Consider the following 115,343-nt stretch of genomic DNA (forward strand, 5'->3'; position numbering starts at 1 on the left):
ATCCCATGACCAGTAATCGTACTTCAGACCTACCCCGTGGCCTCTGTTTCCCAGCCAGTCCATAACTGTGAGCTCGAGTCTATCGAGTTTGTTGTGAGCGATATGATCCTTGACAATTACTCCATAGCGTGAAACTCTTGTCATTTCTAGCATCAACTGAACCGGAGCTTCAGTGTGATGTAGAACGTCGGATGCCATACAGTAGTCCCAAGATTCGTCATCACAAGGAATTGTCTTACCATCAAACTGCAAAGTCAGAATCTGTCGTTCTGGCCACATGAATACGTCTAGGCCGGTTATCCTGAGATCGGGTCTGAGTTCCAGCACCTTTGAAGCTAGCCATCCATTTCCCGATCCCACATCCAGTACGGTCGAACCTTTCGGAAGTAGCTTGGCAAAGATCTCTGCCAATCGCATTGTCCTCCGCGACATTACGTAACGACTATGAAGTTTTGCTAGCTGAACTTCCCATCCAACTGTTCTGTTCTTCCCCTTGGCCTTCAAGCGATTCTCCTCGCCATATTCTAAGCTATCGAAACCGAAATGACTCACACGGATTCTGGTTTCTTCGAGAAGCACCTGGGGTTGCGCTCGTGCCTCGGTTCACCACAAGCTATCAACTGTCGCTCCTACGGGGCCGGATGCCGCCACAAACCTTGGAAATCTCCAACAAACAATTGTTTATGATATCGCACTTCCATCTATTGTCTTCTAGTTTTTTTCGCAAGAATGGGGTGCAGGTTTGGTACTACCGATGCTTTTCTGTAGTGCAGACCGTATATCCGGCAGAAGAGCCGGATGCCAGCGCACGCTTTCGGCCCGAAGGGCCAACGCAGTTTTCAGCCCCGGGCAACGCCCGGGGATTGAGCTGAGTCACCACTGCGCTGCCCTTTCACGGCGGGAATGTGGCGTCCCCGGGTTGCCCGGGGCTGGGAGCTGCACTGGCCCTTCGGGCCGACAGACCAGTCGATACGATTTCACCAACAGAGGCCCCAGACGGCGTACATAGGCCGTTCGGGGCGGGCTTTCAGCCCTCACGTAATATCGATTCCCTTGCCCCGGGCCATGCTGCGCAGGCCCTTTCGTGAATTCTGCGTCCTTGTATGGCGCCGGGGTTTCGGCGCCAGGCGGCGCGCGCCCGCGGGCGGCCCGGTCGGGCCGGGTTTTCGGGGGAATAAGTAATTATTTAAAGCAATAGTATTTTGTCCCAAAAGATGGTATACTTTTCGGACGGGCGAGAGGAACCTATCCACCGGGAACCTTGCATGTGCGTTACATGGCGCCCGAACAAACACTGAAGCAAAAGGAAAATAGAATGCCAATCGGTACCGTAAAATTCTTCAACGAAACCAAAGGTTTTGGTTTTATTCAGCCCGAAGGCGGCGGCGACGACCTGTTCATCCACATTTCGAACATCGACCGCTCCGAAGGCACGCTGACGGAAGGCCAGAAGGTTTCGTATGAAGTCGGCCAGGGCCGCAAGGGCCAGGAAGCCCGGGAAGTTCGCTCCGCGTAACGGCACTTGCCGCCGCAGCATAGTTTAATCCGTGTATCTTGTGGAACGCCGAGGGGCGGGGCCCGTCCCCGCCGCCAGTTCAGGCGTTCGCATACCCGTGGCAATACCCATCGTCCCTGCATCGCACGGCGGCGCGGGGTGTTTCCTGCGAACGGGCCCGGCCAGGTGGAGGCGGGCGCCCCGAGCACGAGCACTTCCGCGCAGGCTGTTTAAGCCGAAGGCATGGCGCTGTATTGAGCAGTTGAAGGCGCGGGTCACCCCAGCCGGGGCGGCCGGCGAGAAACACCGATTACCCGGAGCCGGGAGGATTTCTATCCTCCCGGCTTCTTCGTTTCCGGGTAACATTTTAGCCGCCTGAAGCGGCAACGCGCGGAAACAGCGCGAACAGACCGTTACTATACGAGGAAGCGCGGCAAAATGAGCCGGCTTTCCCCAGGAAACCGGCGGCATCGCTCACAATCCTGACATTCCGAGGTCTGGTCAGCCCGAAAATAATCGTCGTCGCCCGATACGGCAACGTGAGAGCGCAAACCGGGAGCGCGGGCGGGCCCGCCCGCATCGCGCCGAAGGCGCAATGCATCGCGGACACCCCGCGGCAAATGTAGGATAGCCGTCCCGGCTGTCCACCGCGCCGCAAGGCGCGCCAGGATCGCGGTCATTCATGTCCGCGGCATCGGGAGCTCGGGAAATAAAGCGACGTAAGTGGTTTGGAATAGAATCCCCGCGACCCCGGGAGCGGAAAGCATTGGGGACCCGCTCCTCTTCACGTACACATCGATCACGAGATGTCTTGCGCTCGTCCTGCACGCAGCCGCCTGCACACCCCAACGACCGAAATCATTTTCTATTTTCTATCCGTGTCATCAGTGCAATCCGTGGGCACAATTCTTGATCACCGCCCGCGGCCGCTCCCGATGCATTCGTGTGCATTGGTGTTCATTCGTGGTTAAGAACGCGCTCTCTGCGTTCTCTGCGGTTAAAGCTATTCTCTGTTTCTCTTCGTGCCCTTTGTGCCCTTCGTGGTGATCATTTCTTTGGTTGCGCCCAGAGGCTGCGCTGTGTTCATTCGTGGTTGAAAAACTTCTTTGCTTCAAACGCCTAAACGGTTACGTTTCCGGCGGGCGCAATCAGGACAGGACGAACCAGAGAAATGCGGCGGCGGCGATGAGGGCGGCCGCGCCGATGCCGATGACCTTGCGGCGGGCCTCGCGCCGGCGCGCCTTAAACCGGGCTTCCACTTCGGGGGGAACGGCGTTCAGCACCGCGTTGTCGACGATGGCCTCGTTCTGTATGAGGCTGGCGACCTGCTCCTCCACGTGGGGTTCGGCTGGATCGTCCCACGCGGCTTCGGCGGCCGCGCTGTAAGCGCCGAAGCGGATGGGTTTCCCGCCCTCCTGGAGGTCGTTCAGCGCGGTGGATTCGGCCCGCGGCCCGATCGGAAGCGCGCCGACCGGCTGCCCGCAGACGGGGCACGGCTGCCCGGACCCGAGCGATTCCTCAACAGTGACCGACTTTCCACAGGCGGCGCATTGCATGGCAATCATAGCTTCAACCCTCGCTGCGTGGTAGCTGTCCGCCCCGGATTGCACAATCTCCCTTACCGATTAGTGTACCGGCTCCGGCAAAAAACGGCAACCGTTTTTCGCGGGCGCGCGCTAGCCCGCGTGGGTCAGCAGCCACTCCTGGTAGCGGTGCAGCTCCCAGAGGCGGAAGCGGGCCTCCCAGGTCATGCTGGCGTCGCCGGGAAGGTCCGAGGCCCGGAAGGGAATCGCCGACCAGGTCCGCGTGGTGTTGTCGCCGGACGCCGTAATGATCGCCTCGCCGTCGGGGCTGAAGGACGCGTTGAGAATGCCGCCGCCGGGATCTTCCAGCGATACCAGCAGGGAGCCGTCCAGCGCGTTCCATACCATCGCCGTCTTGTCGGCGGAGGCGGTGACGATGCGGGAGCCGTCGGGGCTGAAGGCCGCGCTCAGGATCTCCTGGGTATGGCCCTCGAGCGTGGCCAGGAGTTCGCCCGATCCCGCGTCCCAGACCTTGGCGGTTTCATCGCGCGACACCGTCGCGGCGCGGGAGCCGTCGGGGCTGAACAGCGCGTTCATCACGCTGTCGCTATGCCCTTCAAGCGTGTGCAGGAGCGCGCCATCGGCCACGTTCCAGAGCTTGGCGGTCCCGTCGAGAGAGGCCGTGATCGCGCGCGACCCGTCGGGGCTGAACGCCGTGCTGACCACGGCGTCGATGTGGCCGGTCAGCGTGTTCAGCAGCGCGCCATTCTCGGCGTTCCAGAGCCTCGCGGTCTTGTCGTGGGAGGAAGTGGCGATAAGCGAGCCGTCCGGGCTGAAGGTGGCCCGTTCGATCGCGCCGGTGTGGCCCTCAAGCGAAGCGAGAAGCGCGCCGCCCTCCGCGCTCCAGATCCGCGCGGTGTTGTCTCCCGAGGCGGTCACGATGCGCGTGTTGTCCGGGCTGAAATCCGCGCTGTTGACGTCGCCCGCGTGCCCTTCCAGCGTCAGCTGGAGCGCGCCGCCCTCCACATCCCAAACCTTTACCGTCTGGTCGCGCGACGTCGTGACAAACTGGCGGCGGTCCGGGGAGAAGGCGGCCCTCGTCACGCCTTCCACGCGCCCCGCGACATTGTCCTCCTCCGGGGCCTTCGCCGCCAGCCGGGGCACGCTCCAGATCCGCGCTGTCTTGTCCTCGGACGCGGTGACCACGCTCGCGCTGTCCGGGCTGAAGCCGGCGCTCCAGACTTCCCCGGAGTGGCCCATCAACACGGCCACCTGCTTCCCGTCGATGGCGTCCCAGACCTTCGCGCTACGGTCGCGGGACGCGGTGACGATGAAGCGCCCATCCGGGCTGAACTGCGCGGTTTCTATCGAGAGGTCGTGGCCGTCGATCGTGGTGATAAGGTGGTAGTCGGACATGTCCCATATGCGCACCGACTTGTCCCAGGCCAGGGTCGCCAGGCGCTTGCCGTCCGCGCTGAAGGAGACGTTCCAGATCTCGTCGGAATGCCCGATGAGCGTCGCCAGCTCGCGCCCGTTCGCCGCGTTCCACACCTTCGCCGTGTTGTCCTTCGACGCCGTCACGATCCGCTCGCCGTCCGGGCTGAAGGCGGCGTACATCACCCCGTACGCGTGCCCCCTCAGGGTCAGCTGCAGCGCGCCGGACCCCGTGTCCCAGACCCGCGCCGTCCGGTCCCACGAGGCCGTCACAACCCGCCCGCCATCGGGGCTGAAGTTGGCGTTCTCCACGGTCTCGCTGTGCCCGTCGAAAGTGCGCACAAGTTTTCCGCTGCGGGCCTCCCAGAGCCGCGCCTGGTCATCGGCCGCGATGAGCACCAGGGCGCCGTCGGGGCTGAACGCCGCCCCGGCGACATCGGCCTCGCCCTCCAGCGTGGAGAGGAGCACGCCGCGGGCCGTGTCCCACACCTTGACGCTGAGATCCCAGGAAACCGTGAGCAGGCGTTTCCCGTCCCGGCTGAAGGCCACGCTCCAGATCTTTTCGGCATGGCCCTTCAGGGTGAATTGCAGGGTGCCGTTGGCCACGCTCCAGAGGCGCGCGTCATTGCCGGCGATGGTGACGATCCGGGCGCCGTCGGGGCTGAACGCCGCGCCAAGCACCCGATCCTCGTGGCCTTCAAGCACGCGGAGCGACTGGTAGCACTGGTTGAGGAAATAGCCCCATTCCCAGTTGCGGTATTCCTCGCTGGCCGCCCAGAGTATCCGCCGCGCCAGCGGATACTGACGCTGGTTGATCTTGCTGCTCGCAAGCTGGATGCTCGAATAGTACGACTGGACCTCGGCGATCTTGCGCTGGCGCTCGGACTCATTGCGCTCCTCCTCCACCGCCGCACGCTGGCGCTGGGCCTCGGCTTCCGCCTCCCGGGCGTGGTCGCGCTCGGCATTCGCGATCCGCTGCTGCTCGATGGCCACGTTGCGGGCGTGCGTTATCTGCATCACGTAAACGCCCGACACGAGCGCCCCCAGTACAATGAACGCCACGCCAACGTAGATGGCGGACCGGTACCGCTGCAAAAACCGCGACATCAGGTCCGTTGTCGAGTAGACATAGGCGTTCACCAGCGCGCCCGACTGGAAGCGCGTCACCTCGTCCGCAAGCTCCTTGGCGGATGCGTAGCGCTCGGACGGGCTCTTCCGCATGGCGCGCTCGCAGATGGCGGCCAGCTCCATGGGGGTGTCCGGCTCAACCTGGCGGATCGGAACCGGATCCTCGTAGATCACATGCGTGATCAGGTCCTTCACGGTCTTCGCCTTGAAGGGCAGCCGGCCCGTGAGGATTTCATACAACACGACGCCGAGGCTGTAGATGTCCGAGCGCTCGTCGATCTTGTCGGTGTGGCCCAGGGCCTGCTCCGGGGGCATGTACGCGGGCGTGCCCAGCAGCTGCCCGTAATTGGTCTTCGCCGACTTGATCTCGCTGCCCAGGTTCATCGACATGATGGACTGCTCGATGACGCTCGCGTGGGCGTCGTGCCCCTTGCGCGCCTTCGCAAGCCCCCAGTCCAGAACCACCGTCTCGCCGAACTCGCCGACCATTACGTTCGCCGGCTTGATGTCCCGGTGCACCACGTGGCGGCTGTGCGCGTACGCGATCGCGTTGCAGAGGTCGATAAAATGAGGCAGCAGCGCCAGCCGCTCGCGGATCGACTTGGAATCCCGGATCGCACGGGAAAGGCTCCGCCCGCGCACGAGCTTCATCGTGTAGTAGAGCGTGCCGTCCTTCCGGTGGCCCAATTCGTACACCGGCACGATCGACGGGTGCTCCAGCTGGCCCGTAATCCGGGCCTCCTGGAGAAACCGCGCTATCACCGCCGTCGAAAAGCGGATCGGGCTGGCCTCGCTCGGCGCCGTGCCCTCGGGCGCGTCCGTCGAGCCCATGTGCGGCAACAACTCCTTAAGCGCGATGTCACGGCCCAGGTATTCGTCGTGAACCATCAGGATCCGGCCCATGCCCCCGCGCGCGTGCTCCGACTGGTGCGTGTAACGCCCGGAATTCTCGATGACCCCGGGCACTTCCTCGGGCTTCTCGTCCTTAAGGGGAATCGTGACTTCCGGGGCCGCCGAAAGCTGCACCGTCCCCGAATCCGTGAGGCGCACCGTGCCACGGAAGGTGTTCTGGATGCCCTCTTCGCCCCCGAAAGACTCCAGCGCCGCGAAACTGTCGCCGTTGTGCGCGGCCACGGCCTCGTTCACCAGCCGCTCCAGGAGCTCCTGGTCCTTCCGTTGCAGCGCGTTGGACTCCACGAGACGCGTCGGGATATCGCGGCTGGGATCCGTTGCCCAGGCCCCGGCGACATCCATCAACTGGGCCGGCGAGACCTTGTTCAACTGCACCGCGAATACTCCGAAAAGGAGATTGTGGTCTCGTTTCATCAAGGAAAACCTGTGCTTGCGCAATGTGAACCGGATGCGCGGGGGCGGCGGCGGACGCCTGTCTCCCCGGGCGCGCCGGCCAGACTTCGAACTATACGTGCGGGCATCCCGCGGCAACGCGCTGCCAGGGAATGCTTCGGCTGCCCGGATTGCCCCATTTTACTCCACGCGGCGGGTTCATGCGAAACCGGGCGGGGCCATCGGCGCCCGGCTGCGGCGCACCCGCCGCCCCGCGTCTCCCGCGCGGCGTTAGGCTGGTCGCGGCGCGCCCGCCACAAGGTACCTATCCAGCCAGGCGAGAATAAGTTCCCGCATTTCGGGCAGTTCCTCGTGGCGGCAGTCGTAAAGCCGGATCTCACAATCCTCGCTTTTGCCATATTGCGCATACAGCGGCGCCAGGTGATCCCGCACCCGCTCCACCCCAGCCGGCGGCGTCAGGCCGTCCTCCCGCCCGTTCAGGCTCAGGCGCGGGCGCGGCACAATCAGCTCGTTAATCTGGTGGGTCTGAAAATGCTTGAGGAGCGACGGCACGTAGTAGTAAATCCCGTGGCGCCCGAGCCCGTTCGTCTCAATGAGCGCCTCGAAGTCCGTCAGGCAGCACAGGTCCATGCAGCAGCGGATCCGCTCGTCCAGCGCCGCCATCCACCAGGATTTGGTCGAGCCCATGGAGATGCCGAAAGACCCGATCCGCGACGTGTCCACTTCGGGCCGGGTGCAGAGGTAGTTGAGCGCCTGCCACTCGTCGAACAGCATCATGCCGAAAAGCACCTGGCCATACCAGAGCATCTTCTTGAAGGTGTCGCTCTCGCCATTCCCGCCGTTGTCCGGATAGGGCGCGCGCTCGCCGAAGCACCAGCTGTCGATCGCCAGCGCGACGATGCCCTTCTCAGCGTAGACGGGCGCATAGGCCGGCATCGCGCGCGTTCCCTTCAGCAACTCATCCTTCCCCACGAAGTAGTCGCCGCCGTGCCAGTGGTGGTAGAGGATTGCCGGGGCCTTCTCCGCGCGCTTGTCCGGCAGGAGAAGATACGCCGGAACGGTCTCGACGCCGTTCAGTTCCAGGTCGAGATGTTCGAGTGTGAAGCCGTCGTGCTGCTCCACCTTCTTCAGCGTCGCCACCGGCGGCTGCTTTTCCGGCAGGTCGCCCAGCAGCGACCACAGCAGCTTCCGGCACTCCGCCTGATACGCCCGGAATTCTTCAGGAGTCTTCGGTTGCGCGGCCATGGCGCCCTCGCTCGCCAGCACCGACAGCGCACCCGCCGCCGCGCCGGCCTTCATGAAATCTCTGCGGTTGAACATGGGAGTCTCCAGCAAACCCGAAGGCCCCATCCTACGCCAACAGGAAGCGAGAGATCACACCGGGCGGCGTGCAGGCGCTCAGTGAAGCGCCTCGACGAGAACGCGGTGCTTCCGCGGGGGCGGGGGCATGTCCAGTTTCTGCAAACTTTCCAGGTGGAGGTCGAGCGCCTCGCAGGCGTGATTAAACGCTTCGGGCAAGGTTCGCCCGCTCGTAACGATGTCGGGAATGTCGCTGAACGCGACGACATACGCCGGGTCTTGCGGCGCGTAGGTTACCGTGAACACGTAACCGCGGTACTCATGGGTCGTTGTCATCTCGCAATAGCTCCAATAGTCTTCGGATGTCGGACGGGTGGCAGGTTCGGCGGCCGCCATGAGGCTTCACCAACGTCAGAAGCCGACCATCCGCCCGGTGGAAGGTACAATGACTGCCCCGCTGATTGAACAGGACAAACCCTTCGTACTTGAGCAAGGCCTCCACCTGGCTGAACCGGATGGCGCCGGGATTATTCCGCATTTGGTCGAATAGTTTTTGTCGCCGCGTCATCCTGGCTTCCCATCACGGTGCTGTCGCCCACGCCAACGGCCAGCGTCATTGTAGCATTTCCAGTTCTGGGTGCGCGGCTGAAAATGGACAACGCTGTGCCTCGGACAAGTGATCAAACTTGCACGTGCTGGCCTTCAGCCGGGGCCGACACGGTCAAACTTTTTTCTGCTTCCCATGTTTATTGGCCCAACGGAACGTGCCGCGCGATCCCGCGTCCCATGGGTCGAAGACCCCTGGGAAGCGGGTTCGTGCGCTCGTTGGACATGCGGGTGGCTTGCGCACGAACCTGACTTTGCGGGGCTTCGCCCCGGCGAAAGTCGGGATCGCGCGGCAAATTGCTCACGCCTTTTCGGTAATATCAGAACTACGCTGAAAAAACACCTCGGCATCACCACAACTGCTTCATGCAAACTAGATTACAGCATCTCTCCCAGGGAAGCGGCAAAGGCTGGGAGCGCAGGCGTCCCCGCCTGCCAGGCGGCGAAGCCGCCGTCCATTTTCATCCTTAACGGGTGACGCGAAGCGTCATGAAAGGCTGTACCTGTTGTCTAAGCCAGCGTGACTTTGAAGATGGTGAATTCGCCACAATTAAATCCCAAGTCGTTCAGCAATTCCCATATGCCCAGGAACTCGATGAAGTCTCGATTGCACAACCATCCACACGCAGCATACCCCACCACGCCGCCCAAATCACGCCCCGCCGGGCGCCTTCCGCCACACCCCCACCACGGTCTTACCGAGGCGGTGGCCGAACAGGGGATCGATCCGCACCGACGCGGGAACCAGGATGCGGTCCCAGATCCGTACCTGGCGCGCCGTGGGCATGGATTGGCGCAGAAGGAAGCGGTTGGCGGCGGAAGCCAGGCAGCCGGCCGCGTCGAGGTAGAAGATCCGCTCCGCCACCAGGTCGGGCGGCGCGGCGGCGCGGAGCGTACGGCGGCTGTAGCGCCGGTAATGGCCGATGGCCGTATCAAAGGGGCTGTACAGGAACGGATGCGCGGGCGCGACGACGATCAGGCGTCCGCCATCGGCCAGGTGGGACGCGGCCCGGGCGAGTTCCTCCTCATCGCGCGCGATATGCTCCAGCACGTCCACGTAGAGCACGGTGTCGAAGCGCCGGCCCGGGTCGACATCGGCGATTGTGCCCCGGATGGTCTCGGCGGGCGCCGGTAGCGGGCGCTCGGCCAGCGTGGCTTCGAGCGCGGCCAGCAGATCGGGGTCGGGCTCCAGGCAACACCAGCACGCGCACTGCTCGGACGCCAGCGCGCGCGATGTCTCCCCGATGCCCGCGCCGACCTCCAGCACGCGCCCACCGATCCACGGGCCGAGCGTGCACTGGAGATAGCGTTTCCAGTTCAACGCACGCCCAAATAGCGCAAGCTCGGCCCCGGGGTACGTGTGCGGGGATGCTTCACCCGCGCACATGCACGCACCCCTCAACGAAGTGGACGTAATCCCGGCGGGGCAGAAATCCCGTGCCGCTCCGGTTCTGCAGCACGAGGAAAGACGCGAACCCCGCGAGGTAGAGCATCTGCAGCAGCGCCACGGCGGCAAGCCCGGCGGCGGCCGCGGCCCAGAGAGGCGCCCACGCCTGATCGAGCGCGTGGCCCGCCACAAGCGCGGCCGCCGCGGCCAGGCTCAGGCCCAGCAGCGCCGCGGTGGAAACCAGCAGGCGCACGGCGACAATATCCCCATAGACCGAGATGGCGCACAGCCCGTGCATCACCAGGGCGACAAAGTTCATCCGCGAATGCCCCGCCAGCCGCCGCGCGCGATCGAGGGGGATGGAACGGTTCGGGATGCGCGCGTGGTAGACCGACGCCGCGTAGTGGTTCCACGTTTCCATGACCGCGCCAAGCCGCTCGACGTGGGCGCGCGGCACGATGCTGAAATTGCCGACCTCGATAGTCCGCCCGACGAGGATCCGGTGCATCGCCTTGTAGATCGCGTAGAACCCGCGGAAGAGCGGGCCCTCCACCCGGCGGCGGCGGCGCGCGAAGATCACGTCCGCGTGCGGATCGTCCCGAAACGCGCGAACAAGCGCCACGGCCCCGGCGGGCGGATCCTCGCCGTCGGCGTCCATCACCACAACCGCCTCGCACGGCAGGTGCTCGGCAATGTACGCCAGCCCGATCGCGATCGCGCGCTGGTGGCCCAGGTTGCGCCGGAGCCGAAGCACATCCACCGGCAACGGGCCAACCAGGCCCGCCAGGAAGTCCGGCGGCATGGGCTCGGTCGAGGCATCGTCCACGATGAGAACCCGCGCGGAGATTCCCGCAGCCGACAGCGCCGCCGACAGATCCGGGATCAGCAGCGCAAGCGACGCCCACTCGTTAAACGCGGGCATGCACACCACAATGGGCGCGTTTTTGGTTTCGTGCTCGGCCATACGGCGATCGGTCCCTCCGGGAAGTGGCCCGCGCACCGTATACCGCCGCCGCCCCCGCGATCAACCGCGCGGCACTCAGCCCGCAAGGGCTCGCGCCACCTCGGCCACACGCGCGCCCAGGTTCCGGGCCCCGTCAAGGCCGGGCTTGTCCTGCGCGATGCTGTCGTCGACATTCCAGAACGCCACGCCGACGCGGCCCGACGGCTTGCCGTCGCCCACCAGGATCATGTCCTGGCACATCAGCGCCGCCTGGATCGACTGGATCGTCAGCTCCTGACCGCCGTTCCGCGCGCCGCCCACCGCCACCACCCCCGCCACCTTGTTGCGCAGGGTGAAGCCGTCCTTACGGAAGGCCATGCAGCGATCGAGAAACGCCTTGCACAGCGCGCTCATGTTGCTGAAATACACCGGCGACCCCACGAGGATTGCGCCTACGGCCGGATCGGCCAGCTTCTTCGCGATCGCCGGAAAGTCGTCCGCCTCCCCATCGCGCAGCGGCAGGCCGGCGGCGAGCTGCGCCGGAATGCTGAGCCCGCCCAGCTCGATCAGTTCGACCTCGACGCCCGCCTGCTCTTTCGCGGCATCCAGGCAGGCCTGGAGCGCGGCGGCGGTCGTCTTGCCCTTCCGCGGGCTGCAATTCACGGCGATGATCTTCATCACCGGCGCGGATTCCTGCGCCCCGGCGCCCAGCGCCCCAACCACGGCCACGGCGCCCGCCGCGCCCATCATTTCCCTGCGTCCCATTTCGTGTGACATGGCGAACATCTCCCTGGCGCGGCGCGCGGCTACAAGGCCGCGAACTGCGCCTCGGCGTTGGATTTGAGCACCCCCTCAATGCAAGAAAAAAGGCTCGTCGCGCACGGAACCTTCAGCGTGTAAAACACCTGGAGGCCCCGCTTCTCGTCCGCCACCAGCCCCGCGGACTTCAGCACGCTCAGGTGCTTCGACACCGTCGACATGTCCGCGCCGATCATGTCCGTCAGCTCGCAGACGCACTTTTCGCCCGCGGCAAGCTCGTCAATGATAAGCAGGCGCGACGGATGGGCCATGGCCTTGAGTATCCGCGCCCGCGCTTCGTATCGGGCTCTGGTCTTGGCATCCATGGCGCTCTCCTTGGCTTATTGGTAGTTTAGCCAAGTAATGGGGGTTTGTCAAGCGTCGATTCTGGTGAGTTCGGTGTGGCGTGCGGCGCTATTTGTATTCGCGAAAGCTGGCCAGCAGCCCTTCAAAGGATTTCGGCTGGTATTTCTCGAAATTGAGCTGATCCACGTAGACAAAGTCATACGTGGTATCGGGCTGAGAGGCATTAATATCCTCGCACCACTGGCGAAGCCGCGCCATCTTCTGGGGCAACTCCAGCTCCTCACGCCCCTTCGTCTCCACGACCACCACGCGGCCATCGGACAGCTTCACCAGAAAGTCAGGTATATAATTCGAGATGTCGCCGCTCGCCTTCACGTAATCCAGCCGAAAGTTCACGGCCAGATAGTTTTTTGCATACGATACGACTTCATCACAGGATTCGAGGAAATTGGCAAATTCCAGCTCAAAGACACTGTCGCCGATGATCCGGTTGAACACGCTCTTGCGCGGCAACATGTAGCCCTGGTCCTTCGCGACGAAAGGCCGGGTGTTCCGCAACTTGATGCTGTCCCGGATCTCCGCGTTTCCCTTATCGCGCACCGTGAGCGCATTAATGGCCTTCTTGAACGTCTCAATGGTCGTCATTACGGCGTCCGTCTCGGAAAGGTTCCGCATCGTATTCGGCGATTCCAGATCGACCGCTTCGCCAAACAAGGCGTCCCGCACGAAGGCTTTGACCCTGGGATAGATCGCGTCGTAGCCGCTGAAGAGCTTCAACTCCTTCATGATGGTCTGTGCGAAATACGCAATGACACTCCGATAATCGCCCGCGGCCGCGCCATCCAGCACGGTCGTGTGGGTGATCTGGCCGTCGGTAATATCCCGAAACACGATCTCGCGCTGTTCCTCGGCGGTGAACTCGCGATACGGCACGGGGGCGCATTGCAGCATATCCGGGGAGAGCTCGGACAGGTTCTTGTACTCGCGGTAAACGCGCGGACCCAGGACGGGGATTTCAATGTCGAGAGCGTCCAGGTCCTTCTGCGCGTTTTCCCGGTCCACCTCCACGACCAGCGGGGTTTTCGCCGCCGTGCCCGCGCCCATGGCGGATCGCTCCAGTTCCACGCCCTCGGCCTGAATCGACTCGACGAATTCCATGAAGGCGTCCGTGCCCACCACGCTGACGTACTCCGGCACATCCGGCGCGTACATCTTGCGCAGGCCCCGGCCCAGGGTCTGCTCGGGCAGGATATTGCTCTTGGCGGAATACGCGCGCAGGCCCACGATGGTGGTCACGTTGCGCACGTCCCAGCCTTCCTTGAGCATCAGCACGGATACGATAGCCTTGTAGGGGCTGTCCGCGCTGTCGATCTCGTTGGCTTCCTTGCGCAGCTTGTCCAGCTCTTCCTTATTTTTGCCCGAGGCCGCCTCGGAAATCTCCCCATTGTTCTTCGTGTGGATGACCATCACGCCATCCTTCAAATCGGGGTAGCGGCCCTCCAGGTAATCCTTCACCTCGTCACAATTGCGCGTATCGTCCGTCATCACGAACAAAATGGCCTTCCGGCCGACTTTCTTGTGCTCTTCGTAGGCCTTGCGCCATTCCACCACGCCCAACTCGATGTAATCGGCGTATTTTTCGGTATATTTCGCGCTCGTGTGCTCCTGGAGCTTTGCGCGGCTTGCCGCGTCGGGCAGTACGGGGTGTTTCACCACGTTCTGGCGGATCGCCTCCACCAGCGGGTAGTCGGCCACCGTCTGAACGAAAATCGCGCCGTTGTTGTGTTTGGGCGTCGCCGTCACGTCGAGCTGGAGGCTCAGCTTGTCGCCCTTCTGCAGCAGGCGGTTGTGGATGTCCTCGATGGACTTGAACCACGCCAGCTTCGCGTCGTGGATGTGGTGGGCCTCGTCGTTGATGACCATGAGCTCGTCGATATCGCGTACGATCATGCCCAGGTCCACCGCCGAGTCGGTGGTCTGGCCCTTGGGCCGCGGGCCGAGGAAATAGTCCATCGTGTCTTCGTCGTCCGGCGAAGGCGGGATGTCCTCGCCCGTGTAGACCCGGTGGATATTGGTCAGGAAGATGTTGCCCGTCGGGCGCGTCACGCGCACGTTGTCTTGCACGTGAAGCGTCAACTGGAAGTCGTCGCGCCAGTTCCGCCCGTCGAAGCCGTTGTCCGGCACCACCGGATCGGAAAAGAAGATGCGCAGCCCCTGAAAATCGCGGTAGACTCGATCCAGCACAATAATATTGGGCGCGATCACCAGGAAATTCCGGGAAAGCTCGGATTCCGGCTCATAGAGCTTGTGATAGAAGCTCCAGGCCAGCGCCAGGCTCATTACCTTCGTTTTGCCCGTGCCCGTGGCCATTTTGATGACATAGCGCCGCCAGGTTTCGTCGAACATGCCCGCCGAAACCAGCCCGCTGCCGTCATAGCGCATGAGGTCGAACTTGTCCTTCGCCCCCGCCACATCGTAGAGGTAGACGATGGTTTCCAGGGCCTCCCGCTGGGCGAAGTAATACGCAAACTCGATATCCGGGGCCTTGTACTGCGGGATCAGGTGTGGCTCCACGAACCACCAGTTCAACAGGCTCCGGCTCGTTTCGGTCGCCGCCGCGTAGCCACTGTCGCGGAAGGCCTTCACCTCCCGGCGGAGCTGCGCCACCAGCGGCGGCATGAGCTTGTCCATGCTCGTTTCGCGCAGGGCCTCGTCGGCCGGAAACCAGCGGACCTCGGGGTCCAGGATGGCGTGGGGGGAGTCGGGGAAGTTGGGGTGGAGGGCCATGGCTTACGGGAGCAACTTTCCTGTTAGGGCCGGACTGGTTGTTTCTATAGAGCCGAAGCCGAGTTCGTAGACGCCCAGAACGCGCTTAAACCTTCGCGCGTCAAATTTCATCCTCGTACTCCCCTAACGCTTCTCGTATAGCTTTTTCGAATCGCTCCGGATCCCGATGGTATACTTTCGCCGTATCCATCACCCGTTTGAGGAGGTCGCGATCATCCAAAGCCAAGTGCTCAAACCTGATCGATTCCTGAATTTTCTCTTCACTAAATTGTCCAAATAGCTGCCCAAAGGCGGCGTCTAGAAACGCCGATGAGAGCGGAGAAACATTGCGAAACGAGACAGAAACAGGCGCATTACGATTTAGTGCCGCACGAATTCTCGAAAAGACTTTGTCGCCATCCCCGGACGCTACGCAAATCGAACTGGCCACCACGTCATACACAGATATTGCCTCTACACGCCTCACCCAATCGCTCCTAAGCCGATGCTACCAGGCTTTCCGTTGCCCTGGAGAACCGATGGCAAAATGACGGTGTTACTCTTCGGCGTTCGCAAACCGAACCGCTACATAAGATTCCGATGCCGAAATGGCATCTTCGTGTTCAGACTGCGTAACCAGAAGTGTCGCCAGAACGGACTCACCCCAGTGGAACGTTTTCAAATCCTTCTTCGCCTGGTTCGAAAGAGTTCCCCTTATCAACTCATCGCCGGTTCTGAGCTCGAACCGCTCCTGTTCAATGTTTCCACCTACTAGTTCTCCATACCTGTCAATTGTCTCTTGGCGTACTTGTACTTGCGCCAGCCATTCAGCTCTGTGTCTCGCTTGATGTGGACTCAAGCGCATCGTCTCATTGCGGTCTTTGTGGCGCATTGAAAGACCAACGTTCTGTTTCGCCAAGAGATCGATGATCGCCGTATAGTGACTTTTTACGCGAGAATGTGACAGAAGATCGAGTGATTCGACCGATGGTTCATCGTCGCCCAGCAGTAGACAAACCGCCTGCAACGCTTCCTCGGGGTTGCTCTCCAGTACCTGATCGTCAGCCTTCACGTCGGAAACCTTTACCCGAAACCCGAAGGAGCCTTCGACAAAGCTCGGTTGAACATAGAGCCGATTGGCAGTTGAAACCTCTTTCGGAACTCTGGCCCGTTTCGTCGTGGAACCCATTCGAGCCTGACCGACGGCATAAGATAGGGCTTGAAGCTTTTCGAGAAAAACACCCAAAAGCTGCGCGGGTATTTCGTGCCCTCTAAGCGGTTCACCAGCCAAAACAAAATCCGCAGACGCATTGCCATCATATAGCTCCGCCGCTCGTAATTCCTCCCGCAGTTCTGCCTCGTGTGCCACAATGGATTCGAGATTGGCCTGCCCCGCAAATCCGAAATCTCCACCTTCGCACAGCGCTTGTTTGATTTCAAGCAATTCATTCAGCTGTTGCCGAATTTCAACAGCGTGCCTGCGACCATCATAAACTGCCGAATTCATCATGGCGTCGTCCTTTTTGCCGAAACACTGGGAGCGATTGAGGCATCTCCAAGCACAAGCGAAACAAATCCTTTTTCGCGGCCAGGTCCGGGTGTCCCGTTGGGGGCCACGGTTCCCCGGGTGCTCCCAAACCACTTCCGCCAGTATAGCCGTTGTCTCTCGAAAACGCCAAAGAACCTGTTACTTGGGTCGCAACATGGAACTAGAAATGTGTGGCAGCCATATTTCTCCTTCGTGTCTTCACGCCCATGGAGCAATTGTCTCACTACATTCTGTTGGTCGATAAATAACGCGTTGAGCAAGTCGATCTCCACAAATGTCACCACATCGACATCGTCCGGATCTGCCTTGTCGGTAACATAGGAGCCGTCTACCCATTGAGTTGCGGCAGACAAGACGACTTCCGCCTCATCGCGGAGTTTCTTGAATCCGTCAAAGAGCACCCTCCTTTGCGACGAATTGGGGAATGCATCCACGAACTTCTCTTTAAACACGCCCTCGTCACACACATACACACCATCGAGCAGCAATCCATGCGGATCGAAGTCCGGTATCATCCCCGTTTCACTCATGTTCTTACCTCCACAATCGTCATCGTGTCATTCCCGAAGATATCCACCACCTTCACCGCGATCTTCCGCGGCCCCGGCGGGCATTCGTGGGCGACGCTTTTGAGCTCCAGGCTCCGGTCCTTCCGCGTCCGGAAGCTCTGCCATTCGTTCTCGAAGACGTAGTCGCCGGTCCAGACCTCCTCGTATTCCACGATCTCGCCCTGGGGCGGCTCCGCGCCCTCCAGGTGGCCCTGGCCGGGCAGCGGGCGCGCTACGCGGATGAGTTCGCGCTTGCTCTCGAAGTCGAAATCCACCGACCAGTAATCGATCCAGTCGGTCCAGTGATCGGTCAGCACCTCGCGCTTGATGACGCCCTTCGCGTTCTTGGTCAGCTTCACGATCTGGCCCTTTTCCACCACGATCCGGCTGCCCGTCTTCTTCTTGCCCAGGGCCTCCTCCGCCCGGGCGATGGAATCCTGGGAGTAGAACACGGAGAAATCGGTCAGCTCCACCGCCACCGTGGGGGATTTGGTCTTGGTCCCCTTGGTCACGTGGGGCTTCACCTCGATGAAGGACACATCGTGGAAGACCACCTGGTTCTTCTCCACCGCCCGCTTGTCGAAGACCTCCGCCGGGATGTATTTCGGCTGGATATCGATGCCCTTGGCCTTCGCCTCGTCCAGCACGTTGGGGAAAAGCCCCATTTCGAATTCGAAGCCGAGGATGTCCACCTTGGTCACATGCTTCTTGCGGCATTCCAGGATGATTTCCTCCACGAAGAGGCGCGTCACCGGCAGGTTCACCGGCCCCACCGCCACGAGCCGCCCCGCCTTCTTCCCGTGGAAATGCTCGAACTGGGTGATCGGCTCGGCCTGGTACGCGCGCAGGATCAGCGCCAGGAAATCCGCCTCCCGCTCCGCCAGTTGGCGCCGCTGCTCCTCCTCCCGCAGGTTCGGGTTCACCCCGATGTAGTGCTGCCGCTCGTATTTGCCCAGGTTCAATATCTCGAAGGCGCGGTAGTCCTTGCCCTCCGCCTTCAGCGAACGCTGCACCCCGATCATCCGCTTCCGCGTCGTGTGAATCCCGAATTTCCCCAGGTCGCTCGCGATCCACTTCCGCCCCAGCTTCTCCGCCACCGCCGCCGTAGTCCCGGATCCGCAGAAGAAATCCGCCACGAGATCGCCGGGGTTGGAGGAGGCGTTGATGATGCGCTCGAGGAGGGCCTCGGGTTTCTGGGTGGGGTACTTCAAGAGCTCCGCGTTTTTTCCCTTTAGGAGCTTTATGTCCACCCACAGGTTAGTAATCAATTGCCCTTCATAAGAATCGAGATAGACTTTCCTGTAGACTTGCTTATTCTTGTCCTTTGGATAGTAGATTAGCCCCTGACCATCTAGCTCCTCCATCTTTTTTCGGGAATAACGCCACCCATTGGCTGGTGTCTTGTAACCTTTAAAGTCATAGTACAGATTAGGCCTATACGTTGGACTTCCGCATACGTTAAGCATGAACCTACGACCATCTGGATCGGACTTGGTAAACATCTGATCAACATAGTCTGGATCGGGTTCCATATATACCTGATTCCAAATGGGAGCATCGGATTTGGAATATAGGTAGATTGTATCTGTGTTTACCGACATCTTGTTCATATTGCTGAGCGCGGAACCGCCTTTGCGCTTCCAAATAATCTCGTTGACAAGTTTCTCATCACCGAACACCTCGCTCAGTACCTGTCGGATGTGGCTGTTCACCCGCCAATCGCAATGCACATAAATACTCCCATCCTCCGCAAGCAAGTCCCGCATGAGCACGAGCCGCTCGTAGATCATGGCGATGAAGGAGTCTGCACCCTTTCCCCAGGTGTCTCGGTACGCGATTTCCTCGAGGATATTGGGCTTCTTGGTGAAGGTGTCAGAGGTCCCGTCGAAAGACGGGATTTCGATGTCCATGGAGAAGTCGGCGCCCACGTCGAAGGGCGGGTCGATGTAGATGAGCTTGAGGCCGCCCTGGGCTTCGATTTCCTCGCGGAGGGGGCCGTTTTTCAGGCTGGAGAGGATGAGCTTGTTGTCGCCCCAGATGAGCTTGTTGGTCCAGCCCTGGAGCTGGCGCCCGCGCGCGTCGAACATGTCGAGCTGGGGGTCGGTGTCCTCCGGCTTTTCGGCGCGCGGCTCGTCCACCTGCTCGATGACCTGAAAGGGGAGGACGATATTGCAGACCTCGCCCGACTTGCCATTCCAGACCAGCTCCACCTCGCGCTTGTCTTCAAACAGCAGGAAGCGGTATTTGTCCGGCAGGGGCTTGTCCGCCTCGATGAAGCGGAGGATCTCCTGTTTCTCCTGTTCGGTCAGTCTGGGCATGGCTCCCCTCAATGTAGGATAGCCGTCCCGGCTGTCCATGACAGGTCGTAGACGCGCCGGAGGCGGGCGGGACGCCTATCCTACTTTTGGACAGGCGGGACGCCTATCCTACTTTTTGGACAGGCGGGACGCCTATCCTACTTTTGGACAGGCGGGACGCGTATCCTACATTTGCGTTGGTGGCTTAGGGTACCCGAAAGGCCGCCGGCGCCTCAACGCGCACACCGCGTCCGACGGGCCGCCTCACACCCCGGGTTGCTATACTCCCGACCAGCTTATCAACCCAGGAGGCGCCCGCCCGATGTTACACCGCATGTTGCTCTGCCCCGGCCTGCTCTTCGTTGCCTTCGCGCCCGCCATTGCCGAGGACTTGCCGTGGTGGGATCGCTACCCGCGCATTGTCCAGGGGACGCCGGAGGACCTGAAGCCGTACCAGGCGGATGTGGTGTTTGGCGGCGGGTTGAACGCGCCGAGCTGGGGGCTCTGGGGCCAGGTGCTGTTCGGGCGGCCGGAGGCGGCGGGGGAGGTGCGTCGGCGGGGCGGGCGCTTCATTACCTACTTCGAGACCTTCGGCCAGTCGTATTGCGTCGTCGTCGCGGTCCCGGATGCCCAACGGAACACGGAGGCGCCGCGGGCGTCGGCGTCGCACTGGGGCTGGCGCGGTTCGCCGGGCGACCCGATCTACTGGGCGGGCGCCCACACGTGGTTCGACGATCTGCCGGAGGCGCGCCCCTGGACGCGCACGCACCCCGCGTATGGCGGGCCGCCGATGCGCTATCCCGATGGGCGCGAGGCGTCGGGCTACGCGGGCGATCCGGCGAATCCGCTGAACCACCGCGCCTTTGACGCGGGCTGCTCCAAGAATGTGCTGGGCGATCTTTCGTACGAAATCGAGCCGATGCCGGACGCGATCCAGGAAAACGGCCCGCACGAGGGGCTGGTCCAGCTGGGCGGCCAATACACCGGCCTCATCTACCTGCACAAGGACTCGGCGTGCCCGCACTGGCTCGATCTGGACGAAGCGGCGGTGCGCTACGCCGCGGAGCGCGGCGCAAACGGCATGTGGAGCGACAATTTCAGCCCGTGGGACAGCTTCGGCATCCGCCCGGTGGAGCGCGGCTTTGGCGAGTGGTCGGTGGCGCTGTTTCGCGGCTATCTGAAAGAGCATTTCAGCGCGGAGGCGCTGGCGGCCATGGGCGTGGCGGATCCCGATACCTTCGACGTGCGCGAGGCGCTCCGCGCGCAGGTCCGGGAATGGGGCGGCGACGACACGGACCTGCGCGACCGCGTCTGGAACGATGCGCGCTGGCTGGACCACGATCTGTGGCGGGCCTATGTCATCTTCAAGCGCCAGCGGGGGACGCGCGCGCTCGACGCCTACGACGCGCGGATGCACGCCGCCGCGAAGGCCTCGGGCGAGCCGGAATTTCTCATCGCGGGGAACGACATCCCCGGGCTGAGCCTCGGCTGGGTGCGCGGCAACCTCGATCTCGTCAGCACGGAGTCGTCCGCCGGGTATGCGCTCGACGCGGGCAGCCGCGGCCTGATGCTGCCGCCCCTGGGCCGGCATTCCGTGCGCTACCGGCTGGCGTCCGCCCACGCGCGGAGCCGCCTGGTCAATATCTGGCCCTACCTGGACGGCGATTTGGAGCGGTACCGGCGCAACCCGGAACTGACGCGGATCATGGCCTACGAAATGCTCGCGGCGGGAGCGCTGCCCATGGCCTACCCGAGCCTGCCGCGCGTCCTGGGAACGCCAGAGGCCTACGCGGATTTCTTCGCCTTCGTGGGCGAGGCGCGGGAGCACTTCGGGCGCCGCGTCCCCCTGGCCCGCACGGGGATTTACTACTCCAGTTCCTCCCTGCTCGCCTTCATGACGCCGGGGGGCTTCGTCGACTTCAACCGCCGCCCGCACCAGTTCGGCTACTACGGCTGGGCCACCGCGCTGCACGACCTCCACGAGCCCTATGTCCCCGTGCCGGAGTGGCGGGTAACCCCGGAGACGCTTTCGGGCCTCGATCGCCTCATCGTGCCGAATGCTGTGGTGATGGCGGAGGAGGAGATCGCCGTCCTGCGCGATTGGGTGGACGCGGGGGGGACGCTCCTCGTAACCGGGGACAGCGGCGTGCGCGGCGGCGAGTCGGAGAACTTCGCGCGGCACGATCGCGGCCCCATGCACACGCGTATCTCGGGCCCGCGCGTGCGCCACGTTGCGGAAAATGTGGGCATGGCCTACTTCCTCGATCACGAGACGCGCGCTGCGCAATTGCCCGCGATCAGGGAGCACCTCCGGGCGGCGTATGACGCCGAGCACGAGCGGATCGTGGTCGCGGACGGCGTCCCGGCGACGGTCGGGGTCACGCCCTATATCGACCCGGCGCGGGGCGCATTTTTCGTGGACGTGAACAACCTGGCGATCGATCTCGAGGTGGATACGGTGGCGCCCGTCGCGGAAATCGTGTTTGAGGTGATGCTGCCTGAAGCGCTCCGGAGCGGCGCCTTGACCCACCGGGTGCTCACGCCGGAAACGGACCAGTCGGTGGGGGTGACCCCGGTGGACGGCGGCCGCGCGCGCGTGGTGATCCGGGGACTGCGGTACTATGCGGCGATCATGTTTACGCGGCGGTGATGCGCGCAAAGCAGGATGGCCGTCCCGCCTGTCCGGACGGCGCAATTCCCGCAATTTTGTGCTGACGCCCTACAACGTCATTCCCGCGAAAGCGGGAATCCAGCGGCATGCGGAGGTTTATGCGGTCGCATTGCTGAATCCCCGCGTTCGGGGCTGCCGTTTTAACGTGTGCGGTGAGCGCATTTACTACGATTCCGTGCTGACGCCCTACAGCGTCATTCCCGCGAAAGCGGGAATCCAGTGGAATGCGGAGGTTTGTGCGATCGCGTTCCTGGATCTCCGCGTTCGCGGAGGTGACGGATCTACTCACTCCTTACATCGTGTAGGGTGAGTCAAGAAAACCGACAGCCACTTTCGTGGGGATGACGGCGTTCGACCACCGGGAGTCGCCACCGTCGGGTGCGACAGGGGAGCGACTTCATACGGTTTAAGAATTACTTATTCACACGCGCCCTTTGGCGGGGCGGAATGTCTGCCTCCCTATTCCCCCCTGCACCCTGGCGTGACCGTTTCCCTGCATACTGCGCCCCGCTGGAGCGCCGGCATTCCGCCTCGGGCGGATCGCCGACCCTGCCGGCACGGTCGGCTTCGCCGCCCTGGACAGCCGATACGGCTATCCTACTTTTTATCAGGCGCCTGCCTGTGGAGCCGGAAGCAGTCGCGCGCGCACAGCGCGAGGATGAGCCCGCCAGAGCCCACATAGAAGGCCAAAAATCCGTAAACATAGGGCGGAACAGCGGACGTGGTCTTCGTCTCAAAGCCGGGCGCGGCGCGGCGGGTGAGATTGAACAGAATGGCGGCCTCGCCCAGAAGCGGGGCGTCGGTGGCGTCGGAGAGGACACGCGGGCCGAGGAGCATCCCATTGCCCAGGGGCCAGGATGTTACCAGCATTTCCATAGCCAGGGGATAAGCGTGATCGTAGCGCCCGTTGGCCCGCGCCGCCCCCACGCCGAAAGCGCTCCCGGCGGTGCTGAAGCCGGCGACGATGGGACCGGCGTCGATGTCGAAGCTCCAGTTGCGGGGCTCGTCTTCGGGGTATTCCAGGAAGCCCCAGATGCCATGGCGCTCGCGCCAGTAGTGCGCTTCGACGGCGGCGTACCATTCCCTGGCGGCATCGGGCCAGAGGTGGGGCGACGTGATGCCCATGTAGGCGTTGGCGCAACCCCGGGCCGGGCCAACGGGTGCGCCGCTATTGCGCAAAGCGAGATAGGGCGGCAGCCCGCGCTTGTCGGCGCAATCGCCGGTGAAACCACGTAGCCCGCGCTGAATCCGAGCGCTGTAGTCCGTGCCGAGGAGTTCACCGGCGCGTTTAATCGCCAGCCAGGCCATCATGACGTCTCCGGGGTAGCACTCGCCCGGATAGTCGTCCAGCAACCCGGCGGGCGATTCGTCGATGCTGATGGCCAGGCTCTCGGTTTCTTCGCGCAGTTGCGGCAGGTACTTCTCGTCGCCCAGGAGCCTGGTGTAGGCCGTCATGCCGCCAATGCGCAACATGCGGTAGAACACGTTGTCCTGGTGCATGTAGTTTTCCTCGCCCCAGTGTTTGATGACCCAACTCGCGTGCCCCTTGTCGAGCAACAGGTCGGTGGCGGCGATGATGGCCTCCCGGGCGTAGACCGCCGGGGCCTCCTTCGTAACGGGGTCGGCCTCCCAGGCCTCCTGAAGCGATTCCGTGGCCTGGAGATAGAAGAGCGAACCGAATACCGGCCATTCCGTGCCCGATATATTAAACTGGCCGACGCTTGCCCCGCTGTTCTCCGCCAGGCGGCCTCGCGCCCAGTACGCGTAACGTTTGCTGAGGGATTCGTGCATCCCCCAGGCGGCTCTGGGGATGCCATCGCCGGTGAGACCGGGGTCACCGAAGCTTCGGGCGACCATCCAAACGGGCGGCGCAAAGAAGTAAAGTGCGATAGCGGCCAGCGCCAGGCGGCTGGCCCCGACCCACAGCCGGCGGTAGCTTTGTTTGGTTTTCATATGTGCTCTCCATGGCGGTCACTTTATGTTGCAAAGTTCTTTTTAACTTTATATCACAAAGTTCTTGCCGTGACAAGACAATGCGATGTACGATGCCGGTAACGAAGGAATTGGGCGGCCAACGCAGGACAGGCGACCCGCGCGTCTACACCGCCGGAACGGTTGTACTGCGGAGGCGGCGCCGTTGGACATACGGGAACCGCACATGGAACAACGGGAAGACGGCACGCCCGTGGCGCTCCACGACCGCGCCATGGAAAACCTCTCGTTTATTCGCGACGCGATGGAGCGCTCCGAACCCTTCACGGGAATCTCGGGCAAGGGTTTGATCGCCATGGGCCTCCTCGCTCTCGCCGGCGGCCACGCGGCGCGGCTGCACCGCTCGCCCGACTGGTGGATTTACACCTGGCTCGCGGTGGCGGTGCTGGGGTGCGTGGCGGGCCTGGCCACCATGTGCTGGAAGATGCGGAATCTGGATCGGCCGAGCGTAGCCCGCGCCACGCGGCGATTCGCACTGAATGTGGCCCCTGCGGTGCTGGCGGGCGTGTTTCTGACCGAGATCTTTTACGAGCTGGGCCTGAACGCGCTCATGCCCGGCCTGTGGTTGCTGCTCTACGGAACGGGCGTGGTCGCCGGCGGCGCTTTGTCTGTTCGCATCATTCCCGCGATGGGCGGCTACCTGATGATTTTGGGCGCCGTGGCGCTTTTCTGGACCCAATGGGGCGAACAGCCCTTCGCCCGCGCCAACCCGGTTGGCGAAATCGCCATGGTCCTGGGCTTCGGCGGGGGGCATATTGTCACGGGCGCGATTATCTGGCGCCGGTATGGCGGTTAGAAGGAGTTTCCAAGATGGCCGGGAATGTCGGTCGCAAGCCTCGTGACAAGAACAGGGAAGCCGTGGCAACGCGTGAACCGGCAAATCCGGAAACCGGTACGGCAACCAACCTGAACAGGCTGATCCACGAGCGGACACGCCTCGCCATCATCAGCGCACTTGCGGTGAACGACAAGCTCACCTTTATGGAGCTGAAAAGGCTCCTGGACACTTCCGATGGCAACCTGAGCGTCCACGCCCGAAAGCTGGAGGAAGCGAACTACATCGAGTGCGCCAAGGGCTTCGAGGGCCGGGTGCCGCGGACGGAATACCGCATTACCAAGGAAGGCCGGAAGGTGCTGAAAGACTACCTTGCCCACATGGAGCGAATCATCGGCGCGGTCCGCGGCGGCGCCACATGAACCCCGATGAACCGACGAATCGCAGGGGCGCCGTTTTGGACAGCTGGCACGGGCGGCTTCGCCGCCTTGGACAGCCAGGACGGCTATCCTACTTTTGACGCAGACAACCGAGAGTCCGCGGCGGCGGAATGAGCTGTGTCCCGATTCCCCCCTGCGCCCTGGCGTGACCGGTTCCCAGCATACGGCGCCCCGCTGGAGCGCTGGCATCCCTGCCGGCACGGGCGGCTTCGCCGCCCTGGACAGCCGGGACGGCTATCCTACTTTAGTCGCGGGATCCAGTCCCCCCCGGGCATTGGCGGGGCGGGGGCGGGTGTGTCACAATGCGTGACTGGGCTTGAACCGGAACGCATCGGCCCGCGGGCCGCTTCGCTTGAACCTGGAGAACGCATAATGCGCATGACCACGCTTTTTACGCTGTTCCTGATACCCGCGATCGCGGCCGCCGCCGCACAAGGCGCCGAAACGAATTCGGGCTACCTGATCCACGACATGGACCGCGCGCCCGCGCCGGCGGTCACGCCCGGGACGGACGGCGGGCCGCCGTCCGACGCCATCGTGCTCTTCGATGGCGGCGATCTGTCGGAATGGCGCACGGAGGACGGCGCGGCGCCGGGCTGGCTCGTGCAAGATGGCTATTTTCAGTGCGTCGAGGGCGCGGGCAACATCTACACGCGGCGCGACTTCGGCGACTGCCAGCTGCATATCGAATGGGCGTCCCCGGCGGACCCGGCCGGCAAGATCGATCAGGATCGCGGCAACAGCGGCGTATTCTTCATGGACAAGTACGAGGTTCAGGTGCTGGACACCTACGACAACCGGACCTATTCCGACGGCTACGCCGGGTCCGTCTACGGGCAGCACCCGCCTCTGGTCAACGCGACGCGCCCGCCGGGCGAATGGCAGAAGTACGACATTGTGTTCCGCGCGCCGCGCTTCAAACCGGACGGCAGCCTCCGGCGCCCCGCGCGGATGACCGTGTTTCACAATGGCGTACTGGTGCAGGACAATGTGAAACTCACGGGGCCGACCAGCTGGCTCCAGCAGAAGCCCTACGAGGCGCATGCGGACGCGTTGCCGATCCGGCTTCAGGATCACGACAGCCCGGTGCGTTTCCGGAACATCTGGATCCGCCCGCTGGCCGAGCCGGATCACGTGAAGAAGATCCCCATGAAGACGCGCGAGGCGAAAGTCGCGCTGACGCCGGAACAGCTCGACCGCTTTGTCGGCGCCTACGAATCCTACGACGAGGGCGAGGAGAAGAAAGAGACGCCGTTCATCGTCATACGCCGCGACGGCGGCCAGCTCTACGCGACCGTCCGCGACAAGCCGGAGCGCCGGATATATGCGCAGTCCGATTCCGAGTTCGTCCTGGAGGCCGTCGACGGCACGCTGAGCTTCCAGACGGGCCCGGACGGCGCGATCAGCGGCGTGGACTTCCGCGTGGGCCGGATCGCCAAGTTCGAGGCGCGCCTGCCGGGGCCGTGAGGCTCGGAGCGGCGCTCCGCATGAGCCCGAACAGCCCGCCCCCGGCACGCCTCAACAGCCGGAATCATTTTCTATCCGTACGACTACTATCCGTCATATTCTTGCTTGTGTAGCAAGAAGAAGAAGAAACGTAACAGTTTAGCCGTCTGGAGCAATGAAGATTTTTAACCACGAATGAACACGAATTCACACGAATAAGAGAGAGTATTGACCCGGTTCGAAGACTCAAATGAAACGATAACAGGTCCGCCTTTAAGCCTTTGAAGAGAGGTAATACTTTAGCCGTATGAAGTAGCGCCAGCCCATTCTTGTCATGCCGCGATCCTACGACGAGAGCGCGCAAGGCTGGGAGCGCAGGCGTCCCTGCCTGCAATGCACCGGAGGTGCATGGCGTATTTGCGATTTGGGCACACTTGATCGGGGAGACGATTGGACCCGGACTTCCACAGTTTAGATTCGCGCCTTCGGCGCGGTGCGGGCGGGCCGCCCGCGCTCCCATTCGTCCACACTTCCGTTGCTGCGCGGGATTGTGTCGTCGAGGAATCAAGCCAGCTTCATTCCGCTAAAGAATTACGAAGAGAGGAATTCTCCCGCAGATTTGCACAGAATGCCACAGACAAGGGGTAGAAACCGGCAGCCGGTACCGGCACACAGGTGGCGGGTTGATCTAAGTTCTCCGCGGCCAATCAGGTTTCTTGTTGCTTGGATGCCTGGCTGCGGGCCTGGGTAAAGGCCGGCTTCATGAATTGAATCTCGGTTTCTTATTCGTGTCTATTCGTGTGCATTCGTGGTTCAATATCCTTGTTGCGGACCGAGGCTGCCCTGTGTAATCCGCCGTCACAATTCCTGATCGCGGACAACGGTCCCTCGGCGCGCTCCGCGGTGTCACCCACCCCACACAAAAAAAGCCGCCCCGGACGGATTACCCACCCGCCCGGGACGGCGTACACGAAGTCTCCAGGAAGCGCCTTCTCGCCCTCGGCCTACTTCCCATCCTCCAGAATGATCAAAAAGTCATTGTAGCTCTGGCCATTATTGGCCGTAACCGACACAACCTTCCAGCCATCCTTCAGCATGTCTTCCAGATCGTGCTTGCCGGAACCGTTGGATTGAATTATCAATGCGCGTTGCATACTGCCTCCTGAAAAGAACAAACGGGATCATGGCGCCCCCGCCCTGCGGGTTCAGGCCAATCGGGGATCGAAAGCATCAAGATACTTCAGTGTGTCCCCGCAATTCAACTGCCCGGGCGCCGTCGGGGCGCCCAGGAACGTATACGTCACCAGCGAACCCAGCGCCGGAAAGAAAACCCGCGACGGCAGGCCATACGCGCCCATCCCCACCACAATCACCCCCTCCGCCCGGTGCGCCAGCGTAAACGCGGCCAGCCGCCGCAAATCATCCAACGTATTGCACCGCGCCGCAACCTTCACCACATCCGCCCCACGCTCCCGGCCCAGCGCATAAATCGACGCCAGCCGGTCATCGTCCGGCGTCTCCCCGAAGTCATGAAACGACCCGATCACCAGCCGCCCCGCCGACCGCGCCGCCGGAGCCACCGCGCGAATGGCCTCCCCCGCGCAAATCTCCACGTCCACCGCCTCACAATGGGCCAGCACAGCCTCATAACACGCCACACGCGCCGCCTCGCCCCCGCGCCAGCCCCCGCCCTCGTCCGCGTGCCGCAGCGTGACCAGCCGCGGAAACCCCGCGTACCGCGCCGCAAAGGCCGCCAGCGCCAACGGGTCGTGCTCCCCCAGCGCGTCCAGCCGCAGCTCCACCAATACCCGGTGCTCGCCCGCCGCCGCGCGAATCGCCTCCGGCGCAACCGCCTCCTGAATCGCAATCGCGGCGCACGGGGCCGCGCACAAATCGATCTCGCCTATCCGCGGCATCGCGCCATCCTCTCTCTACAAGCCGCCATACTCAGCGGTCCCGCTTCTCCCGCGCCGCCCACTCCCGGGCAAGCCGCGGACGTTCCTTCCAGCGCCGGTGCAGCCACAGCCACTGCGCCGGATACTCCCGCACCATCGCCTCAATCGCATCCTGGCACTTCTGGGTATTCTCACGAAGATCCGCCCTCAAGTCCCCCGTGCGCGACATCGTGATCGGCGGGTAAAAACGCAACACATACCCGCCGTCCGCCCGCCGCACAAGCGCCACCGGCACCACCGGAACCTTCGCCCGCACCGCAATCATCACCGGCCCCACCGTCGCCCAGCACGGAGCCCCGAAAAACGTCACCGGAACCCCATTGTCCCGCGGGCTCTGATCCGCCAGAATGCCCACCAGATACCCCGCCTTCAGCCGGTTCAGAATCTCCCCCCCCGCCCGGTCCTTCGGAATTGTGACGATCCCGCCCGCCGTCCGGATCCCGTCGATTACCCGATCCACCCCCGGATCGTCAAACGGGCGAACCACCTCCGCCACCGGGTAGCCCGACGCCGCCATGCACGGAGCCATCAACTCCCAGTTGCCCAGATGCGCCCCGATACACAGGTAGCCCCGCCCGCGCTCGATAAACTCCGCCCCCTCCACCGTGAGCGCGCGCCCCGCGCCCTGCTCCCGGGCAAGCGATTGCAGGTGGCCAAACTCCGCGGCCACCAGCGCCAGGTTATCCACGCAGCCGCGAAGGATTCGATGCTTCTCCGGCCCGCTCAGGGAATCCCCATACGCCAGCTCCAGGTTCGCCCGCGCCACCCGGTAAACCCGCGGCACGCAACGCGCCAGCGCCCGCCCGCCACAAACCGCAATCGCCCGGTTCAGCTTAAGGGGGGTGCGGGAAGTAACCGCGATAAACGCCCGCGTCGCGCCGGCGACAACGGCCCGGGCGAGCCGGCTCCGGCGCGCCATGCCCTCACGCCTCCAGCGTGAGGGTCTCGCCTATCGTCGGGGCGAATACCTGGCAGCCCGGAGCCGCATGCTCCTTCATCCACGCGATCGCCTCCGGATCCCCGTGCACGAAAACCACATTCCGGGGCCGGATCTTCTCGATCACCCGGCGCAAGGTCTCCCGGGGCGCGTGTCCGCTGAAGGAAAAGCGCCGGATGTTCTCCAGCCGGACCTCCTGGCGGGGGCGCTGCAACCCGAACGCAAGCTGATCCCCCGGCGTCGAATGCAGCAGCTTGTACCCCAGCGTCTCGTGGTCCAGATACCCCACGAAGAATATCCCGTGGTGCGTCGATTTCACCATCTCCTCCGCAATCAGCGCCGATGGCGTGTTCTCCAGCATCATACCCGAAGTCGCCACAATGATCGCCGGCTCCGACACCAGCTTCTCCACCACACCCGGCTTCCACACATTGCCGATGCGCGCAAAATCGTTCAGCGGGCGCAATACCGCGTTCGGAAGAAGATAATCGGTAAAGCGATCGTACAGCTCGTACACCGCCCGGCCCAGACCCGAAGCGTAGATCGGGACCTCCGGAATCTTCCCCTCCTCCTGAAGCCGCGCGACGAAATTCAGCACCTCCTGCGTACGCCCGAGCGCAAAACTCGGAATCAGCACCACGCCGCCCCCCTCCAGCACGTCCGCGATCGCGGCGCCCATGCTGTACACCTCCTCCTGATACGTGTGCACCCCCGCGATGCCGCTCGCCCCGTGCGTCGCCTCAATAATCAGCGAATCCACCGGCTCCAGGTCGTCCAGCGGCGAAAAGCCGTCGATCAGCTCCTGCGGCGTCTCGCAGATGTCGCCCGTGTAATAAATCGTGTGCCCCGGCGCCTTGATTACCGTGCTCGCCGCACCAAGCACATGGCCCGCGCGGCGGAATCGCGCCTCCACCGGCGTGCCCAGCGGAAGACGGAACGGCTCCTCGAAGTCGTGCCCCTCAAAACGCTCCATCGCGTAATCCACGTCTTCGTGCTCGTACAGCGGGTAATCCGCCACCCCCCGCTCCCGCGCCAGCAACCCCATCACCGAAACGCTGTTGTGTAGCATCCGCTCCGTGATCCGCACCGTCGGATGCGTCGCATGCACGCTGACACCCGGATACTCCCGAAGCAGGTACGGAATCGAACCGCAGTGATCCTGGTGGCCGTGCGACAGCAAAAGCGCTTCCGGAGCCCGGCCCAACAGCGAAAACGCCGGCAGCGCCTGCTTCCCGTCCTTCTTCGGATGGGTGCCGCTGTCAAGAAGAATATGCTGGTGGTTCAGGGTCAGTTGAAAGCAGTTCGCTCCCACCTCCCCGCCGCCTCCCAGAACGGTCAGTTGAATTGGGGTGTTCGAAGCCATAGATCTTCGTATTCTACGGTTATCAAGCTAAACATGTCAAAATCCCGGAAAATAATGGCGCCAGCACGCGAGATTCTTCCCCAATCCCCAAAAAGGGGACTGCATCCGGCTGGCAAGCAACCCAGGGGACTGCATCCGGCTGGCAAACAAGCCCACCCCCCGGAGCAACCACCTCCGAACCAGCCGGTGGCTGTACCCCAAAAAAGCGGACTGCATCCACCTGGCAAGCAAGCCAACCTCCGGAGCAACCACCCCCAACCCAGCCGGTGGCTGTACCCCAAAAAAGCGGACTGCATCCGGCTGGCAAGCAACCCCACCTCCGGAGCAACCACCCACAACCCAGCCGGTGGCTGTACCAGGGGACCGCATCCGGCTGGCCAAAGTGCTCAACGTATGGCAAGGATGCGACAACCCAGCCGGTGGCTGTACCCCCAAAAAGCGCACTGCATAAGGCTGCCAAGCAAGCCAGCGCACTGCATCCGGCTGGCAAACAAGCCCACCCCCCGGAGCAACCACCCCCAACCCAGCCGGTGGCTGTACCCCCAAAACCCCAGCCCCAACACCCCGCGGCCTGCCTTCCATTTGACACGGCGCCCGGATCTGCAAGATCATGGCGGATACGGCGCGCCCCCATGCGCGCGCCGCGACGCAGTCCCTGTACCACCTATCGGGAGAAGATCATGAAGCAGTTCCTCCACCTCGGCCTCGGCGCGCTGGCCCTGGCCTCCATGGCCGCGGCCTCGGCGCAAGCCGCCGAGCTTCGCTTTGAGAAACAGCGAATCGGGACCGGCACGTACGAATCCGGCGCGCTCTTTGACGTAAACAACGACGGGATCGTCGATGCGGTTTCCGGCGAATACTGGCGCCCCGGTCCCGACTTCACCGCCTCCCACAAGATCGCCACGATCCTCGAGCAGTCCACCTACTACGACGACTTTTCCAATTACCCCATGGACGTCAACGGAGACGGCTACCTCGACATCGTCACCGGCGGCTGGTTTGGCAAGAAAATGAGCTGGCGCGAGAACCCGAAGGGCGAGCCGGTCGAATGGACCACCCACGATATTGCGGAGGTGGGGAATGTGGAGCGCGGCTGCTTCTGGGATATCGATGGCGACGGCCACGTGGAGGCGGTTCCCAACCTGCCGAACGATGGCGTCGTGATCTTCATTCTGGAGCGCGACGACGAGGGGAAGGGCGCGGGCAAATTCCGCCGCGTCGACGTCTATGCCGAAAAACAGGGCCACGGCCTGGGCTTTGGCGATATCAATGGCGACGGGCGGGGCGACCTCATCATGACCCACGGGTGGCTTGAAGCGCCGGAAAAGCCGTTCGAACAGCCCTGGACCTACCATGGAGGCCTCGATCTCGGCCAGGCCGGCGTCCCGATTCTGGTGTATGACGTCAATGGCGACGGCAGAAACGACCTCATCGTGGGCCAGGGGCACGACTACGGCCTGGCCTGGTACGAGCAGCGTGATAACGGCAACGGCCGCGAATGGATTAAACACGATATCGAGACCGACCGCTCCCAGTTTCACGACTTGCAACTGGCGGACCTGGACAACGATGGCGTCCCCGAACTGATCACCGGCAAGCGCTACCGCGCGCACAACGGCGCGGATCCGGGCGCGGATGATCCCGTCGGGCTGTATTACTACCCGCTGAAGGAGGGAAAGCCGGAGCGCCACGTGATCGACTACGGTCCGCCCGAAACCGCAAGCGGAACCGGCATCTACTTCTGGGTGGCCGATGTGGACGGCAATGGATGGAACGACATCCTCGCCCCCGGCAAGGAAGGCGTCTACCTCTTCAAGAACCTGGGGCCGAAATAGGCCCGCCGCATGAAACGGCAAAACCCCGGATCGCGCGATGCGTTCCGGGGTTTTTTCGTGCCCTGTTTGCGCCAGAGAAAGTCGATTCAGTTGCCGTTCTGGGCCACCCGGAGCGGCGCAGTCTCCAGGTACGGCATCGGATCCACCGCGCGGCCGTGGCGGCGAACTTCAAAGTGCAGGTGCGGCCCCGTGGATCGCCCGCTCGACCCGCTGTCGGCGATATGCGCCCCCTCGGCGACGCGTTCCCCCACTTCCACCCGCGTCTTCGAGGCGTGCGCATAGAGCGTCTCGAGGCCGTCCTCGTGCCGGATGATGACCGTGTTGCCATAGCCGCTTTTCCAGCCGCTGAAGGACACCACACCCGATCGCGCCGCCGTGATCGGCGTCCCGCGCTTCACCGCAAGGTCGATGCCGTCATGAAAGGCCATCCGCCCGGTAAAGGGATCCTTGCGCATGCCGTATTCCGAGCTGAGGCGCGCCGATCCCGCCACCAGCGACGCCCACGGACCCGGGGCCGCTTCAATGGCCCGCCGATCGGGATGCACGATCCCGCGAAGCAGCTGAAGCGCGTTCGACGTGTTGTTCAGCAGCCGTTGCAGCGCCAGCACGGCGTCGCCTCGCCCGCGGCCCGGACCGCCCAGCGGCGCAATGTCGTCCGGCGTGGTTGACCGGTCCGCATTCGCCGGCGAAAGCGAAGCGATCGCGGACGCGCTCACGCGGACCGGTCCCCCGCCCGGAAGCGCGCCGATCAGGGGATCGGTGAGCTGATGCGGCGGAGCGGACGCCGGAACGGACGCTTGCGGGACCACTGCGGACGGCATGCTCGCCGAGGCCACGGGAAACCCGCCGAAGGGCGGCTCCGGCGGAGCCGGCGTTGCCAGCGCGCTCAAATCGATCAATTGGCCCGGATGTATGAGATCCGGATTGGACAGGTTGTTCGCACGGGCCACCGTCACCACACCGGCATAAACTTCGGCATTGGCCGGCCGCTGGCCGCCCGCCTCCAGAAATTGGCGCACGATCCGGGTGAGGTTTTCACCGTTCCGCACCGTGTGCCGCGCGGGCGTCGGGCTGGATACCGTGGGCTCGGGATCGACGTTGGGAAACGGGCGCGCGGCCAGGGGGATCGGGGTGGCCCGCGTCGCGCTGCCGGTGATGTCCGGGCGGCCGGGGCCGAGAATATCGATTCCTTCCAAGCGCATCGTTGCATCCCTGGTGGTTGGCGCTGCATCTGGTTGGAAGGGAAAGCAAGAACGGGGCCAGCACATCCCACAACCCCCAGATCAAGGTTTTTCAACAGGTTGCGGGGGCCCCGGCCCCAAAGCCGCGCCGCGGCGCTGGCAGCATTTTCCGGCGGGGTGGAACTTTTATCCCTCCGCCACAAACGCAGGAGAGCCTCCAGCCGCAGCCCAAAAGGGGATCACCACGAAGGGCGCGAAGTCCACGAAGAGAAGAAGTAGAAGCGCGAGTGGTAATCGCGCACAGACTCCATGACGCAGATGAGTCGGCGCACACTTCCGGCCCGAAGGGCCAACGCAGTGTTCAGCCCTGGGCAACGCGGATCTCGCGGCAACGCCCTGAAAGGGCAACGCAGTTCGACTTCAAAGTGGCTGCATGCGCTCAATTCGCTGCCCTGCCCCATCAGGGCGAAGTAACAGGTGCTCCCGTTTTCCCTCGGCGTTGCCCGGGGCTGGGAGCTTCACTGGCCCTTCGGGCGGGAATACCTCACCCACACAGGCCCATACCGGCTCGTACTGGGGACTCCAGAAATAGATCGCGCGCCGAAAATCCGTCCATTAGCACGCCCGTACGCGCAAACCGCCACAAACACAAAAAGACCCAGGCCGCTGGTTGGCAGCGGCCGGGGCCTCGTTGTGGGACAGGGAAGGAAGAAGCTTGTCCAAGATCTATAGGAAAGAGGAGAGGGTCTCCCCCGGGCATAAGGGGAGGGAGGAGTGGCCCGGGGGAGACCACGCCGAATGCTGCGGCATTGATTTTGGGAGAGAACCGCATTGTGCCGGTTGGTGTGGGGCAATCGGGGAGCCGGCACATTGGGGAGACATTCGACGCATTGGGAACCTCTTTGGGAGCGTCCTGTATATTCAATTGTTCATGCATACCGACGAAGTTCAGTCTGTTTTATTCACTCGTTCCTGACTTTCGCCTTCTAACACGCTATAACGCAATCGCTGTGCCAAGTTTGGTCAATCGCGCTAAGTCCTTTGTTTTCAGCGCCGACCCGGCTTCAACTGCTGCTAACTACTGAATACCGGGGAGCTCGGAAAAGGTTTCACGCCCGATTCATGTCCCAATTGGGGTTTCGATTCCCGCCTTGGGGTATTCGAGTAATGGGCGCGCGGGCAAAGCGATTCAATTGTAAATGGCGCGCGTTGCTCCAGGGAGTTCATGCCGCCAAACCGGGCCGGCGCGCGCTGGCCCATCCTTCAGGAAAACGCCGCCCGGTACCGCAAAGTTGACGCCGTCGCGCCGCCGCCAAAAAAAACGCGCGCGCCCGTGTCGGGACAGGCGCGCGCGGGTAGTTGGCGATACTCAGCCCACCTGGCAGTGCGCGAGGCCCCGCTTCTCCAGGTAACGCTGGTGATACTCTTCGGCCCGGTAAAACGTCCCCGCCGCCGTCACTTCGGTGACAATCGGGCTTCGGAAGGCGCCCAGATTGTTCAGCGACTCCTTCGCGGCCTCGGCGGCGCGCTGCTGCCGGCCATCGAGACAAAAAATCACGCTGCGATACTGCGTCCCGATGTCGGGGCCCTGCCGGTTAAGCGTCGTGGGGTTGTGACACTTCCAGAATACGTCCAGCAGTTTCTCGAAGGAAACCTGCGCCGGATCGAAGCTAACCTCCACCACTTCCGCATGGCCCGTCTTGCCCTTGCACACATCGTCGTACGTTGGGTTCTCCATGTGGCCGCCCATGTAGCCCACGACCACATCCGCCACCCCCGGAACCTGGCGATAGGTGGCCTCCACCCCCCAGAAACAGCCCGCCCCGAAATACGCCTTTTCCATCATTACGTCCTCCGATGTCTGCGCTTGAGGATCCAATTCCAGTCTCAGTATAGAAGAATTCAGCCTGATTGACCAGCCCTGTCCCGAAAAAAACGCGCGCCCTGTTGCCCGGCGCGGGAGAGGCCGTTACGGATATAACGACAGCGGCGCGTCCGAACGGGACACCGACCGCTGCGCCATGGCATACTTACCCCCGAAAACTGGCTTATATTCGAGGTCCCGCCATGAGTAATCCACATCCCGACCCCCCGGTTGTCGTTGCCGCCCTCTACCATTTCGCCCGGCTCGACAACGTTGAAACGCTCCAGGAGCCGCTGCTGCAAGTATGCCGCTGCCAGGGGGTTAAGGGAACGCTTCTCCTCGCCCGCGAGGGGATCAACGGAACGGTTGCCGGGACGCGCACGGGCATCGACGCGGTCCTGGCCTGGTTGCGATCGGATCCGCGCCTTTCCAAATTGGAGCATAAGGAGTCCCTGCACCGGGAGACCCCGTTCCACCGCATGAAAGTCCGACTCAAACCGGAAATCGTCACCCTGGGCCTCCCCAATATCGACCCCGCGACCCAGGCGGGCGATTATGTCGATCCAGAGGACTGGAACGCGCTCCTCAGCGATCCCGAGGTCGTCCTGATAGATACGCGCAATCACTACGAGTGCGCGATCGGCGCCTTTCGGGGGGCGATTGACCCGCACACCGCCTCGTTTCGGGAGTTTCCAGCCTATGTCGACGCCCATCTCGATCCGGCGGTGCACAAGAAGGTCGCCATGTACTGCACCGGCGGGATCCGCTGTGAAAAGGCCACCGCGCTCCTGCGCCAGCGCGGCTTCGAATCGGTCTACCATCTGAAAGGCGGCATTCTGAAGTACCTGGAAACTGTGCCCGCGGAAGAATCCCGCTGGGAAGGGCAGTGCTTCGTCTTCGACGAGCGGGTCAGCGTCGGCCACGATCTGACCCCCGGCGACTACGTATTGTGCCGCGGCTGCCGCATGCCCGTATCGCCCGCGGACCAGCAATCGCCCCGCTACCGGGAAGGCGTGTGTTGCCCCCGGTGCGCCGATGCCCTCACGCCCGATCGCGCCGCACGCCGCGCGGAACGCCACCGGCAGGTCCAGCTAGCCGCCGCCCGCAGCGAACTGCACGTGGGGCGTCCGGCGCGCGAGACCGACGCCGGGCGCAACCCCGATCCGGGAACCCCGAACCCGCAAACGATTCCGGAAACCAGCAGAGACGCTGACGTTCCCGCCTGATCCAGCGTCGGGTCCGAACCGGGACCCAGGCATTCCTGCGCGAGCGCCCAAGGCCCAAAGGCTCGCGGGCACTACATTCCGTGGCTTCTCCCGCGTTCCCCGCCGACCCACATACGCCCTTCGCCGGCCCGCCTCGGGGTGATTGGGAATGCGCGGGGCGCTCGTGTACACTTCCCATACTGGAAGGGGTGGACGCGGACGGTGCGAAGACCGGTTTAACCACGCGATGCGCCGGGGAAACTTGCAGGGATCGAGCGTACGCCATGAAACCGCTGGCTTCGCGAACGGATACGAGAGGAAGCGCCGCGTGAGCAGCACCGTGCTATTCACGGCGGGCGAACTGTGCGTCACGCCGCCACACGTTTTGTCGGCGGCGGCCTTCTGGGGCCACCTTCCGACGCTGCTGGAATCGTCGCGCCACCGGCTGGCCTGCCTCGACTCCGCCGCCGCACGCGCCATAGAAGCTCCCGACAAAGCCCTCCAGGCCGCCTCGGAGTCGTTTCGCCGATCGCGGGGCCTTCGGACCGTCCAGGCGACCGAACAGTGGATGGCCGCCTGGGGCGTCGAGGTGGAGGCGTTTACGGGCTACCTCGAGCGGGAAGCGCTCCGCGCGCAGATTGGCGACGAGGCCCCGGCGGCGGCGGACGAATCGCGCCTGGCCGGCGTGCTGTGGCCCGACGCGGTTTTCGGCGGCCAGGCGGCGTCCTGGCTTCACCCCCTGGCCGCGCGCGCCGCGGTCCGTTGCGAGGGCGGCGCGACCGACGTGCCCGGGTCGCTGTTTGACCCGGCGTCGTCGCCGGGCCTGGCGCCGGATGCGCTCCGCGTGTGGAGCGATCGCCTCGACCTCCCCGCAACCTGGTTCGACGAACTCGTGGCGATGGAGGCCGGGTTTCTCCGGTTCGCGGAGCGCCAGCAGACCCCGGCGCGCCTCGACGCGGCCCTGCGCGCGCGCTGGGAGTCCCTGTTCGTGGCCGACATAGAAACCGCCTCCTTTCCGACGGAAGCCGCCGCGCGCGAGGCCCTGCTGTGCATCACCGAGGATGGCGAGCCCATGAGCGCGGTATGTTCGGTGGCGGGTGGGAGCTACCAGAGCGGGCGCGCTATGCTCGGCGATCTCCCGGTCGGCGTCCGTGCACACGCGCTGTCGGCGCCGCCGGATACGCTCCTCCCGATTTTCTCGCAATCGGGGGTCTATACCGTGTGCCGCGTGCGCGGCAAGACCGAGCCCAGCCTCGATGACCCCCGGATCCGTTCCATCGTCGCCGGCGCGGTCGTGTCCGAGGCCGTACAGCCGCTGATCCAGCGCCACGTGGCCTGGTCCCCGGGGGTGAGCCCGTGAACGACGACCACCGGCAAATCATCGAACGCCTGAGCCTGCTCGAACTGCTTCCGGCCCGCGCGCGTGAACGCGTGATCGCGTGTTGCCGCGAGGAGCACTACCACTTCGGCGAAGTCATCGTGCGCGAGGGCGATCCCGGCGACGCCTACTTCATTCTGGTGGAAGGGCGCGCCCGCGTGTTCAAGCGCGGCGACCATGGCGAGGATATCCCGCTCAACGTATTGCGCGCGGGAGACGCCTTCGGCGAGATGGCGCTCCTGGAGGAGGGCACGCGCACGGCGAGCGTCCGGTGCAGCAGCGACGTGCGCCTGTACCGGCTGAGCCGGGACGACTTCCACCAGATCCTGGCGGAGGATCCCGAGTTGCGGCACTACCAGCAACTCCGGATCCGCTACCTGAAGGTGCACAATTTCCTCCGGGAGACGTCGAGCTTCGGCAAGCTCCCGGCGGCCGCGCTCCAGGCCTTTCTGGAGCGCCTCATGCCCATGTCCTTTGCGCGGGGCGAAGCGATCATCCGCCAGGGCGAAGACACCCACGACTTTTTCATTATCGAGCACGGGCGCGTCCACATCTACCGCCTGGAGAAGGGCGAGCGGCGCAGCCTGGCCTTCTGCCGCGCGGGCGATTACTTCGGCGAGATTTCCGCGATCCAGGGCGTGCCCCGCGCCGCCACGGCGGAAACCGTGAGCGATTGCCGCCTGCTGCGGATGAGCCGCGCCGACCTGCTCGCGCTGATGGACGAATACCCGGAGTTCCGGGACGCCATCGAAGCGCGCATGGCGGCCTACTCCTATCGCGAGGAGGCCCGGGTCCCGCTCGATTTCTCGCAGGAGTTGCTGCCGGCGGATGCGTCGCGCCAGCCGCTGCAGATCGACGCCAGCGCCGCGGAACCCGCCGCGGCGGTCGTACCGTCCCGGGGACGTCGAGGCCGCTGGGGCCGCCGCGTGCCCTTCATCAAACAAGTCGACGAAATGGACTGCGGCGCCGCGTGCCTGGCGATGGTCTGCCGCTACTTTGGGCGCCGGGTCAGCCTGCCGCGCATCCGCCAGCTGGCGCACACCGCCCTGGACGGCACGAGCCTGAAGTCGATCGTGGGCGCCGCGGGCGAACTCGGGCTGGCCGCGCGCGCGGTGAAGGCGGGTCCGGCGGATCTGGACAACCTTTCCCTGCCCGCCATCGCGCACTGGGAGGGCAACCACTGGATCGTGGTGGCGAAAGTCGGGAAGCGCCACGTCCACATTGTGAATCCGGCGTCCGGCCCCGAGCGCGTCAAGCGGGCGGAGTTTCTGGCGAAGTGGAGCGGCTACGCCGCCCTCTTTGACTACACCCCCGCCTTTGAGGATGCCCCGGAAGGCCAGCGCACTTGGGCTTGGGCGATGGCCTTCGTCAAGCCCTTCCGCTGGACCCTCGCCCAGATCCTGCTGCTCGCCGTGGTCACCAGCGGGCTCCAGTTGCTGCTGCCCGTGTTCACGCAGGTCATCGTGGACCGCGTCGTGGTCGACCGCGACCTCGATACGCTGCACATCATGGTCGGCGCCATGATCGTGGCGCTCGTGTTCATGCTCGGGGCGAACCTGCTCCAGCGCTTCATGCTCAGCTTCGCGGCGGTCCACATCGACGCCTCCATCCTCGATCATCTGACCCGCAGCATGCTCGCGCTGCCCATGAGCTACTTCAACAACCGGCGCATCGGCGACATACAGCGCCGCCTGGCCGGGGCGCGGCAGGTGCGCGAGTTCATCGTCCACAGCGGGCTCAAGGGCCTCCTTTCCGCGGTGCAACTTGCGGCGTACCTGGGGCTGATGGCCGCCTACAGCGTCTCCCTGCTCTTGGTTTTCCTCGTCACCGTCCCGTTTTACGTGGGGCTCATGGTTTTCTCGCGGCGCGTGCTCCGCCCCCTGTTCAACCGCATTGAAGAGAGCTTCGGCCGCTACCAGTCCCACCAGATCGACGCGATCCGGGGTATTGAGGCGGTCAAGGCCAGCGCGGGCGAACAACAGTTCCGAGACCGCATGCTGAACGAGTTCCTGGGGCTCGCGCGGACCCAGTTCAAGAGCAACTTCACCATCATGTTCTACGAAAGCGCGATCCAGGCCGTGAGCTACCTCTCCACGGTGCTTTTCCTCTGGGCCGGCGCGCACCTCGTCATGCGCGGCGAGATTACGATCGGCGCCTTCGTCGCCTTCAACGCGCTCGTGGCGATGACCTACACCCCGATCCTCACGGTCCTCGGGCTGTGGGACGAGTTCCAGATGTCCGGCGTGCTCATGAACCGCATCAACGATATCTTCGAGTTCGAACCGGAACAGGGCAAGGACCGCAGCCGCCTCCAGCCTGTCAGTTCGCTGGAAGGGCGCATCGAACTGCGCGGGGTCCAGTTTCACTACGGCGGCGAGGGCAGCCCGCTCATCCTCAACAACATCACGCTCGACATTCCGGCGGGCAAGACCGTGGCGGTGGTGGGGCGCAGCGGCTCGGGGAAGACGACGCTGGTCAAGCTGCTCTCGGGCCTCCTCGAGCCCACGGCGGGGACCGTGCTCTTCGATGGCGTGGACATGAAGACCCTGAACTACCGCGACCTGCGCCAGCACGTCGGGCTCGTCCTGCAGGACAACTATGTGTTCGACGGAACGATCCTCGAAAACATCGCGCTGGGCGATCCCGAGCCGGACGTGCACCGCGCGGCCTGGGCCGCGAACACCGCCAACGCCCACGATTTCATCGCGCGATTCCCGCTGGGCTACGAGACCCGCATCGGTGAAACCGGCATCGCCATTTCCGGCGGCCAGCGGCAGCGGGTCGCCATTGCCCGCGCAATCTACAATAATCCGCCGATCCTGATTTTCGACGAGGCCACCAGCGCGCTCGACAGCGAATCCGAGCGCGCGATCCAGGAAAACCTGGACCGCATCCTGCAGAACCGGACCGCGATCGTCATCGCGCACCGCCTGAGCACCGTGCGCAATGCGGATGTGATCGTGGTGCTGGAAAAGGGCGAGGTGGTGGAAATGGGCACGCACGACGAGCTGCTGGCGCGCAAGGGCCTCTATTTCTACCTGCACGGCCAGCAGATGGGGTTTGGAACATGAGCAACACCCTGCAAACCCCGAAGGCCGGCCGCGTCACCGAACTCTTTCCCTACGAAATGCCGTTTCGCGCGGCGCGCACCATCGCCGCGATGTTACTGGCGCTGTCCGGCGTGATCGCGGCCGCCGCAATCCTCCTCGAATTCCCGGAAACGGTCTCCGCGCCCTTTGTGCTGCTTCCGGAATCAGGGTCCGACCCGATCCAGTCGCCGTTTGACGGCGTCATCGAAGTGGTGCACGCGGCCACGGGCGCGGAAGTGCGCCAGGGCGACATCCTGTTTGTAATCCGGTCGCCGCGCGTGCAGGAGCTGGCGGCGGAGTTGCGCGGCCTGGAGAAGGACCTGGCGGCCACCGCCCAGGAGCGGGTATCGGCGGAGAACACCTACGCGATCAACCGCGAAATACAGGAGGCCGAGATCGCCCAGCGCGCGCAGGAGACCGCCTTCCGCAAGCGCTATCTGGACGCCTACGAGGACGTAAACTCGCGCATCAAGCGCCTCCAGGCCGAGGGTCTGGCGTCCTCCCTGGACGTGCTGAACCACCAGCTCGGTTTCGCCGGCGCCGAGCGCGACGCCGCTCTGGCCGAGGAAGAGTATAAGATGGCGCAGCTCGCGCTGTCCCGGCTCGACGCCGAATACCAGCAGGCGCGCGAGCGCATGGAGAACGAGGAAGCAAAACTCCGCGTGCGCGCCGACGGGATCGCAAGCCAGTTGAAACAGGCCTCCGGCGATCTGGCGCACATCACCGCGCCCTACGACGGCGCGATTGTTTCCGTGGCGCGCAAACGCGCCGGCGACGTGGTGGGCGTGGGCCAGGAGTTGTGCCAGATTGCGCCGGGAAACGCGCCGCCGCGGGCGCACCTCTACCTCGAGGAACGCGGCATGGCCCGCCTGCGCGAGGGCCAGCCCGTGAAGCTGCTCTTCGAGGCCTTTCCCTACCAGCGCTACGGCGTCGTCGACGGCGAACTCGCGTGGCTCAGCCCGGCCGCCATTCTCGCGCAGGGCGAGGAGCGCTTTATTGCCCACGTGGCCCCGGAGCGGCTGGAAATCGGATTGGCCGGAGCCGCGCGCCCCCTCCGCATGGGCATGCGCGGCGAGGCGCGTATCCAGGTGGGCCGCCGCACCCTGATCGAGCACGCCTTCGAGCCGCTGCGCCAGCTCCGCGAGAATATGCGCGTGCAGGAGAGCGGTAGCTGACCGCCGCGCGCGTTGGCGCATGCTTCGCGCGGGGCGTATAGTATCGGGCGTGGCCCAATCGGGACGCCACACCGAAAACCGGGAAGGAGAGCATCGCATGATCAGGGCATGGGCACAGAAAACGCGGTATGGATTCCGCACCTTGGCATTGGCCGTACTCGCCGCGATCGCGGCCGGGGGCTGCGCGCCCCGCGAGAAAGCGGACGATGGCCAGATCCGCATCGGCGCTATCGTGTTTCAGGAGGACCAGTATTTCCGGCTCGTGGAATTCGGCATGCGCGACGCCGCCGCGAAGGCCGGCGCGGCGATCAGCGTCAACAACAGCTTCAACGCGCTCGACAAAGAAATCTCCCTGATCGACACCTACCTGGCGAACCGCGTCGATGCGCTGGTCGTGGCCCCGCTGAGCGCCCAGAGCTCCATATCCGCCCTCAAGCGCGCCGCCGGCCGCGGAATCCCCGTCGTCGTGTTCGACAGCTTCGTCGAGGCGGATTTCCCCGCCAGCACCGTCCGGAGCGACCAGGTCGAGCTCGGACGCGTCACCGGCGAATTCGCCCGCGCCTTCATCGAGGAGCAGCTCGGCGGAAAGGCCAAAATCGCAATCGTGCAGTTCATCGCGCACATGCCCGAGCCCGGCAGCCAGCGCGTCCAGGGTTTCCGCGATGAAGTCACGAAACTGCCCGGCGTCGAAATCGTCACCGCGCAGGACGCCTGGCTCGCCCCCGAAGCCACGGCCCTCGTCGAAAACATCCTGACGGCGAACCCCGACATCGACATCGTCTGGTCCGCCAACGAGGGCGGCACCGTGGGCTCCGTAAACGCCGCCCGGGCCGCCAACATGAAGAATCCCGCGCGCCACGTCTACGTATTCGGCACCGACATGAGCGAACAGATCGGGGCCTTCCTCCTTTCCAGTGACAACGTCCTCCAGGCGGTGACGGGCCAGAAGCCCTTCGATATCGGCGCGCTCGCCGTGAACAACGCGCTCAAGGCAATCAACGGCGACCCGGTCGAAAAGCGCGTCGCGATGCCCGGCATGCTCTTCAGCCGCACCGACCCCGACGGCGTAAACGCCTACCTCGCCATGCTCAAAGAGCTCACGCAATAGCAACTACCGGCGTCACCGCAAAACCACCTGAAAAGGAAAGTGGCACAGCAGCCGTCCCGCCTGTGCCTGGAGTTGCTACCTTTTCACGCAGCTGCGGCGCTTGCCATTGTTGTTCTTGACGTGAATATGCCGAGTGGTTGCAGCAATTGGGGCTGTTCGTCCATTTCTTTGCGCAGCAATGTTATTAGGTCGGGGCACGATGGGCGTGTCGCGTGCTTTCTCCAGCGTGGGGGGAGTGCGTATGCGCCATTTCGCTCGGGCCCAAAGGCCTGGAGGGCGGCCAGTAGCAGCGCGCTGTACGCGGCGACGGCCAGCGGGGGCTGTTTGGGTACGGAGTTTGGGTTCCAGAGCTGGGCCTGGCCGACGCCAGGGGTCTCTTTCTCTTCTCTGTGGTTGACTTCGATCGGCCAGCGGTCGAAGTAGATCTGGGGTAGCACTTTAGCCGTCTGAAGTAGCGAGCATGTCTGCTCCCAGGCACTCCGGCAATTTGAGAGGAAGCACGGCTAAAGGATCGCGGGCATTCTTGCCTGCGGCAACGCCTGCTTCGGCTTTCAACGGGCATGGCTGGCCTGGAATAGAAATCCCCGCGCCCCCAAACCCGGATTTCAATGGGGACCTGCTGTCGGCTGTGGATAATCAACGTGGCTACTATAAGAAGTGATCCGCGATCCTTGCGCGCCGTTGGCGCGGTGGACAGCCGGGACGGCTATCCTACATTTGCCGCGGACAGGCCGAAGGTCCGCCGCGGCGGAAATCTCCACGATCCTTCGATTCACGCTCTCCTGTCGGGGGGCGCTTCATTCCGCTAATGTGTTACGAATCTTCGAGCCGGGTCATTCGTCTCTCTTATTCGTGTCATTCGTACTAATATCCGTCAACTACCTGTTCTTTCTGCAAGTTCTTGCGCTCAAACGCCCCATGAATATTGGGTGTAAACGTATTTGCGAAGCGGAAACTCCGGAGAGAATTTCCCGGCCGTTCCGTGAATTTCGTGGTCGAAATTCTTTTCTTGCCCACGGATTACTCCGATGACACGGATTGAAGCGACACCCGAACCAAACGAGAAGAAGCAGCCCGCCAACCAATCAACCCCGCTACAATTCCGATGCTGAACAATCCGAACAGGCCACCTTGGAAACAGCACGCAGCCGCCGGCACGCCTCAACGACCGGAACGAATTTCTATCCGTGTCATCCGTGTCATCCGTGGTCAAAAATCCTGATCGCGGCCAGTGGCCGCTCGAGGCGCATTCGTGTGCATTGGTGTCCATTCGTGGTCAAAAACGCACCCTCATTCAACCACCTACTTCATCTGCGTACAAGAGCCATCCTCTGCGCTCTCTGCGGTCAAAGCCCTTCTCTGTTTCTCTTCGTGCCCTTCGTGCCCTTCGTGCCCTTCGTGGTGACCATTTCTTTGGTTGCGGCCCAAGGCTGCCCTGCGACCTTCGTGGTGATCCCTTCTTCGGTTGCGGCCAGCGGCTGCCCTGTGTGCATTCGTGGTTGAAATTCTTCTTTGCTTCAGACGGCTAAACTGTTACGATCTGGAGTAGTCGTTGGGCGGCGTGAACCATATCGGTACAAAGCAGGTAAGCCGGCTGGCGCTAGTAGCGCTTGCTGCTTTTTCGCTTGCGACGGGGTAGGAGCGACGACGAAGAAGCGCAGGGGGAGGCGGCGCGCGCCGCCTTGCCAGTAGAGGTTCTCGAGCTCCTTGTGACGGACCTTCCGGCGTTTACCGCTGTAGAATATTCTCGTGGTCATCCGCGGAAATCGGGTTTGCGTCGTAACGGCGTCAGGCCAGCTTCATCCCGCTTACGTCTTATGGCCAACTACTCGGGGGCGGGGGCCGCGACGATGGTCCGCGTTTTTCGGACGATCCCGTAGATCAGCCCGGTTCCCGTGTGGTCCACGGCGATGGCCTGGCCTTCGTTGGCGAAGGGAACGGTCTTGATGAGCTGGAGCGTGGATCCAGCCCGCGGGAGTTCCAGCACGTGGAGCTCGGGGCGATCGTGCCCGGAGATGAGGAGGCGGCCGTCGTCCGTCCAGGCCCCGCCCGAGGCGCTTGCGGGCGCGAGGCGATCCACCACTTCCTTCGGCAGCAGGTAGGAGCGCAGCGGGCGAAACTCCGCATCCATCTTGACGACAACCGTGTGCTCCGGCCCCTTGCCCGGCTCGCCGCCCCTGCCCGCGTAGTGGGCGAAGCCCGCCCACCAGTGGCCATCGAACCAGTCCAGCCAGGTGAGGGAGCCATAGAGGACGCCGAGGCTGTGGGACGCGATGTGTTCGAGAGTTTCCGCGTCCCAGATCTCGACGCTGCTGGCCATGGGGATATCGGGGTAATTCGAGTGCGCGCATATGAGTTGGCCATCGCGCACGATGCCGCTGTTGAGATGCTTCAGCGGGGTGTCCGGTCCGGCGGTCCAGAGGGCGACGCGTTTTCCGGTGACCTTGTCGTACTTTCCGATGGTGGTGTTGTCGATGGCGTAGATGTGGTCCGCGTCCACGGCGACGCCCTGGCGGGCCTCCTGGGCCTGGATTTCGAGGCGCGGCGGCGCTTCGTCGCCCGGGGCGAGCAGGAGCGCAATGAGGCATGAAAGAAGCGCGTTCACGTCGGGTCTCCGGCTACGGCAGCGAGACGGCGTCGAAAACGGTATCCGAGCGATCGATGGCCTGGAGATCGACGCGGTCGGGCGTCACATCCACAAGCCAGAAATGCACGGTGCTCTCTTCCATGGCGTTGTACCAGCGAAGTTCGCGGCCCACGTCGCGGCTCTCGCGGCCCATGGCCCCGTCGCCGACGTAGACGGTGCCGCTTTCGGCCACCTGGCCGTTCTTGATGGGCTTGGAACGCTTTGCGACGTGGTCATGGTGTTCGAAGGCGACGCGGACGCCGTACTGGTCGAATAGCGGCCCCCAGACCTCGCGCGCGCGCGCGGCGACCGCGCCCTCGAACTTGCCGAAGGCCGGGTAGAGCGGCACGTGATACACCGCGAACTTGTGGGGCACGTGCTTGTACTTTTCCAGTTCGGCCTTGAGCCATTCGAGCTGCGGGCCGTCGACCGCGTTCAGGTGGTCGGTGTCGAGCATGAAGAACACCATGTTGTCCCCGACCTGGCGGCTGAAATAGACCTGTTCCCCCTGGCGGCCGAAGAGCGAGAGGTACCAGGGCGAGCGGACCAGCGGGTCGACCGAGGCGAACTTGTTGACCTCGTGGTTGCCGATGGCGGTCAGGATCGGGACGAGGCAGCCGTCGGTGCGCCGCATGTAGTCCGACCAGTTCTTCAGCCACGCGTCCCAGAGGCCTCCGGCGCCGAGCATGCCGTTGGCGTAGGCGAGATCGCCGCCGAGCACGGCGAAGTCGGGGTCCTTGCTTCCGGCGATGCGCTGGATGGTTCGCGCGCGGCCGTCGGCGCCCATGTCGCCGCCGTTGACGAAGCGCAGGGGGGCGGCGCCGCCGGGAAGGGTGCGGAATTTGAGCTCGCGCGAGAAGCCGTTGGTCTCTTCGCCGGCGATGAAGGAATAGGTGGCGCCCGGCGCCAGGCCGGCCAGGGGCGCGACATAAAGGCGCCAGCCATCGGCGAGTTCCATCTGCGTCTGGATATAGGTGGCTTCGACGACACTCCGGTAGGCGCTTCGGTCCTCGTGGCGCGGCTCGGTGTCGTAGTAGACGTAGACCGGCTCCGACACGCGGTCCATGACGAGGTTGATGTCGATGGTGGACTCCGGCGCGCCGGACCAGGTGAGGTAGAGGTGGCGCGGCTCGGCGTTGGTCGCGAGCGCGAGCAGGAGGGCGAGCGTGGCCGTGAGCGTGCGGAGACGGATCATGGGAGGACATCCTGTTGGGTGGCGGAAATCAAATTGGAACGGGTGTCAGCGTAGGGAATCCCGCGCGGGGCTGTCAACCGCGCCGGGGGGGCGAGATCAATGGGAAGGTTTGGGGTGCCGTTTCTGGAGACAGCCTCGCGCTCCCGTTGCCGCGGACAGGAGTCCGCGATCCTGTAACACGCTTTTTCGTGAAGGCGCGGAAAGGAGCACGCCCATTCGCGCCCGAGAAATCCCCAGGAAACACAAACGCGCCCCGCGAACACTCGCGGGGCGCGTCCCAACCAATCGATTATCCGGCTACCGCACGGTGAAAGCCGCCGTCCCGAAGATGGACGACTGCGCGGTCTCCACGCGCTGCACCAGCGAGTATTCTCCCGGCTGGAGGTTGCTCGGCAGGACAAACTCCTGCGTCGTCAGCCACGTGCCGTCCTGCCGCGTGAACTTCCTTGACGACAGATCCGCGATTACCTTCTCACCCCGGAGCAGCCGCCGCGTCTCCGTCACCTCGGTGCCGTCCGACGCGCCGATCAGCGCGTATTGCAGCGAGGCCGTGATATTGCCGCCCGGCGCCGTCACCTGCGGCGACACGAAATTCTCCTCCAGTGACAACACCTCGCCCTGGGTCGGTTCATACTTGTACTGCGCCACGGTTTCCTGACGGCTCTTAGCCCGCTGCACCTTGATGTCGTGCGCAATCAGGCCCACCAGGCCGCCCAGCGCCGCGCCAATCACCGCGCCCTCCAGCGCCCGACCGGACTGGTGCCCAATGATGCCGCCAGCCACGGCGCCCACCGCGGCGCCCGCGCCGGCGCCCTCGCCATAGGTCTGGCATCCCGCCATGCTCAAGAACAGGCAGCAGGCCATGGCGCCCGCGATCCATCGTTTCACAATAATCATTATTCACACCTCATCGTCGTTGCTGCACCCGGCGGCAGACACCGCGCGGCGTCCGCCTGAATTGTCCAAAGTATCCCAGATACACCCGGGATCAGGCAAACGTATAGCCTATAGACGATTTCAGCGCAGCAAAATTCACCCGAAAGCGGGGGAGCGGGTCAGGGGCTGGCCGGGCTGGAAATGGAGTCGGGACCAGCCGCCTCCGACCGGTTCAATATCATTTCATTGATCGCGGCCAGAGGCTGGTCCAAGGAACCCGCACCACGCTCCATTAACTTCCCGATTGGCGGACAACAATTCCCGGCCAATTCCGACAGAGCCGTCGTGGATCAACACCCGCCAACGTGGCTTGGCCTTCCAGGCGGAGACAGCGCGAGCGCCGCCTTCGAACGGCCCAAGGAAGTCGGGAATACAGCCTCGGACTCCCAAAGCGAGACAGTCCTTTCTTCTCTTCATTCGTGTCCATTCGCGTTGATTCGCGGTTCAATCAGAACTTCTGTGTTCGTAACATTTTAGCCGCCTGAAGCAGAAACGCGCGGAAACAGCACGAACGGACCGTTAATGTACGAGGAAGCGCGGCAAAGGATCGCGGACATTCCGCGGCAGGACCAGCGCATGACATCTCGTGATCGATGTGTATGTGAAGTGGCACGGGTCCCCAATTCTTTCCGCTCCTGGGGACGCCGGGATTCTATTCCAAACCACTTACGTCAATTTGTTTCCCGAGCTCCCGTTGCCGCGGACGTGCCGAAGGTCCGCCGAGGCGGAAATGTCCACGATCCTGCTATTCACGCCGGTCTTGACCGAGAATCGCCTCCAAGGCGGTGGGTGCTTCATTCCACTAACGTGTTACCGCGGTTCAAAATTGGTTGCGGCCCGAGGCTGCCCTGTGCTCTTTGTGGCCCCCGATCCCCCTTCCCGCGTGGACGACGCGCGCCCGGCTCCGTACAGCGCGGTTTTCAGGCAGGTGAACCATTCGGGCCATGGACGCGCGAACGCTTATCTGTTACAATAAGGAGGGATTGAGCTTGCCGGATCCAATCCGGTGACCTACACCGGTCCGGCGGGCAAATCCCACCATTCTGGGCGCTCGGGTTGCTGCCGGCTTTGACGTACAGCAGGCGCGGCGCGCCCACGGGGAATGTTGTTTTCCCATGTTCCGGCAACACATCGACGCCATTCTAGACGCGGAAGCCGAAGCGCGGCGGCGGCTTTCCGAGGCCCGCGATGAGGCCAGGGCTCTCCTCGCCCAGGCGCGGGCCGCCCGGGAACCAGCGTTGGAAGCGGCCCGCGAGAACGCGCGCCGCGAAGCCGCCGCATTGGTCAACGCGGGCCGTAACGATGCCCGGGCCGAGCGCAAACGCCTCTTGGACGAAACCCGGCGGCGCGTCAACGAGACCGGTCCGAAAGAGGTTTCCGGCGATGTGGTGCAACGCGCCGCCGAAACGATTGCCGGGCTGGCCCCATGATTGCCCTGGGGCGATACGCCGAGGCCAACGCCGTCGCGCATGCCATTCTTCCGGACCTCCTGACGCGTGAGGAGTACGCGGCGCTCGCGCGCGGCCCCACCGTCCAGGAATCGTGGAACGCCCTGCGGCGGACCGCGTATGGCGCGTGGCTGCAAGACGATACGGCTCCCGACGCCTTGACCATCGAGCGCCGCCTTCGCGAGGTCACCGCCGTCTGGCAACACCGGGCCATCCGGCGGCTGCATGGCCCCGCGCTCGGGGTGGGCGAATTGCTGCTCGCCCGCTGGGAGCTCGATCACCTCCAGTTCATCCTCCGGCTCTGGCATGGCCGGGACGCGCATTTCGAATCCCTGCTCGGCTTCCCCCTGTTCCTCAACAACATTGCCGCCGTGGCGCTGGCTTCGGCGGATTCGCTGGAAGGCATCGCACAGGTGCTGCGGACCACCCCGTATGGCGCCCCATTGCGCGACAGCGCCCCGCGCTACCGGCAAACCGGGGCCATCGTCTACCCGGAGCTGGCCCTCGAGCGCGACTACTACGGGCGCCTTCTCGCCGCCACAAGCGCCCTGGGCGGCGCCGATGCGCGCCGGGGCATCCGCCTCGTCAGCGACGAAATCGACGCGCTGAATCTATCGTGGCTGAACCGGCTCCAGGCATACCACCAGATTCCAGCGGAGCAAGCGGGTGAATTGCTGATTCCCGGACCCTCTCCGCTATCCCGGCAATTTGGAATCCCGGGCGCGGACTACGCCCGGATCACCGGCGCCGCCTCCGACGTGCTGGGGCAATACGGAGAAGCGGGCGCGTTCCGGGGGCCGCCCGCCGAGCGCGCCGCCCTGCTGGAGCGCGCGCTGGCCGAAATGGTCATCGCCCGCGCGCGGGCCGATCTGAGCGGCTACCCATTCACCATCGCCGGCGTATTCGCGTTTCACCGCCTCCTCCGTACGGAACTGGCCAATTTGTGTTGCGTTTTTGCCGGAAGGCGCATCGGGGTACCGGATCACGACCTCATGAGCCGCATTCGCGGGGTGAAATGATGGCGGTGTTCATCGCGGAGAGAATGGACCGGGTCAGTGTGGTCGCCCTGAAGGATGACCTCGACGCCATCCTGCGCTCCACCGCCAGCCTTCGCATCCTGCACCCGGCGCTCGTGGAAGAAACCCATGCCTGGGCGGCCCAATTGGCGTCCCTCGGCAGCGAGCGCTCGGCCGACGAGTACGCAAAGCGCCACCGGAGCGTCCAGCGCCTGGGCGAGCGCCTCGAGGCGGTCGCGACTCCGGAACGCGAGGGCACGGCCGAGCCGCTGCCCCTGGAGGACATTGATCGCCGGCTGGACCAGGTATCGGCGCGGGTGGCCCCGCTGCTGGAGCGCCGCGAGGAACTCGCCGGCCGCCTGAACAAACTCGCTTCGCTGTCCAACCAGATGGCGCTCCTGCTGCCACCGGGCGTGCCCCTGGGCGAACTCGTTCATTCCTCGTTTCTCCATACCGCCGTCGGCGCACTCCCGGCGGATCGCCTGCCCGCCCTCGCGATGGCGTTGTCGGGGATTCCGTCCGTGGTGCTGCCGTACCGTCAGGAAGCCGATCGCCAGCGCGTGCTGTGTATCGTGTTGCGCCGCGACGCCCGTACCCTTGAAGACGCCCTGCGCGATGCCGGATTCGAGCCGGCCCCCGGCCCGCCCGACCTGGCCCAGGTCTCCGCCGAATCGCTCCGCACGCTGGAGCGGGAGCGGGACGCCGCGGCGGACGAAATGGCGGGGCTACAGCGGGAGATTCACGAGGTTCGCGCCGCGGTCATGCCGGAATTGCGGGAACTGGCCACCGGCATCCATGCCGCCCTTGTTTTGCTGCGCGTCGAATCCTTCTGCAAGGGCACGGACCGCACCTGCCTCTTTTCCGGCTGGACGCCCCACAGCCGCTCCGCGGAATTCGTTCAGGCGGTGCGGGATCGAACCGGGGGCCGCGCCGTCGTCGAGGTCATCCCGGCGGAATCCGTGGAGGCGCCGGAATCGCTCGATGTGCCGGTGCTGATGGAGTTGCCGGCCTTCCTCAAGCCATTCCGCGCGCTTACCGAGGGCTTCGGCATCCCCGCCTATCACATGGTGGACCCGACGCTCTTCGTGGCAATCACCTTTCTGATCATGTTCGGGATGATGTTCGGGGATGTGGGCCACGGCCTCGTGCTGCTGGCCGCGGGCGCAGCGCTACACGCCCGGCTTCCGCGCTTCTCGGATGCGGCCCGGCTCACCATCTACTGCGGGCTGTCGTCCATCGTCTTTGGCGTGCTCTATGGCAGCGTCTTCGGGCTGGAGGGGCTCATTCCAGCGCTCTGGCTGCGTCCGTTGGACAATATCGCGGCCCTCTTTGGCGCCGCCATCGCCTTTGGCGTCGTATTCATCAGCCTCGGCCTGGCGCTCAATATCGTTAACGCCATTCGGCGGCGCGCCTTTGTGCGCGAGTTTTTCGACGCTTCCGGTCCTCTCGCGGTCGTCGCCTATTGGGCGGGCGTGGGGCTGGTGGTCCGCGCCTCCTTCGAGAGCGCCCCGGTGTCCAGCCCGATTCTGGCCGTGCTCCTGGTGGCGCCCCTCGCCCTGCTTTTCGCCCGCGGTCCCGTGCTGCGGCTGCTGGGCCGCCAGGATCGGGCCTTCCCGGAGGGCCTGGGCGTATACGTCATGGAAGGCGCGGTGGAAATCCTGGAGGTGCTGATGGGCTTTGTCGCAAACACCGTGTCCTTCATCCGGGTCGCCGCCTTTGGCCTGGCCCATGCCGCGCTTTTCCTCGCGGTATTCGGAATTGCGGACACCCTTTCCGGGAGCGCGTTCGGCGGCCCCCTCTCCATACTCGTCCTGCTGCTGGGCAATGCCGTCATTATTCTGCTGGAAGGGCTGGTCGTCGTAATTCAGGCCCTGCGCCTCGAGTACTACGAGTTTTTTGGGAAATTCTTCAAGGAAACCGGGACCAGGTTCGACCCCGTCGGCTTTTCATAGCCTTCGGCGCCAGGTTAAACGGAAAGGTTTGCACCATGTTTATCGAGAGATTGCCCGCGCCGCGCCGCGCCGCGTTGTTGCTGCTGCTAGTGACCTTCGCCGCGCCGATCCTCATCACGGCCACCGTGGCGGCCCAGACGGACACGGGCGCCGTACAGGTCAACCCCGAGATGGCGAAATGGGCCTTCCTGTCCGCCGCCCTGGTGACCGGCGCCTCCTGCATCGGCGCGGGCGTCGCCGTGGCCTATGTGGGCGCCGCGGCCGTGGCGGCCCTCGCCGAAAAGCCACAGCTCGCCGGGCGCGCCCTGATTTTCGTGGGCCTGGCGGAAGGTATCGCCATCTACGGCCTGATCATCGCGATCATGATTCTCGGCAAGGTATGAGCCATGCGCCTGCACATCATTGGCGACCCGGAATCCGTGCTCGGATTCCGGCTCGCGGGAATCAACGGCACGGTCGCCGCGGACCGCGCGTCGGCCCTGGAAGCCCTGAAATCGGTCCTCGATCGCCGGGACACGGGAATTCTGTTTATTACCGAGGGCGTGGCCGCGCAGGTTCGCGAAACGGTGGAGCGCCATCTGTACGGCACGGGATTTCCTCTGCTCCTCGAAATTCCCGACGCATCCGGACCCCGCGCGGATCGGCCGCCCATCGAAGATGTCGTCCGCAGGGCCGTGGGAATTCAGCTATGAGCGACCAAACGGCGCAAAAACCCGATTCGGAGATCGTCCGCAGCATCCTCGACGCCGCGGATGCCGAAGTGGCGCATATCCTGGAGGCCGCCCGCGCGGAAGCCGAGGCGGAGCGCCAGCGCGTGCGGGAAGAAGTGGAGGAAATCAGGAAGCGGATCCTGGGGGCCGCGGAGGAGGAGGCCGGGCGGTTTCGCACGCGCGAACTGGCCACCGCCGCGGTGGAAGCGCGCCGCATGTTGCTCTGGGCGCGCGAAGAGCACGTGTCCGCCACCCTGGCGCGTATCGAGGCGGACTTGCGGACTATACCGAGTGACCCGGATCGCTATCGCGAAAGCCTCGCTGCCCTGGCGGCGGAGGCTGCGCTCGGCGCGGGCGGGGTGCGGGTGCATCTGAAGCTGGCGGAGCGCGACCGGGCCCTGGTCGACGAGGCCTTTGCGGCGCGGGTGAAGGCCGCCGTGCGCGCCCGTGGCGGCGGGGACGTGGACCTGGAACTGGAATTCGACAGCGCCATCACGGACGGCGGATGCATCGCGTCGGACCCGGAGGGACGCATCGTGTACGACAACACCTACATGCGCCGCCTGGAGCGCGAACGCCGGAACCTGCGCAGGGCCATTCTGCGGGAAATCGAGAGCGGCCATGAGTGAACGCGTACTGGGACGAGTACACCGGGTCATTGGCCCGGTTGTGGAAGCCGCCGGCGCCACCGACGTGGAGATGATGGAACTCGTCTATGTCGGCGCGGAGCGGCTGGTGGGCGAGGTCGTGCGCATCAAGACGGACCGGGCATGGATCCAGGTCTACGAGGACACCACGGGCCTGCGCCCGGGCGCACTGGTATACGGCAGCGGCGAACCCCTGTCGGTGGAATTGGGACCTGGGCTGATCGGCGGCATCTACGACGGCGTACAGCGTCCCCTCGACGTGCTTCGTCAGCAGACGGGCGATTTCGTGTCCCGGGGTGTCCATGCGCCCGCACTCGATCGCGAACGCCGCTGGGACTTTACACCGGCGGTGGCGGCGCCATGCGCAGCCTCGGGCGGCATGATCATTGGCGTCGTGCGCGAAACCCCCCTCATTGAACACCGGATTATGCTTCCGCTATCCGTCTCCGGGGAACTCGTCTGGATCGCGCCCCCCGGCGCCTACACGGTGGACGACGAAGTTGCCAAAGTCCGCGGGCCGGAAGGCGAAATCGCCTGCGGGATGCGCCAGAAATGGCCCGTGCGCCGCGGGCGGCCCTACCGCGACCGCCTCCCGGATACACAGCCCCTCGTGACGGGGCAGCGCGTCCTCGACACCCTCTTTCCGGTGGCCCGCGGCGGGACGGTCGTGGTTCCCGGGGGCTTCGGGACCGGCAAGACCATGCTCCAGCACGCCCTCGCGAAATGGTGCGACGCGGATATCGTCGTCTACATCGGCTGCGGGGAGCGCGGCAATGAAATGACGGGCGTGCTGACGGATTTCCCCAAATTGGTGGATCCCCGCACCGGGCGGCCGCTCATGGAGCGCACGATCCTCGTCGCCAATACCTCCAACATGCCCGTGGCCGCGCGCGAGGCGAGCATCTACACCGGCATCACCATCGCCGAGTACTACCGCGATATGGGCTATCACATTGCGGTCATGGCGGATTCCACCTCGCGGTGGGCCGAGGCCCTGCGCGAACTCTCCGGCCGCATGGAGGAAATGCCGGCCGACGAGGGCTTCCCCGCCTACCTGCCCAGCCGCCTGGCGGAGTTCTACGAGCGGGCCGGCGCGGTCCACACCCTCGCGGGCGCGGAGGCGTCCATCACCACCATCGGCGCCGTCTCGCCGCCGGGAGGGGACTTCTCCGAGCCGGTTACCCGGCACACGAAGCGCTTCGTGCGGACCCTCTGGGCGCTGGACCGGCAACTCGCCAACGCCCGCCACTATCCGGCGGTAAGCTGGCTGGAGAGCTACAGCGAGTACACGGAGGACGTGGCCGCCTGGTGGGACGAGGAAACCCACGGGGAATGGCGGAGCTTGCGCGCGGAAGCCATCGCGATCATGCAGCGCGAAGAGCGTTTGCAGCGCGTGGTGAAGCTCGTCGGGGCGGATGTCCTCCCGGACAGCCAGCGCCTCATTCTCGATGCCGCCGCCATGTTCAAAAATGCCTTTCTCCAGCAGAACGCCTACGACAAGGTGGACGCGTTCTGTGAAGCGGGCAAACAGTACCGGATGCTGAAGATTATTCTTACCTACTACCGGCTGGCCGCCGACGCCATCAAGAACGGAGCCCTGCTGGCCGAAGTGCGGCGCGCGCCGGTGGTGCGCGACATCATGCAAATGAAATACGAATGCGCCAACGAGGATTTGGAGAAGTTGGAGGCGATCGGCCGGCGCGTCGAGGAGTCGCTCCATGAAATCAACGCCGCGCGCGCCTGATCCCGCCATACTGAAGCTGCTCGACGGGCGCGAGTATCGGGGTATCGAGGAGGTCTCCGGGCCGATCCTGGCGATCCGGGGGATCCACCCCGCCGGTTACAACGAACTCGTCGAAATCGTCGACGGGCAGGGCGGTTCCCGTATGGGCATGACGCTGGAAGTATCCGGCGGCGCCGCGGTGGTCCAGGTCTTCGAGGGCACCGAGCGCCTGAAACTCGGCGACACGCGCGTGCGCTTTCGGGGGGAACCGCTCACCGTCGAAGTCTCCCGGGACCTGCTGGGGCGCGTATTCGACGGCCTCGGACGCCCGATTGACAGCGGGCCGGATCCCATCGGCGAGCCGCGCGATGTGAACGGGATGCCCGTCAACCCCACGGCGCGTGATTACCCGAGAAAGTTCATCCAGACCGGCCTGTCCGCCATTGACGGCATGAACACCCTCGTGCGCGGTCAGAAACTGCCCATCTTCTCCGGGAGCGGCCTGCCGCACCGTCAGACCGTCGCGCAGATCGCGCGCCAGGCCCGGGTAGTGGACGAAGACGTGGACTTTGCCGTCGTATTTGCCGGCATGGGCATCAAGCGCGACGAGGCGATGTACTATGTCCGCAACTTTGAAGAATCCGGCGCGATGGAGCGGGTGGTCGCCTTGCTCAGCATGGCCGATGCGCCGTCGGTCGAACGCCTTATCACCCCGAGGGCGGCCCTCACCATCGCCGAGTACCTGGCCTTCGACCTGGGCATGCACGTGCTCGTCATCCTGACGGACATGACCAACTACTGCGAAGCGCTTCGGGAAATCTCCACCCAGCGAAACGAGATTCCAAGCCGAAAGGGCTATCCCGGCTACCTGTACAGCGACCTCGCCTCCATCTACGAGCGCGCCGGCATGATCATCGGGCGTTCCGGCTCCATTACACAGGTCCCGGTCGTCAGTATGCCCAACGACGACATCTCCCACCCCGTTCCGGACCTCTCCGGCTATATCACGGAGGGCCAGATCGTGCTCGACCGCGAACTGGATCAGCGCGGGATTTACCCCCCCATTGCCGGGCTCCCGTCCCTTTCGCGCCTGATGAAGGACGGTATCGGCGACGGCATGACGCGCGGCGACCATGCCCACCTCGCCAGCCAGCTCTTCGCCGCCTACGCACAGGTCAAGGACATCCGCGCCCTCGCCTCCGTCATCGGCGAGGAGGAATTGACACCCCTGGATCACACCTACCTCGAATTCGGCGAGGCCTTTGAGCGCCGATTCCTCAGCCAGCGACCCGATGAGAATCGCAGCGTCGCCGAGACGCTGGATCTCGGCTGGAACGTGCTCTCGATCCTGCCACGCGAGGAGCTGCACCGGATCACCGAGGAAGAAATCCGCAAGTATTACGGGAGGTGACATGGCCCGCTACGAAGTCGCGCCGACGCGCACGAATCTCGCCCGGATCAAGTCGGATCTGGCCTTTGCGCGGGAAGGCTACGAACTGCTGGAACAAAAGCGCGAGATACTCGTCATGGAGCTCAAGCGCTTCACCGCCCGCGCCATCGACGCCCAGGCCAAGGCCGACGCCGAACTTGCCCGGGCCCACGCGGCCCTCCGGGAGGCCCTCCTCGCAAGTGGCGTTTCGGCGGGAGCGACCGCCGCCAGCGCGGTGGGCGCCCTGGCCGGCGTAACACTCCGGGAACGCCACGTCATGGGCGTGTCGGTGCCGGCCGTCTCCCTGGCGGTACAGGACAGTCCGCCGTACTACGGCCCCGTGCAGTCTTCCGCCTGGACCGATGAGGCCGCCGCCCGATTCAAGACCGCCCTGCACCTGCTCGCCGAGCTGGCCGAGACCCGCATCTCCGTATTGCGGCTCGCCCGCGAAATTCAGAAGACCATCCGGCGCGTCAACGCCCTGGAAAAAATACTTATACCGGACTACGAAGCGTCCAGGCGCTATGTCGAGGACGCCCTCGAGGAATCGGACCGGGACGCGCTGTTTGCGCTCAAACGTATCAAGGAGCGGCTCGAAGCGCTGGGAGATGGATGATGATACCCCCGATTCGCCCGCTGGAGCGCATTCTGCTCCACGTGGATGCGGCCGACGAAAACGCCACCGCCACCCGATATGCCGTTGCCCTCGCGGAGGCCTGCGGCGCCCAACTGCACGCGGTCTATGTGGTGGATGAAAAGCTGCTCGGCGATCTCAGCCGCGCAAAAATCTTTCTCGACGAGGAAGTCGGCGACCTGAGCCGCGATCTCGAAGAGGACGGCCGGAAGTACCTGCGGGCCGCCGAACGCATCGCCCGGCAACATAACGTGGACCTCACCGGGCGACTGCGCCGCGGAATCCCCCACCGCGAGGTGGTGGACGAAGCCATACACATCAAGGCGAGCATCATTGTCCTCGGCGACATCGCGATCCCCCTGAGCGTGCGGGACGCCTTCGGCAATGAATTTGAGATGATCCTCTGGACCGCCCCGTGTCCCGTGCTCGTCGTGAAGGGACCCGCCGCCGAGGAACTGCTGCGCTGTTACGACTGACGGCGCCGGAACAAGGGAGCGCATCGAATGGAACTGCACAAGACCCTCACAGAAAACGCGATCTGGATCGGCGTCGCGGACATGACCAAATGGCAGGTGCTCGAAGATCTCGTCGGGCGCCTGCCCACACCCCCCGGCGCGCGCCCCCCCGTGCTCGCCGCCGTGCTCGATCGCGAGCACCGGAGCAGCACAGGCGTAGGCGGCGGCATCGCCATACCCCACGCGCGCACCAGCCACGTCTCCACCCTCTCCATCGCCCTCGCCATCTCCCGCAACGGATTCGACTTCGAATCCCTCGACGGAAGGCCCTGTCACCTCGTTTTTCTCGTGGTCGCGCCCCCCGACGCCTCCACCCGCTACCTCGACGCCCTCGCCTCCATCGCAAGCCTCGCCGTGAATCCCGGACACGTGGCCAGCCTCATCCAATGCGCCACGCCAGCGGAAGCCCTCAGCCTGCTCGAAACCGTCAACGGCAAGCGACACACCGCCGCGTCCACACCGTAACCAGGCCCCGGCGCACCTTCGTCCTGTCCGCGATCTCCTCGGCATGGCGACACGTCCCGGCATTTTCGGGTGACCGGATCTCCGCGCGTATGTTAGGATCGGGTTGAGAGCAGTTTTGGCGCCCGCGCTTCATTTGGGGCGCGGGCAGTAAACACGTAAGCGTGACTGGAGGTAGGGCATATGGCAACGATTCGGGTAACTGGGGTGCAGATGGCGGTGGAAAAGAAGAAAAGCGAAAACCTGCCCAGAATCCTGGACACGATCGGCCGCAGCGACTGCGACTTCATCCTGTTTCCGGAAATGAGCCTCACCGGCTACAACAACGATTTCAGCGACTCGCGAACCCTCGAGGCCTGGCAGCAGATCGCCACCGCCTGCCGCCAGTCCTACGTGACCGCGATTGTCGGCACCGGCGCCCGCACCGACGGCCACGCCTTCATTCAATCCCGCATCTTCTCCGACGACGGCGCCGTGCTCGGCACGCAGGAGAAGCTCGTACCCACGGAGAAGGACCGCGAGTGGTGCCGCCCCGGGGACGAGTTGCGGGTCTTCGAGTACAACGGCCTCGACTTCGGCTGCCTCATCGGCAATGACCTCTGGGTCGCCCCCGGCTTTGGCCCCTACCCGGACCGCCGCCTGTCCTACCAGCTCGGCCAGAAGGGCGCCCGCGTTATCTTCTTCAGCGCCAACTCCGGCTCGGATCCCGCCTACGCGGAATACCACAACGCCAACCTGCTGCTCCGCGCGCGGGAAAGCGGCTGCTACATCTTCGCGGTGAACGCGGCCAGCAAGAACGGTCCCGCCAACGCGCCGAGCGGGGTCGTGTCGCCCCAGGGCGAGTGGCTGACGCGCTGCAAGCTCGAAGGCGAGGATGCCTTCACCTTCGAATTCGACCCCGAAACCCTGTAATTTCAAGCCGCATCCCCGCGGGCGAACGCGCCCGCGGGGGTGTTTTTTTCGGGCGGCCCGCCCCGCCGCGCAGCGCCAGGACCCCAGCCACGCCATGCCAGCCATCAGCGCCGTTCTTATTGTGAAAAACGAGGCCCGCCGCCTGCCCGCCTGCCTGGAAGCCGTGCGGCGCGTCGTCGACGAGATTATCGTGGCGGACACCGGCTCCACCGACGACACCCTCGCCGTGGCCCGGGAATACACCCCGCACTGCCACGAAATCCCCTGGGAGGACGACTTCGCCGCGGCCCGCAACCGCGCGATCGCCCTGGCCGCCGGCCCCTGGATCCTCTCGCTCGACGCCGACGAAGTGATCGAGAACCCCGACGCCGCCCGCGCGCTCCTGGAGGAGTTCGTCCAGTATCAGCCGGATGGCGTTACCGGCGCCATCCAGCACCGTAGCCCGACGGGGAGTGGTCCCGATCACGCCGTGGTCTCCGGCCACGTGGAGCGCTTCTTCCCCAAGGCGCGCTACACCTACCGGGGGATCATCCACGAGCAGCTGGCCCCCGTTTCCGGCGCCCACCCCGGCGTCGCCGACACGGGCGTCGTGGTGGCCCACTCGGGCTACGACTGCGCCCTCCATGATCCCGATCACAAGGGCCTGCGCAACCTGCCCCTGCTCGAACGGGCCACCGCCGCCGACCCGGAAAACGAATACTACCACTACCAGCTCGGAAAGACCCTCTACGCCCTGAAGCGCTACGCCGAGGCCGCGCAGGCCTTCGAGCGCGCCCTCGCCCTGATCGATTTTTCCGGCGAGGCCCCCCGGGGACGCCAGGGGACCCCCGCCGCGCGCGAGATGCTCACCACGCTCGTCACCAGCCTGGCCTACGCCTACGCCAATACCGATCGCCTGGACGCCGCCGAGGCCCTGCTGTCCGATCACATCAACCTGGGCCACGCCGGCACGCGCCGGGCGGACTTCTACCACGTCTGCGGCTATATCGCCCTCATGCTCGGCGACGTGGAGCGCGCCCGAGCCGGCTACACCGAGGCCATGCGCTGCGGCGCTGTCCGCGAGGATGTCGCCGGCACGGGCAGCTACGCCAGCGCCTACCACCTCGGCCTGCTCGCGGAGGCCGATCAGGATCCCATCGCCGCCATCGGCCACTACGGCGACGCCCTGGCGCACAAACCCGACTACCGCCCCGCGCTGGATCGCTTCATCGATTTCATGGTGGAGCACCAGTTCGGCGTCGCGCCCGCCATCCAGGCCAGCGCCGATCCCGCGGCCTTCCACGCCGCGGTGCTCCGCAAACTTAAGCAACGCCTCGACGCGGGCGACAAGGAGGCGGGCGATTTCATCGTCACCGCCGCCGGCCTCCTCGCACTCACCAACAAGGCCTTCGCCGGCGGCCTGCTGGACGAATGCCAGCAAATCCGGCGGCAATACGGCATCGCCTGAAGAATCCGCCGGGCTCGCAGGGCTATCGGATTTGATTTCAATCGCCGCAAATGGACGTAATATCGCTTCGGTTCGAGACCCTGGTTCAAGGAAAGTGAGCGTGTTGGAGCGCCGGCATCTGTGCCGGCAAGGACCAGGATTCGCCACACGCGAAATGCCAGCGCTACAACACAGCCGTTTTTTGAGGTTCCTGTGGTTCATAAAGCGATGGGCCCGTAAGAGGCGTCTGAATGCGATTGCCCTGGCGGGCTGGCGTTTGGCCGCGCCCGCTTGTCACAATGGGGGCCAATCACCACGGCGACCCAAACTCCCGGAAAGGCTCCCATGACCTCGTTTGAACTCACCGGCAAGATCATCCTCATCAACGGCGCAAGCCGCGGCATCGGCGAGGCCTTCGCGCGCGAATTCGCCCGGCGCGGCGCCACCGTCATCGTCGCGTCCCGGAAGCAGGAAGGCTGCGAGGCCGTCGCCCGCGCTATCGTCGAGGAAGGCGGCCAGGCCGTCGCCCGCGCCTGCCACACCGGCGACCTCGCGCAGGTGGACGCGCTCTTCGAATGGATCGAGGCGGAATACGGACGCCTCGACGGCCTCGTGAACAACGCCGCCACCAACCCCTACTTCGGCCCCTTCGTGGAGGCCCCCGAGGCCGCTTTCGACAAAACCTTTGACGTGAACGTCAAGGGGTACTTCCTGATGGCGCAGCGCGCAGCGCGCCTCATGATTAAGGCCGGCGGCGGCTCCATCCTCAACATCGCCTCGATCGAGGGCATCAGCCCATCGCCCATGATGGCCATCTACTCCATGACCAAGGCCGCCGTCATCATGATGACCAAGACCATCGCCAAAGAGCTCGGCGGCGCGGGCGTCCGCTGCAACTGCATCTGCCCCGGCCTCACCGAGACCAAATTCGCCAAGGTCCTCATCGACACCCCGGAAATCCGCGATCGCCAGGTCGGCAAGACCCCGCTCGGACGCCACGCGCAGCCCGAGGAAATGGCCGGCGCCGCCGTCTACCTCATGTCCGACGCCGCCAGCTTCACCACCGGCGCCATCCTGACCGTGGACGGCGGGGCCGTCGTTTGAATGGTGAATGGTGAATGGTGAATGGTGAATGGTGAATGGTGAATGGTGAATGGTGAAGGGTGAATGGTGAAGGGTGAAGGGTGAAGGGTGAAGGGTGAAGGGTGAAGGGTGAAGGGTGAAGGGTGAATAGAGAATAGAGAATAGAGAATAGGGAATAGGGAATAGAGAATAGGGAAGAGAGAAGAGAGAAAAGTGGGTGAAGCAATGGAAACGGCCGAGCACATAACAACGCGCACGTTTAATTTCGCCGTTCGTGTAGTAGAGCTGGCAACGTTTCTGGACAGTAAACCCGGCGTCTCGGGTACGCTCGCGAAGCAATTGCTCCGTGCCGGGACGTCGATCGGCGCCAACGTGGAGGAAGCCCAGGGTAGTCAGAGCCGCGCAGACTTCCTCTCAAAGATGTCCATCGCCTTGAAGGAGGCCCGTGAAACGCTCTACTGGCTCCGGCTCCTACAGGCGGCGCACCTCTGCTCAGAAAAGCAGTTGGCGGAGATGACTGCGGAGGCCAACGAGATTGTGAGTATACTGGTTGCTATCGTGATCAACACCAGGAAGAACAATTCGGCCTGAAAAGTAAGCGCCACCGGAAGTTCTCGGTTTCAATTCACTATTCACTATTCACTATTCACCATTCTAAATTCCCCTGAGGAGCGTCATGAACCCAAAACACATCGCCGTCGTCGGCGCCGGATTCATGGGTTCCGGCATCGCCCAGCTCGCCGCCACCCACGGCCACACCGTCACGCTGGTGGACACGTCCGAGGACGCCATCACCCGCGCTCTGGGCCACATGGACTGGTCCCTCCGGAAGCTGCGCGAAAAAGAAGTGCTCATCAGCAGCCCCGACGCTGCCCTCAAGCGCATCACCACCGGAACCCGCCTCGAACTCGCAGCCGACGCCGATCTCGTCTTCGAATCCGTACCCGAGATCGTCGAGCTCAAGCGCGAGGTCTTCGCCGATCTCGACCGCATCTGCAAGCCCGAAGCCTGCCTGGCCTCCAACACCTCCACCATCCCCATTCATTTCCTCGCCGAAGCCACCCGCCGCCCGGACCGCGTGGCCGGCGCCCACTTCTTCTTTCCCGTCCCGCTCAACCCGCTCCTCGAACTCATCCCCGCCCCCCAGACCAGCGCCGCCACGCTCATGCTTATCCGCGACGTGTGCGAGGGCTTCGGCAAGTTCATCGTCCACGTGAAAAAGGATGTGCCCGGCTTCATTATGAACCGCGTCTTCGGCGCCATGACCTGCGAAGCCATTCGCCTCGTCGAGCAGGGCGTCTGCTCCGTCGCCGACGTCGACAAGGGCCTCACCACCGGCTATGGCATGCTCCAGGGGCCCCTCGCCAAGGCCGACATGGCCGGCCTCGACGTCTGCCTCCTGGCCTTCACGCATATCCACGAGATCGACCGCTGCGAGGCCCTGCGCCCTCCCGAGCTCCTCAAAAAGCTCGTCCGCGACGGCCACCTCGGCATCAAAACCGGCCAGGGCTTCTACCACTACGACGACAAAGGCAAGCCCACCGGACCTGCGGTGTAGGGAAAGGCAACACTCTAGCGGAATGAAGGTAGCTCTATTTCTCGACGACACAAATCCGCGCCGCAACGGAGGCGCCGACCAATGGGAGCGCGGGCGGCCCGCCCGCACCGCGCCGCAGGCGCGAATCTGATAAGCGGCGGTAATCCGAGTACGATCGTCTCCCTGGCCAAACCCCAGGTAGTGCAAACAAACCATGCACCTCCGGTGCATTGCAGGCGGGGACGCCTGCGCTCCCAGCCTTCCGCACGCTCCTCGTAATACCGCGGCATGACAAGAAAGATCGGGGCCTATTTCATACCGCTAAAGTGTTACGGGAATAAACGCGGCCACTCACTCCGGCGCGCCGACGCGCCACAGGGTGACCGACCGCCCTTCGGCGCCGTCCGTCTCCGGCGCAATCGTAAACTGCGTCACGATCCCGCCGTAGCCCGTCGCGCCCGCCAGATCCACGGTATACGTCCGCGGCTCGCCATCGGGGATCACGTCAAACGCAACCGCACCGCCGCCCTCGCCCTGGAAGCCGCGCCAGCGCAGCGTGGCCGACGTGCCCCCCGTGTCAAAGGCGGCCCGGATCTGGATCGCCGGCAGATCGCTCGCCTTCCAGAAACCGTCCGGACCGATAAGCCGGGGGTTCTCGCCCGCCAGCGTAACGCGCCAGGCGCCGTCCAGCGGCCAGCCCGCGTCGCGCGCATCCGCCAGCGTCCAGCTCTCCCGGTCCCGCGCGAAGGTATAGTCCGGCAGGGCGTGGCCCGGGGTGTTTTCGTACACGTACTTGCGGATTTCCTCCAGCTGCCCCACGATCAGCGTGTACGTGTACGTGTATTCAATGTTGTGGTCCAGGATCTCGCGGCGCGTCGGCGAGATATAGCCCGTAGGCCCGTCCTTTGGGCCGCCGCTCCCCGGAACCCCCGCAAATCCGCCCGTGTACGTATACGTGTTCGGCGTCCAGACGCCCACGCCGAAACCGTCCTCCCGCACGAGCGCCGACCAATTCTCCGTCGCGTACCAGTTGTCCCACGGGCCGCCCGGCGCCTCCGCCGGGGGAATCCGCGTGTCCCACACCTTCTCGATCCGCCGCACCGGCGCCCCGGTAAACGGCGCGTCGCCATCGTACGTGAAGAGGCGGTAATACGTCCCGTTCGTGTAGACCGCCGGCAGTTCCTGGCCCCGCGCCGGATACTGCGTCTCGTCGCCGCGCGCATTGTTGATCCGCGAGCGCGCCCGCACCGTGTTCCCCTCCAGCGTGAGCCACGTCTCAAACGTGCACTCCCCCGGCTCGTTGTCCAGCGGCCAGTGCATCGGGATGCACTTCACGTACAGCTCCGTCCCGCTGTTCGTGTGCGCGATCACCTTCGACGGGTTGTCGAACGCGTCCCCCGACTGGATCGGATTCCAGCCGATAAAGGTCCAGTTCTTCGCCGGCTGCTTCCCGCTCGGCGGGATATACGGAACCGGTCCCGAATAGAACGACATCTGGATCTGCCGGCCCCAGTCGTGGCTGTTGATCATGTTCTCGTCGCTGCCCGATTCCGAGAGATACGTGATCGCCCCCCCAATGTCGAGGTCGACGCCTATTCTGATTTCGCCATTGTCCAGGTAGCTCATGCCCGAAAAGGCGGGCTCCACGGTGGCGGCGGCGATAGCCAGGGCGAATAACAGCGCGGATACGGCAAGGCGGGAGTACTGCACGATAAACCTCTCATTCATACAAGGCGCGGCGGCGGGGAGTCCCCGTGACGCCCGATCCGCCGCCTACCCGCACTCTACCCGCCAGCGCCAGCAAATTTCCACGCCGCACCGCGCCATGCGCGCAATCGGGACTCGCAGCGGTACGCAGGATTCGATCCCGACGTGCAGCGCGATCCCGCCGCCCACGGGTCGCAGACCCGCGGGCGGCGGGTGGAGGACGTTCGGCTTCGAGCGGCATCTTCTTTCCGGCGCTCTACGGCAAGTTCATCTATAGAAGCATGAAGCATAACGTTTTGGCTTGCGGCCAGGGCGCGCCGGCCGACATACTCTCAAGCGCCGCCGTGCAAAAGGCGGCCACGGGCCGGACAACGGCAACGCACAACACGGAGGGTGAATCGATGGACGGTTACCGGGAGAAACTGCTCGGGTTGGACAGGGAACGCCTTGTCGACGCCCTGGTAAAGATCGCCGCGCGCCCGGAGACCGCGGAGGATGTCATTGAGCGGCTGCTGAACACACCGGATGAAAAACGCCATCGGGCGAAGCGCGCCATCGCGGATCTGAAAAGCGGCGATCAATATTACGACTGGCGGGCCTCCCACGCGTTCGCCTTGGAACTCGAAGGCGTCGTCGAGACCATCGTCGAATCCGCCGCGAGCCCGGAAGAGGGGATCGAGCTCCTCGCCGAGTTCTTCGAGGCGGACCGCGATGCCATCGAATGCGCCGACGACTCGGACGGCCAAATTGGCGCCGTGTATTCCATGGACGCCACACATGCGTTCATCGCCTTCGGCCAGCAGTGCAACGACAAGGCCTGGCTCGCGGAACGCGTCATTGAACTGCTCGCGGGCGACGACTACGGCCTGCGGGAGGACCTGCTCGAGAGCGCGCGAGACATGTTCCCGGAGGATTCGCTCCGGGCCATGGCCGAACGCCTCTGGATGATGGCGGAGGAGCTTCCATCCGGCAATCACAGCGCGGACTACCGGCGCCGGAAGTGCTTCGTCGGGGTGCAAACGCTGGCCCGCCAGCTGGGCGATGCCCCCCTGTACGAGAAGGCGACCCGCGCCGCCGGGCCCGACTTCGGCGGCGCGTTGCCGCTCGACGTGGCCAGGATCTATCTGGAAACCGGCGATGCGGGCGCGGCCCTGCGGCTCGTGAAATCGGCCGATGTGGGCGAGGCCTATCGCCCGGAGAAAGACGAACTGCTTTATACCATCCACGAGCGCCAGAAGAACCGCGCGGCCTGGGAGGAGGTCGCGTGGCGCATCTTCCGGCGGCGGCGCGCCGCCGACACCTTCGAACAACTCCTCCGCGCGATCGGCCCGAGGCGGCGCAACACCGTCCTGCGCGAGGAGCGAAAAGCGATTCTCGAGGAACCCCGCCTCTCCTGCGCGGACGCCGCCTTCCTCATCGAAACCGGCTGCCTGGATGACGCGGCGAAATACGTCTTGAAGCACGCCGATCAGCTGATCCGCGCGGGACACCACGACCTGGCCCCCATGGCCGAAGCACTCGAAAACGGCGGCCATCCCCTCGCCGCCACCCTCTGCTACCGGGCGCTCACCGATGCCGTTCTCGCGCGCGGCGCCTCCAACGACTACCACCACGGCGTCCGATACCTCAAACGCCTCGACGCCCTCGCCCCCGCGATCACCGGCTGGGGCGAATTTCCAGGCCACCGCGAATACGTGCAACGGATCGTGGAAAACCACAAGCGCAAGCGCAGCTTCTGGGGACAATATGGAGGCATTCCCGGCGTATGAAACAGCGAACCCTGGCCAGCATCTGCCCCGACTTCCCCGAATGGCCCGAGCGCTGGATGGGCCTCGAAAAAGATAGGGTCTACGGCGAAGGCCTCCTCGAGGCCATGCGCCCGTTCGCGGAATCCCTCGTCGACTCCAAACTCGCGAGCAGCACGGTAAAGCGCCACCTGGACAACCTCTGGCTCCTCGGAGGCGAGATCATCCGCAACGTAAGCGCGCACAACGACTACGGCGAGCCCCCGCAAAACCAGCTCCGCGACGCAGTCGGCCCCGACGGAGGCCCCTACTGCCGCCACCTCCACACCGAAGAGGAAGAAAGAGCCTACGACGCCACATGCCGAAAGCTGCATAAGTTTCTGAGCGAGCGCTGAGCGCATCGAGAAGTGTCTGGCGATGTTCCTCTTGTGCAACATCCGTGCCTGGGCCGAGGTTGGGGGATAAGGCGCCGAGGTTGGGGGATAAGGCGCCGAGGTTAGGGGATAAGGCGTCGAGGTTGCCGGATAAAGCGTTGAGGTTGGGGGATAAGACATTGCTTTCGGATTCGAGCAGGGCCGCCGCATACACCTCGTCGTAGACATCCGACACCCGCATGAAGAACAACAATGGGAGAATGTAGGTCTTGAAGTCCGCCGCATCCACCGGCCCCCGGAGGATATTGGCCGACTCCCAGAGATGGCTGGACAGCATTCCTATGTCCAGCTCGGGCTCGGTTATGGGTGGCATTGGCGCGTCTCCCCCGTGGGTGGCTGTTCGCAATGTACCCCATAGTAGCAACGGGATTGTGGGGGGACAAGTGGCGTTCAGGGCAATCGCATTTAAACTCGATCTCGGTATATGGGCGTAAACTTGAGTCGATTTGGAACCTTGAATCAACGATAGTGAGCGTTTTGGAGCGCCGGCATCTGTGCCGGCAAGGTCAGGGATACGCCGCAGGCGAAATGCCAGCGCTCCAACACGCGCCCTTTTTAACATTGAAGGTGGTTCATGTGGTGCTCGGCTCGAGTTGGAAGTTTAAATGCGATTGCCCTGAAGTGGGTGTTGCCTAAGCCTTCGCGCGGATAGCGTTGGTAGATTGCGCACTTGGGACTTGAGGGGTGCCCTTGATGCGCCTTGGCTGGTCGCCGCGCGCATGTGAATTGGTATTCGAGGGTTTCGGCCCGTTTGGCCCGGATCGCGCACAACGATGGCTACAAGACCGTCTCCAGACACAAAAAAAGGGACCCGCGCATCTGCGCAAGTCCCTGATTTGATTATTGGTAGCGGGGGCCGGATTCGAACCGACGACCTTTGGGTTATGAGCCCAACGAGCTACCAGACTGCTCCACCCCGCGTTAGTTGTGCTAACTTCCTGTATAGTAGCAAATAGACGGCGGCGGGATCAAGGGCGATTCGCCGGGCAATTGTGATGCGACCGCTCGTCTCGCGCGGCGTACCGGCCCGCGGCGCTTGCATCGGGCCGGCGCGGGCGTGTAGCGTGCGGGCAGGGCGCGGTGGCGCCGGGAGGCTTGGGCCGATGTCGGATGTGGAGAGCAGTCCCGAATTTGAACAGTTGTCCGCGCTCTACCAGCGCTGGGTGCGGGCGTGGCTGCCGGCGGGTATCCCGCGCGAGCGCAACGCGACTTGCCACGACTGCGCCATGGCCGCGCCCGATGCGTCCTGCGGCGGCGAGGACCTGGGCTACTATGATCGCGGCCTCAAATGCTGCACCTATTTCCCCGACATCCCGAATTTCCTGGCCGGGCGCGCCCTGGCGGAGGACAACCCCGGGGCCGGCGCGCTGCGCGCCTTCGTCACCGGCGCCGATACACGTTTCCAGGCCACGCTGCACGGAATCCAGCCCGGCCCGAAGCTAATCACGCTCTACGATCAGCACCACAAACAGGGCTTCGGGCGCGATCCCGACCTCCTCTGCCCCTACGCCATCGACCGCGACGCCCCCGAGGGCCCGCGCTGCGGCATCTGGCAACAGCGGAATGGCGTCTGCTCGACCTTCTTCTGCAAGCACGTTAAGGGCCTCACGGGCTACCAGTTCTGGCAGACGATGCGGGGCCTGCTCGGCCAGCTGGAGAACGCGCTGGCGTGGTGGGCGATTCTGGAGCTGATCGACGCGCCGGATCGCGTGTTCAGCGCGGGCGCAAGGCGCGCGGGCGACCGGAACGCCGTCCTCATTGCGCCGGACGCGTGGCGCTTCTGGCCGGGGACGCGGGAGGCCTTCTACCGGGCCTGCGCGGAGCGTGTGGAAGCGCTCGATCCGGAAGAGGCCGTCGCCATCGCGGGCCAGGAGGCCCGGCTGTACCGCCTCGAGCTGGACAAACGCGCCGCGGAACTTCGCGCGACGGAGCCCCCATCCCGCCTGCGCGCGGTCCCGTTCAACGTGCTCCGGCAGGCCGGCGGGCGCACCACCATCCAGGCCCTCACCTGCGCCGAGCCCTTCGAGGCGCCCGACGCCCTCGTGCCGCTGCTGCGCTACTTCGACGGCGGCCCCACACCCGAGACGATCGAATCCATCCGCGAAGCCACAAAAATCCGGCTGGAGCCCAAGCTCGTGCGGCGCCTGTTCGACCTGGGCATCCTGGAGCGCCTGCCGGAAGCCGGGACCGAAATCTAGGCGGCCCGGGCGCATAGGGAGCGGGCCAATAGTGGGGCGGCGCTATCAGGCGCGTCTGGTATTCTCACACCAATCCCGTGCGGATTCCCGCTCGCCCGAGTGGTGAGTTTCCATGTAAACTAAAGGGCAGACACTCCCCATGGAGGCCGACGAGCAATGAAATCCATCACGGTACACGCGGATGAACGCCTTATTGAGGCGGCAGAGGCGCGGGCGCGCCTGGAGCACACCACGTTGGACGAGAAGATTCAATTGTGGCTTACCGATTATGCGGGTCGAGAAACGCGCGTGAAGCGCTATAGCGAAGTCATGACCGCGCTTCGTGGCAAGGTTCGCGTTGGGCGCAAGTTGACGCGGGATGAGATGAATGCCCGCTGATGTTTTTCTCGATACCAATTTGTTCGTCTACCAAATCGAGGCATTGGATGAGGCAAAATCGCCGATTGCGGACCGAATCATTGGAGAGGGGATTGCATCTGGCGGCGCCTGCATCAGTTTTCAGGTTGTGCAGGAGTGCTTGAATACCTTTACCCGGAAGGCAGAAATACAACTCGAGCCCAAAGAGATTCACGACTACCTGGAAGCGGTGTTGGCCCCGCTCTTGCACGTCGGTTCGAGCATTGGCCTTTATGCCAAGGCCATCGATATTCAAGACCGCTATAACTATGGCTTCTACGACGCTCTGATCATTGCCGCAGCTCTGGAGGCTGGTTGCTCGCGCCTCCTGACCGAGGACATGCAGCATGGGCAGCGGATTGAGGGACTGATGATCGAGAATCCGTTCCTGGATCGAAACAGTTAATTTGGGAGCTGGCTTTGAGTAGCGGAAAGCTGAGGACGATGAATTCCCAAGTGCGATCATCGTGGGCGGGTTGACAGAGGAACACGGAGGGGCAGTCAGATTTCGTCATCGCAACTTGGGGGACGGGTTCTTGCGCGATGTGAGAACCTTGCCCAGCCATGTCCCGGAGAAACGGCATCCGAAACTCCGCCAAAACAACTCCGACAAGGCGCTGGGTTCATTTGGGGCTGGCTTCCAGTAGCAATCCCGCCAGTTTTTGTCCCAATCGAACGAGGGCGGGTTCAGGCCTATACCCATCAGCTCACCAGCATCGGCCCATGTCTCGGGCCAAACAGAGCGCGGCCAGTCTGTTGCTTTCGTCTCGTCGCCGCCTGCTGTTTCAACCCTGACGAAGGGCAGTGCTCTGAGCCGTTCAAGATGTTGCCTATCCAACTCGGGGTCCATGGAATCGGCAGCTGGCAACCATCGGACGGCGATGTTCGCCTCTTCCCACCAGAGTTCAAGATTGCCGCTGGCCGCGCCGAATCCCTCGACAGCGCCCCTGTTGAGCACACAGGCCATATTCATCGAGTCACGATCTTCCGCGGCTTCGAAAACGAACGTTCGAACCCCTGCCAGCAGGGAGACCGCCACGCCCAACTTGAGTTGCCCTGTTAGCACGGCACGCGCAATTAAGCCCGCCTTCCCCGCCTTTTCTATGAAATCCGCGCAGTCCTGTGGGATGATCAGCGTATCCGGCGCCTCGAAATTGTCCGGCCAACTCCAGGGGATTTCCAGGTCCCGGTACTCCGGAGGCAGGTCATTGATCCCCATCAGCGAGTACCAATAATGTCCCTCCCGGTGGCTGAACCCGCAGATATATACGTCCGGATGCAATTCGCCAAGACGCTTCCAATCGGGCTCTTCGTCAAATACGAAGGTCGGCTGCCAGTAATGAGCGTTCATGCCCCAATAAGCTTCGGGTTAAAGTGGCCCTCGTTGATGGTGGGGCGTTCGAGGCGGCCGCGGTTGTTGTAGGTGAGCTTCATGTTGTCGAGGCCGAGGAGGTGGAGGATGCTGGCGTGGATGTCGTGGACGTGCATTTTGTCTTCGGTGGCGTAGAGGCCGAGGTCGTCGGTGGTGCCGATGACCTGGCCGCCCTGGACGCCGCCGCCGGCCATCCACATGGAGAAGCCGGTGGGGTTGTGGTCGCGCCCGTCGCCTTTTTCGCTCATGGGGGTGCGGCCGAATTCACCGCCCCACACGACGAGCGTCTCGTCCAGCAGGCCGCGCTGCTTGAGGTCCTTCAGCAGGCCGGCGACGGGCTTGTCCATGGAGCGGCAGAGGGCGGCGTGTTCGGGCTCGATCTTGTCGTGGGAATCCCACTTGCTGCCGGTGCCGCTGTAGAGCTGTACGAATCGGACGCCGCGTTCGACGAGGCGCCGCGCGAGGAGGCAGTTGCGCCCGAAGGTGTCGGTCTCCTTCTCGCCGATGCCGTAGAGCTCCTGGATATGGGCGGGCTCCCGGTTGATGTCGACCGCGGCGGGGGCTTCGGCCTGCATGCGGAAGGCGAGTTCGTAGCTTCGGATGCGGGCTTCGAGTTCGGATTGCTGGGGGCGCGCGCCGGCGTGCTCGCGGTTGAACGCGTCCAAAAGCGCGAGTTTCTCGGCCTGGCGTTCCGGCGTTTGATCGGCGGGCGCGTGGAGATTGGCGATGGGCTCGTCACTGGCGCCGTCGATGCGCACGCCCTGGTGGGAAGCGGGAATAAAGCCGCTGCCCCAGTTGCGGGGGCCGTTGACGGGCCGCCCTTTATTGTCGCAGAGGACGACGAAGGACGGGAGGTTCTCGTTGGCGGAGCCGAGACCGTAATTGACCCAGGCGCCGAGGGAGGGGCGCCCGGCGATGTTGGTGCAGGTGTTCATCTGGCATACGCCGCCGGAGTGGTTGATGCCATTGGTCCAGCAGGAGCGGATGACGGCGATGTCGTCCATGCAGGAGCCGATGTGGGGAATCCACTCGGAGGCCCAGAGCCCGCTCTGTCCGTGCTGGGTCCAGGTGCGGGGCGCGGGCAGCAGTGGCGAACCCTTTTCGCCCATGGCGGTGATGGGCTCGACAAAACTGGGCGGCAGGGGCTTGCCGGCGAGCTTGTTCAGCAGGGGCTTGGGGTCGAGCAGGTCGAGGTGGCTGGGGCCGCCTTCCATGAAGAGGAAGATGACGCTCTTCGCGCGGGGCCGGTGGTGGGCCAGGGGGACGGCGAGCGTGGCCGCGGCGTCGCGGTTGAGGAGCCAGCCGAGGGCGAGCGCGCCGAAGCCCGCGCCGGTGCGCTGGAGGAAGTCCCGGCGGGAGTGGACGCGCTCGTGGTGCGGCAGGCCGTTGTCGCGGCAGATTCGTGAGGTCACGGGTACATCCTTTGGGCTTTCGGGACGGCGTTGGTCGGGGCCGTCCCGGGTTTGCTTGCGACCTTTGAGCTACTTCCGTTGTCGAAGCGAGTTACTTCGGCTTGCGCAAACGCGCGTGGGTGTTTCGGTTCAGTCGACATACATGAACGCGTTCGAATTGAGCAGCACATGACAAAGATCCAGCAGCTTCTGGGGCTCCAGGGCGCCATCGGCGGCGGTGACGTAGTCGAGGGCGCGTTGGCGTTCCGCCGCGGTCGGTGGGCGACCCCAGGCGGTGCGGAAGGCCAGGGCCAGCGTGTCCTCGGGCGCGCCTTCTGTGGTTTTTCTTATCCGGGCGGCGAATTTTTTTGCGCGATCGATCGTGTATTCGCCGTTGATGAGCATGAGCGCCTGGGTGGGTGTGGTCGTGGCGTTGCGCTGGGCGGTGCTGGTTAGGCCGTCGGCGGTGTCGAAGATGGCGAGCATGGGCTCGAGGGTGTTGCGCAGGCGCTTTACGTAGAGGCCGCGGCGGGGCGCCTTGACATCCACGCTCGGGCCGCCGGTTTTGGCGTCGAGCTCGCCGCTGGCGACGAGCATGGCGTCGCGGATTTCCTCGGCGCCGAGGCGTCGGACACGCGCGCGCCACAGGAGGAGCTCGCCGGGGTCCTTCATCTGGTTGGCGACGGCTTCGGGGTGGTAGGCGGACTGGCGCCAGGCGGCGGAGTTCAGGATGAGGCGGTGAAGGTGCTTGAAGCGCCAGCCGTTCTCCACAAATTCCGCGGTGAGCCAGTCCAGCAGTTCGGGGTGCGTGGGCGGCTGGCCCAGGTGCCCGAAGTCGCTTGCGGAGGGGACGATGCCCTCGCCGAAATGCTGTTGCCAGATCCGGTTAACAATTACGCGCGTGGTAAGCGGGTTTTCCGGGTGGCCGATCCAGCGGGCGAGGGCGCTGCGGCGTCCGGAGCTGCCTTCGGCTCCGGGGGTGACGACCGGTTCCACGGGCAGTCCTTCGAGTACGGTGAGGAAGCGTGGCGGAATGGGCGTGCGATCCGGATCGTCGGGCATGATGGTGGGCGCGAGGGGGCCCTGGTGATCGGCGACGGCCATGACGGCGGGCAGCGGGGCCGGCGGAGGCGGGCCGCACTCTTTCAGGGCCGCTTCCAGAGCGGCGAGTTTTTCCTTGTCCTCCGTGGACATCGCGCGTAGGGGGCCGCCCCCTTCCTCGATGCACTGCCGCGCCACCAGGTACGCCATCTGCGCCTCCCAGGAGTCGCGCTGCGCGGGGTCCTTCTGGTAGCAGGCCTGGATATCGAGGGGGAACATGTCCGAGACCTTCTCGGCGTGCTTTTCGTAGTAGGGGCGGGTCAGCGCATCGATCTCGGCGCGCATGAACGCCGTGGCCTCTTCCCAGGCGGAAAGTTCCCGCTTCCATTCGACCTGGCGATCCGGGGTGACGGCGGGGACGTCGTCCTTCCAGACGATGGGCTCGAAAAAGGCGCGCAGGCTGAAGTAGTCGGTCTGCGGGATGGGGTCGAACTTGTGGTCGTGGCAGCGGCTGCACGCCATGGAGAGGCCGAGGAAGACGTTTCCGGTGACGTCGGTGACCTCGTTCATGATGGAGTCCCAGTGGTCCCGGGCATTGCGCTGGTTGTACTCGTAGATGCCGAGCCGGAGGTATCCGGTGGCGGTAGTGGCGTCGGGATCGCCGGGCGCCACTTCGTCGCCGGCGAGCTGTTCGAGGACGAATTCGGTGTAGGGCTTGTCGGCGTTGAACGCGTTCACTACGTAGTCGCGGTAGCGCCAGACCTGATCGCGGTACCGATCCTGGTTCCAGCCGTCCGACTCGGCGTAGCGTACGAGGTCGAGCCAGAATCGCGCCCAGTGTTCGCCGTAGCGGGGATCGTCGAGGAGGCGATCCACGAGGCGGGCCCAGGCGTCGGGCTCTGTATCGCGCACGAACTGGTCAATTTCCTCCGTCGTGGGCGGCAGGCCGAGGAGGTCGAAGTAGAGGCGGCGAATGAGGGTGGTCCGGTCCGCCTCGGGGGCGGGCCGAATGTTGGCCCGGCGCTGGGCACGGTAGATGAACCGGTCGATGGGATTGGCCGACCAGGCGTCGCCGGAGACCTCGGGGACGGGTGGCCGGGTTACAGGCTGGAAGGCCCACCAGGCGCGGTCGGCCTCCGTGATCTCGCCGGCGGTGTCCCGGATCTCGGCGGCGTGCTCCGGCCAGGGGGCGCCGGCGGCGACCCAGGCTTCGAGGTGGGCGATATCGGCTTTCGCGAGGGGCAGGTCCGGAGGCATCTCCAGGCCGTCGTAATGAATAGCGCGGACGAGGAGGCTGGCCTGGGTATCGCCGGGGACAAGCGCGGGCCCGGTGTCGCCGCCCTGAAGCATCGCCTGACGGGAGTCGAGACGCAGGCCGTTCTTCTGGCGTTCCGGGCCGTGGCACTGGACGCAGTTGGCGGCGAGAATGGGGCGGATGTGCTGCTCGAAGTAGTCGGGGGAATCGGGCAGGGCTTGCCCGGCCACCGCCGCGGTCGCGGCGGTGCATAGGAATAGCGGCGCGAGCGCCGCGTGTGTCCAGGATTTGCCCATCTGGCAGCCTGCCTCTGCGTGCCGGTGCGGGGAACGCCCGCGCCAGCGTGGAACTTCAACCACACAGCCTTTTGGAAGTCTACCATAACAGGGCCGGGATGAAAAATCGGGGAAATCGTGGCGGCGAAGGACTGCCCCCAGCCACGCCACCGGTGTTACTATGCTCCGCGTACACGCACCCTCACCACGGGAGTCACCCAATGCCAACGAAAAATCGCGCCACAACAGCGCTCGTCATCCGCCTGGCCGTGCTCCTGGCCGCGCCCGCCTTTGCCCAGCCCGCGCCCGCGGAGGCGTTCGCCCCGGCGGCCAACCCCGCCTTCCAACTTGACTACGCCAGCCCCACCGCCGACAAGCCCCAGTCGAAACTCTGGTACATGGACGGATGCTGGTGGGCGCTGCTACCCCGCGCCACCGGCCCCTCGCTCTGGCGGCGGACGGACGCCGGCTGGCGCGAGCATTCCGAAGTCGCCCGCGCGCTCCAGGGAGCCCCCGGCCGCGCCGATGTATGGCCGGGAGAAGACGGCATCACCGCCGCCGCCGTGACCGGCCTCACCAAGTCCAATGGCGCCATCTCTGTATTCCGCCTCGTCCGCCAAAGCGAATCCGGGACCGGCCATTGGGAAGCGCGGGTCCTCGCGGAACTCAGTCCGCCTTCTCCGGAGGACGCCATCGAAACCGCCACAATCGCCCGCGACGCCGCCGGCGCCTGGTGGGTTGCGGCGGTCGCGGGCGTCAAGGTCTGCGTGTGGGCCGCGCCCCCGGACGCCACGGCCTGGTCGGATCCCATTGTCCTCGCCGAAGGCGTCGATCCCGACGACATCGCCGCCGTGACGCCTCTGCCGGACAACCAGATCGGCGTGCTCTGGTCCGACCAGCGCCGCGAGGCCTTCCTCAAGCGGGCCCACAACGACGGCGCCCGGCCGGAGGACTGGGAGCCGGAAATCGCCATTCAAATAGGCGGCAAGGCCGCCGACGACCACATCAACACCGTTCTCGCCCCTGGCGGAACGCTCTGGGCCGCGACCAAGAACGAAATCGATACGGACGGCCAACCCCAATTCACGCTCCACGAACGTATCGCCGGCGGCGCCTGGCGCTCCTGGCCCTACGCCGTCCGCACCGCCACAACGCGCCCCAGCCGCCCCATCGCCGTCGCCAGCGCGGACTGCCCCGCCATCCTCACCGGCTACGGCGACAGCGACCGCGCCCTGCCCTTCCCGCACAACGCAAGAATCGTCTTTTCCCGCGTCAATCCGGAGGTCCCCGGGCGCATCGAGCCGCCCCGAACCGTTATCGCCCCCGACCCGGCGCACCAGAGCGCCATCCAGAATGTCACCGGCCCGCGCCACCCCTTTCCTCCGGATGCGCCCTGGATCGTTCTCGCCTCCGACCCGGAAGGCCGCGTCTACGAAGCCGATCTCCGCGGCGCCTTCCCCGAACTCGCCCAGCCGAACCCCTGATCCGCACTGGATCTCGCTGGCGAAATCGGCCAAATCGGCGTATCATGATCAATCGACGATAAGATGCGCCCACGCGGCGCCGCCAGCGCATTTTTGTCATGCCGCGATACTACTACTACTACTACTACTACTACTACTACTACTACTACTACTACTACTACTACGAGAGCGCGCAAGGCTGGGAGCGCAGGTCGAAGACGCGCCGTGGAGGGCGTCCCCGCCTGCCATGCACCGGAGGGGCATGGCGTGTTTGCAATATCGGCACACTTGATCGGGGAGACAATTGGGGCTCATCCGGTTTGAAGGTGCTTCGGCAACGATGACGGCTAAGGGTAGATTACTCGGTTCTCATTTCCGAGCGGCGACGCTATGAGCGGATACGAGATTCCTTAAACCTTGTCTGTGGTGCAGGCCGTATTTTCGGCAGCAGAACTGGATGCCAACGCACTCTTTCGGCCCGAAGGGCCAACGCAGTTTTCAGCCCTGGGCAACGCCCAGGGGTTGAGCGGTGGGTTTCTTATACGCCCTGAAAGGGCAGCGCAGTTGAAATTCAGAAGCGCTGGACCGGCTCACCACTGCGCTGCCCTTTCAGGGCGGGGAAGGTGGTGTCCCCGTATTCCCCGGGCGTTGCCCGGGGCTGGGAGCTGCACTGGCCCTTCGGGCCGAAAGGCCAGTCGATACGATTTCACCAACAGAGGCCCCAACCGGCTTACATCGACGGTTCCGGATAATTCGGGCACGGAGAAGCGCCTATGAATAATCCCGTACGCTCAAACCGGATGGGCCACAATTGGACCCGGACTACCGCTGTTTAACGGACTCGCGCCTCCGGCGCGTTGCGGGCGGGCCGCCCGCGCTCCCATTCGTCCGTACTTCCGTTGCGGCGCGGGATTCTTTCGTCGAGGATTCAAGCCAGCTTCATTCCGGCTTAGAATTACGAGTTTTGTGGGAGGCGGTTTCATCCAAGTATAGTGAGTAAGTGAATAACCACGGGCAGCCGGGGCGCCGCCAGACTGACTATCGCCCCGCCGGAAACTGGGGCCGTCGTCGCGCCCCCTTCGGGCGCGCCGAATGGCGCTGCCACGGGAGTTTGAGGTCTTGGGCGTCACTTGGAAAATCCTCGCTGTGATTGGCGATCCGGCCGAGTTCCAGGCGATCACCCAGTCGCTTGCGCGCGCCGGCCACAATGCCGAGTGTCGCCACGTAACCGATCCCGGCCAACTCGCGGCGCTCACCAGCGAACCCTGGGACGCGCTCGTATGCGGTCTTCACCAGGAACGTGGCGGCGTCGAATCCTGCCGGGCCACCGTGCGGCGCCACTTTCCCGATCTCCCCATCATCCTGCTCGCGGGCGATCTCCCCGCCGAGAAGGCCGTCGAGTACCTTAAGCTCGGCATCGCCGATTTCGTGCGCCGGGACGACCTCGCCCGCCTCGGCCCCTGCGTCGAACGCGCTATCGAGGAGGCCCGGGCGCGCGAAGCCCACCAACAGGCGGAAGCCCGCCTCCTGGAAAGCCGGCAGTTCGCGCAGGCCGCGCTCGACGCCCTCAGCCCCCGGATCGCCGTGCTGGACGCGCACGGCGGCGTCCAGGCCGTCAACCGCGCCTGGCGCGAATTCGAGGAACAGTATGGGCCCGACCCCGCCGCCGCCCTGGAAGGCGGGAATTACCTCAATGCCCCTGAGTCCTGCCATCCGGAGTGCGCCGCCCTGCTTCGAGAGGTCATCGCCGGCCGTGAGGCCGAGTCCACATACGAATACCAGGGTCACTGCGGCGGCGAACCGCGATGGTACCGCTGCCGCATGGCCCGATTCGGCGGGGACGGACCCGACCGCATCGTCGTGACCCACCTCGACATTACCCCCCAGAAGGAGGCCGAGGAAGAACTGCGGCGGCGCGAGGAACAGCTGCTCCAGCAGCGAAACGCCCTGATCGCCCTTACCAGCGCCGCCTCCATCAGCCGCGACGATCTCCATTACGCCCTGCGCCAGGTCACCGAAACCGCCGCCCATACCCTTGGCGTCGCGCGCGCGAGTATCTGGCGTCTTGTGGCGGATCGCTCCGGTATTGAATGCCTGGACCTCTACGACCAGGTGCTCGCCACGCACGAGAGCGGCGCGACCCTCGCCGCCAGCGACTATCCCGCCTACTTCCGCGCCCTCGGCGGTTTCGGGCTTATCGCCGCGAGCGACGCCGCGCGGGACCCGCGCACCCGCGAGTTCGCCCGCGACTATTTTCCCGCCACCGGCATCACCTCCATGCTCGACGCGCCCGTGCACTTCGGCGGCCTGCTGCACGGCGTCCTCTGCTGCGAACATGTCGGCCCGATCCGGCAATGGACCTCCAACGAGAAAACATTTGTAATCGCCCTCGGAAACCTCGTCTCCCTCGCCCTGGAGGAGTGGGAGCGCCGCCAGGCCGAGGAGCGCCTCCGTCTCCAGAGCGCCGCCATGATCGCCGCAAGCAACGGCGTATTGATCACCGAACGTGACGGCCTCATCACCTGGGTCAATCCCGCCTTCACCGCCATGTCCGGCTATTCCCTCGAAGAGGCGATCGGTAAACACCCCCAGGATCTTCTCGATTCCGGATGCCACGAAACCGCGTTTTTCCAAGAACTGTGGAGCACCATCCTGGCCGGCCAGGTCTGGTCCGGCACCATACTCAACCGCCGGAAAGATGGGAGCCTCTACAGCGAAAGCCAGACCATTTCCCCCATACGGGACGAACACGGCGCCATCACCCACTTCGTCGCCATCAAAGAGGACGTCACCGAGAAGCTCGCCGCCGAACAGCGCCTCCACGAGGCCCAGGACCGCCTCCAGCGCGCCGTCAGGGCCGGCAAGATCGTCCTCTGGGAATGCGATATGCGCGAGGGCGCCGTCTCCTACTCGGCCGAGTGGCTCGTGCCGGCCAACGCCGAACCCGACCCCGACACGCTCACCGTCCAATACTGGCTCGATCAAGTCCACCCCGAGGACGCCGGCCCCCTGCGCGAGGATCTCGAAACCTGCGCCAACAACCCCGGCGCGCGGTTCCAGCGCGAGCTCCGCCTGCGCAAGGGCAACGGCGAGTACCGGTGGATTCTCATGGCGGCCTCGTCCGACCCCGCCGCCACCGAAACGCCCGCCCGTATCATCGGCACCAATATCGACGTTTCCGATAGAAAGCGCCTCGAGTCGGAATACCAGCAGGCCCAGAAGATGGAAAGCGTTGGCCGCCTCGCCGGCGGCGTCGCACACGACTTCAACAACCTCCTCGGCGTCATCGGCGGCTACTCCGAATTCGCCCTCCAGACCCTTGAAGAAGACGACCCCCTCCGCGACGAAGTCATCCAGATCAAAAACGCCGCCGATCGCGCCGCCGACCTCACCCGCCAGCTCCTCGCGTTCAGCCGCCGCCAGATCATGCGCTCCGAAGTCACCGACATCAACGGAATCGTCTCCGACCTCGAAAAAATGCTCCAGCGCGTCATCGGCGAGGACATCGAACTCGACGTAAACCTCGCCCCCGAACTCGGCTCGGTCATGGCCGACCGCGGACAGATCGAGCAAGTCCTCATGAACCTGTCCATCAACGCCCGGGACGCCATGCCGCGGGGCGGGCGCCTCGCCATCGCCACCACCAACCAAACCCTCGGCGAAAGCGACGCACAGCAGCGCCCCGGAGCCGACCCCGGCGACTATGTCTGCCTCACCGTGCGCGACAACGGCGTGGGCATGGACCAGCGCACGCTCGACCGGATCTTCGAGCCCTTCTTCACCACCAAGGAACAGGGCAAGGGCACCGGACTCGGCCTCGCCACCGTCTACGGCATCGTCAAGCAGAGCGGCGGCGGCATCTGGGTCACCAGCGCCCCCGGCCAGGGAGCCGAATTCCAGATCTACCTGCCCCGCATCGACGCCCCCGCAACCGAAGAGCGCGCCCCCGCAACCGCCCCCCACATCACGCGGGGCAGCGAAACCATCCTCCTCGCCGAAGACGAAGAAGCCCTCCGCGCCGTGACCCACATGATCCTCACCCACGCCGGCTACACCGTCCTCGCCGCCGAAAGCGGCAGCCGCGCCATCGAGCTCATGCGCGAAAACACCGGCCAGGTCGACCTCCTCCTCACCGACGTCGTCATGCCCGGGCTCAGCGGGCCGCAGCTCGTCACCGAGCTGAAGGCTATCGCGCCCGATCTCAAAGTGCTCTTCATGTCCGGCTACGCCGACGACACCGTCATCCGCCACGGCATCCTCGCCGAAGGCGTCGAATTCATCCACAAACCCTACAGCTTCGCCCAGCTCACAAAAAAAATCCGCGAAGTCCTCGACAAGCCATAATCCGGCCCGTACCACGTGATTCCGCCGTCAAGGGACGTACCCGCGCACCTGCGCCCGATCCTGGAACGCACTCCCCGCGTCAACCAGGCGCCCGTTTTCCAAACGGCAATCGCTCCACAGCGGGGGTACGTCCCGGCCGGGGTATCCCCACAACATCGATCCGCCACGGACTACCCGGCAACAACCGCAACCAACAGCACATCACCGCCACCCGCTCCCCAATCCACCCGCGCCACCATTGATACCCCAGCCAGCCCGCCGTATACTGCCAACACAACCCGCGCCATCACACAGCGCCACCGGAGACCCGCCCATGCGCCACCGAACAACGCCGATCCTCGCCGCCCTGCTGGCCCTGGCCAGCCTCGCCGCGCACGCCGAGGCCCGCCTCGAACTCACGCCGCTGCCACCCACCGTCCGCGCGCGCCCGACCGGCCCCCTCCCCGCCGCCGCGCACGCCGCCCTCAAGAGCGCCCGCAACGAATACGAGTCCCTCCAGATCGCCATCACCGCGCGCGGTGAAAACGCCAGCCGTGTCGACGCCGCCATTACCCCCTTCACCAGCGCAACCGGCGACACACTTCCCACCACAGCCACCACGCTCTACCGCGCCGCCTTCGTGAACGTGCGCCATTCCGCCCCGCGCGCCACCGTCGCCCCCGGCCTCCTCCCCGATCCCCTCGCGCCCCTGGTCGACCCGTACACCGGCGAGAAGATTCCCGCCGGCCGCTGGACCGGCGATCGCGTGGAAGGCGCCACCCACGGCGGCGCCCCCTTCGATCTCTGGGCCGATCACCACGAGATCCTCTGGCTCGACGTGCACACCCCCGAAGGAGCCGCCCCCGGCCAATACACCGCCACGCTCCGCGTCACCGCCGCCAACGCCGCCGCCGCCGAACTCCCGATCACCCTCTCCGTCTGGGACTTTACCCTGCCCGCCGGCCCCTCGCACGAAAATCACTTCGGCGGTTTCGGCCGCCTGGCCGCCTACCATGGCCTCGACCCGCACAGCGACGCGTTCATCCAGCTTGAAGAGCGCTACAGCGCCGCCCTCGCCGCCCACCGGATCAACCCGGAGCTCCCGCGCCACCTCCACCCCGCGCCGGAGGAGGACGGAACCGTCCGCTTTGACGAAGCCGCGGACGCCGCCATCACCGCCTTTGTCGATCGCCACCACCTCACCAACATCCAGATCCCCGGCGCCCCGTTTGGCGATCCCCTCGGCGCCAACCGCGAGAAAGCCGCACGCTTCTACCGCGCCTGGCACGAATATCTCCAGGGCAAGGGCTGGGCCGATCGCGCCTACCTCTACATGCTCGATGAACCCAACGATCCCGAAGCCTACCAGCGCGTCGTCGATCTCGGCGCCATGGTGCGCGAGGCCCACCCCGGCATCCGCCGCCTCGTCGTCGAGCAGACCTACACCCACGATCCGGCGTGGCCCGCCCTGGAGGACGCCATCGATATCTGGTGCCCCCTCTTCGGGTTCGTGGACGAGCCCAGCACCAAACGCCTCCAACAGGCCGGCGACCACGTCTGGAGCTACACCGCGCTAACCCAGGTCGCCCCGCCCTACCACCCCGTCTACGAAAACGTGAAAGACGACCACCCGCCCTTCTGGCAGATCGACTTCCCCGTAACCGCCTACCGCGCCGCCCCCTGGCTCAACCGCCGCTACGGCATCACCGGCCTCCTCTACTGGTCCATCGTGTACTACGGCTCGCCCGAGCGAGACCCGTGGGACGACCCCGGATTCCGCGTCCGGTGGAACGGCGAAGGCGCCCTCTTCTACCCCGGCGACCGCGCCGGCATCGAAGGCCCCGTCGCCTCCATCCGCCTCAAGAACCTCCGCGACGGGATGGAAGACTACGAGTACTTCGTTCTCCTCGAACAGCACGGCGGCCGCGACGCCGTAGACGCCATCGTCCGCGAGGCCGTCCCCACCTGGGGCAGTTGGAAAAGCAACCCCGAAGCCCTCCCCGCCCTCCGCGAGCGCCTCGCGGAGGAGATCCTGCGGCGAAATGGCTGATTTATCGTACGTCGAAACTGCGAAAAACGTAATGTTTTAGCCGTCTGAAATAGTCACCCTCGTCCACGCGACGGTGGCGGCTTTCGGTGATCGTAAACCGTCATCCCCACGAAAGGGGACGTCGATTTAACTGGTGCGGACGCCTCAAAACCCACAAGTTTGTGCTGCTGCCCTACAGCGTCATTCCCGCGAAAGGGGCTGTCGATTTAGGCCGCCGTTGTAGTGAGTATGGTTTTCCATTGGCTCGTTCGGTGGCGCCAGGTTGTCGTGCGCCGCGCCTTGCGAACGTATATGGCCCAGAATGGGAGTCTTTTGTGCCCAGTTCCATGCATTTTGCCGCTCGTACGGGGAATATTTCCGTTTCCTGGGCCGCCGGAAGCGGATCTCGCCTCCATGGCCAGCAGCTTCTTGAGGTTGTAGGCGCTACATATCCAATTCCATTCGGTTCGGACCTTTTGGAGGCCCCGCAGGGTGAAGCGCCGGATGCCCATGTTGCCTTTGACGACCCCGAAGACGCCTTCGATGCCGGGGGATCGTTGCTTGTAGATTTCTTTGCCTTCGGGGGTGGCCATGCGCTGGTCTGCGGCCTCGCGCAGGTTTTCGTGTTCGTCGCGGGTAATACTGCGCGCGCCCCCTTTGCCTTTGATGCATTCACTGGCCAGCGGGCAGTTGGCGCAGGCCGTGGTCGTGTAGTAGGTGCTTTGCGCACCGTTTTTGGATGTCCCGTGTTTGTACGGGTCGAGCTTTTCGCCCATGGGACAGTAGTAGGCGTCGGCTTGGGCGTCATAGACGAAGGCGCTGCGGGAAAATTGTCCCCCGGTCCGGGGCAGCCGGCTGCGGTCCTCTTCGGCAACGGGGACGGACGGGTCGGGGCGGGGGGCCGGATTGCCCGACTTCGAGGCCGAGCGGGTGGGCATGTAGGCTTCGGTCCCGTTTTCGGCGAGGGCTTCAAGGACGGGGCCCGCGGCGAAATTCGAGTCGGCCAGAACCGCCCCCACCTTTTCGCCCGTCAGCGCTTCGGCTGCGGCGACAGCGGGCATTACGGCCCCGGCCTCGTCCGAGTTCACAAGCACGTCGGCGTGGACAATGGCGCCCGTTTGGGATTCCACCGTGGCCGTAGGCGTATAGTTGGGTCCGAAGCCGCCTTCCTTGTTCGGCAGCATTTGCGATTCGGGGTCAGTCACAGGAACGCGCGCGGGCTTGGCGTTCTTTCCGTTGTGTTTGCGCGCCTGTTCGTCCCGCTCCTGGGCGATATCAAGGGCTTTTTGGTACTTGGCTCGCTTGGCCTCCAGCCGGGCGATTTCCTTGTTAAGCGCCGCGAGCGTCGCCTTTTCGTCCTCCGGAGGCGCCAGCCCATCGACTTCGGCCGTTTGCGCGGGCTGCTCCGTCTCCGCGTCGCCCTGCTTCAACGCCTCCATCCGCCGGTCCAGTTCCTCGATGAGGTATTCAATGGTCTGGGCCGTCCGGGCGCCCTGTCGGCCGCTGTCCGCCCGAAGCCGGGTGCCGTCGATAATCAGATGCAGCAGCGCCTCCTCCCGCCGATTCACCAGCGCCCTGGCAAAATGAACCTGCAACGCCTTGATAGCCTCCGCGTGTCGCGTTCGGAATTCGGCGAAGGTCGAATGGTCCGGCGTGAACCCCTCCAGAAGCCAGATAAAGTCCAGGTCCTTGTGGGACGCCCGCTCCAGTACCCGCGACGAGCGCATCCTGTTCAGCAGCCCCCACAGAATCGCCCCCGCCAGATAGCGCGGGTGGATGGGCGGCTGGCCCTTGCCCGTGTAGGCCTTCTCCCACGCGGACCAATCCACTTCCTCAAGAAGCGCAACGAGTACACGCACCGGCGCATCCCCCGCAATCACCTCATCGAGGCGTTGCGGGAAAAGCACGTGCTGCCCCCGCGGCATCTTGGGCGTGGCAAAACGCATGTCCCGTTTACTCATGGCTGGCTCCCAACGCAGAAAGGGTTTTGCATCATGAGCAATTATACCATATAGATACATATATGTCAAGGTGTTATCTGTCATATTTTTAGGCTGAACTTAAACCGACAGCCCCGAAAGCGGGAATCCAGTGGAATTCGGAGGTTTGTGCGATCGCGTTGCTGGATCCCCGCGTTCGCGGGGATGACGGCTCTGCTCATTCCTTCCATAGTGTAGGGCGCCTTAAGTATATCGACAGCCCCGTAAGTGGGTATCCAGAGACCATGCAACGTTAACCTCGCAAACGCTCTGGATCCCCGCCTTCGCGGGAATGACGAATGCATCCAGTGTAAGCAAGGCATCTCGAATCGGCGAACGCCTTACTCCAGAAGACGAAAAACGGCATTGACGAACTTCCCGCCCCTGGGCTACCATGGGGTAATACACGCTTTCCAACGCTTACCCCCACGTCAAGAGGATTTTCACATGAGTAACCTGTCACGCAGAGATTTCGTCAAGGGCGCGGCCGCCGCGGGCATCCTGCTCGGCACGTCCAAGACCTCCTGGGCCGGCGCCAACGAGCGCGTCCGCGTCGCTGTCATGGGCATTAATGGCCGCGGCAGGTCCCACCTCGACGGCTTCGCCGGGGTGGACGGGGCCGAGGTCACCACGCTGTGCGAGGTGGATTCCCGCCTCTTCGCGCCCCGCGTCAAGGAGTTCTTCACCGACAAGGGCCAGAAAGAGCCCAAGACGGAGCAGGACATCCGCCGGGTGCTCGACGACAAGGACATCGACGCCGTCTCCATGGCCACGCCCAACCACTGGCACTCCCTCGCCACCGTCTGGGCCTGCCAGGCCGGGAAGGATGTCTACGTCGAAAAGCCGATGACGCACAACATCTTCGAGGGCCGCAAGGTCGTCGAAGCAGCAAAAAAGTACAACCGTATCGTCCAGCACGGCACCCAGCTCCGGAGCAACCCCGGTTTCCAGGAGGGCATCGAGGAACTGCGGAACGGTATCATCGGCGACGTCTACATGGCCCGCGCCGTGTGCTACAAGTGGCGCCCGGGCATCGGCCAGGCCAAGCCCGGCTCGCCGCCCGCCGAACTCGACTGGAACCTCTGGCAGGGCCCCGCGCAGGAACGCCAGTTCATGGTCAATGAAAAGGGCGAGGGCATCTACGTCCCCTACTACTGGCACTGGGTCTGGGACTACGGCAACGGCGATATCGGCAATCAGGGCGTGCACCAGCTCGACGCCGCCCGCTGGGGCCTCGGCGTCGATGTGCCCTACCGCTGCGCGTCCATGGGCGGCAAGCTCCTCTGGGACGACGCCCAGGAGGTCTTCGACGTCTCCTCGACCTCCTACATGTTCAAGGGGAAGGACGGCCGGGATCTGATGATGACCCTCGAAGTGCGCCCCTGGTGCACGAACGACGAGGGCGGCGGCATGTCGTTTGGCGTCCTGTTCTACGGCTCCGAGGGCTGGATGACCTTCCCGAGTTACACGGGCTACAAGGCCTACCGCGGCCCCAAGAGCGGCGAACTGGTCAAGGAACGCTTCGACGGATCGGATCAGAATCACTACCAGAACTTCGTCGATTGCATCCGCAGCCGCCGCCACGAGGACCTCACCGCGCCCCCCATCGAGGGCCACTACTCCTCCGCGCTGTCGCACTACGCCCTTACCGCGGCCCGCGTCAATCGCGTCCTGGAAATCGACACCGAGACCGAGATGGTCAAGAACGACGACGAGGCCAATACGCACCTCACCCGCGTTTACCGCGAACCCTTCGTCGTACCCGAAACGGTCTAATTCGTAAGCAGATCACCCACCGCGCTGCCCGCCGCCACCCCGCGGCGGGCAGCGCGCTTTTTCATGAGCCGGGGTATTTCCCGGCCGCGCGGCATGACAAAGCCACCACGGGCTACTCCAACCGGGACGGGAGGAGCGCAAGACTTCACGCGATCGCTGCGCTTGTGAAAAGACCCCGGCCCCCATTGCATTCCGGTTTTGGGGACGCCGGGATTCTACTCCAGGCCAGCCATGCCCGTTGAAAGCGGATGCAGGCGTTGCCGCGGGCGCGCCGAAGGTGCGCCGCGGCGGCAATGTACGCAACCCTTTGGCCGTCCTTCCTCGCAGACTGCCGGGGCGCCTGGAATTATTCCCGCGCGCCGCATCTTACGGGTAAAAAATCGCCATTAATTCTAACTTCCGCCTAATCCCGCGCGCACAGTGCCGCGGTATCCTTCCTCCGACAAACATCAAGGCCGAAAGACGAAATCAGGCGGAAGGACTCCGCCGGGGAAAGGAACGGTATGAAGCAGGGATTCCTGATTGACATGGACGGGGTGATCTACCGGGGCAATGAAATGATCCAGGGCGCGGTGGAGTTCGTGGCGGCGATGCGCGCGAAAAAGATCCCCTTCCTCTTCCTGACGAACAACAGCCAGCGCACCCGGCGCGACATGGCCATCAAGCTGCGCCGCCGGGACTTCGACGTGGACGAACGCCACATTTTCACCTGCGCGATGGCGACGGCGCGTTTCCTGGCGCAGCAGAAGCCCAACGGAACCGCCTACGTCATCGGCGAGGGCGGCCTGCTCAACGCCCTGCACGACCACGGCTACGCGATTGTCGATCACGACCCGGACTACGTGGTGGTGGGCGAGGGGCGGACAATGAACCTGGAGATGCTGGAACACGCGGTGAACTTCGTGCACGCCGGGGCGAAACTGATCGCCACCAACCTCGACCCGAGCTGCCCCACCCCGACCGGCATCCGCCCCGGCTGCGGCGCCACGGTGGCCATGCTGGAAGCCGCGACGGGGGTCAGGGCCTTCAGCGTGGGCAAGCCCAGCCCGATCATGATGCGGGCCGCGCGCAAGGAGCTCGGCCTCAGCGCGGACGAGACCACGATGATCGGGGACACCATGGAGACCGACATCCTCGGCGGCGTGAACATGGGCTACCGGACGATCCTCGTGCTGTCGGGCGGCACGCGGGAGGAAGACCTCAAGCGCTACGGCTACCAGCCCGATCTCGTGGTCAATTCGATCGCCGACCTGTACACGCAGGACTTCCTGCGGGAGAGCCCGGCGGCGTAGGGGTGGAACGGATGGGCCGAGTCAGGGCCAGAGAGGAAACCCGGGAGCTCTTGTGGTTCTGGCGGGCGGGCCGCCGGCCCCACGTTGTCGCCGTTCGGAATGGCGCGCTTCCCTGGAATGCTCGAGGTGGCCGCGCCCGGATCCCTAATCGTCTCCGCCATCTCCAGCGCTGGGCCCCGATACATCACCCGGGCACTCGGATTCGCGGTTCCGATATCGATCGCGCCGTTCCGATCCGTCCGCGTGGAGGGGAGCAAAACTGCGCCTTGATCTCGACTTTCGTTTCGGCGATTCGCGGAACAACCACGCAAAGAGCCCGGCGGAGAGCACCAGAAAAACCAGCACCGCGGTTGCGCCTTCGAAGCTGCTCATCGGTCATGTGCTCTCCGGAGCGACCCAACGAACATACACGCCCGCACATCCTCCGGAGCAATCCCGCTGTATTCCTCCAGGATCTCATCGGTGGTCGCGCCATGCGCCAGAAGATTGAGCATAAATTCCACGCTCAGGCGCGTCCCGGCGATCACAGGCTTTCCGCAGAGGATATCGGGATCGCACGTGATCCGTTCCAAAAGCCGTTCTTCGTTCATGATGGTGCTCCTGAAAGAATGATACCCCATGCGAACGTTCGCGGCAAGACCATCCGGCGCGCCCGGCCCATCCAGCGGGAACGCGTCCGCTATTCGGCGCCTTCGGCCCAGCTTCGGGCCTCGGCAATCCGCGTCTCGACGCCGGCGCCCTCGTGGAACCAGATGCGCCCTCGCGCCGTCTGGGTCTCGCCCGGGGCGGCGTCGGGGAAGGACGGATCGGCGTGGGCGCAGGGGCATTTCGCGTTGCCCCAGCAGCGATCCACGGGCGTGAAGGCGATGATCACCCAGCGCGTTCCGTCGTCGTTGCGGACGGCGGTCACGGGCGCTTCGAAGGTCTTGTTTTCGTTCGCCTGCGCCGCGAAGCCCCGGAGCTCCTTGAGCATGAGGCAGACCTGCGCGCGGAGACCTTCCAGGATGGCGTCGGTCCCGTTGCGCACCCAGAGGTCGATGTCCACGGTGGTTTCCCCGGGCGTGAGCCGTGCGCCGAAGCTGACGTTGTTCGGCAGGGTGCGCTCCAGCGTAAGGCCGGTGTCGGTGCGGGTCCAGTCGATGTTGTAGATCCGCTCGTTGCGCGCGTCCCAGTAGGTCGGGATATGGGTATGGGCCAGGTAGATCAGGTCGCCGCCGCGCCAGATGGCTTCCGGGACGTCGAGCACCGCGTAGCCGCCGTTGGGCCAGGGCGGGAAGATGCTCGCCTTGGTACCGCGCTGCGGGGCGACGGCGCCCTCGAGGAAGCCAATACGCGGGTGGCGCCCGCCGGGGTACGGCAGTACGCGCAGGCCCGGTCCGTCGGCGCGCTCCAGCGCTTCGGGGTCAAACGTCACGGCGCGGGCGATCTGCTCAAACTCCGCGACCTCCCAGCCGGCGACTTCCGCGGCTTCTTCCATGGCGTAGCCATGATGCACGAGCATATTCTCGACCCAGAAGCGCAGGTCGTTGCGGGTCGCCTCGACTTCCGGGGCCTGCTTCAACACACCGTCCTTCGGGAGCGGATAGCGCATGGCGGGCATGCCCTTTGCCTCCGGGTGGGCGTCGGCGGCGGGGATCAGGTCGCGCAGGGCGATGGTGTTGAAGCCTTCGGCCTTCAGGTAGTCCATGAACTCGATGAAGCGATCCGGATCCGTGTGCACCCAGGGGTGCGCCACATCGGGCACGCCGTGAAACTGGAGGATCACCGGCTGGCCGGGCTTTCCGGTATGCACGAGCTTCTTGAAGTGATCGAGGGTCCAATCCGGGTAGGCGTCGCCGGTGGTGGGGATGAGCAGGCGGTGGTGCCGGTCCGGCTCGTAGCGCGGGCCGATCTCGATGCGGCCGTAGGGCATTTCCGGCTGCATGCCGCGCCGGGCCAGCTGGTAGCCGAGCTTTTCCAGCACCCGCACGCCCTCGATGCAGAAGGCGTTGCCCGGCCAGGCGAACGTGACGGGCTTCGGCACGCCCACTTTGGCCAGGGCGTATTCCACCAGGGCCAGCTCGCCCTCCAGCCGCGCCGCCTCCGCCGGGCTCGCGAAGCCCTGGTGAGTCCAGGTGTGGTTGCCGATTTCGAAGCCCATTGCGTGGATGGCGGCGACGTCCTCCCAGGTCAGGAAGTTTTCGCCGTCCTCCATCCAGCGGTGGGTGACGTAGAAGGTGGCGCCGAAGCCGCGCTCCTTCAGGGCCGGCGCGACGAAGGTCACATGGGACTTCACGGCGTCGTCGAAGGTGAGCACGACCGTCTTCTCGGGGAGTTCGGCGGCCCCGGCCATCGTGGCGGCGGCGATAAGCGCGGCAAGCAGGCGTTTCATGGCGCATTCCTCCGGATCCGCGCGCCGGGGTGGGTGAATTGAAGGCGGGCCGGCGCGGGCGGGTTCCCTGGGGAGGATAATACAAGAGCCCACCGCGCGCGCGCCAGCAGGATTTGCCGCCAGGGCAATCGCATTTAAACTTCCTGTCCGAGCCGAGCGCCATACGAACCACCTGAAATGTAAGAAAGGGCGCGTGTTGGAGCGCTGGCATTTCGCCTGCGGCGAATCCCTGACCTTGCCGGCAGAGATGCCGGCGCTCCAACACGCTCACTTTCATTGATTCAAGGCTCCGAATCAACTCAAGTTTACGCCCAAATACCTTGATCGGGCTTAAATGCGGTTGCCCTGGATTTGCCGCGTTGTCCGGCCGGGGAAAAGGCCCTATAATCATCGGGCGCGCACCGACGCGGTGCGGGAGAGAACCGGAGACGCGGGGGACAATAAGGAACCACAGGCATGACGCTTTCGCGAAGAAAATTCCTGGCCGCAAGCGGCGCGGTGCTCGCCGCGCCCTATATCATTCCATCCACGGCGATGGGCGCGGATGGGGCCACGGCCCCGAGCAACCGCATTAACATCGGCGTGGTGGGCACGGGCAGCCAGGCGGGCGGCCTGATGAAGAACGCAATCCAGCACGAGAACACGCGGGTCGTGGCGCTGTGCGACGTGGACCATACCCGCCTGGCGGAGGCGAAGCAGCGGGTCGACGAGTATTACGGGGACACGGCCTGCGCCGTGCACCACGACTACCGCGAGCTGCTCGCGCGCGAGGACATCGACGCGGTGATCGTGGCGACGCCGGACCACTGGCACGCGCTGGTGTGCGTGGAGGCGGCGCGCCGCGGCAAGGATATCTACTGCGAGAAACCGCTCACGTGGTCGCTGGGCGAGGGCCGCGCGGTGGTGAAGGCGGTGCGGGAGAACAAGCGCGTTTTCCAGGTGGGGAGCATGCAGCGATCCGGCGATCAGTTCAAGAAGGCGTGCGAGCTGGTGCGCAACGGCTACGTCGGGCGCATCAACCAGATCTATGTGGCGCTGCCGGACCAGGGCAAGGCGCTGTGGGCCGATTCCTACCCCGCGCCGCCGCCCGAGCTCGACTACGAGATGTACGTCGGGCCGGCCGAGTGGGCGCCCTACCATGAGAACCGCTGCCACTGGGACTGGCGCTGGTGGATGGGCTTTGGCGGCGGGCAGATGATGGACTGGATCGGGCACCACGGCGACATCGCGCACATGGCGATGGACTGGGACAACACCGGTCCCCGCGAAGTGGAGGGTATCCGCTGGGATCCGATCCGGGAGCGGAACAACCTGTACGACGCTCCCGCGCGCTATATGTTCAACTGCCACTATCGCGGCGGCGTGACGCTGACCGTCGCGAACGCCAGCGATATGCCGGATGCCTGGGCGAAACCGGGCAGCCTGGGCACGATGTTCATCGGGAGCCGCGGCCGCTGGCTTTGGGTTGATCGCAGCGGAATTGAGGCGAGCGACGAGAAGATTCTGGCGACGGAATTCTCGCCGCGCGATTTCCGGTTTCGGGAGGGCAGAAACCACATGACGGACTGGCTGAACTGCATTGTGACGCGCGAAGAGACGATTGCGCCGGTGAACGCCGGGCACCGTTCGGCGTCCATTGGCCACCTCGGCAAGATTGCGTGCATGCTCGGCGGCTCGTTCAAGTGGGATCCGAAAAAGGAAGAAATCACAGACAACGCGGCGCTCAACGGGCTGATCACGCGGCGCTATCGCGGGGACTGGTCGCTGGAGGCCTGACGGTTTGCAACGCGCGCCCGTGGCGGGCCGGGATCAGGGTTCTCCCGCCCGCCACGGGGCCGCGTCCCAGATCCTCACGCGCAGATCGGCCCCGGCGGTGGCGAGCGTGTGGCCGCCGGGGCTGAACGCCAGGTCGTAAATGCCGTGGTTCAGGCTGAGCACGGGGGCGCCGGTTTCCACGTTCCAGATGCGGGCCGTTTGCAGGTCTCCGCTGGCGATCCGGCGACCGTCCGGGCTGAAGGCGACCTTGTGCGCGCGGTCGAGCAATCCTTCAAACCGGCGAATCATCGCGCCCGTTTCCAGGTCCCAGAGCAGCACCGCGAACTGGTTGTACGAGGTCGCCAGCGTTTTGCCGTCCGGCGAAAACGCGGCGCCATGGGCCCATCCCAGCGCCGGGTCGAATCGGTGTAAGACGTGGCCGCGCTCCGTATCCCAGACCCAGGCGCTTCCATCACGGTTTCCGGTCGCCAGGAGCCGCCCGTCCGGGCTGTAGGCAATCGCGTCCACCACGTCTTGCTGCCCGGCGTACGCTCCGACGCGTTCCCAGCTTTCGCAGTTCCACTCGAACACCGGCAGCGGCACGCCCTGGCCCATGTCCCAGCCCGCAGTTGCAACGCGCTCCCCATCCGGGCGCATGGCGACATACCGGAGGCCGTTGGTAAACTCTGGCACCGGCTGATCCCGAAGCAGCGCGCCGGTGCGCCAATCCCAGACGAGGATATGTCCGCGCGCATCACCCGCGATGAGGCGTTGTCCATCGGGGTGAAAGGCCAGCGAGTTAATCCAGTCACGGCCGCCTTCCAGTACGCGCAGGGGATCCGCGGGGGTCTCGTCGCGGCCGGGCCCCCGGTCCCAGATCAATACCCGCCCGTCGCCGCCGCGCATCCAGTGCCCGCCGGCGGTGGCGAGGTAGCGCCCGTCCGGGCTGAAGCGGACCGTGTTCACATCCTCCCGGTGGCCTTCCAGACAGGGCCCGTCGAAGGGTGGCGTCAGGGGCCAGGCGTGCACCGCGGGCAGGATGCCCGCGGTGATCAGGCCGTCGCCGTCCGGGAGGAAGCGCGCGAAGAGAATGCCATCGGGCTGCCGGATCCAACTCGGGAGCTCCTGCCCCATTTCCGGATTCCAGAAGCGAATATCGCCCTCGCCGGCGGTTGCCAGGAGCGCGCCATCGGGTGAGAATTCCGCCGACCAAACCTTTTTCCGGTACCCGTGCAGCGTGTGGAGCAGCGCACCGTCCGCGACGCGCCAGATGCGCGCTGTGGTGTCCACGCCGGAAGTGGCCAGGCGCCCCCCATCCGGACTGAAGCGCACCGACAGGACACCCTGCACGCCGAGCTGCCGGTTGTCTGTGTGCGCCGCCAGTTCCGCGCGGCGCTCCCCGGTCGCCCAATCCCAGAGAAAGACCCGCCCGCCGTTGTCTCCCGCCGCCAGCAGGCGTCCGTCCGGCGACGCGGCGACGCAATTCAAGGGGGCGTCGGCGGCCCGGGCTTCGCGCGCCACGCGCCCCGTTTCCAGATCCCAGATATAGGTGACCCCGTCGATTCCGCCTCCCGCGATCTCCCGGCCCGCGCCGCCGAAGACCAGGGCGCGGACTGGCCTCGGTTCGAGCGGCGGCGCGTCCAGCGGCGCGCCCGTGCGCGCATCCCAGCGAAGGAGCACGGGGCCGTCGGCGGAGGTTACGATTTGGTCGCCGGCGGGATGGAGGGCCGCACCCCGGAGGATTGCATGGCCGGTTTCGATGGTTCGCAGGATGTCGCCACCCGGCAGCGCGCGCAGGATTACCCGCCCCGACTCGTCCGCGGTCAGAAGGGTTTTTCCGCCGACGCCGACCTGGACATCGGCCATGCGCTTGGCGTGCCCTCCGAATTCGCGATTCAGGCTGTCCAGCACATGCTGGAGCCGGCCCCACTCCCAACCACGGTAGGCTGCCGGTGCGTCCTCCAGTATCTGCCGCGCGCGGCCATACTGAAAATCTTCGACGCTGTCCTGCGCCAGGGCCATGGCCAGGTCGTAGCGCTCGCGCTCCGACGCCACCCGGAGTTCCCGCTCGACGGCGTGCCGCGCGCGCAGGCTCAGGTACGAATAGGCGCCGACGCCCGCGAGCACGATGAGCGCCAGCGCCGCCGTCGCCACGACCGGCCGGTGGCGCCGCAGGAAAGCCGCGAGCAATTCGCCCAGGCGGTACGCGTGCGCCTCGACGCGCGTACCCGCCATGAAGCGGCCCACGTCGTCGGCCAGCGCGCGCGCCGTCGGGTAGCGCGCATCGGGCTTGCGCTGCATTGCGCGGCGGCAAATGGCAACGAGTGCGGCGGGGGCCTCGGGGCAGATGGTTTCCGGAGGCGGGGGCGGCTCCGTGACGCACATCCGGAGGACCTCGATGCCCGAGGAGGCCTGGTAGGGGCGGCTGCCCGTCAGGATCTGGTAGAGCACCGCCCCCAGCGCATAGACGTCGGATCGGGCGTCCAGCGCGCCGTGCTTGCCGCGCGCCTGCTCGGGCGACATGTAGTGCGGCGTCCCGAGGAGCTGGCCGTCCATCGTCAGGCCGTCGGCTTCCTCCGCCTCGGGGAATTCACTTGGGCTTTCGTCGCTTTCCATCTCTTTTGGGCCCCGGAGCTCCTTCGCCAGTCCCCAGTCGATGACCACGGTTTCACCGAACTCGCCGATCATGACATTGCTCGGTTTAATGTCGCGGTGAATGACCCCATGCGCGTGGGCATAGGCCACGGCCTGGCAGAGATCGAGGAAATGCGGGAGGAGGCTGAGCCGATCCTCCAGCGTCTTCGCGGCGCGAATTGCGTCCTGCAGGGTCTGGCCGCGCACGAACTTCATCGTGTAGTACAGCGTGCCGTCTACCCGCTCGCCGATCTCGTGCACGGGAATGATGGAGGGGTGTTCCAGGCGTCCGGTAATCCGGGCTTCCTGAAGGAAGCGCGCGACCACCCGTTCCCGCTCGCCGCCGACATCGCCCGGACGCGCGGAAAGCAGTTCCTTCAGGGCGACCTCGCGTTGCATCTGTCGATCCCAGACCGCCAGCACGCGCCCCATCCCGCCGCGGGCGTGCTCGTAGCGGAGCTCGTAGCGGTCGCCGGGCGCGGGGAAGGGTGTATCTCCGCCGCTGCCACCCAGGGGCCCCGGTGTTTCACGGCGCGTGGGGCGTTCTCTTCCGGCGATCGCCGACCGGGTGGGGTCGTCAAAGAACTGGAGCTCCCGCGAGATGATCTCGAGGAGGCGGCGCTCCTCCTCGTCGAGGCTTCCCTGGCGGCACAGCGCGTCGAGGATCGAGGGCGCGCCGCCGTCTTCAGCAAGGGCAATGGCCTCTTGAATAGCGGATTCCGGCACGTGAAAAAGACACGCGCTGAGCCCTGCTATCAATTCGTTCATCGTACAATGCATGGAAGCACCACATGCAGCCAGAGGGTACCGCGCGGAACGCGCGGGACAGAATCGAAATGCGCTGTGATTCTATCTTACACACGGGCGGGCGGACGATGCACGCGCGCGGCGCTTGCACGGCGGCGCGCGACGTGCCATGATGCTGGAGGGGTTGCAGAACACCCCGAAAAGGAGCGCCGCCATGACATCGCCGTCCCCCATGAACCGCCGGACTTTTCTTCAGACGACCGCCGCCACCGGGCTGATCGCGGCGGGGGCGTTGAATGCCCCGGCCGCTCCGGCGCCGCCGGTCTACTCGCGCGCCGGCAATCTGCCCTGGCGCACCTTCGGAAAGACCGGCGTCGAGCTCCCAATCCTCGCGTATGGCAGCGCGCCGCTGATGACGTGGGAAGACGATTATTACGGCATATCCTCCGGGGCCTACGAGGCCCGCGTGAAGATGGTCCGGCTCGGCTATGAAAAGGGCCTGCGCTATTTCGATACCGCCCGGATCTATGGCGAGAGCGAGCAGATCTTCGCGGAGGCCCTGCGCGATGTCTACCCCGACATCTTCCTCGCCTCCAAGGTGCTGGTGAAGTCCGTCGAGGAACTTCAGAAGAGCGTGGACGACTCCATGTCGACGCTGAAGACCGACCGGATCGACTGCATGCAGTTGCACGGCCCCACGATCGAGCGCCTGGGCTACGACGGCTGCATGCCGCTTGTCGAGGCGCTGGTGAAGATGCGGGACGAAGGCCGCTTCACCTTTATCGGCCTGACCGGGCACTCCCGCTTCGAGGAGATGTACAAACTGATCGACACCGGCATTTTCGACACGCTCCTCATCGAGTTTGGCTACTTTCACAAGGGCTACAACACGCGCCACTCCAACCGGTCGCTGGCCAACCGCGACCTGTGCGTGGCGCGCGCCAGCGAGCTGAACATGGGCATCCTGGGCATGAAGGTCATGGGCGCGAGCATTTTCGGGCACAACGCCGCCAAGCTGGTCCCGGAATTCGGCGCGGACGCCGCGAAGAAGCTGCCGCCGGCGGCGATTCGGTGGGTGCTCAACGATTCCCGGATTCACCTGCTGAATATCGGCATATCGGTCCCGGAAGACCTCGACGCGAACATCGCCACACTCACCGGCGACACGGCCCTTACGAACGAGGACCGCATGCTCCTGGCGTCCTTCGCCGAAAAGGCCTACGAACAGCCCGCCGTACAGGAACTGCGGGAGGTGTAGGTTCGCGCGGGCGGGATGCTGAAGGAAGGGCGAAGGCGTTCAGTAGCCGCAATCCGGCGGCCTGATTCGTTCGAGACGGAGGGAGTTGAGGCGCTCTCCGGAATTCATGCTACCTACTTCGTGTGGCGCCTTCCTTCCCACAATGTATCCGGATACGTCACAGTCCAGCCCTCTTGAGTTGAGCACATTCCTGCAACGTGATCCGGATCATTCAAGGCCATCGTGCAAGGCTGGGAGCGCAGGCGTCCCCGCCTGCACCATGCACCGCAGGTGCATGAACGTTTGCGCAATGCGAATCTATCGATCACGGACACTATCGCGTAACGATCCTATTCGCGCCTTCGGCGCGATGCAGGCGAGCCGCCTGCGCTCCCATTGGTCCGCACTTTCGTTGCGGCGCCGGGATATGAAACATAGGAACGGCTGAACTTCAAACCGCTAAAGACGCACGATTTCGATCGGGTCAGGTTTCGCGCCAATCATGTTCAATTACAGCGCGCCTCCGGCGCGATGCAGGCGGGGACGCCTGCGCTCCCAGCCTTGCTCGCTCTTCTCGAAATATCGGGGCATGACAAAAAAATGTCCGCGTTACTCCATGCGACCAAAATGTGACCCTGATCGACGAAATCCGTCAACCGCCTACTCCACTGGCGCGACGATCTCCCGGATGGCGGCCATGGCCGCTTCGGTCAGCATGCGCCCGGCGGTGGGCGCGACGCGGGAAACCGCTCTTTCGTAGCCGCCGGTGCCGCCGGCGCGGGGCGTGATGATGTAGCCGATGTAGTCGTTCGCGTAGCCCACGAGGATCATCGGGCGGCCCGTGTCCTGCGCGACGCGCCGCTTCATTTCGAGCCCGTATTCGACGAAGAGTTCGCCCGGCATCCCCACGGCGACCATGGGGCCGATCTGCAGGACGTGCCAGGAGGTGTTCGCCGCGCTGCTCAGGAGTTCCGGTCGTTCGGCGGCGGCCCGCGCGACCATGGCGGTGGTGTTGGCGGCGCTGATCTCCCGGCGCAGGTCGCGGACAATCATTTCGGGCTTGCCGGCGTCCACGGCGGCCTGATGCGCCGCTTCCGCCGCCGCGATGCCCGCCTCCGCCGCGTCCGGCGCCGGAAGCACGCGCTCCTCCAGCACAATGGGCGACCAGCGGCTGCGCAAGGTGCTCTCGGCGCCCATCGCAATCTGTTCGGCGGTCGCGATGATCTCGCCGCCGACGACGCGGCCGAGCCGGGTGACTTCGTCGAACTTCGGGCCGCTGCGCTTCATGGTGATGTCGCCGCACGCGCCCTGGGTGAAGATGGCCACGCCGCCGATCGCGCCCTCCACCGTGTCGCAGGCGACGCCGGGATATTCGCAGGAGAGCAGGAGGTTCGTGCTGTCCAGAATCACCGGATGGCCCGTGAAATTGGCCAGCGTCGCGATGGTGTTTCGCGTTCCCTTCTCCTGAATCTTCAGCACGCCAACGTCCGGATCGATCGCGGTGTCGTTGTTCTGTTGCCGGTTGGTGGTGATGCCGTCCAGGCGCCCGTAGGCGAAGCCCAGCTCCGCCGGTTTCAGGTCCGCCCACGCGGCCTCGAGGCACGCCGTGAACGCGCCAATCAGGAATTCGTCCAGCTGCGTGTTGTCGGATTCCCGCGCCGTGACCCCGCCGGTGAAGCCGGCCGGTCCCGCGTGGGTGTGGGTCGCGGCGATCAGGATGTTCTCCGGCGCCAGGCCCGTCGCCGCCGATGCCCGCTGGCGGGTACCCTCGACGAGGGTCTTGGAGACGCCAATCAGATCCGCCACAAGCACCGCCACGGCGGTCTCCCCGTTGCGGCACACCAGGGCGCGCGCATAGACCGGGCGGTCCACCCCCTCGAAGGTCGCGGTCCGGTCGAAGTAACCGCCCATGACCGTGGGGAAGGGCGGCACGATACTCTGCTTTGCCGCGCCCGCCTCCAGGTCCGCGCGGGCGCCGTTGGCGAACATTAAAATCGAGACGGCGAGAAGTGTGTGAACAATGCGTGCCATGGATATCCCTTTCATCGTTGGGCGGCGCGCCATGGGCCGGCGCGCGCGACGTCCAGTATACCCGGATCGCCGCTCCTGCTCTGAAATTTCAACTGGAGCCACGGGTGCCACGTTCAAGCTCCGCGGCTCCGCCGCGAAGGCTTGAGCGTGCGAGACTCCAAAAGAGCGCCAACAGTCAGACGCAGAATTACATCCTTAGCCGGCGCCGCGACGCGTCATGAAAGGCTGTATAGAAATGAAACGCAACCGTTCTAAATTGGAGCGAGCACGGCCCGAGGCGCGTCGGGAAACGCGGCGTTTCCCGCCTTTTGCGTTGGCACGAAGTTTGATACTTCACAGGTAAAGCGGCCGCGCGGTGCGGCACGAGAACATAGCAGCAACCGGGCCGCCTTCCATGGCGGGCCCGGCAGTGAAGTAAAGGAGGTAGCACCATGGAACTCAAGCAGATTGCCCCCTGGAACTGGTTCAAGAAGGAAAACGAGGCCGAAGGACGGATGCTGCCGGTAACGCGGCAGAGCGCAACGTACCCTTTGCCGCTGGCCCGATTCCACGAGGAGTTCGATCAGCTCTTCGAAAATATGTTGCAGGGCTTTCCCTTTGTCCCGTCCTCGTCCCTGTTCCCCGCGTTGACCCAGGGCGCCGCCGCCGGATGGATTAAACCTTCCGTGGATATTGCGGCGACCGAAAAGGAATACACGATTACCGCGGAGCTTCCGGGCGTTGACGAGAAGGAGATCAACGTGGAGCTGAAGGGCGATACGCTGATTATCCGCGGGCGGAAGGAGCACAAGAAGGAGGAGAAACGGCGTGACTACTACTGTGTCGAGCGGTCCTATGGGACGTTCCAGCGGCAGCTCTCGCTGCCGGAGGACGCGGACGCGGACGGTATTCAGGCCGCCTGCAAAAACGGCATCCTGACGCTGACGCTGCCGCGCCGGGCGTCCGCGAGCGACGCAAAACGGATCACGGTGAACGCCGCCTGACGCCGCCACCCCGACAGCGCATGAAGACAAACAGCAACGCGGCCCGCGGGGGTGTGCCCCGCGGGCCGCGTGGTTTGTGAATGGGAAGCGCGGACCTATTCGCGCGAGAAAGACATGAGGATGCGCAGGATGTACCAGAAGAGGAGCGCCACGGAGGCGAAGAGCGCGAGGGAGGCCGCCACGTACTGATCCGTGCGGTATTCGTGGAGGATGTTGGACGTGGTGTAGAGGATATAGCCGCCGGCAAGCACGATCATGGCGGCGCTGAACACGATGCCCAGATTAAACCCGAAAATGATGCTGCACACAATGATCCCGAGCCCCGCGAAGCCCAGAATTCCCAGGAAGGGCCCGAGGAACGAGAAATTCTTGCGCGTGAAGAACACAATCGAGGTCAGCCCGGTGAATACACAGCCGGTCAGGATGGCGGCCGACGGAATCACCCCGGCGGGGCCGAAATTGGCCGCGATATAGAGTAGCGGCGCGAAAATGATCGCTTCCGCGACGACGTAGAGGCTCAGGCCGGCGTATTGAAGGCCCAGCGAAGCCCCGGACTGCGCCCAGGAATTCGCGATCCAGCTTACGGCCATGAAGCCGCCCAGCACCGCGAGCCAGCCGAACTGCGTGCCGGCGATCCAGCCGACGAATGACGCGGTGATCGGCAGGCTCAGCACGACCGCCTCAAGGACGACGAACGCGAGAATCGCCGCAAAGAGGTGGACATAGGTCTTGGTGATAAACGCGGCCCGTTCATCGCGCGAGGCCTGGTCGGCCAGCGTGTATTCTTCGGGCCGGAACACGTTTTGATCGTAGCTCATGGCATGCGTCTCCCTGCGGGGTTGGATTGGGCTGCGTTTCGCACTGCGCTCACATACCAAGTGATTATAGGGCATCGGATGCGCGCTGTAAACCCGCCAGGGCAATCGCATTTAAACTCGATCTCGGTATATGGGCGCAAACGTGAATCGATTTGGAACCTTGAATCAACGATAGTGAGCGTATTGGAGCGCCGGCATCTGTGCCGGCAAGGTTGCCAGCGCTCCAACACGCGCCCTTTTTAACATTGAAGGTGATTCATGTGACGCTCAGCTCGAGTTGGAAGTTTAAATGCGATTGCCCTGTAGACCCGCATGGCGGGAAGATGCATCGGGGATCCCGACCGGGTTAGGATAGGGCGCAGATAGGCCGCAAAGCAACTGTTCAGGAACATTATCAGATGTATTACCCAGCGACGATTTCCGCACGGGCCGCCGGCGCCCTGCTCCTCTCCGCGATTGCTTTCCTGCCGCTCCCGGGGCGCGCCGAGGAACCCAAACCCGAAACGCAGGAAGCCCGCCTTCTCAGCCAAATCCGCCAGTACACCTTTGGCGGCGCCCGCTCGGGTGAAGGGTATTTCTCGAGCGACGGCGCGCGCATGGTGTTCCAGAGCGAGCGGGAGGAGGGCAACCCCTTCTACCAGATCTACCTCCTGGACCGGGAGACCGGCGCGGTGGAACGCGTCTCCACGGGCGATGGGAAGACCACCTGCGCGTGGATCCATCCCGCGGGCAACCGGGTCCTTTTCGCCTCCACGCACGAGGACCCGGAGGCACAGGCCAAGCAGGAAGCGGAGCTTTCGGACCGCGCGTCGGGCGTGGAAAAGCGGTATTCCTGGGACTACGACGAGCATTACGAACTGTATGTGCGCGATCTCGGGAGCGGGGCGCTGGCGCGGCTGACGGATGCGCTTGGCTACGACGCGGAGGCCGCCTGGGACCCGCGCGGGGAGATGATCGTTTTCTCTTCCAACCGCCACGCGTATGCGGCGCCGCTCAGCGAGGAAGAGGAGAAGATCTTCGAGGTCGACAAGTCCTACTTCCTCGATCTTTACGCGATGGACAGCGACGGCGGCAACGTGCGGCGGCTGACGGAGGTTCCGGGGTACGACGGCGGACCCTTCTTCAGCGCGGATGGCGAATTCATCTGCTTCCGGCGCTTCTCGAAGGATGGCGCGACCGCCGAGATTCACACCATGCGCCGGGATGGCTCGGGCGAACGCCAGCTGACCCGGCTCGGGGCCATGTCCTGGGCGCCTTTCTTCCATCCCTCCGGCGAGTACCTGATCTTCGCGACCAATATCCACGGCTTTGGCAACTTTGAGCTCTACCTGGTGGACGCCGCGGGCGCGAAGGAACCGGTGCGCGTCACGTGGACGGACGGCTTCGACGGGCTGCCCGTGTTCACGCCGGACGGCGCGCAGATCGCCTGGACCAGCACCCGCACGCCGGGCAAGCAGTCGCAGATCTTCCTGGCGGACTGGAACCACGACGACGCCCTGCGCCTGCTGAACGGCGAGGAAGTCTTGCCCGCAAGCGTCGAGGTGCGCGCGTTTATGGCGCTGCCGGAGGACCACGCACTCGAGCCCGCCATCACGGCCGCCGACATCCAGCACCACGTCGTGCGCCTGGCGTCGGAGGAATTCGAGGGGCGCGGCACGGGAACGGAGGGCGAAATCCTGGCGACGCAGTACGTGGCCGATTTCTTCGCCTGGCTCGGCCTCAAGCCCGCCGGGGACGATGGGACGTATTTCGACGAATTCGAGTTCACCGCCGGAATCAACCTGGGGCCCGAGAACGCGCTGCGCGTGTCGGGCGCCGCGGGGCCGTATACCGTGGACGAGGACTGGCGTCCGCTGGCTTTCTCCAGCACCGGCGAAATCGCGGAGGCAGGGGCCGTATTCGCGGGCTACGGCATCGTGGCCCCGGCGTCGGGTGATCAGCCGGAATACGATTCGTTTGTGCACCTGGACGTGACGGACAAGTGGGTAGTCGTGTTCCGCTTTCTGCCGGAGGACGTGACGCCCGAGCGACGCCAGCACCTCGCCCAGTTCGCCAGCCTGCGCTTCAAGGCGACCAATGTCCGCGATCGCGGCGGGAAGGGCCTGATCGTGGTCAGCGGGCCGACGTCCCAGGCGCGCGAACAGCTTCCGCCGCTCACCTTCGATGTTTCGCTGGGCGGCACGAGCGTGGCCGTGATTGCGGTGACCGACGCCGTCGCGCGGGATCTGCTGGCGTCCTCCGGCAAGGATCTCGAAGCGCTTCAGAAGGAACTGGACGGGGGCGAACCGCAAATGGGCTTCGCCCTTGAGGGCGTGGAACTCGGCGCCACCATCGCGCTGGAGAAGGAGCGGCGTACCGGGCGCAACGTGCTTGCCGTGCTGGAGGCGGACGACCCGCAGGGGGGCGCGGTGGCCATTGGCGCGCATGTGGACCACCTGGGCCGGGGCGGATCCGGCAGTTCGCTGGCCGAGGGGGCCGAGCCCGACGCCATCCACTACGGCGCGGACGACAACGCCTCGGGCGTGGCCGGCATGCTCGAAATCGCCGCGCGCCTGGCGGCGGATCGCGCCGCCGGCGCGTTCCAGCCGAAGCGCGACGTGCTCTTCGCGGCGTGGTCCGGCGAGGAAATGGGCCTGCTCGGTTCCGACCACTTCGCCAAGGAACTCGCGAACGGCGGGGACAGCATCGCGGAGGCGGTATCGAGTTACCTGAACCTGGACATGGTCGGGCGGCTGAGTGGGAAGCTCGTGGTGAGCGGCGCCGGATCCAGCCCGACCTGGTACGAAACGGTGGAGCGCGCCAACGCGACCGTGGGCCTGCCGATCGTCATGCAGGCGGACAGCTACCTGCCGACGGACGCGACGTCGTTCTACCTCAAGCAAGTGCCGATCTTCAGCGCCTTCAGCGGCGTCCACGGCGAATACCACACGCCGAAGGACACCCCGGACCTGCTCAACTATCCGGGGGCCGCGCGCATCAGCGAACTCGTCTACCGCGTGGCGTCGGACCTGGCCCAGCGCGAGGATACGCCGCCCTACGTCGCCATGGAGCGGCCCGACGAAGAGGCCGGCCGCGGCGGCATGCGCGCCTACCTCGGCACCGTGCCCGACTATGCCGAGTCGGACGTGAAGGGCATGGTGCTCAATGGCGTGACCAGGGGGGCGCCCGCCGATAAGGCCGGGCTCAAGGCCGGCGACATCATCGTCGAGATGGCCGGGAAGCCGATCGAGAATATCTACGACTACACCTACGCCATCCAGGCGCTAAAGATTGGGGAAGAGATCGGCATCGTGGTCGAGCGTGGCGGCGAGCGCGTGGAGTTGAAGATCACGCCGGAATCGCGGCAGTAGGGGCGGACAGGATGGCTTGAAACGCGTCACGGCCCGGCTGATGCGGCTGGGTCGTGGCGCTTCTTCTTTGGGCCGGGGTGGATTGTGGGATGCGCGGCCCGGGTTGGAGGATCGGGGTACTCGCGGGACGTCTCTCAGGAATGCCTGAGTCCCTGGATCGGGCTGGGCGCGGGTGATTAGAGGCTGCCGCCCTCGACGTAGAGGTTCCGCAGCGACTTCAGGTTGGCGTTGACGACGTGGGTCGCGCGCACGTTGTGCGGGTTCCGCTCAAGGGCCGACACGGCGGCGGCGATGTCGGCGTCGCGGGCCTGGACGACGCGGAGCTGCTCCAGCTCCTGGGGGGAGAGGCTTTCGCCCTGGCGGGAACGGAGCGCGGCGGACAACGCCTGGCCCTCCTCGGCGACTTCGGCCGCGGCCCGGCGCAGGGATTCGGGGTTCGACGCCTCGGCGGAAAACTCCGGCACGGCCCGCTCGAAGGCGGGGGCCGCCTGCTCGGGCTGGCCGGTGTCGAGGAACGCGGTGAAGGTGAGGCCGCAGACGACGAGCATGGCCGCCGCGCAGGCCGACGCCTGGGCGAAGCGGACGGCGTATTGCCAGGGGGTCTTCTGTCGGGAGAGTTCGGCGCGCGTCTGGCGTCCGGCGAGGAGGATCCGGGCGGTGAGGTCGCCGTCGGGCTCGAGTTCCGGGGCGGACGCGGCAAAGGCCAGCGAGGACTGCAGGGCCCGCACTTCGGCCTGGCAGACCGGGCACTGGCTGATGTGCGCGGCCATCGCGCGGTCGATCGCCGCGCGGTTGTCCACCAGGTTCTCCGCATACGCCAGGAGCGCCTGGCGGCTGGGGTGGCGGCGTATTTTCAGTTCCAGTTCCATTCGCGTCTTCTATCCTGGCGCGCCATCGTCCCAACGGGACCCAAGACTTCCCGCGCCGGAACCGCCGTGCGCCAACGCGGCGGGCCCAGCAACGCCATCACGATCCGATCAGAGGTACTCGCGGTACTTTTCGAGATAGGGCCGCAGCGCCCGCTCCGCGCGCACCACGCGCGACTTGATCGTGCCGACGGGCAATTCGAGCACCTCGGCAATTTCCTCGTACGACAGGTCCTGGAAGCGGCGCAGCACGAAAGTCTCGCGCTGGTGTTCCGGCAGGTGCCGGAGCGCCTCGTTGACCGCTTCCGAGATTTCCCCGCGCTGGAACGCCGCCAGCACGTTCGCGCGCTCGTCGCCGACGTGATCCATCGGGTTGAACGCCTCGTCGTCTTCATGGTTCCACCAGCTCGAAATGCTGAAGAGTTTCGGGCGGCGCTTCCGGCGCGCCCACTCCTTCGACACGATGTTCGAGGCGATGGTGTAGAGATACGTTGTAAATTTCGCCGTCGGCTGGTAGCGGCCCGCGTTCCGGACAAGCGCCAGGAACACCTCCTGCGTCAGCTCCTCGGCAATGTGCCGGTTCTGAACCATGCGGAACGTGTAATTCAAGACGCCCTTCTGGTGGCGCTTTACAAGCTCCGCGTAGGCCGGCTCAGAGCCCTGGCCGTGCTCCAGCATCAACGCTTCGTCTGACCACTCCTTGAGCGGTCCTTCGCCGCGCTCGACCACCCGCAAACCGGGTTCCGCGCGCAACGGGACTACGTTTTTTATGCCTTCCGCCATGATGTCATGTAATCCCCACGGGCTGTCCCAAAAAACAGTACCAAGGGAATATATCCTCTGGGTTGACCAAAAGGTTCCAATTACGTTTTCTGCCGGTATCATGATAGATCAGTCGATGCCGGTGTTGTCAATAGCGCGCAACTACGAAAATCAATAAAGCCGTTCGTTTCGATTCGGTCGTTTCCGTTGTAATCCTACCCGGGAGGCCCTATACTTCAGGGGCAGCAGTTCGCGCCAATGAGAAGTTGGGTTCGGGAAGCGCGCCGGCCCATTACATTCCCGGGAGGCTTAAGGCATCAGCGGCTGGTATTACAGACAAGATGGCGTCATCTCGGGTCCGGTGACAGCCGCGCATCTCGATGAACTGGCGGCAGCGGGGACTGTGGGCCCGCTCACCCTCATTCGCGAGGGCGAGGACGGGGCGTGGCGGCTCTACGGCGCGCCGGCGTCCGCCGGGCCCGGCGCCGCAGGGCGGCAATCGGCCTGCGTCATGTGCGGCGTCTCCTTTACGCCCGAGTCGCTGGTCGCCTTGGGCGGGAAGCGGTATTGCGCGGCCTGCAAGGAAACGTACCTGCGCCACCGCTGGCAGGGAACGCTGCCCGATCCCGGAAAGTCCCCGCGCATTTTCGCAAAGCGCGCCGTCGCCAAGATTATCGATGTGAATGTGCTGATGCTGCTCCTTACAAAATCGACCTATTTTGCCGAATCGAGCACGGCGCCGGGACCGATTGCGGCGGCGACCGGCCTTGTGGGGGCTCCCCTCGTTTATATCGCGATCATGACCTTTTGCACGGGCTGGCTGGGCGGAACGCCGGGAAAGCTGGTTTTCGGGATCGGCGTGGTGAACGAGCGCGATGAGGCGCTGGACTACCAGCAGGCTCTCGTAAGGGGCCTCGCCGAGTTCCTCAGCGCCGCGATGCTGGGCATCGGATACCTCCTGGCGTTGACGGACCCGCGCGGACAAACGCTGCACGACCGGATATGCCAGACCGCCGTCGTGGCGCGGGAGTAGCGGCGTGGGCAGCATTTACACTTCGTGCCTCAAATGCAGCGCGCCGCTGGCGTTGACGCCGGATCAGTCACCCGACACCGATGCGCAATGCGCCTCCTGCGGCGTCCGCCAGATGCAGTGGATCTCTCCGGCGGCGCCGCAATCGGCCGGGGCGCCGCCCGTTCCGATGGCCACCGGCGCAAGCTGCTACTTTCACGATACCGTGGCGGCGGCGGAGTTGTGTAGCGCGTGCGGCCGCTACCTTTGCGCCCTTTGCACGTTCCGGGAAACCGGCGAGAACGCCGAACCTGGCGGCGCCAACCTGTGTCCCCCCTGCTTCTGGAACCGGCAGGCGGCCCAGGCGCCGGGCCGCGGCGGCGATCCGTTCCATTATCCGCGATATGACCTGCTCGCGCTCCTGCTGGCGGTGGCGCCTTTGGTCTTCTTCCCGCTCCTGCTTTTCAGCGCCTTCACGGCGCCCGCCGCCCTGTTTGTCGCGCTGAGTGGCGGCATCCGCGTCCAGACGCCGCTGGGGCGGCCGATCGTTGCCCTCGTGCTCGCGGTATTGTTGGCGGGCGCGCAGATCGCCGGATGGGTGGTTGTGACAATGGCGATCACCGCAGTGATATTGACATGAGCACGCGCGAGTCCGACACCGCGCACTACACGCCGGCCGACGGAACAACCGAATTGACGCCCGCGTTGCGCCCGCGCATGTACTTCGGCCCGGATCATCTGTTGTGCATGCGCCTGCACGGCGCGGGTGAACTGGCGCGCCGATTTCGCTACGTGGATATTACCGGGGTGCGTTGCGTTGAAACACGCCTGCACTGGGCGTACGGCGGCGCATTCCTGGTGGCGCTCCTGCTCGCCATGCTGCTGTTGGCGTGGGCCCGGCCGGCGGGGCCCATAATTCTTGTATTTGCTTTGGTCATCCTGGCCTGCGCCGCCGGCCTGTACGCGAACGTCGTAAAGGGCCCGACCTGCCGGGCGTGGCTCCACACCGCCGACCACACGGAGCCCCTTCCGGCCCTTCGACGGTACCGATCCGCCCGGCGCGCGCTCGCGGAGATTCACGCGCGCGTCGAGGAGGCCCGCGCGGATGCGGGCCGAGTTGGCGAGGCCGTCGAAGGCCTCCATTTCACGCCGCCCCCGGCGCGCCTGGTTCCGCGACCGATCCCGCCGCTTCCCGGCGGCGCGGGAATGATGAGAGCCGCGTTCGTGCTGGCGGCGCTCCTCGGTATCAGCCTGGTATTCGATTTCGCCTACAACATCGGGTGGAAAAACGCCCTGGATTCGTTGATCCTCCTCGTGCTCGCGATTCTGGCCCCGATCTCTTTCGTTCAAGCGCGCCGCGTGAACGCACCCGGGCGGGTACGGTTCGCCGCCTTATCGCTGCTGGTATTCGCCGCTTCCTTTATGCCTCAAGTCATCATTATGATGACGCTCGCGATGTTGGCGACGCCGTCCATCCTGGCCGAAAACCCAGACATGCTGGGGCATCCCGCCAACTTCAGTCCATCCGACGGCCCGGTATTCTTCATCCTCCACGGATTTAACGCCTTCTTTGTTCTGATTCTGGTCGCGTGTGGCGTTGCGGGTCTGGCAGGCGGGATCACGGCGCAACGGCCTGGCCATCTGGCGGAACCCGATGCAAACAACGCATAGCGCAATCGGCCCCTATCACGGCAGCTTGATCAGCCACGCCTCCGACAGCCGGGGCTGCTGGCGCCAGTTGACGCCCTCAAGGCGGACGTCGTCGAAGGTGACGCGGAGGGCGCCGTCGGCCACGAGTTCCGGGGGCACGGGGAATTCCTTGAGCGTGTGGGCCTCGGTGTCGTAGAGCGTAGCCTCCAGGGGCTGATCGTCGGCGCGGGGCTTGAGGTCGCCGAAGCCGCTGAAGCGGAGCAGGTAGTGGGCCTGGGGATCGAGGCCGGTGTATTCGAGGGAACCCGGCGATCCGGTGACCTGCCACGACAGGCGTGTACGGCTCATGCCGTTGTCCCACCACCAGTAGGAGCCGGAATCGCCCAGTCGGTCGGGGTGGCGGGTGGCGCGGGGGCTTTCGGCCAGGTTGCCGATGTCGTCGTAGAAGCTGCCGGGGCCGGGGTTCTCCCAGGTGCGGATGACCTCGAGGCGCGCCTGCCGCTCCTGGAGATTGGGCAGGGTGAGGACCTGGTGGAATTCGTCCTCCAGCCAGAAGCGGTTGTTGAGCGGGTAGTCGAGGAATTCGAGCATGCAGCCGCGTTGCGGATGGACGGCGTGGTATTGCTCGACATCGGTCTGGAGGCGAATGTTCTGGTAGAGCGCATCGAAGAGCTCCAGCAGGCGGTTTCGCAGGTCGGGCCGGACGGGATCCGTGACGGCGCGGTTCAGGACGGCGAGGGCCGCGGCCATGGCGACGGTGGGACGCTTGCCCGCTTCGGGGGCGAGGAGCGCCAGGGCCTCCTGTTCGAGGGCGGTCTCGCGGGCGAGGCGCTCTCGCTGGTAGGCGTCGTAGTGGGCGCGGAGCACGAGCATCTGCCAGCGCCAGTCATCGCCCAGTTCCTTGTGTTCCTTCTCCAGGGATTGCCAGCGCTTGAGGGTCTCGGGCACGCCGTCATTGTCGCGGAGGGCGCCTTGCCAGTTTTGCTCCAGCGCGAGAATGCCATCGGCGATGCGCTCCGCGCTCTCCGGCGCGAAAAAGCACCGCGCGTACTCCACGAGGATCGCGCGCGGATCGCGGGTTGAATCCCAGCCGAGGCTGCTCCAGAGGGCCTTGTTCACGTCGTCGTTGGAGCCGTCGGAGTAGCTGATGAAGCCGGCGGTATGCGGGGCGGTGGCCGAGAAGACCTGCTTGTAGAAGAGGGGGCGCGGGTTGATCGGCTCGCGGCCCGCGGTCAGCGCGAAGACCTGGTCCAGGTTCAGCTCGGGATACTGGCACCGCACCACGTGCGTGATGTCCGGGTAGTCCCGGATGGGGTAACGCGGGTTGAGGCGCGCGCGGAGATCGGGCAGCGGCGGGCTGCCCGGGCCGGCGACCATGCCGCCGAACCACTCGGGCTGGTGCTCGTCGAGCCAGTTGAAGAAGTAGGCCGCCATTTCCTCGTCAAAGCCCTGGAGCGACATCCAGATCTTCGCGTTCGGATGGTATTTCGGCAGAATCGTCGAGAGATCCTGGAGGAACGGCATCACTTCGCGCGGGTGGTTGTGCCCCGGATCGCCGCCCGGGAAGAAGATGCCGTCCAGCCGTGGGCACTCCTGGTAGAAGGCCTCGTGAAACTTCAGCGCGGCCGCGCGCTTCTCCGCGTCGAGCAAATCGAAATCGGCGGGCGTCCACACCCAGTAATCCACGTCGTATTTGTCGCAGATGGCGGACACGGTCCGGTTCGCCTGCTCCCGGGTCATCCGCATGACCGGCGACTGGCGATCATCCTGGAAGGGGATGTTTTCGACCGCATTCGTGCCGAAGAAGGTCAGGTCGCGGATGTACTGGTCGTAGATCGCCTCGTCCCAGCCGTCGTAGCTGTTGGAGTGCGCGCGGAAGCCGAGCTGGTGCCCGCGGATGGGGTACTCCGGCGCCTGTTCCGTATTGATCGGTCCGGGCAGGGCGACCTGGTTCTTCGACCAGTCCAGGGTGCGGAGGAGATAGCCCACGGCGAACATCGCGCCGCGCCGCCCGGCGGAGGTGACGGTAATCCTCGGTTCAGCGCTGTTGTCGGTTGCGATCCGGAAGGCCTCGCGGTCCAGGCCGGGGTCCAGTTGAAAGATGACCGCGCCCCGCGCGCCGGGCTCGGTTCCGACCGCCCACGTAATCCCGGTCCGCCGCGCGATCTCCTCGGAGAGCACCTCGGCGGGGATCTGGAGCACGTTGCTGTCCGGCGGGACGGCGATGTTAATGGCCTTGAGGCTCGTCTGCGCCGGGACGTACAGCGCGGCGAGGAACGTCACTAGGATTACACTGAGTCGCAACATGAATCACTGCCTTTCGTGTTGAGGTCTTGGGTATTGCAGCCGATTATGGGGCTTTGTGTCACCCGTCTGGGAGGAGATACTGCCTCCGACGGTTGGCGCCCAACGGAGATCCCGAGCCCGTGGCTTCTCTTGAGAGTTCGGGGTAGATTTACTTTTTTATGGCTCATCCGGTTTGAGCGTACGGGATTATTCATAGGCGTTTCTCCGTGCCCGAACTATCCGGGACCGCGAATGTATGCCGGTTGGGGCCTCCGTTGGAGTAATCGTATCGACTGCTCTTTCGGCCCGAAGGGCCAGTGCAGCTCCCAGCCCCGGGCAACGCCCGGGGAATACGGGGGCACCACCTTCCCCGCCCTGAAAGGGCAGCGCAGTGAGCCAGTCCAGCGTTTCCGAAGTTCAACTGCGCTGCCCTTTCAGGGCGTATGAGAAACCCACCGCTCAATCCCTGGGCGTTGCCCCATAAGCGCTAACTTGTTTGCAATCCGCCGCAGGCCGCGTGCTATACTTCCCATCAGGAAGCGAGGACGGCCAATGATGGACGAAGATTGGAAGGTATTGACAACATTGTTTCCGGCGAATTGGCAAGAGCTTGCGGCGACCAGCGGTGCGCTCAAGGGTTTGCGCAAGGACAAGTCGGCGGAGAATCTTCTCCGCACCCTGCTGATTCACCTTGGATGCGGCTATTCGCTTCGCGAGACGGTGGTGTGCGCGAGGCAGTCCGGGCTTGGGGACATGTCGGATGTGGCGCTGTTCAAGCGCCTGAAGAAGTGCAAGGGCTGTTTTTTTTCTTTAGCAATGGGCTGCGATCACGACGCCCGAACGAAACGCACCCGGTCTCCCGTCCGGCTTTTCGACGCAACCCACGTGGCGGAGCCTGGGAAAACGGGCAGCATATGGCGCGTTCACTATAGCATCCAGGCCCCTTCGATGTGCTGCGACTACTGCCAGATAACCCCCATAAAGGGCGAGGGGACGGGCGAAACCTTTCAGCGCTTTCCCGTCATCATGGCTGACTTGGCTGGCCGACCGCGGCTACTCGCTGGCGAGCGGAATCGAGTACGTGAATTCGAGCGGCGCTTTTGTTACGGTGCGGTTCAACCCCAACAATGTACCGGCAACAGACCGCGCGGGCAACAAATTCGACTTGCTGGCTCACCTGAAACGCTTCAAGAAAGCGGGCGAAGTGCGGAGTTGGCCTGTGCTTATCCCGTGTGAAGGCAAGGACGCCGTCTCCGGACGGATATGCGTGGTGAGGAAGAGCGAAGAAGCCATCCGCCAGGCCCACCGCAAGCTCAGACGGCGCGAGAGCAAAAACGGGCAGAAACTCAGGGCCCAGACGCTCGTGTACGCCGAGTACATCATCGTCTTCACCACATTTCCCGAAGAAAAGTTCCCGCCCAGCGTCGTGATGGAGTGGTATCGAATCCGCTGGCAAATCGAGCTTGTTTTCAAGCGATTCAAGCAGATCGCCAAACTGGGGCATCTGCCCAAGCACGACGATGAAAGCGCCGAGGCATGGCTCTACGGCAAGCTGTTCATCGCATTGATCACTGAAAAACTTGTAAGCCATGCGGCGTCTATTTCCCCCTGGGGCTACGAAATCGTCACGCAACCGCCCCAGGAGTCGGTGGCGTGAATTCTCATACGCGTTTCATCGGGTCAGGTGCGCGCTCGAGCCTACTCTGTCGCTTCGCGATACAATCGAGCGTTGGGGCGAGATCGCACACGCCCTGACCGAGCGGCCGCGCAAGCGGCGTGCCCAGACCGAACAATATTTTCCATAAAACAAGTTAGCGCTTATGGGGCGTTGCCCAGGGCTGAAAACTGCGTTGGCCCTTCGGGCCGAAAACTGCGTTGTCCCTTCGGGCCGAAGGCGTGCGTTGGCATCCGGTTCTGCTGCCGAATACACGGTCTGCACTACAGAGAAGGCCCAAGGAATCCCGTATCCGGCCTTGGCGTCGCCCCCCGAAAATGTGAACCGAGCAATCGACTCCTATTTGACTTCATCGTTGCCGATGTACCTTCAAACCGGATGAGTCTTTTTTATCAGCCAGGCTTCCGCGAGCCGGGGTTGAAAGCGCCAGTTCACACCGGGGAGGCGTTCCGACGACGGCATCACGTGCAACTGGCCATCCGCGGTGAGCTCGCGGGGCACCGGGTACTCCTTGATTTCGCCCATCTCCGTGCCGTAGCGCGCCGGCTTGAGTTCCTGCTCGTCGGCGGTGACGGTCAATTCGCCAAAGCCCGAGAAGCGCAGGACGTAGTCCGCCTCGGGGTCGAGGCCCTGGTAGCGCAGGCCTCCGCGCGGCCATCCATAGACCTGCCAGGACAGCCGCGCGCGGGAATAGCCGCTGTCCCACCAGGCGAAGCCGCCGCTCATGGGCAACTGGTCGTATTCGCGGTAAACATTCCGCTCACCGGCGAGATCGCCGAGGTCGTCGTAGAAGCTGCCGGGGCCGGGGTGATCCCACGTGCGCAGTTCTTCCAGCCGCGCCCATTTCGCCGCCTCATCCGGCAGCGCCGCCACTTTCTCGAACTCGTCTTCCAGCCACCAGCGGTTGTTCAGCGGGTAGTCCAGGAACTCGAGGCTGCACCCGCGCTCGGGACCGCTTCCGCCGTATTTCGTCATGTCGGATTGAAGCCCGATGCTGTGGAAGAGGTCGTCGAAGAGTTCGATGATACGATCGCGGAGATCCGGGCGGGCGCGATCCGTATCGGCGGTCGCGAGGAGGGCGCGCGCGGCGTCCATGACGCCTTCCGGCGTGCGGCCGGGCGCCCGGGCCAGCAACGCGTTCGCCTCGCGCTCCAGCGCCTGCTCGTGGAACTGCCGCGCGCGGGTGTAGGCGTCGTAATACGCGCGCAGCACGAACATCTGCCAGCGCCAGTTGTCCTTCAACTCCGGATGCGCGGTTTCCAGCGCCCGCCAGTGCGCGAGCGTCCCCTCCACGCCACCGTTGTCGCGCAGCGGCCCGTCCCAGTTGTTCTCCAGGGCGTAGAGGCCGTCCGCCGCCTTCTCGGCCGCTTCGGGTCCGAAGAAGGTGCGGCAGTACTCGATCATGATGTCGCGGGCCTCGCGGTCCGGGTCCCAGCCGAGCTGGCTCCAGAGCGCCTTGTGCGCGTCGTCGTGCACGCCGTCGGAATAGCTGATGAAGCCGTCGGTGAAGGTGGCGGTGCGGCGGTGGATCATGGCCTGGAAGACCGGGCGCGCCATGACCGGCTCGCGGCCGAGGGTCAGGGCGTAGGCCTGGTCGAGGTTGAGCACCGGATACTGGCAGCGGATGATGTGGGTGATGTCGGGGTAGTCGCGGAGCTGGTAGCGGGCGTCGAGGCGCGCGCGGAGCGAGTCCAGCGGCGGGCTGCCCGGTCCGCCGACCACGCCGCCCAGCCATTCGGGCTTGTTGGCGTCGATCCAGGCGAACATGGTGTCGAGCTTTTCGCCGTGAAAGCCCTGGGGCGAAATCCAGACGCGCGCGTCGGGGTGGTGCTTCGCGAGGCGCTCCGCAATCTCCGCCAGAAACGGCATCACGTCGCTCGGGTGGTTGTCGCCCGGGTCGCCGCCGGGAAAGAAGACGCCGTCCAGGCGCGGGCAATCCGCATAGAGCTGCTCGTGGGCGGCCAGGTTGGCGCGGCGTTTCTCGGCGTCGTTCAGGTCGAAGTCGGCGGGCGTCCACACCCAGTATTGCAGGCCGTACTTCGCGCAGATCTCGCTCATGGCCCGGTTCATCTCGCGGCGGCTCACCTTGAAGTGCGGGCTGTCGTCGTCGTCCTGAAACGGGATGTTCTCGATGGCGTTGGTCCCGAAGAGGGCGAGTTCCCGGATGTGCTGGTCGAATTGCGCGGGCGTCCAGGCGTCCCAGCTGTTCGCGCGCGCGCGGTAGCCGAGCTGGTGGCCGCGAATCGGGTAGGTGGGTTGCTGGACTGTGTTGATGGGCCCTGAGAGCGAGGCCGAACCGGCCGACCAGTGGAGTTGCCGCAACAGGTAGCCCGCGCCGAACAGGATCCCGCGGGCGTCCGCGCCGGTGATCGCAATCCGGCCCGCGCCATCCGTGGCGATCGTAAAGCCCTCGGGGCCCGGCGCGCCGCCGGCGTCGATGGCGA

84 protein-coding genes, 1 tRNA gene and 2 pseudogenes (2 of these 87 only partly in view) are annotated in these 115,343 nt (G+C 64.7%); 46 read left to right on the forward strand and 41 right to left on the reverse strand.

The window, feature by feature from the left end; genetic code table 11:
• Nucleotides 1-579, reverse strand: partial view of a methyltransferase domain-containing protein gene (locus KF886_00925; protein MBX3175900.1) — the 5' portion only. The gene continues 135 nt to the left of window position 1, outside the view; 579 of the gene's 714 nt are visible here — the first part of the coding sequence; the start codon lies at nt 577-579; the stop codon falls past the left edge of the window.
• Between the two features lie 736 nt (nt 580-1,315).
• Here KF886_00925 and KF886_00930 point away from each other — a divergent pair.
• Entirely contained in the window at nt 1,316-1,516 is a 201-nt protein-coding gene (locus KF886_00930; GenBank protein MBX3175901.1) for a cold-shock protein, read from the forward strand.
• 1,127 nt (nt 1,517-2,643) lie between these two features.
• Here the strand turns inward: KF886_00930 and KF886_00935 are convergent.
• The 14 genes from KF886_00935 to KF886_01000 all read right to left on the reverse strand — a co-directional run bounded on the left by KF886_00935 (nt 2,644) and on the right by KF886_01000 (nt 19,405).
• Nucleotides 2,644-3,060 (reverse strand): hypothetical protein, encoded by a 417-nt coding sequence (locus KF886_00935; GenBank protein ID MBX3175902.1) that lies wholly within the window; start codon nt 3,058-3,060, stop codon nt 2,644-2,646.
• A gap of 111 nt (nt 3,061-3,171) precedes the next feature.
• Nucleotides 3,172-6,906: a protein kinase gene (locus KF886_00940; GenBank protein ID MBX3175903.1), complete on the reverse strand. Its 3,735-nt coding sequence runs from the start codon at nt 6,904-6,906 to the stop codon at nt 3,172-3,174.
• A 249-nt stretch (nt 6,907-7,155) separates the two neighbouring features.
• Nucleotides 7,156-8,205, reverse strand: coding sequence for a twin-arginine translocation signal domain-containing protein (locus KF886_00945; GenBank protein MBX3175904.1), 1,050 nt, complete (start codon nt 8,203-8,205; stop codon nt 7,156-7,158).
• 78 nt (nt 8,206-8,283) lie between these two features.
• The gene (locus tag KF886_00950; GenBank protein MBX3175905.1) at nt 8,284-8,520 is read right to left on the reverse strand and encodes a type II toxin-antitoxin system HicB family antitoxin; all 237 of its coding nucleotides are present in this window, start codon (nt 8,518-8,520) and stop codon (nt 8,284-8,286) included.
• Nucleotides 8,504-8,752 carry a type II toxin-antitoxin system HicA family toxin gene (locus tag KF886_00955; GenBank protein ID MBX3175906.1) on the reverse strand — a complete coding sequence of 83 codons (249 nt, stop codon included), beginning with the start codon at nt 8,750-8,752 and terminating at the stop codon, nt 8,504-8,506. Before KF886_00955 ends, KF886_00950 begins: the two co-directional genes overlap by 17 nt.
• Nucleotides 8,753-9,442: 690 nt before the next feature.
• Complete coding sequence (locus KF886_00960; protein ID MBX3175907.1) at nt 9,443-10,177, reverse strand: methyltransferase domain-containing protein; 735 nt, start codon at nt 10,175-10,177, stop codon at nt 9,443-9,445.
• Complete coding sequence (locus KF886_00965; GenBank protein ID MBX3175908.1) at nt 10,164-11,141, reverse strand: glycosyltransferase; 978 nt, start codon at nt 11,139-11,141, stop codon at nt 10,164-10,166. Before KF886_00965 ends, KF886_00960 begins: the two co-directional genes overlap by 14 nt.
• A 75-nt stretch (nt 11,142-11,216) precedes the next feature.
• Nucleotides 11,217-11,798: a flavodoxin family protein gene (locus KF886_00970; protein ID MBX3175909.1), complete on the reverse strand. Its 582-nt coding sequence runs from the start codon at nt 11,796-11,798 to the stop codon at nt 11,217-11,219.
• A gap of 128 nt (nt 11,799-11,926) precedes the next feature.
• Nucleotides 11,927-12,244: a winged helix-turn-helix transcriptional regulator gene (locus KF886_00975; protein MBX3175910.1), complete on the reverse strand. Its 318-nt coding sequence runs from the start codon at nt 12,242-12,244 to the stop codon at nt 11,927-11,929.
• Between the two features lie 88 nt (nt 12,245-12,332).
• Nucleotides 12,333-15,011: a DEAD/DEAH box helicase family protein gene (locus KF886_00980; GenBank protein MBX3175911.1), complete on the reverse strand. Its 2,679-nt coding sequence runs from the start codon at nt 15,009-15,011 to the stop codon at nt 12,333-12,335.
• A gap of 100 nt (nt 15,012-15,111) precedes the next feature.
• Nucleotides 15,112-15,459, reverse strand: a complete 348-nt coding sequence (locus tag KF886_00985) for an STAS-like domain-containing protein (protein ID MBX3175912.1) — start codon at nt 15,457-15,459, stop codon at nt 15,112-15,114.
• An 87-nt stretch (nt 15,460-15,546) separates the two neighbouring features.
• Nucleotides 15,547-16,500 (reverse strand): hypothetical protein, encoded by a 954-nt coding sequence (locus tag KF886_00990; GenBank protein MBX3175913.1) that lies wholly within the window; start codon nt 16,498-16,500, stop codon nt 15,547-15,549.
• Nucleotides 16,497-17,069 carry a hypothetical protein gene (locus KF886_00995; GenBank protein ID MBX3175914.1) on the reverse strand — a complete coding sequence of 191 codons (573 nt, stop codon included), beginning with the start codon at nt 17,067-17,069 and terminating at the stop codon, nt 16,497-16,499. The genes KF886_00990 and KF886_00995 overlap by 4 nt, the downstream gene beginning before the upstream one ends.
• Nucleotides 17,066-19,405, reverse strand: a complete 2,340-nt coding sequence (locus KF886_01000) for a site-specific DNA-methyltransferase (GenBank protein MBX3175915.1) — start codon at nt 19,403-19,405, stop codon at nt 17,066-17,068. Before KF886_01000 ends, KF886_00995 begins: the two co-directional genes overlap by 4 nt.
• Before the next feature lie 301 nt (nt 19,406-19,706).
• Between KF886_01000 and KF886_01005 the strand changes: the two genes are divergently transcribed.
• The gene (locus KF886_01005; GenBank protein MBX3175916.1) at nt 19,707-22,034 is read left to right on the forward strand and encodes a hypothetical protein; all 2,328 of its coding nucleotides are present in this window, start codon (nt 19,707-19,709) and stop codon (nt 22,032-22,034) included.
• Between the two features lie 618 nt (nt 22,035-22,652).
• On the opposite strand, the gene KF886_01010 is transcribed toward KF886_01005, so the two are convergent.
• Complete coding sequence (locus KF886_01010; protein ID MBX3175917.1) at nt 22,653-24,008, reverse strand: hypothetical protein; 1,356 nt, start codon at nt 24,006-24,008, stop codon at nt 22,653-22,655.
• Nucleotides 24,009-24,213: 205 nt separating this feature from the next.
• Between KF886_01010 and KF886_01015 the strand changes: the two genes are divergently transcribed.
• From KF886_01015 to KF886_01025, 3 genes are all read left to right on the forward strand, one after another.
• A complete protein-coding gene (locus tag KF886_01015) occupies nt 24,214-24,843 on the forward strand; it encodes a hypothetical protein (protein MBX3175918.1) in 630 nt (209 codons plus the stop codon).
• 14 nt (nt 24,844-24,857) lie between these two features.
• A complete protein-coding gene (locus KF886_01020; GenBank protein ID MBX3175919.1) occupies nt 24,858-25,244 on the forward strand; it encodes a transcriptional regulator in 387 nt (128 codons plus the stop codon).
• 396 nt (nt 25,245-25,640) lie between these two features.
• Nucleotides 25,641-26,729 carry a DUF1080 domain-containing protein gene (locus KF886_01025; protein MBX3175920.1) on the forward strand — a complete coding sequence of 363 codons (1,089 nt, stop codon included), beginning with the start codon at nt 25,641-25,643 and terminating at the stop codon, nt 26,727-26,729.
• A gap of 983 nt (nt 26,730-27,712) precedes the next feature.
• On the opposite strand, the gene KF886_01030 is transcribed toward KF886_01025, so the two are convergent.
• The 4 genes from KF886_01030 to KF886_01045 are packed head-to-tail and all read right to left on the reverse strand — an operon-like array spanning nt 27,713 to nt 30,963.
• The gene (locus KF886_01030) at nt 27,713-27,862 is read right to left on the reverse strand and encodes a hypothetical protein (protein ID MBX3175921.1); all 150 of its coding nucleotides are present in this window, start codon (nt 27,860-27,862) and stop codon (nt 27,713-27,715) included.
• 51 nt (nt 27,863-27,913) lie between these two features.
• The gene (locus KF886_01035; protein ID MBX3175922.1) at nt 27,914-28,624 is read right to left on the reverse strand and encodes a type I 3-dehydroquinate dehydratase; all 711 of its coding nucleotides are present in this window, start codon (nt 28,622-28,624) and stop codon (nt 27,914-27,916) included.
• 31 nt (nt 28,625-28,655) lie between these two features.
• Nucleotides 28,656-29,582: a lysophospholipid acyltransferase family protein gene (locus KF886_01040; protein MBX3175923.1), complete on the reverse strand. Its 927-nt coding sequence runs from the start codon at nt 29,580-29,582 to the stop codon at nt 28,656-28,658.
• A 4-nt stretch (nt 29,583-29,586) separates the two neighbouring features.
• Nucleotides 29,587-30,963 (reverse strand): MBL fold metallo-hydrolase, encoded by a 1,377-nt coding sequence (locus KF886_01045; protein MBX3175924.1) that lies wholly within the window; start codon nt 30,961-30,963, stop codon nt 29,587-29,589.
• A gap of 728 nt (nt 30,964-31,691) precedes the next feature.
• On the opposite strand from KF886_01045, the gene KF886_01050 reads away from it, so the two are divergent.
• A complete protein-coding gene (locus KF886_01050) occupies nt 31,692-32,798 on the forward strand; it encodes a VCBS repeat-containing protein (GenBank protein ID MBX3175925.1) in 1,107 nt (368 codons plus the stop codon).
• Nucleotides 32,799-32,884: 86 nt separating this feature from the next.
• On the opposite strand, the gene KF886_01055 is transcribed toward KF886_01050, so the two are convergent.
• Together KF886_01055 and msrA are read right to left on the reverse strand one after the other, a co-directional pair.
• On the reverse strand, nt 32,885-34,000 hold the full coding sequence (locus KF886_01055) for a peptidoglycan DD-metalloendopeptidase family protein (GenBank protein MBX3175926.1): 1,116 nt from the start codon (nt 33,998-34,000) through the stop codon (nt 32,885-32,887).
• A gap of 1,348 nt (nt 34,001-35,348) precedes the next feature.
• Nucleotides 35,349-35,822: a peptide-methionine (S)-S-oxide reductase MsrA gene (msrA, locus tag KF886_01060; GenBank protein MBX3175927.1), complete on the reverse strand. Its 474-nt coding sequence runs from the start codon at nt 35,820-35,822 to the stop codon at nt 35,349-35,351.
• Nucleotides 35,823-36,046: 224 nt separating this feature from the next.
• Between msrA and KF886_01065 the strand changes: the two genes are divergently transcribed.
• The 5 genes from KF886_01065 (at nt 36,047) to KF886_01085 (ending at nt 43,798) form a co-directional block, all read left to right on the forward strand.
• Entirely contained in the window at nt 36,047-37,069 is a 1,023-nt protein-coding gene (locus tag KF886_01065; GenBank protein ID MBX3175928.1) for a rhodanese-related sulfurtransferase, read from the forward strand.
• Nucleotides 37,070-37,376: 307 nt separating this feature from the next.
• Complete coding sequence (locus KF886_01070) at nt 37,377-38,408, forward strand: hypothetical protein (protein MBX3175929.1); 1,032 nt, start codon at nt 37,377-37,379, stop codon at nt 38,406-38,408.
• Complete coding sequence (locus KF886_01075) at nt 38,405-41,497, forward strand: peptidase domain-containing ABC transporter (GenBank protein MBX3175930.1); 3,093 nt, start codon at nt 38,405-38,407, stop codon at nt 41,495-41,497. The genes KF886_01070 and KF886_01075 overlap by 4 nt, the downstream gene beginning before the upstream one ends.
• Nucleotides 41,494-42,690, forward strand: a complete 1,197-nt coding sequence (locus tag KF886_01080; GenBank protein ID MBX3175931.1) for an HlyD family efflux transporter periplasmic adaptor subunit — start codon at nt 41,494-41,496, stop codon at nt 42,688-42,690. The genes KF886_01075 and KF886_01080 overlap by 4 nt, the downstream gene beginning before the upstream one ends.
• Nucleotides 42,691-42,787: 97 nt before the next feature.
• A complete protein-coding gene (locus KF886_01085; protein MBX3175932.1) occupies nt 42,788-43,798 on the forward strand; it encodes a substrate-binding domain-containing protein in 1,011 nt (336 codons plus the stop codon).
• Nucleotides 43,799-45,623: 1,825 nt separating this feature from the next.
• On the opposite strand, the gene KF886_01090 is transcribed toward KF886_01085, so the two are convergent.
• From KF886_01090 to KF886_01100, 3 genes are all read right to left on the reverse strand, one after another.
• Nucleotides 45,624-46,403 carry a hypothetical protein gene (locus tag KF886_01090; GenBank protein MBX3175933.1) on the reverse strand — a complete coding sequence of 260 codons (780 nt, stop codon included), beginning with the start codon at nt 46,401-46,403 and terminating at the stop codon, nt 45,624-45,626.
• 13 nt (nt 46,404-46,416) lie between these two features.
• Nucleotides 46,417-47,619, reverse strand: a complete 1,203-nt coding sequence (locus KF886_01095; GenBank protein MBX3175934.1) for a metallophosphoesterase family protein — start codon at nt 47,617-47,619, stop codon at nt 46,417-46,419.
• A 297-nt stretch (nt 47,620-47,916) separates the two neighbouring features.
• Nucleotides 47,917-48,516: a hypothetical protein gene (locus tag KF886_01100; protein ID MBX3175935.1), complete on the reverse strand. Its 600-nt coding sequence runs from the start codon at nt 48,514-48,516 to the stop codon at nt 47,917-47,919.
• Between the two features lie 1,154 nt (nt 48,517-49,670).
• Here KF886_01100 and KF886_01105 point away from each other — a divergent pair.
• The 16 genes from KF886_01105 to KF886_01180 all read left to right on the forward strand — a co-directional run bounded on the left by KF886_01105 (nt 49,671) and on the right by KF886_01180 (nt 64,070).
• Nucleotides 49,671-49,985, forward strand: coding sequence for a hypothetical protein (locus tag KF886_01105; protein MBX3175936.1), 315 nt, complete (start codon nt 49,671-49,673; stop codon nt 49,983-49,985).
• On the forward strand, nt 49,982-51,022 hold the full coding sequence (locus tag KF886_01110; protein MBX3175937.1) for a V-type ATPase subunit: 1,041 nt from the start codon (nt 49,982-49,984) through the stop codon (nt 51,020-51,022). Before KF886_01105 ends, KF886_01110 begins: the two co-directional genes overlap by 4 nt.
• A gap of 23 nt (nt 51,023-51,045) precedes the next feature.
• Nucleotides 51,046-52,971: a hypothetical protein gene (locus tag KF886_01115; GenBank protein ID MBX3175938.1), complete on the forward strand. Its 1,926-nt coding sequence runs from the start codon at nt 51,046-51,048 to the stop codon at nt 52,969-52,971.
• A gap of 35 nt (nt 52,972-53,006) precedes the next feature.
• On the forward strand, nt 53,007-53,354 hold the full coding sequence (locus tag KF886_01120; protein MBX3175939.1) for a H+transporting two-sector ATPase C subunit: 348 nt from the start codon (nt 53,007-53,009) through the stop codon (nt 53,352-53,354).
• Between the two features lie 3 nt (nt 53,355-53,357).
• Nucleotides 53,358-53,663 carry a V-type ATP synthase subunit F gene (locus KF886_01125; protein ID MBX3175940.1) on the forward strand — a complete coding sequence of 102 codons (306 nt, stop codon included), beginning with the start codon at nt 53,358-53,360 and terminating at the stop codon, nt 53,661-53,663.
• Nucleotides 53,660-54,310 (forward strand): hypothetical protein, encoded by a 651-nt coding sequence (locus tag KF886_01130; GenBank protein ID MBX3175941.1) that lies wholly within the window; start codon nt 53,660-53,662, stop codon nt 54,308-54,310. Before KF886_01125 ends, KF886_01130 begins: the two co-directional genes overlap by 4 nt.
• Nucleotides 54,303-56,072, forward strand: a complete 1,770-nt coding sequence (locus KF886_01135) for a V-type ATP synthase subunit A (protein MBX3175942.1) — start codon at nt 54,303-54,305, stop codon at nt 56,070-56,072. Before KF886_01130 ends, KF886_01135 begins: the two co-directional genes overlap by 8 nt.
• Nucleotides 56,047-57,462: a V-type ATP synthase subunit B gene (locus KF886_01140; protein ID MBX3175943.1), complete on the forward strand. Its 1,416-nt coding sequence runs from the start codon at nt 56,047-56,049 to the stop codon at nt 57,460-57,462. The genes KF886_01135 and KF886_01140 overlap by 26 nt, the downstream gene beginning before the upstream one ends.
• 1 nt (nt 57,463) lies before the next feature.
• On the forward strand, nt 57,464-58,096 hold the full coding sequence (locus KF886_01145) for a V-type ATP synthase subunit D (GenBank protein ID MBX3175944.1): 633 nt from the start codon (nt 57,464-57,466) through the stop codon (nt 58,094-58,096).
• Nucleotides 58,093-58,590: a universal stress protein gene (locus KF886_01150; GenBank protein MBX3175945.1), complete on the forward strand. Its 498-nt coding sequence runs from the start codon at nt 58,093-58,095 to the stop codon at nt 58,588-58,590. Before KF886_01145 ends, KF886_01150 begins: the two co-directional genes overlap by 4 nt.
• A 27-nt stretch (nt 58,591-58,617) precedes the next feature.
• On the forward strand, nt 58,618-59,094 hold the full coding sequence (locus tag KF886_01155) for a PTS sugar transporter subunit IIA (GenBank protein ID MBX3175946.1): 477 nt from the start codon (nt 58,618-58,620) through the stop codon (nt 59,092-59,094).
• A gap of 180 nt (nt 59,095-59,274) precedes the next feature.
• Complete coding sequence (locus KF886_01160; GenBank protein MBX3175947.1) at nt 59,275-60,003, forward strand: carbon-nitrogen hydrolase family protein; 729 nt, start codon at nt 59,275-59,277, stop codon at nt 60,001-60,003.
• A 94-nt stretch (nt 60,004-60,097) separates the two neighbouring features.
• Complete coding sequence (locus KF886_01165) at nt 60,098-61,450, forward strand: glycosyltransferase (GenBank protein ID MBX3175948.1); 1,353 nt, start codon at nt 60,098-60,100, stop codon at nt 61,448-61,450.
• A gap of 324 nt (nt 61,451-61,774) precedes the next feature.
• Nucleotides 61,775-62,533 carry a glucose 1-dehydrogenase gene (locus KF886_01170; GenBank protein ID MBX3175949.1) on the forward strand — a complete coding sequence of 253 codons (759 nt, stop codon included), beginning with the start codon at nt 61,775-61,777 and terminating at the stop codon, nt 62,531-62,533.
• Nucleotides 62,534-62,737: 204 nt separating this feature from the next.
• Nucleotides 62,738-63,103 carry a four helix bundle protein gene (locus tag KF886_01175; GenBank protein ID MBX3175950.1) on the forward strand — a complete coding sequence of 122 codons (366 nt, stop codon included), beginning with the start codon at nt 62,738-62,740 and terminating at the stop codon, nt 63,101-63,103.
• 85 nt (nt 63,104-63,188) lie between these two features.
• The gene (locus KF886_01180; protein MBX3175951.1) at nt 63,189-64,070 is read left to right on the forward strand and encodes a 3-hydroxyacyl-CoA dehydrogenase family protein; all 882 of its coding nucleotides are present in this window, start codon (nt 63,189-63,191) and stop codon (nt 64,068-64,070) included.
• 330 nt (nt 64,071-64,400) lie between these two features.
• Here the strand turns inward: KF886_01180 and KF886_01185 are convergent, their stop codons facing one another.
• Nucleotides 64,401-65,759 carry a hypothetical protein gene (locus tag KF886_01185; GenBank protein MBX3175952.1) on the reverse strand — a complete coding sequence of 453 codons (1,359 nt, stop codon included), beginning with the start codon at nt 65,757-65,759 and terminating at the stop codon, nt 64,401-64,403.
• Nucleotides 65,760-66,157: 398 nt separating this feature from the next.
• On the opposite strand from KF886_01185, the gene KF886_01190 reads away from it, so the two are divergent.
• Together KF886_01190 and KF886_01195 are read left to right on the forward strand one after the other, a co-directional pair.
• Complete coding sequence (locus tag KF886_01190; GenBank protein ID MBX3175953.1) at nt 66,158-67,525, forward strand: hypothetical protein; 1,368 nt, start codon at nt 66,158-66,160, stop codon at nt 67,523-67,525.
• Nucleotides 67,522-67,896, forward strand: a complete 375-nt coding sequence (locus tag KF886_01195; protein ID MBX3175954.1) for a hypothetical protein — start codon at nt 67,522-67,524, stop codon at nt 67,894-67,896. Before KF886_01190 ends, KF886_01195 begins: the two co-directional genes overlap by 4 nt.
• Nucleotides 67,897-68,053: 157 nt before the next feature.
• On the opposite strand, the pseudogene KF886_01200 reads toward KF886_01195, so the two are convergent.
• Both KF886_01200 and KF886_01205 read right to left on the reverse strand, forming a co-directional pair.
• Nucleotides 68,054-68,248 (reverse strand): annotated as a pseudogene (locus KF886_01200) (type I restriction-modification system subunit M N-terminal domain-containing protein).
• 531 nt (nt 68,249-68,779) lie between these two features.
• Nucleotides 68,780-68,856, reverse strand: a tRNA-Met gene (locus KF886_01205).
• Nucleotides 68,857-69,038: 182 nt separating this feature from the next.
• Here KF886_01205 and KF886_01210 point away from each other — a divergent pair.
• The 3 genes from KF886_01210 to KF886_01220 all read left to right on the forward strand — a co-directional run bounded on the left by KF886_01210 (nt 69,039) and on the right by KF886_01220 (nt 70,935).
• On the forward strand, nt 69,039-70,133 hold the full coding sequence (locus KF886_01210; GenBank protein ID MBX3175955.1) for a hypothetical protein: 1,095 nt from the start codon (nt 69,039-69,041) through the stop codon (nt 70,131-70,133).
• A 156-nt stretch (nt 70,134-70,289) separates the two neighbouring features.
• Nucleotides 70,290-70,511 carry a hypothetical protein gene (locus tag KF886_01215; protein ID MBX3175956.1) on the forward strand — a complete coding sequence of 74 codons (222 nt, stop codon included), beginning with the start codon at nt 70,290-70,292 and terminating at the stop codon, nt 70,509-70,511.
• The gene (locus KF886_01220; protein ID MBX3175957.1) at nt 70,501-70,935 is read left to right on the forward strand and encodes a PIN domain-containing protein; all 435 of its coding nucleotides are present in this window, start codon (nt 70,501-70,503) and stop codon (nt 70,933-70,935) included. The genes KF886_01215 and KF886_01220 overlap by 11 nt, the downstream gene beginning before the upstream one ends.
• A 105-nt stretch (nt 70,936-71,040) precedes the next feature.
• Here the strand turns inward: KF886_01220 and KF886_01225 are convergent, their stop codons facing one another.
• The 3 genes from KF886_01225 to KF886_01235 form a co-directional block, all read right to left on the reverse strand.
• On the reverse strand, nt 71,041-71,880 hold the full coding sequence (locus KF886_01225; protein ID MBX3175958.1) for a hypothetical protein: 840 nt from the start codon (nt 71,878-71,880) through the stop codon (nt 71,041-71,043).
• Nucleotides 71,877-73,283 carry a DUF1501 domain-containing protein gene (locus KF886_01230; GenBank protein ID MBX3175959.1) on the reverse strand — a complete coding sequence of 469 codons (1,407 nt, stop codon included), beginning with the start codon at nt 73,281-73,283 and terminating at the stop codon, nt 71,877-71,879. The genes KF886_01225 and KF886_01230 overlap by 4 nt, the downstream gene beginning before the upstream one ends.
• A 159-nt stretch (nt 73,284-73,442) precedes the next feature.
• Complete coding sequence (locus KF886_01235) at nt 73,443-75,884, reverse strand: PSD1 domain-containing protein (protein MBX3175960.1); 2,442 nt, start codon at nt 75,882-75,884, stop codon at nt 73,443-73,445.
• 200 nt (nt 75,885-76,084) lie between these two features.
• Here KF886_01235 and KF886_01240 point away from each other — a divergent pair, with 200 nt between their 5' ends.
• The 4 genes from KF886_01240 (at nt 76,085) to KF886_01255 (ending at nt 83,699) form a co-directional block, all read left to right on the forward strand.
• Nucleotides 76,085-77,347, forward strand: a complete 1,263-nt coding sequence (locus KF886_01240; protein ID MBX3175961.1) for a hypothetical protein — start codon at nt 76,085-76,087, stop codon at nt 77,345-77,347.
• 98 nt (nt 77,348-77,445) lie between these two features.
• Nucleotides 77,446-77,670 carry a hypothetical protein gene (locus tag KF886_01245; protein MBX3175962.1) on the forward strand — a complete coding sequence of 75 codons (225 nt, stop codon included), beginning with the start codon at nt 77,446-77,448 and terminating at the stop codon, nt 77,668-77,670.
• 802 nt (nt 77,671-78,472) lie between these two features.
• The gene (locus KF886_01250; GenBank protein ID MBX3175963.1) at nt 78,473-81,670 is read left to right on the forward strand and encodes a PAS domain S-box protein; all 3,198 of its coding nucleotides are present in this window, start codon (nt 78,473-78,475) and stop codon (nt 81,668-81,670) included.
• A gap of 313 nt (nt 81,671-81,983) precedes the next feature.
• Complete coding sequence (locus tag KF886_01255; GenBank protein MBX3175964.1) at nt 81,984-83,699, forward strand: DUF4091 domain-containing protein; 1,716 nt, start codon at nt 81,984-81,986, stop codon at nt 83,697-83,699.
• Nucleotides 83,700-83,905: 206 nt separating this feature from the next.
• On the opposite strand, the gene KF886_01260 is transcribed toward KF886_01255, so the two are convergent.
• Nucleotides 83,906-85,639 (reverse strand): IS1182 family transposase, encoded by a 1,734-nt coding sequence (locus KF886_01260; GenBank protein MBX3175965.1) that lies wholly within the window; start codon nt 85,637-85,639, stop codon nt 83,906-83,908.
• Between the two features lie 465 nt (nt 85,640-86,104).
• Here KF886_01260 and KF886_01265 point away from each other — a divergent pair, with 465 nt between their 5' ends.
• Together KF886_01265 and KF886_01270 are read left to right on the forward strand one after the other, a co-directional pair.
• Nucleotides 86,105-87,433, forward strand: a complete 1,329-nt coding sequence (locus KF886_01265; protein MBX3175966.1) for a Gfo/Idh/MocA family oxidoreductase — start codon at nt 86,105-86,107, stop codon at nt 87,431-87,433.
• 503 nt (nt 87,434-87,936) lie between these two features.
• Nucleotides 87,937-88,725 (forward strand): HAD family hydrolase, encoded by a 789-nt coding sequence (locus KF886_01270; GenBank protein MBX3175967.1) that lies wholly within the window; start codon nt 87,937-87,939, stop codon nt 88,723-88,725.
• Between the two features lie 368 nt (nt 88,726-89,093).
• Here KF886_01270 and KF886_01275 read toward each other — a convergent pair whose 3' ends face one another.
• Both KF886_01275 and KF886_01280 read right to left on the reverse strand, forming a co-directional pair.
• Nucleotides 89,094-89,315, reverse strand: a complete 222-nt coding sequence (locus tag KF886_01275) for a DUF433 domain-containing protein (GenBank protein ID MBX3175968.1) — start codon at nt 89,313-89,315, stop codon at nt 89,094-89,096.
• A gap of 89 nt (nt 89,316-89,404) precedes the next feature.
• Nucleotides 89,405-91,096: a polysaccharide deacetylase family protein gene (locus tag KF886_01280; GenBank protein ID MBX3175969.1), complete on the reverse strand. Its 1,692-nt coding sequence runs from the start codon at nt 91,094-91,096 to the stop codon at nt 89,405-89,407.
• A gap of 456 nt (nt 91,097-91,552) precedes the next feature.
• On the opposite strand from KF886_01280, the gene KF886_01285 reads away from it, so the two are divergent.
• Complete coding sequence (locus KF886_01285; GenBank protein ID MBX3175970.1) at nt 91,553-92,872, forward strand: Gfo/Idh/MocA family oxidoreductase; 1,320 nt, start codon at nt 91,553-91,555, stop codon at nt 92,870-92,872.
• A 33-nt stretch (nt 92,873-92,905) separates the two neighbouring features.
• On the opposite strand, the gene KF886_01290 is transcribed toward KF886_01285, so the two are convergent.
• Nucleotides 92,906-96,253 carry a serine/threonine protein kinase gene (locus KF886_01290; protein MBX3175971.1) on the reverse strand — a complete coding sequence of 1,116 codons (3,348 nt, stop codon included), beginning with the start codon at nt 96,251-96,253 and terminating at the stop codon, nt 92,906-92,908.
• 193 nt (nt 96,254-96,446) lie between these two features.
• Here KF886_01290 and KF886_01295 point away from each other — a divergent pair, with 193 nt between their 5' ends.
• Nucleotides 96,447-97,490: an aldo/keto reductase gene (locus KF886_01295; GenBank protein MBX3175972.1), complete on the forward strand. Its 1,044-nt coding sequence runs from the start codon at nt 96,447-96,449 to the stop codon at nt 97,488-97,490.
• A gap of 639 nt (nt 97,491-98,129) precedes the next feature.
• Here KF886_01295 and KF886_01300 read toward each other — a convergent pair.
• The gene (locus KF886_01300) at nt 98,130-99,500 is read right to left on the reverse strand and encodes a neutral/alkaline non-lysosomal ceramidase N-terminal domain-containing protein (GenBank protein MBX3175973.1); all 1,371 of its coding nucleotides are present in this window, start codon (nt 99,498-99,500) and stop codon (nt 98,130-98,132) included.
• 431 nt (nt 99,501-99,931) lie between these two features.
• On the opposite strand from KF886_01300, the gene KF886_01305 reads away from it, so the two are divergent.
• The gene (locus tag KF886_01305; protein ID MBX3175974.1) at nt 99,932-100,483 is read left to right on the forward strand and encodes an Hsp20/alpha crystallin family protein; all 552 of its coding nucleotides are present in this window, start codon (nt 99,932-99,934) and stop codon (nt 100,481-100,483) included.
• A 95-nt stretch (nt 100,484-100,578) separates the two neighbouring features.
• Here KF886_01305 and KF886_01310 read toward each other — a convergent pair whose 3' ends face one another.
• A complete protein-coding gene (locus KF886_01310) occupies nt 100,579-101,301 on the reverse strand; it encodes a Bax inhibitor-1/YccA family protein (protein ID MBX3175975.1) in 723 nt (240 codons plus the stop codon).
• 398 nt (nt 101,302-101,699) lie between these two features.
• Between KF886_01310 and KF886_01315 the strand changes: the two genes are divergently transcribed.
• Entirely contained in the window at nt 101,700-104,651 is a 2,952-nt protein-coding gene (locus tag KF886_01315) for a M28 family peptidase (GenBank protein ID MBX3175976.1), read from the forward strand.
• Between the two features lie 176 nt (nt 104,652-104,827).
• Here the strand turns inward: KF886_01315 and KF886_01320 are convergent, their stop codons facing one another.
• Both KF886_01320 and KF886_01325 read right to left on the reverse strand, forming a co-directional pair.
• Nucleotides 104,828-105,520, reverse strand: coding sequence for a hypothetical protein (locus KF886_01320; protein ID MBX3175977.1), 693 nt, complete (start codon nt 105,518-105,520; stop codon nt 104,828-104,830).
• A gap of 108 nt (nt 105,521-105,628) precedes the next feature.
• Nucleotides 105,629-106,300 carry a sigma-70 family RNA polymerase sigma factor gene (locus KF886_01325; protein ID MBX3175978.1) on the reverse strand — a complete coding sequence of 224 codons (672 nt, stop codon included), beginning with the start codon at nt 106,298-106,300 and terminating at the stop codon, nt 105,629-105,631.
• Nucleotides 106,301-106,640: 340 nt separating this feature from the next.
• On the opposite strand from KF886_01325, the gene KF886_01330 reads away from it, so the two are divergent.
• Genes KF886_01330 through KF886_01340 form a run of 3 tightly spaced genes read left to right on the forward strand, consistent with a single transcriptional unit; the run spans nt 106,641 to nt 108,959 of the window.
• Nucleotides 106,641-107,312 carry an RDD family protein gene (locus tag KF886_01330; protein MBX3175979.1) on the forward strand — a complete coding sequence of 224 codons (672 nt, stop codon included), beginning with the start codon at nt 106,641-106,643 and terminating at the stop codon, nt 107,310-107,312.
• 4 nt (nt 107,313-107,316) lie between these two features.
• Complete coding sequence (locus tag KF886_01335; protein MBX3175980.1) at nt 107,317-107,928, forward strand: hypothetical protein; 612 nt, start codon at nt 107,317-107,319, stop codon at nt 107,926-107,928.
• Nucleotides 107,925-108,959, forward strand: coding sequence for a hypothetical protein (locus KF886_01340; protein MBX3175981.1), 1,035 nt, complete (start codon nt 107,925-107,927; stop codon nt 108,957-108,959). The genes KF886_01335 and KF886_01340 overlap by 4 nt, the downstream gene beginning before the upstream one ends.
• Nucleotides 108,960-108,974: 15 nt before the next feature.
• Here KF886_01340 and KF886_01345 read toward each other — a convergent pair whose 3' ends face one another.
• Entirely contained in the window at nt 108,975-111,245 is a 2,271-nt protein-coding gene (locus KF886_01345) for a hypothetical protein (protein MBX3175982.1), read from the reverse strand.
• A 531-nt stretch (nt 111,246-111,776) separates the two neighbouring features.
• On the opposite strand from KF886_01345, the pseudogene KF886_01350 reads away from it, so the two are divergent.
• Nucleotides 111,777-112,881 (forward strand): annotated as a pseudogene (locus tag KF886_01350) (IS4 family transposase).
• A gap of 387 nt (nt 112,882-113,268) precedes the next feature.
• Here the strand turns inward: KF886_01350 and KF886_01355 are convergent.
• Nucleotides 113,269-115,343: the 3' portion of a hypothetical protein gene (locus KF886_01355; GenBank protein ID MBX3175983.1), read on the reverse strand. It continues 211 nt past the right edge of the window; the window shows 2,075 of its 2,286 coding nt (coding positions 212-2,286); the start codon falls outside the window, past its right edge; it ends in the stop codon at nt 113,269-113,271.

This window comes from Candidatus Hydrogenedentota bacterium, assembly GCA_019637335.1.
Taxonomy (GTDB): domain Bacteria; phylum Hydrogenedentota; class Hydrogenedentia; order Hydrogenedentales; family JAEUWI01; genus JAEUWI01.

What these genes read in the sequence shown, in the direction of transcription:
- KF886_00930 (MBX3175901.1), top strand. Translation starts at nt 1,316, where the DNA reads ATGCCAATCGGTACCGTAAAATTCTTCAACGAAACCAAAGGTTTTGGT.
- KF886_00935 (MBX3175902.1), bottom strand. Translation starts at nt 3,060, where the DNA reads ATGATTGCCATGCAATGCGCCGCCTGTGGAAAGTCGGTCACTGTTGAG.
- KF886_00940 (MBX3175903.1), bottom strand. Translation starts at nt 6,906, where the DNA reads ATGAAACGAGACCACAATCTCCTTTTCGGAGTATTCGCGGTGCAGTTG.
- KF886_00945 (MBX3175904.1), bottom strand. Translation starts at nt 8,205, where the DNA reads ATGTTCAACCGCAGAGATTTCATGAAGGCCGGCGCGGCGGCGGGTGCG.
- KF886_00950 (MBX3175905.1), bottom strand. Translation starts at nt 8,520, where the DNA reads ATGACAACGACCCATGAGTACCGCGGTTACGTGTTCACGGTAACCTAC.
- KF886_00955 (MBX3175906.1), bottom strand. Translation starts at nt 8,752, where the DNA reads ATGACGCGGCGACAAAAACTATTCGACCAAATGCGGAATAATCCCGGC.
- KF886_00960 (MBX3175907.1), bottom strand. Translation starts at nt 10,177, where the DNA reads ATGTGCGCGGGTGAAGCATCCCCGCACACGTACCCCGGGGCCGAGCTT.
- KF886_00965 (MBX3175908.1), bottom strand. Translation starts at nt 11,141, where the DNA reads ATGGCCGAGCACGAAACCAAAAACGCGCCCATTGTGGTGTGCATGCCC.
- KF886_00970 (MBX3175909.1), bottom strand. Translation starts at nt 11,798, where the DNA reads ATGAAGATCATCGCCGTGAATTGCAGCCCGCGGAAGGGCAAGACGACC.
- KF886_00975 (MBX3175910.1), bottom strand. Translation starts at nt 12,244, where the DNA reads ATGGATGCCAAGACCAGAGCCCGATACGAAGCGCGGGCGCGGATACTC.
- KF886_00980 (MBX3175911.1), bottom strand. Translation starts at nt 15,011, where the DNA reads ATGGCCCTCCACCCCAACTTCCCCGACTCCCCCCACGCCATCCTGGAC.
- KF886_00990 (MBX3175913.1), bottom strand. Translation starts at nt 16,500, where the DNA reads ATGATGAATTCGGCAGTTTATGATGGTCGCAGGCACGCTGTTGAAATT.
- KF886_00995 (MBX3175914.1), bottom strand. Translation starts at nt 17,069, where the DNA reads ATGAGTGAAACGGGGATGATACCGGACTTCGATCCGCATGGATTGCTG.
- KF886_01000 (MBX3175915.1), bottom strand. Translation starts at nt 19,405, where the DNA reads ATGCCCAGACTGACCGAACAGGAGAAACAGGAGATCCTCCGCTTCATC.
- KF886_01005 (MBX3175916.1), top strand. Translation starts at nt 19,707, where the DNA reads ATGTTACACCGCATGTTGCTCTGCCCCGGCCTGCTCTTCGTTGCCTTC.
- KF886_01010 (MBX3175917.1), bottom strand. Translation starts at nt 24,008, where the DNA reads ATGAAAACCAAACAAAGCTACCGCCGGCTGTGGGTCGGGGCCAGCCGC.
- KF886_01015 (MBX3175918.1), top strand. Translation starts at nt 24,214, where the DNA reads ATGGAACAACGGGAAGACGGCACGCCCGTGGCGCTCCACGACCGCGCC.
- KF886_01020 (MBX3175919.1), top strand. Translation starts at nt 24,858, where the DNA reads ATGGCCGGGAATGTCGGTCGCAAGCCTCGTGACAAGAACAGGGAAGCC.
- KF886_01025 (MBX3175920.1), top strand. Translation starts at nt 25,641, where the DNA reads ATGACCACGCTTTTTACGCTGTTCCTGATACCCGCGATCGCGGCCGCC.
- KF886_01030 (MBX3175921.1), bottom strand. Translation starts at nt 27,862, where the DNA reads ATGCAACGCGCATTGATAATTCAATCCAACGGTTCCGGCAAGCACGAT.
- KF886_01035 (MBX3175922.1), bottom strand. Translation starts at nt 28,624, where the DNA reads ATGCCGCGGATAGGCGAGATCGATTTGTGCGCGGCCCCGTGCGCCGCG.
- KF886_01040 (MBX3175923.1), bottom strand. Translation starts at nt 29,582, where the DNA reads ATGGCGCGCCGGAGCCGGCTCGCCCGGGCCGTTGTCGCCGGCGCGACG.
- KF886_01045 (MBX3175924.1), bottom strand. Translation starts at nt 30,963, where the DNA reads ATGGCTTCGAACACCCCAATTCAACTGACCGTTCTGGGAGGCGGCGGG.
- KF886_01050 (MBX3175925.1), top strand. Translation starts at nt 31,692, where the DNA reads ATGGCCGCGGCCTCGGCGCAAGCCGCCGAGCTTCGCTTTGAGAAACAG.
- KF886_01055 (MBX3175926.1), bottom strand. Translation starts at nt 34,000, where the DNA reads ATGCGCTTGGAAGGAATCGATATTCTCGGCCCCGGCCGCCCGGACATC.
- msrA (MBX3175927.1), bottom strand. Translation starts at nt 35,822, where the DNA reads ATGGAAAAGGCGTATTTCGGGGCGGGCTGTTTCTGGGGGGTGGAGGCC.
- KF886_01065 (MBX3175928.1), top strand. Translation starts at nt 36,047, where the DNA reads ATGAGTAATCCACATCCCGACCCCCCGGTTGTCGTTGCCGCCCTCTAC.
- KF886_01080 (MBX3175931.1), top strand. Translation starts at nt 41,494, where the DNA reads ATGAGCAACACCCTGCAAACCCCGAAGGCCGGCCGCGTCACCGAACTC.
- KF886_01085 (MBX3175932.1), top strand. Translation starts at nt 42,788, where the DNA reads ATGATCAGGGCATGGGCACAGAAAACGCGGTATGGATTCCGCACCTTG.
- KF886_01095 (MBX3175934.1), bottom strand. Translation starts at nt 47,619, where the DNA reads ATGATCCGTCTCCGCACGCTCACGGCCACGCTCGCCCTCCTGCTCGCG.
- KF886_01100 (MBX3175935.1), bottom strand. Translation starts at nt 48,516, where the DNA reads ATGATTATTGTGAAACGATGGATCGCGGGCGCCATGGCCTGCTGCCTG.
- KF886_01105 (MBX3175936.1), top strand. Translation starts at nt 49,671, where the DNA reads ATGTTCCGGCAACACATCGACGCCATTCTAGACGCGGAAGCCGAAGCG.
- KF886_01110 (MBX3175937.1), top strand. Translation starts at nt 49,982, where the DNA reads ATGATTGCCCTGGGGCGATACGCCGAGGCCAACGCCGTCGCGCATGCC.
- KF886_01115 (MBX3175938.1), top strand. Translation starts at nt 51,046, where the DNA reads ATGGACCGGGTCAGTGTGGTCGCCCTGAAGGATGACCTCGACGCCATC.
- KF886_01120 (MBX3175939.1), top strand. Translation starts at nt 53,007, where the DNA reads ATGTTTATCGAGAGATTGCCCGCGCCGCGCCGCGCCGCGTTGTTGCTG.
- KF886_01125 (MBX3175940.1), top strand. Translation starts at nt 53,358, where the DNA reads ATGCGCCTGCACATCATTGGCGACCCGGAATCCGTGCTCGGATTCCGG.
- KF886_01130 (MBX3175941.1), top strand. Translation starts at nt 53,660, where the DNA reads ATGAGCGACCAAACGGCGCAAAAACCCGATTCGGAGATCGTCCGCAGC.
- KF886_01135 (MBX3175942.1), top strand. Translation starts at nt 54,303, where the DNA reads ATGAGTGAACGCGTACTGGGACGAGTACACCGGGTCATTGGCCCGGTT.
- KF886_01140 (MBX3175943.1), top strand. Translation starts at nt 56,047, where the DNA reads ATGAAATCAACGCCGCGCGCGCCTGATCCCGCCATACTGAAGCTGCTC.
- KF886_01145 (MBX3175944.1), top strand. Translation starts at nt 57,464, where the DNA reads ATGGCCCGCTACGAAGTCGCGCCGACGCGCACGAATCTCGCCCGGATC.
- KF886_01150 (MBX3175945.1), top strand. Translation starts at nt 58,093, where the DNA reads ATGATGATACCCCCGATTCGCCCGCTGGAGCGCATTCTGCTCCACGTG.
- KF886_01155 (MBX3175946.1), top strand. Translation starts at nt 58,618, where the DNA reads ATGGAACTGCACAAGACCCTCACAGAAAACGCGATCTGGATCGGCGTC.
- KF886_01160 (MBX3175947.1), top strand. Translation starts at nt 59,275, where the DNA reads ATGGCAACGATTCGGGTAACTGGGGTGCAGATGGCGGTGGAAAAGAAG.
- KF886_01165 (MBX3175948.1), top strand. Translation starts at nt 60,098, where the DNA reads ATGCCAGCCATCAGCGCCGTTCTTATTGTGAAAAACGAGGCCCGCCGC.
- KF886_01170 (MBX3175949.1), top strand. Translation starts at nt 61,775, where the DNA reads ATGACCTCGTTTGAACTCACCGGCAAGATCATCCTCATCAACGGCGCA.
- KF886_01175 (MBX3175950.1), top strand. Translation starts at nt 62,738, where the DNA reads ATGGAAACGGCCGAGCACATAACAACGCGCACGTTTAATTTCGCCGTT.
- KF886_01180 (MBX3175951.1), top strand. Translation starts at nt 63,189, where the DNA reads ATGAACCCAAAACACATCGCCGTCGTCGGCGCCGGATTCATGGGTTCC.
- KF886_01190 (MBX3175953.1), top strand. Translation starts at nt 66,158, where the DNA reads ATGGACGGTTACCGGGAGAAACTGCTCGGGTTGGACAGGGAACGCCTT.
- KF886_01195 (MBX3175954.1), top strand. Translation starts at nt 67,522, where the DNA reads ATGAAACAGCGAACCCTGGCCAGCATCTGCCCCGACTTCCCCGAATGG.
- KF886_01210 (MBX3175955.1), top strand. Translation starts at nt 69,039, where the DNA reads ATGTCGGATGTGGAGAGCAGTCCCGAATTTGAACAGTTGTCCGCGCTC.
- KF886_01215 (MBX3175956.1), top strand. Translation starts at nt 70,290, where the DNA reads ATGAAATCCATCACGGTACACGCGGATGAACGCCTTATTGAGGCGGCA.
- KF886_01220 (MBX3175957.1), top strand. Translation starts at nt 70,501, where the DNA reads ATGCCCGCTGATGTTTTTCTCGATACCAATTTGTTCGTCTACCAAATC.
- KF886_01225 (MBX3175958.1), bottom strand. Translation starts at nt 71,880, where the DNA reads ATGAACGCTCATTACTGGCAGCCGACCTTCGTATTTGACGAAGAGCCC.
- KF886_01235 (MBX3175960.1), bottom strand. Translation starts at nt 75,884, where the DNA reads ATGGGCAAATCCTGGACACACGCGGCGCTCGCGCCGCTATTCCTATGC.
- KF886_01240 (MBX3175961.1), top strand. Translation starts at nt 76,085, where the DNA reads ATGCCAACGAAAAATCGCGCCACAACAGCGCTCGTCATCCGCCTGGCC.
- KF886_01245 (MBX3175962.1), top strand. Translation starts at nt 77,446, where the DNA reads ATGCCGCGATACTACTACTACTACTACTACTACTACTACTACTACTAC.
- KF886_01255 (MBX3175964.1), top strand. Translation starts at nt 81,984, where the DNA reads ATGCGCCACCGAACAACGCCGATCCTCGCCGCCCTGCTGGCCCTGGCC.
- KF886_01260 (MBX3175965.1), bottom strand. Translation starts at nt 85,639, where the DNA reads ATGAGTAAACGGGACATGCGTTTTGCCACGCCCAAGATGCCGCGGGGG.
- KF886_01265 (MBX3175966.1), top strand. Translation starts at nt 86,105, where the DNA reads ATGAGTAACCTGTCACGCAGAGATTTCGTCAAGGGCGCGGCCGCCGCG.
- KF886_01270 (MBX3175967.1), top strand. Translation starts at nt 87,937, where the DNA reads ATGAAGCAGGGATTCCTGATTGACATGGACGGGGTGATCTACCGGGGC.
- KF886_01275 (MBX3175968.1), bottom strand. Translation starts at nt 89,315, where the DNA reads ATGAACGAAGAACGGCTTTTGGAACGGATCACGTGCGATCCCGATATC.
- KF886_01280 (MBX3175969.1), bottom strand. Translation starts at nt 91,096, where the DNA reads ATGAAACGCCTGCTTGCCGCGCTTATCGCCGCCGCCACGATGGCCGGG.
- KF886_01285 (MBX3175970.1), top strand. Translation starts at nt 91,553, where the DNA reads ATGACGCTTTCGCGAAGAAAATTCCTGGCCGCAAGCGGCGCGGTGCTC.
- KF886_01290 (MBX3175971.1), bottom strand. Translation starts at nt 96,253, where the DNA reads ATGAACGAATTGATAGCAGGGCTCAGCGCGTGTCTTTTTCACGTGCCG.
- KF886_01295 (MBX3175972.1), top strand. Translation starts at nt 96,447, where the DNA reads ATGACATCGCCGTCCCCCATGAACCGCCGGACTTTTCTTCAGACGACC.
- KF886_01300 (MBX3175973.1), bottom strand. Translation starts at nt 99,500, where the DNA reads ATGGCACGCATTGTTCACACACTTCTCGCCGTCTCGATTTTAATGTTC.
- KF886_01305 (MBX3175974.1), top strand. Translation starts at nt 99,932, where the DNA reads ATGGAACTCAAGCAGATTGCCCCCTGGAACTGGTTCAAGAAGGAAAAC.
- KF886_01310 (MBX3175975.1), bottom strand. Translation starts at nt 101,301, where the DNA reads ATGAGCTACGATCAAAACGTGTTCCGGCCCGAAGAATACACGCTGGCC.
- KF886_01315 (MBX3175976.1), top strand. Translation starts at nt 101,700, where the DNA reads ATGTATTACCCAGCGACGATTTCCGCACGGGCCGCCGGCGCCCTGCTC.
- KF886_01320 (MBX3175977.1), bottom strand. Translation starts at nt 105,520, where the DNA reads ATGGAACTGGAACTGAAAATACGCCGCCACCCCAGCCGCCAGGCGCTC.
- KF886_01325 (MBX3175978.1), bottom strand. Translation starts at nt 106,300, where the DNA reads ATGGCGGAAGGCATAAAAAACGTAGTCCCGTTGCGCGCGGAACCCGGT.
- KF886_01340 (MBX3175981.1), top strand. Translation starts at nt 107,925, where the DNA reads ATGAGCACGCGCGAGTCCGACACCGCGCACTACACGCCGGCCGACGGA.
- KF886_01345 (MBX3175982.1), bottom strand. Translation starts at nt 111,245, where the DNA reads ATGTTGCGACTCAGTGTAATCCTAGTGACGTTCCTCGCCGCGCTGTAC.